The sequence below is a fragment of the Leeuwenhoekiella sp. W20_SRS_FM14 genome, assembly GCF_052119605.1.
Classification (GTDB): Bacteria; Bacteroidota; Bacteroidia; order Flavobacteriales; family Flavobacteriaceae; genus Leeuwenhoekiella.
On the sequence record NZ_JBGQOK010000001.1, the window covers coordinates 115,343 to 230,685 of the forward strand.

General features: G+C 36.5%; 97 protein-coding genes and 1 pseudogene (1 of these 98 cut by a window edge). 53 read left to right on the forward strand and 45 right to left on the reverse strand.

The window, feature by feature from the left end; translation table 11 throughout:
* The 5 genes in view from ACEN25_RS00475 to ACEN25_RS00495 are tightly spaced (at most 33 nt apart) and all read left to right on the forward strand, a layout consistent with a single transcriptional unit that may run on beyond the window.
* On the forward strand, positions 1–17 hold the end of the coding sequence (locus ACEN25_RS00475) for a ribulokinase (protein ID WP_441801150.1). 1,681 nt of this gene lie to the left of the window's left edge; the window shows 17 of its 1,698 coding nt (coding positions 1,682–1,698); the start codon falls outside the window, past its left edge; the stop codon is at positions 15–17.
* Positions 10–708, forward strand: a complete 699-nt coding sequence (locus tag ACEN25_RS00480) for an L-ribulose-5-phosphate 4-epimerase (protein ID WP_396510165.1) — start codon at positions 10–12, stop codon at positions 706–708. Before ACEN25_RS00475 ends, ACEN25_RS00480 begins: the two co-directional genes overlap by 8 nt.
* Positions 709–741: 33 nt before the next feature.
* Positions 742–2,391, forward strand: coding sequence for a solute:sodium symporter family transporter (locus tag ACEN25_RS00485; protein ID WP_441801151.1), 1,650 nt, complete (start codon positions 742–744; stop codon positions 2,389–2,391).
* 31 nt (positions 2,392–2,422) lie between these two features.
* Entirely contained in the window at positions 2,423–3,934 is a 1,512-nt protein-coding gene (gene araA / locus ACEN25_RS00490) for an L-arabinose isomerase (RefSeq protein WP_441801152.1), read from the forward strand.
* A gap of 20 nt (positions 3,935–3,954) precedes the next feature.
* Positions 3,955–5,133, forward strand: coding sequence for an aldose epimerase family protein (locus tag ACEN25_RS00495; RefSeq protein WP_441801153.1), 1,179 nt, complete (start codon positions 3,955–3,957; stop codon positions 5,131–5,133).
* 66 nt (positions 5,134–5,199) lie between these two features.
* Here the strand turns inward: ACEN25_RS00495 and ACEN25_RS00500 are convergent, their stop codons facing one another.
* From ACEN25_RS00500 to ACEN25_RS00515, 4 genes are all read right to left on the reverse strand, one after another.
* Positions 5,200–5,769, reverse strand: coding sequence for a YdeI/OmpD-associated family protein (locus ACEN25_RS00500; protein WP_441801154.1), 570 nt, complete (start codon positions 5,767–5,769; stop codon positions 5,200–5,202).
* Position 5,770: 1 nt separating this feature from the next.
* Entirely contained in the window at positions 5,771–7,396 is a 1,626-nt protein-coding gene (locus tag ACEN25_RS00505; RefSeq protein ID WP_441801155.1) for a M1 family metallopeptidase, read from the reverse strand.
* A 162-nt stretch (positions 7,397–7,558) separates the two neighbouring features.
* Complete coding sequence (locus tag ACEN25_RS00510) at positions 7,559–8,908, reverse strand: M28 family peptidase (protein WP_441801156.1); 1,350 nt, start codon at positions 8,906–8,908, stop codon at positions 7,559–7,561.
* Between the two features lie 21 nt (positions 8,909–8,929).
* Complete coding sequence (locus ACEN25_RS00515) at positions 8,930–11,137, reverse strand: bifunctional alpha,alpha-trehalose-phosphate synthase (UDP-forming)/trehalose-phosphatase (RefSeq protein ID WP_441801157.1); 2,208 nt, start codon at positions 11,135–11,137, stop codon at positions 8,930–8,932.
* 105 nt (positions 11,138–11,242) lie between these two features.
* Here ACEN25_RS00515 and ACEN25_RS00520 point away from each other — a divergent pair, with 105 nt between their 5' ends.
* Positions 11,243–13,042, forward strand: a complete 1,800-nt coding sequence (locus ACEN25_RS00520) for a glycoside hydrolase family 15 protein (RefSeq protein ID WP_441801158.1) — start codon at positions 11,243–11,245, stop codon at positions 13,040–13,042.
* Between the two features lie 50 nt (positions 13,043–13,092).
* Here the strand turns inward: ACEN25_RS00520 and ACEN25_RS00525 are convergent, their stop codons facing one another.
* On the reverse strand, positions 13,093–14,166 hold the full coding sequence (locus ACEN25_RS00525) for a hypothetical protein (protein ID WP_028375843.1): 1,074 nt from the start codon (positions 14,164–14,166) through the stop codon (positions 13,093–13,095).
* Between the two features lie 94 nt (positions 14,167–14,260).
* Here ACEN25_RS00525 and ACEN25_RS00530 point away from each other — a divergent pair, with 94 nt between their 5' ends.
* The 4 genes from ACEN25_RS00530 (at position 14,261) to uvrB (ending at position 21,011) form a co-directional block, all read left to right on the forward strand.
* On the forward strand, positions 14,261–15,160 hold the full coding sequence (locus ACEN25_RS00530) for an ABC transporter ATP-binding protein (protein ID WP_441801159.1): 900 nt from the start codon (positions 14,261–14,263) through the stop codon (positions 15,158–15,160).
* Positions 15,161–15,168: 8 nt separating this feature from the next.
* Positions 15,169–15,999 carry an ABC transporter permease gene (locus tag ACEN25_RS00535; protein ID WP_441801160.1) on the forward strand — a complete coding sequence of 277 codons (831 nt, stop codon included), beginning with the start codon at positions 15,169–15,171 and terminating at the stop codon, positions 15,997–15,999.
* A 94-nt stretch (positions 16,000–16,093) separates the two neighbouring features.
* Positions 16,094–18,823, forward strand: coding sequence for a T9SS type B sorting domain-containing protein (locus tag ACEN25_RS00540; RefSeq protein WP_441801161.1), 2,730 nt, complete (start codon positions 16,094–16,096; stop codon positions 18,821–18,823).
* A gap of 187 nt (positions 18,824–19,010) precedes the next feature.
* Positions 19,011–21,011 (forward strand): excinuclease ABC subunit UvrB, encoded by a 2,001-nt coding sequence (gene uvrB / locus ACEN25_RS00545; protein WP_441801162.1) that lies wholly within the window; start codon positions 19,011–19,013, stop codon positions 21,009–21,011.
* 63 nt (positions 21,012–21,074) lie between these two features.
* Here uvrB and ACEN25_RS00550 read toward each other — a convergent pair whose 3' ends face one another.
* From ACEN25_RS00550 to ACEN25_RS00570, 5 genes are all read right to left on the reverse strand, one after another.
* The gene (locus tag ACEN25_RS00550) at positions 21,075–22,133 is read right to left on the reverse strand and encodes a nucleoid-associated protein (protein ID WP_441801163.1); all 1,059 of its coding nucleotides are present in this window, start codon (positions 22,131–22,133) and stop codon (positions 21,075–21,077) included.
* An 81-nt stretch (positions 22,134–22,214) separates the two neighbouring features.
* The gene (locus ACEN25_RS00555) at positions 22,215–22,745 is read right to left on the reverse strand and encodes an IS1096 element passenger TnpR family protein (protein WP_441801164.1); all 531 of its coding nucleotides are present in this window, start codon (positions 22,743–22,745) and stop codon (positions 22,215–22,217) included.
* Positions 22,746–22,883: 138 nt separating this feature from the next.
* Positions 22,884–23,897: a COX15/CtaA family protein gene (locus ACEN25_RS00560; protein WP_441801165.1), complete on the reverse strand. Its 1,014-nt coding sequence runs from the start codon at positions 23,895–23,897 to the stop codon at positions 22,884–22,886.
* A gap of 10 nt (positions 23,898–23,907) precedes the next feature.
* On the reverse strand, positions 23,908–25,338 hold the full coding sequence (locus tag ACEN25_RS00565; protein WP_441801166.1) for a CCA tRNA nucleotidyltransferase: 1,431 nt from the start codon (positions 25,336–25,338) through the stop codon (positions 23,908–23,910).
* A gap of 6 nt (positions 25,339–25,344) precedes the next feature.
* Positions 25,345–25,932 (reverse strand): L-threonylcarbamoyladenylate synthase, encoded by a 588-nt coding sequence (locus ACEN25_RS00570; RefSeq protein WP_035899410.1) that lies wholly within the window; start codon positions 25,930–25,932, stop codon positions 25,345–25,347.
* 116 nt (positions 25,933–26,048) lie between these two features.
* Between ACEN25_RS00570 and ACEN25_RS00575 the strand changes: the two genes are divergently transcribed.
* Both ACEN25_RS00575 and ACEN25_RS00580 read left to right on the forward strand, forming a co-directional pair.
* Positions 26,049–26,825, forward strand: coding sequence for a glycosyltransferase family 2 protein (locus ACEN25_RS00575; protein WP_441801167.1), 777 nt, complete (start codon positions 26,049–26,051; stop codon positions 26,823–26,825).
* Between the two features lie 125 nt (positions 26,826–26,950).
* Positions 26,951–27,709 carry a Kdo domain containing protein gene (locus ACEN25_RS00580; RefSeq protein ID WP_441801168.1) on the forward strand — a complete coding sequence of 253 codons (759 nt, stop codon included), beginning with the start codon at positions 26,951–26,953 and terminating at the stop codon, positions 27,707–27,709.
* A 1-nt stretch (position 27,710) separates the two neighbouring features.
* On the opposite strand, the gene ACEN25_RS00585 is transcribed toward ACEN25_RS00580, so the two are convergent.
* A complete protein-coding gene (locus ACEN25_RS00585; RefSeq protein WP_441801169.1) occupies positions 27,711–28,736 on the reverse strand; it encodes a glycosyltransferase family 2 protein in 1,026 nt (341 codons plus the stop codon).
* A 32-nt stretch (positions 28,737–28,768) separates the two neighbouring features.
* Here ACEN25_RS00585 and ACEN25_RS00590 point away from each other — a divergent pair, with 32 nt between their 5' ends.
* A complete protein-coding gene (locus ACEN25_RS00590) occupies positions 28,769–29,590 on the forward strand; it encodes a glycosyltransferase family 2 protein (protein WP_441801170.1) in 822 nt (273 codons plus the stop codon).
* On the opposite strand, the gene ACEN25_RS00595 is transcribed toward ACEN25_RS00590, so the two are convergent.
* Together ACEN25_RS00595 and ACEN25_RS00600 are read right to left on the reverse strand one after the other, a co-directional pair.
* The gene (locus ACEN25_RS00595; RefSeq protein ID WP_441801171.1) at positions 29,587–30,645 is read right to left on the reverse strand and encodes a glycosyltransferase family 9 protein; all 1,059 of its coding nucleotides are present in this window, start codon (positions 30,643–30,645) and stop codon (positions 29,587–29,589) included. The genes ACEN25_RS00590 and ACEN25_RS00595 overlap by 4 nt on opposite strands.
* Before the next feature lie 84 nt (positions 30,646–30,729).
* A complete protein-coding gene (locus ACEN25_RS00600) occupies positions 30,730–31,545 on the reverse strand; it encodes a 2,3,4,5-tetrahydropyridine-2,6-dicarboxylate N-succinyltransferase (RefSeq protein ID WP_396510189.1) in 816 nt (271 codons plus the stop codon).
* A gap of 134 nt (positions 31,546–31,679) precedes the next feature.
* Here ACEN25_RS00600 and ruvX point away from each other — a divergent pair, with 134 nt between their 5' ends.
* From ruvX to ACEN25_RS00625, 5 genes and pseudogenes are all read left to right on the forward strand, one after another.
* The gene (ruvX, locus tag ACEN25_RS00605) at positions 31,680–32,087 is read left to right on the forward strand and encodes a Holliday junction resolvase RuvX (protein WP_441801172.1); all 408 of its coding nucleotides are present in this window, start codon (positions 31,680–31,682) and stop codon (positions 32,085–32,087) included.
* Between the two features lie 43 nt (positions 32,088–32,130).
* Entirely contained in the window at positions 32,131–32,718 is a 588-nt protein-coding gene (gene def / locus ACEN25_RS00610; protein WP_441801173.1) for a peptide deformylase, read from the forward strand.
* Between the two features lie 122 nt (positions 32,719–32,840).
* Positions 32,841–33,257: pseudogene (locus tag ACEN25_RS00615) on the forward strand (DUF5606 family protein); the annotation flags it as partial.
* Positions 33,258–33,465: 208 nt separating this feature from the next.
* Positions 33,466–34,239, forward strand: coding sequence for a nucleoside triphosphate pyrophosphohydrolase (mazG, locus tag ACEN25_RS00620; RefSeq protein WP_441801174.1), 774 nt, complete (start codon positions 33,466–33,468; stop codon positions 34,237–34,239).
* An 89-nt stretch (positions 34,240–34,328) separates the two neighbouring features.
* The gene (locus ACEN25_RS00625; RefSeq protein WP_441801175.1) at positions 34,329–35,276 is read left to right on the forward strand and encodes a sterol desaturase family protein; all 948 of its coding nucleotides are present in this window, start codon (positions 34,329–34,331) and stop codon (positions 35,274–35,276) included.
* Positions 35,277–35,278: 2 nt separating this feature from the next.
* Here the strand turns inward: ACEN25_RS00625 and ACEN25_RS00630 are convergent, their stop codons facing one another.
* On the reverse strand, positions 35,279–36,034 hold the full coding sequence (locus ACEN25_RS00630; RefSeq protein WP_441801176.1) for a helix-turn-helix domain-containing protein: 756 nt from the start codon (positions 36,032–36,034) through the stop codon (positions 35,279–35,281).
* Positions 36,035–36,311: 277 nt separating this feature from the next.
* Here ACEN25_RS00630 and ACEN25_RS00635 point away from each other — a divergent pair, with 277 nt between their 5' ends.
* The 7 genes from ACEN25_RS00635 (at position 36,312) to ACEN25_RS00665 (ending at position 46,547) form a co-directional block, all read left to right on the forward strand.
* Positions 36,312–36,707, forward strand: coding sequence for a molecular chaperone Tir (locus ACEN25_RS00635; RefSeq protein ID WP_441801177.1), 396 nt, complete (start codon positions 36,312–36,314; stop codon positions 36,705–36,707).
* A gap of 12 nt (positions 36,708–36,719) precedes the next feature.
* A complete protein-coding gene (locus ACEN25_RS00640; protein ID WP_028375821.1) occupies positions 36,720–37,439 on the forward strand; it encodes a PspA/IM30 family protein in 720 nt (239 codons plus the stop codon).
* 44 nt (positions 37,440–37,483) lie between these two features.
* Positions 37,484–38,155, forward strand: a complete 672-nt coding sequence (locus ACEN25_RS00645) for a hypothetical protein (RefSeq protein ID WP_396510547.1) — start codon at positions 37,484–37,486, stop codon at positions 38,153–38,155.
* 15 nt (positions 38,156–38,170) lie between these two features.
* Positions 38,171–40,237, forward strand: coding sequence for a flotillin family protein (locus tag ACEN25_RS00650; protein WP_441801178.1), 2,067 nt, complete (start codon positions 38,171–38,173; stop codon positions 40,235–40,237).
* Between the two features lie 128 nt (positions 40,238–40,365).
* Positions 40,366–40,677 carry a GIY-YIG nuclease family protein gene (locus ACEN25_RS00655; RefSeq protein ID WP_441801179.1) on the forward strand — a complete coding sequence of 104 codons (312 nt, stop codon included), beginning with the start codon at positions 40,366–40,368 and terminating at the stop codon, positions 40,675–40,677.
* Between the two features lie 215 nt (positions 40,678–40,892).
* A complete protein-coding gene (locus ACEN25_RS00660) occupies positions 40,893–45,803 on the forward strand; it encodes a DNA repair ATPase (RefSeq protein WP_441801180.1) in 4,911 nt (1,636 codons plus the stop codon).
* Between the two features lie 360 nt (positions 45,804–46,163).
* On the forward strand, positions 46,164–46,547 hold the full coding sequence (locus tag ACEN25_RS00665; protein ID WP_441801181.1) for a GyrI-like domain-containing protein: 384 nt from the start codon (positions 46,164–46,166) through the stop codon (positions 46,545–46,547).
* A 49-nt stretch (positions 46,548–46,596) separates the two neighbouring features.
* On the opposite strand, the gene rlmH is transcribed toward ACEN25_RS00665, so the two are convergent.
* Positions 46,597–47,070, reverse strand: a complete 474-nt coding sequence (gene rlmH, locus ACEN25_RS00670; RefSeq protein WP_441801182.1) for a 23S rRNA (pseudouridine(1915)-N(3))-methyltransferase RlmH — start codon at positions 47,068–47,070, stop codon at positions 46,597–46,599.
* Between the two features lie 125 nt (positions 47,071–47,195).
* On the opposite strand from rlmH, the gene nadC reads away from it, so the two are divergent.
* From nadC to priA, 4 genes are all read left to right on the forward strand, one after another.
* Positions 47,196–48,053, forward strand: a complete 858-nt coding sequence (nadC, locus tag ACEN25_RS00675) for a carboxylating nicotinate-nucleotide diphosphorylase (RefSeq protein WP_441801183.1) — start codon at positions 47,196–47,198, stop codon at positions 48,051–48,053.
* Positions 48,054–48,992 (forward strand): YihY/virulence factor BrkB family protein, encoded by a 939-nt coding sequence (locus tag ACEN25_RS00680; protein WP_028375814.1) that lies wholly within the window; start codon positions 48,054–48,056, stop codon positions 48,990–48,992. It begins immediately after the preceding gene.
* Between the two features lie 89 nt (positions 48,993–49,081).
* Complete coding sequence (locus ACEN25_RS00685; RefSeq protein ID WP_028375813.1) at positions 49,082–49,510, forward strand: DUF2147 domain-containing protein; 429 nt, start codon at positions 49,082–49,084, stop codon at positions 49,508–49,510.
* 67 nt (positions 49,511–49,577) lie between these two features.
* Positions 49,578–52,034 carry a replication restart helicase PriA gene (priA, locus tag ACEN25_RS00690; RefSeq protein WP_441801184.1) on the forward strand — a complete coding sequence of 819 codons (2,457 nt, stop codon included), beginning with the start codon at positions 49,578–49,580 and terminating at the stop codon, positions 52,032–52,034.
* A 56-nt stretch (positions 52,035–52,090) separates the two neighbouring features.
* Here the strand turns inward: priA and ACEN25_RS00695 are convergent, their stop codons facing one another.
* On the reverse strand, positions 52,091–52,792 hold the full coding sequence (locus tag ACEN25_RS00695) for a LytR/AlgR family response regulator transcription factor (protein ID WP_396510205.1): 702 nt from the start codon (positions 52,790–52,792) through the stop codon (positions 52,091–52,093).
* Between the two features lie 211 nt (positions 52,793–53,003).
* On the opposite strand from ACEN25_RS00695, the gene rpsF reads away from it, so the two are divergent.
* From rpsF to ACEN25_RS00715, 4 genes are all read left to right on the forward strand, one after another.
* Positions 53,004–53,342 carry a 30S ribosomal protein S6 gene (rpsF, locus tag ACEN25_RS00700; protein WP_028375810.1) on the forward strand — a complete coding sequence of 113 codons (339 nt, stop codon included), beginning with the start codon at positions 53,004–53,006 and terminating at the stop codon, positions 53,340–53,342.
* 2 nt (positions 53,343–53,344) lie between these two features.
* The gene (rpsR, locus tag ACEN25_RS00705) at positions 53,345–53,644 is read left to right on the forward strand and encodes a 30S ribosomal protein S18 (protein ID WP_028375809.1); all 300 of its coding nucleotides are present in this window, start codon (positions 53,345–53,347) and stop codon (positions 53,642–53,644) included.
* 12 nt (positions 53,645–53,656) lie between these two features.
* Positions 53,657–54,106, forward strand: coding sequence for a 50S ribosomal protein L9 (gene rplI / locus ACEN25_RS00710; protein ID WP_028375808.1), 450 nt, complete (start codon positions 53,657–53,659; stop codon positions 54,104–54,106).
* Positions 54,107–54,173: 67 nt separating this feature from the next.
* Entirely contained in the window at positions 54,174–54,650 is a 477-nt protein-coding gene (locus ACEN25_RS00715; protein WP_441801185.1) for a DUF6495 family protein, read from the forward strand.
* A 53-nt stretch (positions 54,651–54,703) separates the two neighbouring features.
* On the opposite strand, the gene ACEN25_RS00720 is transcribed toward ACEN25_RS00715, so the two are convergent.
* Entirely contained in the window at positions 54,704–55,945 is a 1,242-nt protein-coding gene (locus tag ACEN25_RS00720; protein ID WP_441801186.1) for an ABC transporter permease, read from the reverse strand.
* Between the two features lie 170 nt (positions 55,946–56,115).
* Between ACEN25_RS00720 and hisS the strand changes: the two genes are divergently transcribed.
* Positions 56,116–57,486, forward strand: coding sequence for a histidine--tRNA ligase (gene hisS, locus ACEN25_RS00725; RefSeq protein WP_441801187.1), 1,371 nt, complete (start codon positions 56,116–56,118; stop codon positions 57,484–57,486).
* A 69-nt stretch (positions 57,487–57,555) separates the two neighbouring features.
* Here hisS and ACEN25_RS00730 read toward each other — a convergent pair whose 3' ends face one another.
* Complete coding sequence (locus tag ACEN25_RS00730; protein ID WP_441801188.1) at positions 57,556–59,013, reverse strand: TonB-dependent receptor; 1,458 nt, start codon at positions 59,011–59,013, stop codon at positions 57,556–57,558.
* A gap of 108 nt (positions 59,014–59,121) precedes the next feature.
* Between ACEN25_RS00730 and ACEN25_RS00735 the strand changes: the two genes are divergently transcribed.
* Positions 59,122–59,886, forward strand: a complete 765-nt coding sequence (locus ACEN25_RS00735) for an MBL fold metallo-hydrolase (RefSeq protein WP_441801189.1) — start codon at positions 59,122–59,124, stop codon at positions 59,884–59,886.
* Positions 59,887–59,890: 4 nt separating this feature from the next.
* A complete protein-coding gene (locus tag ACEN25_RS00740; RefSeq protein ID WP_441801190.1) occupies positions 59,891–60,379 on the forward strand; it encodes a hypothetical protein in 489 nt (162 codons plus the stop codon).
* Positions 60,380–60,381: 2 nt separating this feature from the next.
* Here the strand turns inward: ACEN25_RS00740 and ACEN25_RS00745 are convergent, their stop codons facing one another.
* From ACEN25_RS00745 to ACEN25_RS00780, 8 genes are all read right to left on the reverse strand, one after another.
* Positions 60,382–61,035, reverse strand: coding sequence for an alpha/beta hydrolase (locus tag ACEN25_RS00745; RefSeq protein ID WP_441801191.1), 654 nt, complete (start codon positions 61,033–61,035; stop codon positions 60,382–60,384).
* A gap of 1 nt (position 61,036) precedes the next feature.
* Entirely contained in the window at positions 61,037–61,366 is a 330-nt protein-coding gene (locus tag ACEN25_RS00750; protein ID WP_441801192.1) for a hypothetical protein, read from the reverse strand.
* A gap of 4 nt (positions 61,367–61,370) precedes the next feature.
* On the reverse strand, positions 61,371–62,624 hold the full coding sequence (locus ACEN25_RS00755) for a dihydroorotase (protein ID WP_441801193.1): 1,254 nt from the start codon (positions 62,622–62,624) through the stop codon (positions 61,371–61,373).
* The gene (locus ACEN25_RS00760) at positions 62,621–64,540 is read right to left on the reverse strand and encodes a BatA domain-containing protein (RefSeq protein ID WP_441801194.1); all 1,920 of its coding nucleotides are present in this window, start codon (positions 64,538–64,540) and stop codon (positions 62,621–62,623) included. Before ACEN25_RS00760 ends, ACEN25_RS00755 begins: the two co-directional genes overlap by 4 nt.
* 73 nt (positions 64,541–64,613) lie before the next feature.
* Positions 64,614–65,852, reverse strand: coding sequence for a sensor histidine kinase (locus tag ACEN25_RS00765; protein WP_441801702.1), 1,239 nt, complete (start codon positions 65,850–65,852; stop codon positions 64,614–64,616).
* Between the two features lie 45 nt (positions 65,853–65,897).
* A complete protein-coding gene (locus ACEN25_RS00770) occupies positions 65,898–67,109 on the reverse strand; it encodes a GAF domain-containing sensor histidine kinase (protein WP_441801195.1) in 1,212 nt (403 codons plus the stop codon).
* Between the two features lie 108 nt (positions 67,110–67,217).
* Complete coding sequence (locus ACEN25_RS00775; protein ID WP_441801196.1) at positions 67,218–68,009, reverse strand: TIGR02757 family protein; 792 nt, start codon at positions 68,007–68,009, stop codon at positions 67,218–67,220.
* Positions 67,990–68,652, reverse strand: coding sequence for an ABC transporter ATP-binding protein (locus tag ACEN25_RS00780; protein WP_441801197.1), 663 nt, complete (start codon positions 68,650–68,652; stop codon positions 67,990–67,992). Before ACEN25_RS00780 ends, ACEN25_RS00775 begins: the two co-directional genes overlap by 20 nt.
* Positions 68,653–68,881: 229 nt before the next feature.
* On the opposite strand from ACEN25_RS00780, the gene msrA reads away from it, so the two are divergent.
* Genes msrA through ACEN25_RS00795 form a run of 3 tightly spaced genes read left to right on the forward strand, consistent with a single transcriptional unit; the run spans position 68,882 to position 70,406 of the window.
* Positions 68,882–69,433, forward strand: coding sequence for a peptide-methionine (S)-S-oxide reductase MsrA (msrA, locus tag ACEN25_RS00785; RefSeq protein WP_441801198.1), 552 nt, complete (start codon positions 68,882–68,884; stop codon positions 69,431–69,433).
* Between the two features lie 18 nt (positions 69,434–69,451).
* Positions 69,452–70,051 carry a GTP cyclohydrolase I FolE gene (folE, locus tag ACEN25_RS00790; protein ID WP_441801199.1) on the forward strand — a complete coding sequence of 200 codons (600 nt, stop codon included), beginning with the start codon at positions 69,452–69,454 and terminating at the stop codon, positions 70,049–70,051.
* A gap of 43 nt (positions 70,052–70,094) precedes the next feature.
* Positions 70,095–70,406, forward strand: coding sequence for a hypothetical protein (locus tag ACEN25_RS00795; RefSeq protein WP_028375791.1), 312 nt, complete (start codon positions 70,095–70,097; stop codon positions 70,404–70,406).
* A 29-nt stretch (positions 70,407–70,435) separates the two neighbouring features.
* Here ACEN25_RS00795 and ACEN25_RS00800 read toward each other — a convergent pair whose 3' ends face one another.
* On the reverse strand, positions 70,436–70,828 hold the full coding sequence (locus ACEN25_RS00800) for a hypothetical protein (RefSeq protein WP_441801200.1): 393 nt from the start codon (positions 70,826–70,828) through the stop codon (positions 70,436–70,438).
* A gap of 108 nt (positions 70,829–70,936) precedes the next feature.
* Positions 70,937–73,483: an ATP-dependent Clp protease ATP-binding subunit gene (locus ACEN25_RS00805; protein ID WP_441801201.1), complete on the reverse strand. Its 2,547-nt coding sequence runs from the start codon at positions 73,481–73,483 to the stop codon at positions 70,937–70,939.
* Between the two features lie 246 nt (positions 73,484–73,729).
* Between ACEN25_RS00805 and gyrA the strand changes: the two genes are divergently transcribed.
* Both gyrA and ACEN25_RS00815 read left to right on the forward strand, forming a co-directional pair.
* The gene (gyrA, locus tag ACEN25_RS00810; RefSeq protein ID WP_441801202.1) at positions 73,730–76,279 is read left to right on the forward strand and encodes a DNA gyrase subunit A; all 2,550 of its coding nucleotides are present in this window, start codon (positions 73,730–73,732) and stop codon (positions 76,277–76,279) included.
* 29 nt (positions 76,280–76,308) lie between these two features.
* Entirely contained in the window at positions 76,309–77,577 is a 1,269-nt protein-coding gene (locus tag ACEN25_RS00815) for a tetratricopeptide repeat protein (RefSeq protein WP_441801203.1), read from the forward strand.
* 324 nt (positions 77,578–77,901) lie between these two features.
* Here ACEN25_RS00815 and ACEN25_RS00820 read toward each other — a convergent pair whose 3' ends face one another.
* The 8 genes from ACEN25_RS00820 to thrA all read right to left on the reverse strand — a co-directional run bounded on the left by ACEN25_RS00820 (position 77,902) and on the right by thrA (position 90,195).
* Positions 77,902–79,200 carry an amidohydrolase family protein gene (locus ACEN25_RS00820; RefSeq protein ID WP_441801204.1) on the reverse strand — a complete coding sequence of 433 codons (1,299 nt, stop codon included), beginning with the start codon at positions 79,198–79,200 and terminating at the stop codon, positions 77,902–77,904.
* A gap of 2 nt (positions 79,201–79,202) precedes the next feature.
* A complete protein-coding gene (locus tag ACEN25_RS00825; protein WP_441801205.1) occupies positions 79,203–82,187 on the reverse strand; it encodes an amidohydrolase family protein in 2,985 nt (994 codons plus the stop codon).
* An 89-nt stretch (positions 82,188–82,276) separates the two neighbouring features.
* Complete coding sequence (locus ACEN25_RS00830; protein ID WP_441801206.1) at positions 82,277–83,350, reverse strand: DUF3810 domain-containing protein; 1,074 nt, start codon at positions 83,348–83,350, stop codon at positions 82,277–82,279.
* Between the two features lie 11 nt (positions 83,351–83,361).
* Positions 83,362–84,171, reverse strand: coding sequence for a sugar nucleotide-binding protein (locus tag ACEN25_RS00835; RefSeq protein ID WP_051621267.1), 810 nt, complete (start codon positions 84,169–84,171; stop codon positions 83,362–83,364).
* Positions 84,172–84,206: 35 nt separating this feature from the next.
* The gene (gcvT, locus tag ACEN25_RS00840; RefSeq protein ID WP_441801207.1) at positions 84,207–85,289 is read right to left on the reverse strand and encodes a glycine cleavage system aminomethyltransferase GcvT; all 1,083 of its coding nucleotides are present in this window, start codon (positions 85,287–85,289) and stop codon (positions 84,207–84,209) included.
* A 53-nt stretch (positions 85,290–85,342) separates the two neighbouring features.
* Positions 85,343–86,641, reverse strand: coding sequence for a threonine synthase (gene thrC, locus ACEN25_RS00845; RefSeq protein WP_441801208.1), 1,299 nt, complete (start codon positions 86,639–86,641; stop codon positions 85,343–85,345).
* An 87-nt stretch (positions 86,642–86,728) separates the two neighbouring features.
* Positions 86,729–87,658 carry a homoserine kinase gene (locus tag ACEN25_RS00850; RefSeq protein WP_441801209.1) on the reverse strand — a complete coding sequence of 310 codons (930 nt, stop codon included), beginning with the start codon at positions 87,656–87,658 and terminating at the stop codon, positions 86,729–86,731.
* A 98-nt stretch (positions 87,659–87,756) separates the two neighbouring features.
* Positions 87,757–90,195: a bifunctional aspartate kinase/homoserine dehydrogenase I gene (thrA, locus tag ACEN25_RS00855; RefSeq protein WP_441801210.1), complete on the reverse strand. Its 2,439-nt coding sequence runs from the start codon at positions 90,193–90,195 to the stop codon at positions 87,757–87,759.
* Between the two features lie 333 nt (positions 90,196–90,528).
* Here thrA and ACEN25_RS00860 point away from each other — a divergent pair, with 333 nt between their 5' ends.
* Positions 90,529–92,058 carry an NAD(P)H-hydrate dehydratase gene (locus ACEN25_RS00860; protein ID WP_441801211.1) on the forward strand — a complete coding sequence of 510 codons (1,530 nt, stop codon included), beginning with the start codon at positions 90,529–90,531 and terminating at the stop codon, positions 92,056–92,058.
* 91 nt (positions 92,059–92,149) lie between these two features.
* Here the strand turns inward: ACEN25_RS00860 and ACEN25_RS00865 are convergent, their stop codons facing one another.
* The 6 genes from ACEN25_RS00865 to ACEN25_RS00890 form a co-directional block, all read right to left on the reverse strand.
* Complete coding sequence (locus tag ACEN25_RS00865) at positions 92,150–92,665, reverse strand: DUF6787 family protein (protein ID WP_441801212.1); 516 nt, start codon at positions 92,663–92,665, stop codon at positions 92,150–92,152.
* A 42-nt stretch (positions 92,666–92,707) separates the two neighbouring features.
* A complete protein-coding gene (locus ACEN25_RS00870) occupies positions 92,708–93,139 on the reverse strand; it encodes a DUF6146 family protein (protein WP_441801213.1) in 432 nt (143 codons plus the stop codon).
* Between the two features lie 94 nt (positions 93,140–93,233).
* On the reverse strand, positions 93,234–93,866 hold the full coding sequence (locus ACEN25_RS00875; protein WP_441801214.1) for a DUF937 domain-containing protein: 633 nt from the start codon (positions 93,864–93,866) through the stop codon (positions 93,234–93,236).
* A 132-nt stretch (positions 93,867–93,998) separates the two neighbouring features.
* Entirely contained in the window at positions 93,999–94,952 is a 954-nt protein-coding gene (locus tag ACEN25_RS00880; protein WP_028375776.1) for a D-2-hydroxyacid dehydrogenase, read from the reverse strand.
* 103 nt (positions 94,953–95,055) lie between these two features.
* Complete coding sequence (gene serC, locus ACEN25_RS00885) at positions 95,056–96,120, reverse strand: 3-phosphoserine/phosphohydroxythreonine transaminase (RefSeq protein WP_441801215.1); 1,065 nt, start codon at positions 96,118–96,120, stop codon at positions 95,056–95,058.
* Positions 96,121–96,306: 186 nt separating this feature from the next.
* A complete protein-coding gene (locus ACEN25_RS00890) occupies positions 96,307–97,368 on the reverse strand; it encodes an acyl-CoA reductase (RefSeq protein ID WP_441801216.1) in 1,062 nt (353 codons plus the stop codon).
* A 171-nt stretch (positions 97,369–97,539) separates the two neighbouring features.
* Between ACEN25_RS00890 and ACEN25_RS00895 the strand changes: the two genes are divergently transcribed.
* Positions 97,540–97,890: a 4Fe-4S dicluster domain-containing protein gene (locus ACEN25_RS00895; protein WP_028375773.1), complete on the forward strand. Its 351-nt coding sequence runs from the start codon at positions 97,540–97,542 to the stop codon at positions 97,888–97,890.
* Positions 97,891–97,960: 70 nt separating this feature from the next.
* Here the strand turns inward: ACEN25_RS00895 and ACEN25_RS00900 are convergent, their stop codons facing one another.
* The gene (locus tag ACEN25_RS00900; RefSeq protein WP_441801217.1) at positions 97,961–100,645 is read right to left on the reverse strand and encodes a TonB-dependent receptor; all 2,685 of its coding nucleotides are present in this window, start codon (positions 100,643–100,645) and stop codon (positions 97,961–97,963) included.
* 325 nt (positions 100,646–100,970) lie between these two features.
* Here ACEN25_RS00900 and ychF point away from each other — a divergent pair, with 325 nt between their 5' ends.
* Positions 100,971–102,065, forward strand: a complete 1,095-nt coding sequence (ychF, locus tag ACEN25_RS00905) for a redox-regulated ATPase YchF (protein ID WP_441801218.1) — start codon at positions 100,971–100,973, stop codon at positions 102,063–102,065.
* A 135-nt stretch (positions 102,066–102,200) separates the two neighbouring features.
* Here the strand turns inward: ychF and ACEN25_RS00910 are convergent, their stop codons facing one another.
* A complete protein-coding gene (locus ACEN25_RS00910; RefSeq protein ID WP_441801219.1) occupies positions 102,201–102,608 on the reverse strand; it encodes a glyoxalase in 408 nt (135 codons plus the stop codon).
* A gap of 254 nt (positions 102,609–102,862) precedes the next feature.
* On the opposite strand from ACEN25_RS00910, the gene ACEN25_RS00915 reads away from it, so the two are divergent.
* Together ACEN25_RS00915 and ACEN25_RS00920 are read left to right on the forward strand one after the other, a co-directional pair.
* Complete coding sequence (locus tag ACEN25_RS00915) at positions 102,863–104,221, forward strand: NAD-dependent succinate-semialdehyde dehydrogenase (protein ID WP_441801220.1); 1,359 nt, start codon at positions 102,863–102,865, stop codon at positions 104,219–104,221.
* 172 nt (positions 104,222–104,393) lie between these two features.
* The gene (locus ACEN25_RS00920) at positions 104,394–104,867 is read left to right on the forward strand and encodes a GNAT family N-acetyltransferase (RefSeq protein ID WP_441801221.1); all 474 of its coding nucleotides are present in this window, start codon (positions 104,394–104,396) and stop codon (positions 104,865–104,867) included.
* Between the two features lie 127 nt (positions 104,868–104,994).
* Here ACEN25_RS00920 and ACEN25_RS00925 read toward each other — a convergent pair whose 3' ends face one another.
* Positions 104,995–105,981 (reverse strand): aldo/keto reductase, encoded by a 987-nt coding sequence (locus tag ACEN25_RS00925; protein WP_441801222.1) that lies wholly within the window; start codon positions 105,979–105,981, stop codon positions 104,995–104,997.
* Between the two features lie 499 nt (positions 105,982–106,480).
* On the opposite strand from ACEN25_RS00925, the gene ilvD reads away from it, so the two are divergent.
* The 7 genes from ilvD (at position 106,481) to ACEN25_RS00960 (ending at position 115,262) form a co-directional block, all read left to right on the forward strand.
* Positions 106,481–108,163 carry a dihydroxy-acid dehydratase gene (gene ilvD, locus ACEN25_RS00930; protein WP_441801223.1) on the forward strand — a complete coding sequence of 561 codons (1,683 nt, stop codon included), beginning with the start codon at positions 106,481–106,483 and terminating at the stop codon, positions 108,161–108,163.
* A 10-nt stretch (positions 108,164–108,173) separates the two neighbouring features.
* Positions 108,174–109,907, forward strand: coding sequence for a biosynthetic-type acetolactate synthase large subunit (gene ilvB / locus ACEN25_RS00935; protein WP_441801224.1), 1,734 nt, complete (start codon positions 108,174–108,176; stop codon positions 109,905–109,907).
* A gap of 2 nt (positions 109,908–109,909) precedes the next feature.
* Entirely contained in the window at positions 109,910–110,437 is a 528-nt protein-coding gene (gene ilvN, locus ACEN25_RS00940) for an acetolactate synthase small subunit (RefSeq protein ID WP_028375764.1), read from the forward strand.
* Between the two features lie 33 nt (positions 110,438–110,470).
* Positions 110,471–111,970, forward strand: coding sequence for a ketol-acid reductoisomerase (gene ilvC / locus ACEN25_RS00945; RefSeq protein ID WP_441801225.1), 1,500 nt, complete (start codon positions 110,471–110,473; stop codon positions 111,968–111,970).
* An 89-nt stretch (positions 111,971–112,059) separates the two neighbouring features.
* A complete protein-coding gene (gene ilvA, locus ACEN25_RS00950; RefSeq protein WP_441801226.1) occupies positions 112,060–113,325 on the forward strand; it encodes a threonine ammonia-lyase IlvA in 1,266 nt (421 codons plus the stop codon).
* 54 nt (positions 113,326–113,379) lie between these two features.
* On the forward strand, positions 113,380–114,975 hold the full coding sequence (locus ACEN25_RS00955) for an NADP-dependent glyceraldehyde-3-phosphate dehydrogenase (RefSeq protein WP_441801227.1): 1,596 nt from the start codon (positions 113,380–113,382) through the stop codon (positions 114,973–114,975).
* Positions 114,976–115,127: 152 nt separating this feature from the next.
* Complete coding sequence (locus ACEN25_RS00960) at positions 115,128–115,262, forward strand: hypothetical protein (RefSeq protein ID WP_262490358.1); 135 nt, start codon at positions 115,128–115,130, stop codon at positions 115,260–115,262.
* Positions 115,263–115,343 lie beyond the last annotated feature (81 nt).

Here is a 115,343-nt window from a genome sequence, read left to right on the forward strand (position 1 = left end):
AAGAACAGCATGTATAAATCCTTGAAAGAAGAATGCTACGAAGCAAATATGGAGCTAGATGCTTTAGGTCTGGTTATTTATACCTTCGGAAATGTTAGTGCAGTAGATCGTAAAAATGCAGTATTTGCCATTAAGCCAAGCGGAGTTCCTTACGAACTTTTAAAACCTCAAGACATCGTTATCGTTGATTATGATAATGCGATAGTAGAAGGGGAGAAAAGACCTTCTTCAGATACAAAAACTCATGCTTATTTGTATAAGCATTGGGAAAAAGTAGGTGGTATTGCGCATACCCACGCCACCTATTCTGTTGCCTGGGCTCAGGCACAGCTAGATATTCCTGTTTTTGGAACAACACATGCAGACCATTTAACAGCAGATATCCCGTGTGCTCCACCTATGCATGATGATTTAATTGCAGGGAATTACGAGCACAATACCGGTATTCAGATATTAGATTGTTTTAAAAATAAAGGTCTTGATTACGAGGAGGTCAATATGGTACTTTTAGGAAATCACGGTCCGTTTGCCTGGGGAGAGACAGCTGCAAAAGCGGTTTATAATAGTAAAGTGCTCGAAGAAATAGCGCGTATGGCGCAATTAACACTTCAAATAAACCCCAATGCTCCAAGACTGAAAGATTCACTTATTAAAAAACACTACGAGCGTAAACATGGTAAGGATGCTTATTACGGTCAGGGTTGCTAATAATTTTATAATTAATCATTTACAAATTTATTTATGGGACTAATTACTTTTGCCGCGTTTACACTATTAGTAGCGGTTATTGCGTATTTCGCTTCGCGGAAAACAGATGAAACTACCTCTGATGGTTATTTCTTAGGCGGTCGAAGTCTAACAGGACCCGTAATTGCAGGTTCTTTATTGCTTACTAACCTTTCTACCGAGCAAATTATAGGTACAAACGGAGTAGGTTTTAGCGAAGGTATTTTAATCGCAGCTTATGAGGTAATTGCTGCAATCGCAATGGTTTTCACGGCATTTGTTTTGCTTCCTAAATATTTAAAAGGTGGTATATCTACCATTCCGCAGTTTTTAGAGACGCGCTACGGAAAACTAACCAAAACCATTGTTTCTATTTTATTCCTGATGGCATATGCCATATCTATGTTGCCTACAGTATTATATTCTGGAGCGTTAGCGATTAATACTATGTTTGATATCCCAGAGCGTATGGGATTAAGTCCAGAAAGTGCATTGTGGGTTACGGTATGGATTATAGGTTTAATAGGGAGTATTTATGCGATTTTTGGGGGTCTTAAAGCTGTAGCAGTTTCAGATTCTATTAATGCTGTGGGGCTTATAATAGGAGGCTTGCTCATTCCTATTTTTGGTTTGATGGCCATCGGAGACGGCAGTATCATAAATGGTATGAGTGTACTTACTACAAACCTTCCCGAAAAATTTGAAATCCTGGGAGGACCTAATTCTTCGGTGCCGTGGACAACTTTATTTACCGGGATGCTTATTGTAAATTTTTATTACTGGGGAACAAACCAGGCCATTATACAGCGGGCTTTAGGAGCAAAAAATCTAGCTGAAGGTCAAAAGGGGCTTTGTCTTGCTGCCTTTGTTAAAATATTAGGTCCTATTATCGTTGTACTTCCGGGGATTATTGCGTTTCAATATTTTAATGGTGAATTAGAAAATGCAGATGAGGCATATCCTATGCTTGTTAAAGCAGTATTGCCTACAGCTTTTGTAGGGTTTTTTGCTGCGGTTTTGTTTGGTGCGATTTTAAGTTCGTTTAACTCGGCGCTAAACAGTTCTGTTACCTTATTTGGTCTTGATTTATACAAGCAATATTTTAACAGTAACGCTTCAGAAAAACAAGTTGTGCGTGCCGGTAAGACCTTTGGTGTGTTTCTAGCAATTTTCTCAATGGCTATTGCGCCGTTATTGTATGGAGTAGAAGGGGGGATTTTTAATTACCTGCAAGAACTTAACGGCTCATTTAGTGTACCTATTTTAGCAATTATATTAGTGGGTATTTTCTCTAAACGGGTTTCAGGAAAATCTGCAAATATTGCCATTGTATTTGCAGTAGTAACCTATTTAGTTACCCTTTATGTGATTAAGCCTATCATCACAGGAGCTGCAGTTTCTGATGCAGAACTAGCAGGTATTACAGATGCAGATCAATTGAGCTTAATCGCTGCTGAAGCCTTCCCGAGTTTCTTACATATTATGGGAATTATTTTTGTGCTCGTACTAGCCATATTATTTGGAGTGAGTAAGTTTTACCCAAGAGAAACCGAATATCAAGAAGAATATACACGTCAGGTAGATATCACACCCTGGAAACATTTAAAACCTGCAGGTATATTTATTTGTCTTGCTGTGGTTAGCATTTACATTTATTTCTCATAACGATTTTATTTAATAAAAGAAGAAGCATTACATGAATTATAATATTGATCAATACGAAGTTTGGTTTGTGACAGGAACGCAACACTTATACGGCGAAGAAACACTTAAACAAGTAGCAGCACATTCTCAGGAGATTGCACAAGGTCTAAGTGCTTCTGCTGCAATACCGGTTAAAATCATTTATAAAGATTTAGTAAAAACACCTAACGAGATTACAGACTTATGTCTTGAAGCAAACGGAACTAAAAACTGCATCGGACTTATTTTGTGGATGCATACCTTTTCACCTGCAAAAATGTGGATTAAAGGCTTAAGCCTGCTTAAAAAACCTATTTGCCACCTGCACACGCAATTTAATGCTGCTATTCCGTGGGGAGAAATTGATATGGACTTTATGAATCTAAACCAGTCTGCACATGGGGATCGCGAATTTGGTTTTATAATGTCACGTATGCGTAAAAAGCGCAAAGTGGTAGTAGGTCACTGGGAAGATAAAAAAGTACAGGCAAAACTAGGTGTTTTCACCCGTGTAGCTTTAGGATGGAATGAATTTCAGAACTTAAAAGTGGCTCGTATTGGCGACAATATGCGGGAAGTAGCCGTAACCGAAGGAGACAAGGTAGAAGCGCAAATGCGTTTTGGTTTTACCGTAAATGGTTTTGATTCTTCAGATATCGTGGCTAAAATTAATGAGATCAAACAGGAAGATCTTGATGAATTACTTAAAACGTATGAAACGGAATATAATTTAGCCGAAACAATTAAAGAAGGAGGAGAACAACGCCAGTCTTTAGTAGAAGCTGCTAAAATTGAACTCGGACTTCGTGCCTTTTTAGAAGAAGGAGGTTTTGGAGCTTTTACAGATACATTTGAAAATCTGGGAGAACTGAAGCAATTGCCGGGTATTGCCACACAACGTTTAATGGCAGATGGTTATGGTTTTGGTGGAGAAGGAGACTGGAAAACTGCAGCCCTTACCCGTGCGATGAAAGTCATGGCGATTGGTATGGAAGGCGGTACCTCATTTATGGAAGATTATACCTATCACTTTACGCCACAAGGTTCGTATGTTTTAGGGTCACATATGCTCGAAATTTGCCCTTCTATTGCGGATGGTAAAGCTAGTTGTGAGGTGCATCCTCTAGGAATAGGCGGTAAAGAAGATCCTGCGCGTCTTGTTTTTAATTCTCCTGAAGGTCCTGCAATAAATGCATCATTAGTAGATATGGGGAATCGCTTTAGATTAATTGTTAACGAAGTTGAAGCTGTTAAACCGGAAGCAGATTTGCCGCATCTACCCGTAGCTCGTGTGCTTTGGGATTGCAAACCCAATCTTGATATTGCAGCCACCAGCTGGATTCTTGCCGGGGGAGCGCATCACACCGTGTACAGCCAGGCAGTAACAACAGAATTTATGGAAGATTTTGCTGATATTGCCGGTATTGAGCTTTTAGTGATTGACGAACGCACACGTGTACGCGAGTTTAAAGATACCATTAACGCTAACGAAGCTTATTACCACCTGTTTCAACACGGGATGTAAGTTTCTAAACTATTAGAATTATGAAAATATATAAGAATTTTTTAGTCGTTCCGGTAGTGCTGGCAATGACACTTTCGCTGGTAAATTGTAAAAATAATACCAAGAAAGAAGAAACGGCAGTTGTTGCCGAAATGCCCGAAGCTTCTATTACTAAAACTGAGTTTGGCAAATTAGACAGTATCACAGTAGATAAATACAAGCTAGTTAACGTAAATGGGATGGAGGTTGACATCATTACCTATGGTGGCATTATAACAAGTTTAAAAGCACCTGGTAAAGACAGTACCTTTCAAGATGTGGTTTTAGGCTTTGATAATTTAGCTCAATATACGAGCGGAAATCCGCCATTTTTTGGAGCTATTATAGGCCGTTATGGAAACCGAATCGCAAAAGGAAAATTTAGTCTTGATGGTACAGAATATCAGTTACCTACAAACGATGGTCCTAATAGTTTACACGGTGGAGCGGGTTTTGATAAAGTGATCTGGACTGCAGAAGAAGTAAAAGATGGGGATACTGTAGGCTTGAAGCTCACCTATTTGAGTAAAGACGGTGATCAGGGGTATCCCGGTAATTTGCAGACAATTGTTACGTATACATTGCTTTCAGATAATACATTATTAATAGATTACGAGGCACAAACAGACAAGACTACGGTGGTGAATTTAACACAACACACTTATTTTAATCTTTCTGGAGATTTTAATAAAACAATATTAGATACCGAAGTGATGCTTAATGCAGATCAATACCTTCCAGTAGATGAGACGCTTATTCCAACAGGTGAATTAGCTACCGTAGAAGGGACACCATTTGATTTTAATACACCAAAACTTATTAAGACTGATATTGATGCAGAGAATGATCAGTTAGCAAAAGGTAAAGGTTACGATCATTGTTGGATACTAAATGGGGAAGATGGTCAAATGCGACTTGCAGCAACTGCCTACGATTCTGAAAGTGGACGTTTTCTTGAAGTGGAAACCACAGAGCCTGCTATACAGTTTTACACCGGTAATTTCTTAGATGGTACGCTAACTCAAAAAGGAGGTACAAGCACGTATGCATACCGAAGCGGATTTTGCTTAGAAACCCAGCATTACCCGGATTCACCTAATCAACCTGAGTTTCCTAGCACTGTATTAAAACCGGGAGAAACCTATAAAAGCCAAACCTCATTTAAATTTTCAGTGAAGTAATTTTGAATGAACTTAAATGTAAAAAAGCCCAATACATTTGTACTGGGCTTTTTTATAACCTAAATATTAAGATCGTTGCTTTTTATTGTTGAAGCATAAATTAATAATTTCGTTTATGCGTTTGTGTCGAGTATCCTGACGTTTAGCCTGATTAAGCCAGTAGAGATAACTTTTTTGATATCCCTTTGCGAAATTTTGATAATTGTCAAAAGCTTCTGGGTTATGAGTGAATGCAACCTGTAGATCTTCAGGTATAATGCCTTCTTCTACATTGTCAAGAGCTGTCCACGAACCATTTTCTTTTGCAATTTTAATAGCCTTATGTCCGCTGGGATGAATTAAATCATCATTATATAGTTCTTCTACATAGCCTTTGTTCACGGCACTCCAGACGCTTTTTGGCTTACGTTTGCAGAAATACTGCTTGCGTCTTTTATCATCCAGTTTGCGTACCGTGCTGTCAATCCATCCGTAACAGATCGCAACTTTTACAGCCTCTTCCCATCGCATACTTTCTTCTTCACAGGCTACTTTATAAAAAATTAATTCTACTCCTGAGCTAGAATCGTGATTTAAATGTAACCACGCTCGCCATTCTTCAGCATTCTTGAAATAAAGTAGCGGTAGATTAGACATGTTATTTTGTTTCTCTTGATTCAATATAAAAATCAGGATCTACTTTAAAATCGGTAATAGTTTTTTCAAATGATTCAGATTGCCATTCTGCAGTTGGAGTGATCCATTTTTCTATACCATTTACGTTAACCTGAACCGGCATATCAAAACCTTCCACGATATCAACATATCTAAATTCTAGTGTGTTTTCTTTGATTTTATATTGTAATTCAGGAATTAATATAGTGCGTAAATATTGGTCCCAAAACTGGGTTAGATTAATCCCACTTTCTTTACTTATATAATTTTCAACCTGAGCAGAGGTAACTGTCTGGTGATAGAATTCGGTATTTAATCCTCTCAAAATTTGGCGCCATTTTTTGTCATCTTCAATGAGTTGACGTAATGTGTGCAAGATATTAGCACCTTTATAATACATATCACCGCTACCTTCCTGATCTACCCCATAGGTTCCTATAATAGGGCGGTCATTGCTAATTGCAAAACGAGTACCTATTACATATTCTGCAGAAGCTTCCTTTCCAAAATAATAATCAACATACAAATTTTCTGAGTACGCAGTAAACCCTTCGTGAACCCACATATCTGCTACATCCTTATTAGTTATGTTGTTTGCAAACCACTCGTGACCAGACTCGTGGATAATTATAAAATCAAATTTTAATCCCCATCCAGACCCTGAAAGATCGCGACCTAAATAGCCATTCTCATAGCGGTTTCCGTAAGTTACATTACTTTGATGCTCCATACCTAAATAGGGCACTTCAACCAGCTTGTAGCCATCCTCGTAAAAAGGATAAGGACCAAACCAATGCTCAAAAGCTTTCAGCATCATAGGCACCTGTTTAAATTGCTTTTTTGCCTTTTCTAGATTTTCTTTTAATACATAATAATTTAAATCTAATACGCCTTTTTCGCCAGTATATGTTTCAGAAAAATGGGCGTAATCAGCAATATTTGCACTTACTCCGTAACTGTTGATTGGGTTTTTAACCTTCCAGTTATAGGTTGTAGTTTCATTAGTAGATGTAGAATCAATGAGTGTACCGTTTCCTATAGCCATAAGTCCGTTGGGTACGGTTAAGTGCAAGTCTAAACCACTAACCTCATCATACGGAATATCTTTATTGGGCCACCAAATAGAGGATCCAATCCCTTGATTTGCATTGGCTGCAAAAGTTTTTCCATTGGCATCTTTTTGCCAGGTCCAGCCGCCATCCCATGGGAGTCTGGCTCCAACAACAGGAATACCTTCAAAAGTAAGTTCTAATGTGTTTTTTGCACCTTTCTTTTGTTTTTTTAATAGCGTTATAAAATGAGCAGCACCTTCATTGGTAAAAGATAAGGTCTTACCATCTTGAGCCGCGCGTATTAACTTCATAGGTTTTTGCAGATCAATTTGAAGTGTCTGATTAGGTTTTAATACCTCATAAATAACTGTATTTACTCCGGAAATAAATTCTTTATCAGGTTCTATAGTTACGGCTAAATCATAATGAGTTACATCCCACCATTCGCGTTCTGGAGTTATACTTCCTCGCAGTGTGTCTGCACGAGTATATTTATTTTGTATTGCCTGAGCCTCTGCGCAACTGCTAAAAAGTAAGATTATTAACAGCGCTGACATTAAATTTTTAATATTAAAAGTTTTAAACAAGAGCGTAGCGTTTTTTGATTTGAAATATAAAATGAGCATCTAATAATTTATGTGCAAGACTTTAATGATTTTTGGATTAGCCATTTTTAAAAGCATTTTCAAAAGTAAAAGTACTTATCTATTTAAAGATTTCTATCGGAGTATCGCATTAGGAAAAACAACCAGACTTTCGTGACCATTTGCACCAACGGCAGCCACACCAAAGAATGAATTATCTATTACAATACCATCTAATGTTGCTTCAGAAACATCACCTACAAACCTGCTATGATCCCAGGTAGGTGAGGTAGTGTCTCTCCAATAGATTTTATAGCCTGCAGCACCATCAACTTTAGACCATTTAAGTTTTACATCGGCCTCAACAATGCCGCCTATTTCAACAGTTTGCGGCGATGGAGGAGCCCAGGCAAGACTTGCCAAATTTATTGCGTTGACTGCAGTAAGCTTTGCTGCATACGGAAAGTTTACATGCTCTACTGTATCCCCATATTCAATACCGTCTTCGATACGAATGTCTTGATGTTGTTGTGTGTAATTTTCGTGAGCTTCCATAATACGTATTCCAGCGAAGCCTAAATCATTAAAAGGCCTATGGTGACCACCTCTCCCAAAACGATCTAACCGATAGATCATCATCGGGTTCATTTCTGGCATATAATTAGATACATTTTTATGAATATAACGTGCTAACTGGCGTGAAATACCATCAACTTCACCGCCATAAAATCTGCGAGCATTGCGTTGTTTTTCAGTTTCATTAGCGGGAACGGGCTCTGAAAAAATTCTAAAATCACGATTGCTAATTACACCGTCAACACCTTCAATGTTACCAATCATGTCATTATTTAAAATTCCGATGATATCCCAGCCTTTACTTTTTGCATAATCAGCAAGACCTTTCCCACCAAATAGGCCCTGTTCTTCACCAGAAAGTCCTACATAAATTATGCTGTTCTCAAACTTATATTTAGAGAGAACGCGAGCTGCTTCTAAAGTGCCGGCCATACCGCTGGCATTGTCATTAGCTCCGGGAGCGTCTGTCTCAAAGTCCATCGTATTGCTAGCGCGCGAATCGATATCGCCGCTCATTATCACATAACGATTGGGATATTTTGTTCCGCGCTGAATGGCTACCACATTTACAACATAGGTTTCTTTAGGAATGCGATTTCCCATTTCTGGAGTAACAAAATCCTTCTGGTAAAAAACCTCAAGACACGAGTTGCAGTTTTTAGAGGTTTTCTCAAATTCTGCTTTAATATATCTTCGGGCAGCACCTATACCTCGCGTGTAACTAAGAGTATCGCTAAACGTGTTACGTGTGCCAAAATCTGCGAGCGCGCGCACATCTTTTTCAATATTAGTAGCAGAGACTGCGTCAATGATTCCGTAAATACGTAAATCTGTTTGTGACGGAACATTATTTTGGGCTAATAAAGACCCAAAACACAAAAGGAATGCAAAAGTGTAAGCGTTTTTCATGGTTCTATTTTACTTTTTTTTTTAGTCTTGAGCAGCAAATTTCTTTAATAAATCGCGTACACGATCGGTATCATCTACATAATATTTTGCAGCCGTTTTTTGTAAACCAACTTTTATGGTGTATGCCTCGTTGGGCAAATCCTGAAACATATACTCATCTGTCCAGTCATCACCTATTGCAAACTGAAAGGTATAGTCTTTTTCAAAAATATGCTTTGTCACCGCTTTTCCTTTATGAATGGTACTGTTTTTAATTTCAAGAACTTTGTTTCCGTCTAAAACTCCCAAATCATTATTAGCAGAAAGTTCTTTTAAAACTGAAGAAAGCTCACTTGCTCTAATTTCACCTAAATCAGGATCTGCATTGCGATAATGCCAGGCCAGACTGTAGTTTTTTTCTTCAATAAATGTACCTGCAGTACGGTCTACAAACTTTTCTAAAATAGGTCGCACGGTATCCATCCAATCGTTTTTTAGATTCTCTGTTACTGCCCATTCGCCTCCTGTAGGTTTCTTCCAGACGCCGTGCTCAGCAATTAGTGTAATTGGGATATCCTGCCACCAGGTTCCTAAGGTGTGGCGATCCCGGCCGCTAATGATTACCACTTCTGTATTAGGTTTAGCTTGAATGGTATTTACTAATTCGAGTAGATCATCATCAGGGCTTGCATCTTCGGGATTGTTTACAAAAGCTCTTAAGGTGCCGTCATAATCTAAAAATAGGATGCGCTTCTCAGAATCTTTATAAGCAGCAAGCATTTCATTTTCTTGATTTTCAGTCATACGTATAGCTTTCACAATATCAGATTTATGTTTTGTGTCGTTAAGGATTGTCATAAAATCATCTGCCCATTTTTCTACATTGTAACGTTTCAGTCTTTTTTGTAAAAATTTATTGCGTTTTACTTGTTCTGCTTCGGGCATTTCTATAGCCTGCTTTAAAGCATCTGCTATTTCTTCAAAATTATTAGGGTTAATAATCAAAGCTTCACTCATTTCTTGTGCAGCGCCTGCCATTTCACTCAAAATAAGCACACCAGTTTGATTTGTGCGGGTTGCAATATATTCTTTAGCTACCAGATTCATACCATCACGTATAGGCGTTAATAGTGCTACCTCACAAGTAGTATATAAGTCAATGAGATTTTCAAAAGGCATTGAACGATAGAAATACCAGATAGGCGTCCAGCTTACCGAGGCAAATTTTCCGTTGATACGACCTACGAGTTCGTCAATTTCCTTTTTCAGTAATTGATATTGTGGAACGTTAGAGCGGGAGGGAACTGCTAGCATTACAAGACGAACTTTCTCTTTAAACTCGGGGTACTTTTCTAAGAAATACTCGTAAGCTCTAAGACGATTGGCAATACCTTTACTGTAATCCAGACGGTCTATAGATAAAATCATTTTTGCGTCTGGCGTCGCATCTATGTGTATATCGAGTCTGCGTTGTAATTCTGACTGGTTTTTAGTAGCATCGTGTTTTGCCGCAGCTTCAGCAAATTTGTTATAATCAATACCCATTGGGAATGAGTTTACGGTAACAATGCGATCTTTTAAAGTAATCTCATTAAACCCTACTTCATGTCTTAAAATACGGGACACCGAACTTAAAAAGTGACGCTGATAATCATAGGTGTGAAAACCTATTAAGTCTGAACCTAATAAACCTTTTAGAATTTCTTCTCTCCACGGAAGTGTTCTAAATACTTCATAAGACGGGAAGGGTATATGCAGAAAAAAGCCTATTTGCACATCAGGGCGTTTCTTTTTAATCATTGCCGGAAGCAACATTAACTGGTAATCGTGCACCCACACGGTATCTCCTTCTTCTATATTGTCTAAAACAACTTCTGCGTATTTTTCATTTACGGTAACATAACTCTGCCAGCTTTGTTTTTCAAATTCAGTATATTCCATAAAATAATGAAATAGCGGCCAGATGGTACGGTTGGAGAAGCCGTAATAAAAACCGTCTATATCTTCTTTAGTAAGTGATACAGGAATACATTGTTCTTTAATAGTTGCTTCGATAACATCATCAAGAAGATTTGCCGGTATTTCTTCTTCAGTTAGACCGGTCCAGCCTATCCAAACTCCGTTGCTGTCTCTGTGTACAGACTTCATTCCGGTAGCTAAACCACCTACACTTGGAGTCGCATTAATTGTTTTGTTATCAATTTGTAATTGTAAGGGTAGTCGATTTGATATAATGATAGTTTTACTCATAAAAACAGGAGATAGCGGATTAATTTTTTTGTTAATGCTTAAATTTCGGAAAACAATAGCTTCTAGGCTACCCGTTTAATAGAACTTTAGAACTTTAAATATTTTATGGATAATTTAAATTATGGAATAATAGGAAATTGTAGAAGTGCAGCTTTGATATCTGACAAAGGTTCAATAGACTGGTGTTGTTTACCCATTTTTGATTCTCCCTCTGTATTTGCAAAATTACTTGACGAAGAGAAAGGAGGATTTCAAAGTTTTGATGTAACTGATGACTATACAATTACCCAAAAATACATGTGGGATACTAACATTTTGCGTACCATGTATGACAATGGCGAGGATGCTTTTGAGGTTTTTGATTTTATGCCCCGTTATGAGAAAGCAGATGGTAAGTTTTACGCTCCACCAGATATAATCCGTTTTATTCGTCTGGTAAAAGGGAAACCCTCGTTTGTATGTAATTACGACCCTAAACTAGAATATGCTAAGAATAAGACTATAACAGTTGATAAAACAAATTATATAGAGAGTTGCACCGAAGAAGGCAAGTATGACTCACTATACTTATATACAGATATAGATCACAGTTCTATATTAGATGGAGCTAAGATTTCATTAGAAAGCAACGCTTTTATTTTGATGTCTTATCACGAGAAATTGATGGAACAGTCATTAGACAGAGCGTATTTGAAATTTCAGCGTACAAAAGTTTACTGGATGAATTGGTCTGATAAAACCACAAAATACAGTTTGTATCAAAAGGAAATTATGCGAAGTGCGCTCACGCTAAAAGCACTTACGTTTGAAAAGTCTGGAGCGGTACTCGCTGCGGCTACCACCTCATTACCTGAAACTATTGGAGAAGTGCGCAACTGGGATTACCGCTTTTGCTGGGTGCGTGACGCCTCTATGGTAATACGCGTAATTTCTAGTCTTGGACACACAAAATCTGCTCGTAAATTTTTACAATTTATCATAGATACACTGCCAGACAAAGATGAGAAAATGCAGATTATGTATGGTATTAACGGTGAAAAAACACTTACCGAAGAAACCTTAGATCACCTGTCTGGATATAAAGATTCTGCTCCCGTACGTATAGGTAATGCCGCGTATGTTCAAAAACAAAATGATATCTACGGAATTTTGATGGAGGTAATCTATCAGCAATTTGTTCAGTTTGAGACTACACTAGACAATAGTGAAGAATTGTGGATGATCATTCTGGGAATTGTAAAGATTGTAAAACAACATTGGAAAGAGGCAGATAAAGGAATCTGGGAACTGCGTACCGAAGACCGTCATTTTACTTTCTCAAAACTGTTATGCTGGGTGGCTATAGACCGAGCTATAAAAATAGCCTGTGTGTTAGAACGCGGTAATCTCGGAGAATGGGAAGATCTACGTAAAGAAATACACGATGATATTTGCGCAAATGCCTGGAACGAGGAAAAGCAGGCTTACACGCAGTCGTACGGTTCTGAAGATTTAGACGCTTCAACTTTACTTATGGAGCAATATGGCTTTTTAGATGCAAAAGACCCGCGTTATATCTCGACTGTACAGGCTACAGAGCGCGAGTTATGTAAAGACGGTTTGATGTATCGTTATAAAAACAATGACGATTTTGGGGAGCCTAATTCATCTTTTACCATTTGTACATTTTGGCTTATAGACAGTCTGTATAAAATAGGGGAAGAGGATAAAGCAATTCGTTATTTTGATCAGTTACTTTCTTACAGCAATCATTTAGGCTTATTTAGTGAAGATATAGATTTTAAAACAAAGCGTTTACTGGGGAACTTTCCGCAGGCCTATTCACATTTAGCACTTATAGAAACGGCAGCAAATTTTTCTAAACACAGCACTAAAAAAGAACGCTTTAAACCTATTGTTTATTAATATGTAATACGTAGGCATAAAAAAACCGGTCGTTTGACCGGTTTTTTTATTTAATATCGTGCTTGCATAATACGCTTCATACTCACATCTTCATAATTACGTTTTACAAAGGCAAGAGCTGTTTTTACAATTTGACCCATAGATTGGGCTCGTTTAAATTTCATATCCATCGTGTACTCGTACAATTGACCACGAAGGTTGTGTAAATTTTCTTCGGTAGAGATGGTATCCTGACTCATACATTTAAGAAGTCTACGCAACCTGTTTTTTGATGTTATAATACGTTTAGCCAATACTGCGCGCTCTTCCTCACGGTATTGCTCTATAGATTTATCACGCAGACGGTTAGATACGAGATCAACCATTTTAAAGTTTTCTTTAAAAATATGAGGTTTGTATACTTTGTAATTTCCTTCAAAACACTGCTGGTCAAAATCTATAGCACGTATTTTATATTTAATATGATCAAAATCATGGGTAGGTATTACCACATAATTATACGAGCGCATATCTCCCAAAAGTAGTATCATGCAACGCTCATTAAATTTTACAAACTCCTTTGCAAGTTGGGCTTTGCCTACATCATCACATTTGTCTAAATATTCAGAAATAAAAACATCACCGGGAATTCCTACTATATGCTCTTCAATCAACGTGTCTTTATAAACCAGAAAGTTAATACGGTTAGGAGATAAAATATGTTCGAGGTCTAGACCATAAACCCTACTGGCGTCTGCCTTTTTAACATAGAAGTAGGTATAGTTATCATTATAGATATTATTTATTTTGATACGGAAGGGTTTTGAGTTTCCAAACGTGCAATAGTCAATCGCAGCAACCTTTAAGAAAGGCAACATGCTTTCACTTCCATCTGAATGTAGAATGGTATATACCCGTTTTAAACTTTCTTCAAGTTCCTCGCGTTCAAATTCAGAATAATAAACACTTATCCATAAAGTATCATTATCGTTCTTGTCATAAATATTTATTCCGCCAGAAAAACGGAGAAGATCTTCGTAAAATACAGGTATTTTAATTTCCCTATTATACTTAGTCAAATACTCTTTGAGTGTATCATTAATAGGGTAAGTAGGTTTTTTACGTGACATTAATTTGTCTTCCATAGTCAAAAGGGATTTGTACAAAGGTAATTAAGTGCTGTAACAAAACAGGCATGTGCTCGTCTTGTTAAAGTACGCTAATCTTAAAATTACGCTTTTGGATACAATTCTTACTCTTAAAAACCTCACGAAGCATTACGGTAAAGTTAAAGCTGTAAACGATCTGAGTTTCACTATTGAAAAGGGAAATGTTTACGGGATTTTAGGACCTAACGGTAGTGGTAAGTCCACAACGCTAGGTATGGTACTCAATGTTGTAAATGCCACGTCTGGAGATTTTAAGTGGTTTGATGGTAGTGATACAACCCATAACGCATTAAAAAAAGTAGGAGCAATAATAGAGCGTCCTAACTTTTACCCCTATATGACTGCTGCACAAAATCTTAAGTTAGTATGCACTATAAAAGATGTAGATCCTTCAAAGATTGACGAAAAATTAGAAATCGTACACCTCTTAGATCGTAAGGATAGCAAGTTTAGCACCTTTTCTTTAGGAATGAAGCAGCGACTCGCAATTGCTTCAGCTTTATTAAATGATCCTGAAATTTTAATTTTAGACGAACCAACGAATGGCCTTGACCCACAGGGAATTCATCAAATACGAGAGATTATAAAGAATATCGCTTCTGGCGGAACCACCATTCTTCTTGCATCACATTTACTTGATGAGGTTGAAAAGGTATGTTCGCATGTGGTCATAATTAGAAACGGAATTAAATTATACGCTGGTCCTGTAGATGAATTAAACGCCAGTCACGGCTTTTTTGAATTGCGCTGTGAGCGACAACAAGATCTTATTTTAGCCTTAGAAACACATCCTGATTTTGCATCCCTTAAAGAAGAGAATGGTTTAGTAACTGCATTTCTCAAAAATCCACTTTCTGCGGAAGCTTTAAACAGCTACTTATTTGAAAAACATATTGTTCTTTCACACCTGGTGATGCGCAAAGAAAGCCTTGAAGAACAATTTTTACAACTTACAGCCAAACTAAACTAAGCACCTACATGCTACGATTACTTACCATAGAATTTTACAAATTAAAATACAGCAGGTCCTCAAAAGTATTGAGCATCGCCTATTTTGTAATTCTTTCATTCATTGCACTTATCGCCTCTATTGAATTTAACCTAGGCGATTTTCAAATACGTATAGCAGATCAGGGTATTTTCAATTTTCCGTTTATTTGGCATTTTAATACCTGGGTTGCGGCAACATTAAAATTCTTTTTGGCGATTGTAATTGTCTCGATGATTTCTAATGAATATAGTAACAGAACGTTAAAGCAAAACCTAATTGATGGGTTGAGTAAGAAAGAATTTATGCTTTCTAAATTTTATACCGTTGTTGCTTTTGCATTACTTTCTACATTTTTCATCTTCGTAATGACGCTAATTTTAGGGTATTCTTTTTCAGATTATACCGAGTTTAGTATTGTTACCCGCGAGATGGAATTTCTGCTCGCTTACTTTTTAAAACTTGTAGGTTTCTTCTCTTTCTGTTTATTTCTGGGCGTTTTAGTAAAGCGTTCTGCTTTTGCTCTGGGCTTTTTGTTTGTTTGGTGGATTTTTGAAAACATCATCTACGGAATTCTAAGGTGGAAAACCAGTGCCGAGTTAGCAGATGGAATTGTTCAGTTTTTTCCGCTTGAAGCGATGAAAAATTTAATAAATCTTCCTTTTCAACGGCTCAATTTTATTGAAGCCGCAGCCACACAATTACAGGCAGATATAAGTATAGATTACGCAGTACACTGGTATGAAGTGGTTATTGTTTCGGTATGGATCTTCATTTTTATTTATGGCGCTTATGCATTGCTTAAAAAGCGGGATTTGTAGCAATTAGGTCCCTTTAATCGCAATAAAAATCTTGTGAGCGATAGTTTTTTATTTATGATTTTAAAGGTTTAAATTGTACGAAAAATAAGTGCAGTTGAAAAAAAATACGCTAAAACAGAATGTTCTTTACATTCTTTTCCTACTCTCTGTTGTACAATTAAATGCTCAAAGCCAGGCCAATAACTGGTATTTTGGCAAAGGCGCAGGTCTTAATTTTAATAACTCAACTCCACAGGTTTTAATAGATGGTCAATTAGATACCTTAGAAGGTTGTGCGACCATCTCAGATGATAATGGCAGTTTGCTTTTTTATACTGATGGTCAAACAGTCTATACGGCCAACCATACTGTTATGAATAATGGCACAGGCCTGTTTGGTAACGCCTCAAGCACGCAGTCTGCTATTATAATACCACAACCTAATACCCCGGGTATTTATTATATTTTCACTATTGATACCCGTTTGCGAGAGACTGATGTAGATAAAGGTTTAAATTATAGTATTGTCAATTTTAATTCTAATCCTCAGGGAGAAGTCACCGTTAAAAACAGAAAACTCTTAAATTTTGCTTCAGAAAAATTGAGTGCTGTTATTAAAAGTTGTGTTACTAATAGTGTGTGGATGGTTGCATTCTCTTCTTCAAGCGGAAATGAAGAGGTTATAAGTACGCTTTATGCTTATGAATTAAATGATTCTGGCATTCAATTAACTCCTGTTAAATCAAATCTTTCTCTGGCAATTGAAGACCGCAGAGGAAACATGAAATTTTCTCCAGACGGAAAGCAACTGGCGATAGCTAATATGTTTTTTGGTTTATATCTTACAGATTTTAACCCAGCAACCGGTATGGCAAGCAATCTTCAGCAATTATCAATAGATGGGCCTAATAAGGCATCATACGGTGTTGAGTTTTCACCTAATAATAAATACCTGTATGTTCATAGTTCTAACGGTTCAGATGAACCTGAAGTAGGTAATCACTTTTCATCGCTAATTCAATACGATATAGAAGCCGCAGACATAAGTGCTAGTCAGGTTTTATTAGATCAGGAAGGGTATTATCGCGGCAGTCTGCAATTAGCGCCCGATGGTAAAATTTACCGCACGTTGAGTTTAGCTTACTCGGTAGGTTTACCGTATTTAGGAGTTATTGACAATCCTAATGCAGCCGGTGTTGCTGCAAATTATAGAGATCGCGCAATTAATTTAGGAAGCGGCATTAGTTTTCAAGGCTTACCGCCTTTTAATCAATCGCTATTTAATGAGTTAGACATCATTCAAAATAGTATAGATTCTAAAAAGTTAGCACTTTGCGATGGCGATACGTATACGTTAAAATATGAAGCAGTTCCCGGTGCCACGTACAGCTGGTATTTAAATGATAATCTTATACCCGGTGAGACAACTTTTGAATTAACTATTAGACAACCAGCCGGTGTAACATTAACATACACAGAAAATTACGAATTTAGATTAGACCCTAATGACGGCAGTTGTGAGAAAATAGGGTATGCAGAGGTAACGTATTATGCATTTCCACAGGCTTCTGCAGGGGCACGATTGGTTCAATGTGAAGATTCTGTAACGGCTGATGGCTTAAGTATTTTTAACCTAAATGAAGCAAATTCAGATTTTACTCTCGCAGATCCTAACTTGAGCGTGACGTATCACCCCAGTTTAACTCAGGCACTATTAGATTTTGATCCCATAGAGCCAGTAGGATATGAAAATAAAAGACCTTCTGAAACTTTATATGCACGTATAGTTAATCCTGCAGGATGCGCTGTAGCTGCCCCCTTAAATCTTGTAGTGAGCAGTACGGCAGTATCAACCGGACTTTTAGAGGAGTGTGATGTTGATGATACCGGTTTTGTTATGTTTAATTTGCGTAACGCAGATTCTCAAGTGTCTGGAGCCAGTACGGGTACTCCTGATATAAATTACTATTTAACAGAACGCGGTGCTTTGCTAGAAGATGCAAATGAACTTTTACCGGTAGCATACACAAACAGTACAGCCTATAATCAAATTGTTTTCGCACGCGTAGAAAATAACAATGCTTGTTTTGCAATAAGCCAACTTGAACTGCGGGTAAATCCCAAACCAGATTTTACGCTTCCTGAGGAAGCTTTTTACTGTGCTTCAGTTTTTCCGGAATTAGAGACTTATGTGCCAGACTATTCAAATCTGGACACTTCGAGAACCTATACGTATCTGTGGTTGCCAGAAGGGCAAACCAAACCAGAATTACAAACCAATTTACCGGGTGAGCATACTTTGCGGGTTACAGATGTTTTAACAAATTGTTTTAGAGAAGAAACCTTTACTATTGAAGAAAAGGAATTAGCAATTATTGAAAATATTGAAGTAACTGATGCCAGTGATAATAATACAGCAGTTATCGCAATCTCTGGGAATGGCGAATATGAATTTACGCTAGATGATGCTATAGGACCTTATCAGGACAGTTCGACTTTTACAGGATTATTACCCGGGTTTCATACGGTTTATGTGCGATCTAAAGAAGGTTGTGGTATTGTGGAGCAGGAGTTTAGTATTATAGGATTTATGAAGTACTTTACGCCAAACGGTGATGGATATCACGATACCTGGCAAGTTCAGGGAATTAGCGAACTGGTTCAGCCCGGTACGGTAATTCGGGTATTTAACCGGTACGGGAAATTATTAAAAGAAATCAATCCACTGGGTGAAGGTTGGGATGGTACGGTTAGAGGCGTAAACTCACCAGCAGATGATTACTGGTTTGATGTTCTTTTAGAAGATGGCAGAGTGTTTAAATCCCATTTTACCTTAAAACGTTAACCTATTCTAGACAAAACTTTAAGTTTCTCCTAAGATTTACATCCTTTTAGCTGAATCTCAAATAGTTTAATTTTGTATTGCGTTTAAAATAGAGCAGTCGTCTTTCAGTACTTTTAAAACTGATAAGCTTTTAAGTTCTATGTAGCGTCCATTTTAACTCGCAGATGATGCGAAAAATTGCTATACTTTGAAATTCAATATACATTCAGAATTTAAACCTGCAGGAGATCAACCTGAAGCTATAAAACAACTGGTTAACGGCCTCAATGCCGGTGAACAGTATCAGACTTTGTTAGGAGTAACCGGTAGTGGTAAAACATTCACCGTTGCAAATGTGGTACAGGAAGTTCAAAAGCCTACATTGGTTCTTGCACATAATAAAACACTTGCGGCACAGCTTTATAGTGAGTTTAAAGCTTTTTTTCCTGAAAACGCGGTTGAGTATTTTGTTTCCTATTACGATTACTATCAGCCCGAAGCCTATATACCCAGTTCGGGGACGTATATAGAAAAGGATCTTTCCATTAATGAGGAAATCGAAAAATTACGTTTAAGTACAACTTCTTCTTTACTATCAGGAAGACGGGATATCATTGTGGTAGCTTCGGTTTCTTGTTTGTATGGTATTGGTAACCCAGTCGAATTTCAGAAGAACGTTATCAGTATTGAAAAAGATATGGTAATCTCCAGAACGCAATTGCTGAAGCGATTAGTTCAAAGTTTGTACAGTAGGACTACAGGTGATTTTAACCGCGGAAATTTCCGAATTAAGGGAGATACCGTAGATATATTTCCGGGATATGATGATCACGCCTTTAGAGTTCATTTTTTTGGAGATGAGATTGAAGAGATTGAAGCGTTTGATGTGACTACCAATGAGATTTTAGAAAAATACGACCGTCTTAATATTTATCCTGCGAATATGTTTGTGACCAGTCCTGACCGATTGCAGGGCGCTATTAATCAAATAGGATCTGATATGGTGAAGCAGGTTGAGTATTTCAAGGAAATAGGAAAACATCTGGAAGCAAAGCGTCTGGAAGAGCGTACCAATTTTGATCTGGAAATGATACGAGAACTAGGCTACTGTAGCGGTATAGAAAACTATTCGAGGTATCTTGATGGAAGAGAGCCTGGTACACGACCATTCTGTTTATTAGATTACTTCCCAGATGATTATTTAATGGTAGTTGATGAGAGTCACGTAACCGTTTCTCAAGTTAGTGCTATGTATGGCGGTGACCGCAGTCGTAAAGAAAATCTCGTGGAGTATGGTTTTAGGCTACCTGCAGCGATGGACAACCGCCCGTTGAAGTTTGAAGAATTTGAGCAATTGCAGAATCAGGTGATTTATGTGAGTGCAACACCTGCGGATTATGAATTGCAAAAGTCTGAAGGAACCTATGTAGAGCAAATTATAAGACCAACAGGATTATTAGATCCGGTGGTTGAGGTACGTCCCAGTTTAAATCAGATTGATGATTTAATTGAAGAAATAAGTAAACGGGTAGATAAAGATGAGCGTACACTGGTTACTACGCTTACTAAGCGTATGGCAGAGGAGTTAACTAAATACTTAACGCGTGTAAATATTAGAACACGTTATATTCACTCTGATGTTGATACCTTAGAACGCGTAGAGATAATGTCTGACTTACGTAAAGGTATATTTGATGTTTTAGTGGGTGTAAACCTTTTACGAGAAGGTCTCGATTTACCTGAAGTTTCTTTGGTAGCTATTCTGGATGCCGATAAAGAAGGGTTTTTAAGAAGCAACCGCTCGTTAACGCAGACTATAGGTCGTGCTGCGCGTAATATTAATGGTCTTGCCATAATGTATGCTGATAAGATTACACGAAGTATGCAGGAGACTATAGATGATTCTAATTACAGACGTCAGAAACAAATTAATTTTAATGAGGAACATGGTTTAAAGCCTGTAGCTATCAAAAAATCTTTAGATAGTGCATTGGCAAAAACTGATAAATTTAAACAAGAGGCTCAGGAATTATTAAATATGGCGGCAGAGCCGGAAACTGCTTATATGAGTAAGCCGAAACTTGAGCAGCTCATACGAGACACTCGTAAACAAATGGAATCTGCTGCAAAAGAGCTCGACTTTATGGAAGCGGCAAAACTGCGTGACCGTATTAAAACCTATCAGGAGCAGGTTAAGGAACTTGCATAAAGTCTATAAAACACAAAACCCGAATCTAAATAAGATTCGGGTTTTGTGTTTTTTTAAACCGTGTTAAGACTTCTGCTCTTTGTTGAAATAAACCAGATAATAATACATCTGGCGTTCTTCATCCCATCCTTTTTCTACAAATTTCTCGGCACTTTCAGGATTAATAAAGTCTAGCTTTATCTGTATGTGGGTGTCTAATTCAATAACACTTTTAATCTTTTTACGAGCGGCAGTTACAGCGGTATTCGCTATAGGGAAGGTCGTAAGGTCTTCAATTTTATATTTAGGCGCTTTCTCTAGTTTATAATTGTTGAACTCGGGAATGAGTGCAGGATTTTCCATTACTTCATTCATGAAATTTTGTTCTACAAATTCGTCGTTTTTAGCAAAGTGGTTTACCGCACGGTTCATAAACATCACTTCTTCCTTTTTATCTTCAGCAGGTAATACTACGTCTTTTGCAAAATCCTGACAGAATTTAAGGTATTTTTTAGTGTAGAAATTTTCATCAGCAAGCATATCTACTCCTAAGAAATTTTCTAGCCAGTATTTTGTATCGTAACGGTTAGAGTCGCTAGATAATATTTTATAACCATTATCTGCATTCTTATTGAAAATAAGGCAGCCCTTGTCAAGTTTACTCAGGCTAACACCTTGCTCGAGTTGCATTTTAAGATTGCTTTCGCCCTCTTCAAATTGTAGGAAATCCTGTTTTAATTCAGACTTAAATATGCCTATAGCATCTACTTTCTCATTGTCTAGCATCACATTTTCTAAATGCGCAACGTAAACCTCACCCGGCTTTATATGCGGGTGGCTTGATTGCTCATAGAGTAATTTTGCAATCTCAGTAGAGATCTCGTGAGATTTACTTGGGTCTGCAAAAAGTGTTGCAACTAAATTAGAAAGGGAGTGAAATTCAAGATCAGACTCGTGTACAAATTGATAATAATTCTCTTCTTTCTCCCGAAACGGTTTAAAGAAAAATTCCTTTAACAGCGGTGTAATCTCATCGTTTAAAGCATAACGCTCTTTAGATAAAAAAGCTCCTTCATCACGACTTTTGTTACCAATACGATGGATAGAGAGTGACTCTATCTGCGTAGAATATAAATTGATCATTTATTTTTTGTATTTGTATTTGGGATATTAGAAGTTTGGCATGATGCCTATATTCTAACAACTACAATCTGAAGTCTATTTTTAATTCCAGTTTTCGTCAAAGTCGAGACCTTCATAATCTTCAATGTCATAATCATCATCAAAGGGATCATCGTCATCAAACTCGTCGTCGTCTGCATCTTTCTCATCTCCGGAAAAATCGGTTTCTGGAGCTTGTGCCGGAATTTGCCCAAAAACATACATTAAATTAGGATATAGGGTGCTGTCATCGGCTTCGGTAATTTCTGCAAGTTCAACAAAGAACGTCCATAGATTAAAGAAGTCATACACGTAAATCATACGTCTTTGATCTGCATTAAGCATTTGTTCTAGTGTAGTATCCTGCATAGTGCGCAGAGGTATTTCTGCATCGCTCATATCAAATAAAGCAATTTCTTCACCTTGCGTCCACTCATCATCACTTACGTAAAAGGAGGCCATTTCTGTACCATCAAACCCAAAGCTTTGAGTTATGCTGTTATGCAAATCTTCAAATGTAGCAGATTGTTCAATTTCTATATCTCTAAAAATATCTTCTTCGGTATCGAGAATGATGCGAAAACGGTAAATCATAACATTAAATTTAAAACAGAACAAAATATTAAACTTGCTCTTTTCAGTCTGAATTAGTGAATTTTTTAGTTTTGAGGTTTACCCTCATCCTTTTAAAAAAGGTGAGGGTAAAGATACAATTTAGACAACAGTTGCTGTCTAGACGTTTGTTTTTTCTTTAAACGCAGTTAGTAGTATATAGAATTGAATTCCGAATAAAATAGAAGCTATTACCAGGTGTAGCGGTTGCGTTAAAAATGGAAAGTCCAGGTAGTACATTAAAATACCAGTAAGTATTTCTAATGAAATTAAATTGACCACCCATTTAAAAGAGCGATGTCCCAATACTAAAGATTTGTTTCTATAAAATAACCACGCATTTAACAGAAAGACGATTATAGAAAATGAGCGATGTATATAGAACGTGATTTCCGGCTTTTCTAACCAAAGTGATTTAGCAGTATATCCTACCACATCTATGGTGTCATCTATATGTTGTCTAACCTGAGTTCCTAATATAATTTGTATGAGTGTAAGAATTAAAGCAACTAACATACCTGATTTAAATGCCTTGTCAAATTTATAAGTCGCTGTTTTCTTTGTAGCCTCGTAAAGCATATAAATCAGTAAGGCAACAATGAAGAGTGCGATAACCATATGAATAGTAATGCGTACCGGTGAAAGAACCGAGTAAACAACAGTAGCGCCTATCCATCCTTGAAATCCTATAAGAATCACAGCGCTTAGGGATAAAAGAATACGTTTTCTATTACGTTCTTTAAAAATTGCAGCACCCAGCATAACCAGAAAAGCAAGACCTGCCAGAGCTCCTAAGAGGCGGTTAATATATTCAATCCACGTATGCCAGGGATTAAAAATTGCATAATCGTGCTTGTCATAACCATTCCAGTTTTGTGCATTAAATGCAGAACCGGTATTAAAATCTTCTTTAGCTATACGCAGGCTCTCTTCATAAATAATAACCTGCCCTTTTTTATAAGATTGATCTGCGTGCCAATCTAACTGACTTTGTTCTGTAGGCGGTATAATATATCCAAAACACTTTGGCCAGTCGGGACATCCCATTCCACTGCCGGTCATACGTACAACTGCACCTGCAATTATCACAAGATAAACCAGAAATAGCGATACTATAATTGATTTTTTATACACCTTGGTTGAATTAGTTACTTATAGCTTCCAGGCCCAATTCTGCTCCTTTCTGAAGCATAAATTCGTGCGCTGCATGGTATTCATTTGGGATTTCTCCCTCTAAAATAGCCTCTTTAATCGCCTCTTTTATAAGACCAATTTCTCGTGACGGTTTAAGGGAAAAAGTTTTCATAATCTCTTCGCCACTTACCGGTGGTTGAAAGTTACGCAAGTGATCCCGCTCTTCAACCTCTTCAATCTTTGATCGTACTGTTTTAAAGTTATTATGGTATCTCTTGAAGCGTTTTGGATTTTTTGTGGTGATGTCTGCTTCACAAAGTGTCATTAACTCCTCGAGATTTTCACCTGCATCAAAAATAAGGCGTCGTACAGCACTGTCTGTTACAAAATCTTCGGCAATTACGATAGGACGCGAACTCATTAAAACCAATTTCTGAACAAGTTTCATCTTTTCATTTAGGGGCATTTTTAGCCTTTTGAAAAGTTTATAAACCATTTTAGCGCCTACAAACTCGTGACCGTGAAAAGTCCATCCTATTTTTTTATCAAAACGTTTAGTAGGTGCTTTACCTATATCGTGTAGAAGTGCTGCCCATCTAAGCCATACATCATCTGTGTTTTCTGAAATATTATCAACCACCTCAAGTGTGTGATAAAAATTGTCTTTATGTTTTTGTCCTTCTTTTTCTTCGATACCTTTAAGAGCGGTAAGTTCTGGTAAAATCAGGGGAAGTAATCCGGTTTTTTCAAGTAAAAGGAATCCTTTAGAAGGTTTTTTACTCAGCATTATTTTATTGAGCTCGTCAACAATACGCTCATTAGTAATTATTTTGATACGCTCTTTATTTGCGCTAATGGCTTCGAGAGAAGTACGTTCTATTGTAAAATCTAACTGCGTAGCAAACCGTATTGCACGCATCATACGTAAAGGATCATCGCTATAGGTAATATCAGGATTTAAAGGCGTTCTTATAATCTCGCGTTCTAAATCTACAATACCATTAAAAGAATCAACCAGATTACCGCGAGTAGCCTCGTTAAGACTTAATGCCAAAGCATTAATAGTGAAGTCGCGTCTGTTTTGATCGTCTTCTAAACTACCATTTTCTATAACGGGATTTCGACTATTTTCAGAGTAGGACTCTTTGCGGGCACCTACAAATTCAATTTCAATATCGCCATCACGAAGCATTGCGGTGCCGTATGTTTTAAATACCTGCACTTTAGGTTTGTGTTTAAGAAGTGAGGCTACTTTTTGAGCAAGCTCAATACCACTGCCTACTGCAACAATATCTATATCTTTAGCAGAACCACGTTTTAATAAATAATCACGCACATAACCACCTATCACGTAGCTTTCTAATGCTAATTCTTCAGAAGCCCGGGTGATTACATCAAAGATTTTAGGCTTTAGTGCTTCCGGATATTTGGGGATTGACATGAGGTGTTATTTTCGTAAAATCTCAACCTGACCGTTATTTTTCAACTTAATTATCGTTGAGGATTTGGTCGATTTATGTTTGCGCTGCAAATTTACGATATAGTCTACTCCTTCCAAAATGGGCTCGCTTATTTCTGGGAAACGCATAGGAGTTTTTTCGCCACTTATATTTGCCGAGGTAGAAACCAGTGGTTTACCTAATTTTTTTATCAGTGCTTTGCAGAAACCATCTTCAACTACGCGTATTCCCAGGGTATTGTCTTCTGCAATCAGATTTTCGGCAACACGTATGGGGTCGTCATAAATTATAGTAGTGGGTTGTTCTGCATATTTTAAAATGCTGTAAGCAATCTCTGGTATATTTTCTATATATTGGTTAAGCATCTTAAAATCACTTACCAGGCAGATTAATGATTTGCTTTCTGCACGTTTTTTGAGGGCGAAAATTTTATCAACAGCATCAGCATTAGTAGCATCGCAACCTATTCCCCAAACGGTATCAGTAGGGTAGAGCAGTAGTCCACCTCTTTTTAATACGGTTATAGATTCATTTACCTCGTCAATAATATTTTGTTCGTATCGTTTAGCCGCCATAATTTTTAACCTGAAATTTTGTTCAAAGTTATCGCTTTGTGTATTAATAATTGGAAAACTTATCTTGCAAATAAATTGAGATCAATGCCTGTTTTATTTCATTATATTATCATTTTATGACCGCTGCCTTAATAATACCTACTTACAATTGGCCTCAGGCTCTAGAACTTGTTTTAGCAAGTTTAGAAAACCAAACTGTTTTACCTGATGAGGTATTAATTGCTGATGATGGCTCATCTTCTGAAACCAAACAGATTATTGAAGATTTTAAAAAACGTTTTGAAAAACCGGTTCATCATTTTTGGCATGAAGATAGAGGCTTTAGAAAATCGGAAATTCTAAATAAAGCACTGCTTAAATGTGTATCTGATTACGTGATACAGATAGATGGCGACTGCATTATGCATCGCAGTTTTATTGAAGATCACAAGCGATTTTCAGCAAAAAACACGTTTCTGTATGGAAGTAGAGTAAATATTCAAAAAGGGTATTTAAAATTACTTTTTACAAAAAAGGAGATTGACTTTAACTTCTTTTCAATGGGAATAAAAAAACGAACACGCACACTGAGATTTCCTGTATTATGTGGCTTTTATAAATCTTCTCTAGAATTATCAACTAAAACAAGAGGTTGTAATTTTTCTTACTGGAGAGCAGATGCAATGAATGTAAACGGTTATGATGAGCTTTATACAGGTTGGGGTAGGGAAGATTCTGATTTTGCCGCAAGATTATTACATAGCGGAGTTGCTGGAAAACGTATACGCTACGCTGGAATTGTTTATCATATTTGGCATCAGGAGAAATCTAAAGATAATCTGGAAACAAATAATTCGTATTACGAGAATGTACTTTCAGAAAAACGAATTCTTCCTGGTGTTGGCATAAAATAATTGAGTTGACTTCATAGTTTACATTCACGACAGATTTATTAGGTGATTTAAGTAACCTATTTAATACCTTTATTGAGTTTTAGAACTCGTATAATTAAAACTATTTTTGTGGTCTAATTAGCGGCATGAAAATAATTTCAAATACCAATTCAAAAAATAGTCTTTCTCAACTAGAAGTCTTTATTGAACAATTTGATCAGGAAGGGCAAGTTCTTGCTGCCGGTAACCGCAATCAGATTAAAATATTTGATTTTGAAGGCAGATCCATTACCATCAAAGCTTTTAAAATTCCTAATCTGGTAAATAAAATTGCTTATAAATTCTTTAGAAAATCAAAAGCGCAACGCTCGTATGAATATGCACAAGCTCTTTTAAGTAAAGGAATATTGACCCCGCATCCTCTTGCTTATGCAATTGATGATAAAGGAATATTCTTTGGAGCTAGTTACTATTTTTGTGATTATATAGCTGCAGACTTAACCTACAGAAAGCTGATTGAAGAAGAAAATTATCCCAATCGTACAGAGATTTTAAAAGCATTTACCCGTTTTACTTACAAAATGCATGAGCAGGGAATACACTTTCTAGATCACTCTCCCGGGAATACTCTTATCGTTAAAAAAGAGTCGGGTTACGATTTTTATTTGGTTGATTTAAATAGAATGGAATTTGGGTCTCTTGATTTTAACACCCGGATGGAAAACTTTAGCAGGCTTACGCCCAAAAAAGAAATGATAGATATAATGGCTACCGAGTATGCACAATTGGGCAATTATGATCTTGAAGAAACCAAAGCGCTAATGTGGGCAAAAGCTGAAGCATTTCAAGAGAAATTTTGGCGTAAAAAAGCGATTAAGAAAAAACTTAAATTCTGGAAAAAGTAGTTTAGTCAATACCGCGTTTTGCTAGCCAACCGTAGATAAGACGTTGAAATTTCTGAAAACTATACAAGTAACTTAGCGCATATCCATCCATACCTTTTAGTATATATCCTTTAAACAAGTAATATTTTATAAAAGTAATTTTGGGCAATAGCCAAAAACTAAAAGCACCCAGTATAGGTGAATCTATTTTATTACTACTTGCTTCTTCATTTAGTTTTAAGCTAAATACATCATAGCCTTGCAAATGTTCATTTTTGGTTTTATGAGAAAGATTGCGCAATTTAATATATCTGCTTAATACCCCGTATCCATTCATACGTGTACTCGTTAAACCTGCAACGCCATCCAGAAATCCTTTTTTGAGAATATACTCTCCCCAAAATCTACCAGCAGGTTTTATAAGCAGATGCATAAATACTGTTTTTGCACCTTTATGATGCTTTTGGGCAGCTTGTAGAGCGGCGTATTTATTTTTCTTAACTAGAAATGTGCGTAAGTTGGTATATGTATAATGATACATATAGGATGATAAGGTACCTGTTGAACCTGCAACTATCATACGCTCATGTACAAGACCTTCGTAGTGGCACGTATTCTTATTGATTAGTCGTACTGCAGAATCTCTACCATTACTTCCGTTTTTAAGAAATCGGTTTATAAAGAAATTACGGCGTAATACTTTATAAGCCTGATGTTTTTTAGATTGTATAGCCTGTTGTATTTCTTCTTGCAGTTTAGGTAGTAAAAATTCGTCTGCATCTAATATAAAAATCCAATCGTGTGCGGCCTCTTTAATCGCATAATTTTTCTGACTAGAAAAATCGTCAAACTTTCTTTTAATGACTTTACAATTCCATTGTTTAGCAATTGCCAATGTGTTATCTGTACTATATGAATCTATAATCAAGCATTCATCTGCAAATGAAGCGGCTTGTAATGCCTGCTTTATAAAGCGTTCTTCATTATAAGTAGGAATGATTACAGTAATGGGAGTATGGGTCAATTTAGAGCGGTGTTTGTAGGGCAAAAATAACTAATTTTGTAGAAATTAATCTATTCATGAAACATAGAGCTCACTCGGTAATCATTAGCACCTACAATGCCCCAAAATGGCTTGAAAAAACCTTGGTGGGATATACGATGCAAACCTATAGAGACTTTGAGCTTGTAATCGCAGATGATGGTTCTGGAGCGGAAACCAAACAGCTTATAGAGGCCTTTAAAGAAACGACTGATATTCCTATAATTCACGTGTGGCATAAAGATAATGGTTTTCAAAAATCGGCTATTCTTAATAAAGCTTTAAAGGCGTGCAACGGCGAGTATATTATTATGAGTGATGGTGATTGCATCCCACGTAAAGATTTTGTTGAACAGCATGTGAAGTATAAGCAACAGGGATATTTTTTAAGCGGAGGTTATCATATGTTGCCCTTATCAACCTCACGAGGAATTACTAATAAAGATATTGAACTCGAAAATTGTTTTAATGTAAAATGGCTTCAAGATCGCGGTATGCCAAAATCATTTAAAAACAATAAAATAGACTCAGGTGCAATACAGGAGAAGTTTCTTAATTTTATCACACCTACAAAACCCACTTGGAACGGTCACAATGCATCTGGCTGGAAAAGCGATATTCTTGCCGTAAATGGGTTTGATGAACGTATGCAGTATGGAGGTCAGGATCGGGAATTAGGAGAACGACTCGTAAACCATGGTGTTAAAGGTAAACAAATACGTTATAGTGCTATTTGCTTACATTTGGATCATCCCAGAGGTTATAAAAACAAAGAGTCGATTAATAAGAACAAGGCAATACGCAAAGAAACTAAAAAGAAAAAAATTAGGTCTACTCCCCACGGAATTGTTAAGGACTAGAAATTGTTATTTAAAAACTCTTCCAGTTTAGGTGTGATATATTCCGGAGTAAAACTGGCGTATAGCTGAGTAGTTTGCTTTTTAATTTCGCTACTGCTTAAACCTTCAAAAAGTTCAGGTTTTAACTCATTTAAATGTATTGATTCGTTTTTACTCACATTTTCAAACGTAGCCCAATGCTCTTTATTTACATATGGAGAGTAGATGGTAAACGTGGATTTATTTAATGCTTTTGCAATATGTACTGCGCCACCCTCATTTGCTATAAGTACATCTACGTGATTCATAATGATAATAAATTCCCGTATATCTGAGCCTAAAATATCGGGAAATAGCTTAGACGTATTGGTTACTTTTTTAAGTAACTCATCTACAAGAGGTTTTTGACTTGGGATGTAATTAAATAAAATCTGAGCATCGTAATTAGCCGAAATCCAATCGATCAAGGTTGCAATATAGTCTAGAGGTAATGACTTGGAAGGGTCACTTCCTAGCACTCCTATCATTATGCTTTTTTTATTAAAATCAAAGCCTTGTTTGCTTAGGAGGTCTTTACCTTTATTTAATTCTTTTTCGGTAAGGTATAGTTTTGGATATGCATCAAATTGCATTTTATCATCCAGATGCTTTAATATATTTATACGGTCGTCTATCGCCTTACCATAATTAGTCAAACGATTTTTTAAAATAGGAACTTGATACGTATAAGAAAAGGGAAGTACTTTTTTAGAAAAGCCAATACGTTGCTTTACCCCGCTAAACAAACACAAAATCTGACTTTGTAGTTTGACATAAAGGTCAATAATAAGATCAAATTGCTCCTGTTTAACCTCACGTGTTAGTTGGACTAGATTGCTTACTTTTTTAAGCTCTTTATCATTAAGCGTCCAGATATAATCTATGTTAGGATTATGCAGCAATACGGGCGCTGCATAATCGTAACACAAAAAAGTAATGTGAGAATCCGGATAGATTTTCTTGAGGTTATTGGCTACAATAGAAGCAATTAGGACATCACCTATACGCTTATTTTTTACGATAAGTATTTTTTTCATTACAAAGTGTAATTAAAGCGTAATTAGGGTTTGATGTAAATACTAGTTTGTCCTTTATGCATAACTATTGAGCTTATTTCTCAATTATACCGCTACATCATATTCGCGAAGTGCATCATTTAATGAAGTCTTCTTGTTGGTACTTTCTTTACGGGTACCTATAATTAATGCACAGGGAACATTGTATTCACCTGCAGCAAATTTCTTAGTATAACTACCGGGAATTACCACAGAACGTGGGGGTACATATCCTTTAGTCTCAACAGGAGTATCACCGGTAACGTCTATAATCTTAGTTGAGGCGGTTAATACAACATTTGCTCCTAAAACCGCTTCTTTACCTACGTGTACACCTTCAACAACAATGCAGCGAGAGCCTATAAATGCGTTGTCTTCGATAATAACAGGAGCTGCTTGTAACGGTTCTAAAACACCACCTATGCCTACACCACCACTTAGGTGTACATTTTTACCTATTTGAGCACAACTACCTACGGTTGCCCAGGTGTCTACCATCGTACCTTCATCTACATATGCTCCTATATTTACATAACTAGGCATTAGAATTACACCTTTAGAGATATATGCACCGTGACGTGCAACTGCATTAGGCACAACACGTATTCCTTTATCCTGATATCCTGTTTTAAGAGGCATTTTATCGTGGTATTCAAAGATACCTACTTCTAATTTTTCCATTTTTTGAATAGGGAAATAAAGCACTACGGCTTTTTTAACCCACTCATTCACCTTCCAGCCATCACCGTCTGGTTCTGCAACTCTTAAGGTACCATTATCTAGAAGTTCAATAATTTCACGTATTGCATCTTGAGTCACTTTCTCACTTAAAAGAGAACGATCTTCCCAGGCTGCTTCAATTACATTTTGTACTTGTTTCATTTAATAAGATTTCCGGTTATATAAAATAAGAGAATCCTTCAAAAAGATTCAGGGTTTAAAGATAGTTTAGGCACAATAAAAAAACCAAGATACCCGCTATAAGTTTTAAAGCCTTATTTTTGCCAAAAAATAATATGGCTCGTATTCTCGCATTAGATTATGGTACAAAGCGCACAGGTATTGCGGTTACTGATGAGTTGCAGCTTATAGCTTCTGGCTTAACTACTGTAGATACTAAAGCTTTAATGGGCTTTTTAAAAGAGTATCTGGCAAAAGAAAATGTAGAGCTCATACTTTTAGGAGAGCCTAAACGTATGGATTACAGTGCCTCTCAGGTAGAAGTAGAGATTAGTAAATTTCGCGAAAGCCTAGAAAAAATTACATCAATACCTATACAACGTGTAGACGAGCGCTTTACATCAAAAATGGCTGCTCAAACCCTTATAACCGGTGGTGTAAAGAAGAAGAAAAGACAGAATAAAGCACTCTTAGATGAAATAAGTGCGACAATCATTTTACAGTCATACTTATATAATTTGTAAGCTTGCTGAATATTTGAGAATTATTATATAGAAATTAGAACTCATGATTTTACCTATAGTTGCATACGGAGATCCCGTATTAAGAAAGAAAGCAGCTCCTATTGCTAAAGATTTTCCAGATTTAGATAAGCTGGTTGAAAATATGTTTGATACTATGTACGCGGCTAGTGGAGTAGGGCTTGCTGCACCTCAAATAGGAAAAGCAATTCGTCTATTTGTCGTAGATGCAACTCCATTTGCAGATGATGACGATTTAACTGAAGAAGAACAAGTACGTTTAAAAACATTTAAAAAAGCATTTATAAATCCTGAAATTTTAGAAGAAACAGGTGACGAATGGGCTTTTAATGAAGGGTGCTTGAGTATTCCCGGCGTTAATGAAGATGTCTTTAGATGTCCTAATGTCAAGATCAAGTATCAGGATCTCGAGTTTAATGAATATATAGAAGACTTTGATGGTTTATTGGCACGTGTGATTCAACACGAGTATGATCACATTGAAGGAATTTTATTTACAGATAAACTAAGCAGTCTAAAAAAACGTATAATTAAAAGTAAGTTAGCAGCTATAAGTAAAGGAAAAACCAATGCTGAATACCGTATGCGTTTTCCAGATAAAAAAATGCGTTAATTAATTTTGCATTTAGGCTTCTAATAAATTTTGAAAATTGAAAAAGAGCCTAGATATTTGCCAGCCTCTTAAAGAGCTATTATTAAAGAAATCAAACCCGCTCTTGCGGATAAAAATATATTATGAGTTTAGATAAAATAGTTTCAATTTCAGGAAAACCAGGATTATATCACCTTCGCGCACAAACGCGATCTGGTTTTATTGCAGAATCACTGGCCGATGGTAAGAAAATGCCTGTAGGTTTAAGACATAATGTGAGTGTGCTATCAGAAATCTCTATTTATACTTTAGATGGGGAGTCTCCATTGCGTGAAGTTTTTGCTAAAATAGCAGAGAAAGAAAATGGAGGTAGCGCCATAGATCACAAAGGTTCTAAAGATGAGCTCGAAGCTTATTTCTTTGAGATATTACCAAATTTTGATGAAGATCGCGTTTATGCAAGTGATATCAAAAAGGTAATTCAATGGTATAATTTATTACAGAAAAATAACCTTTTAGGAGAAGCTCAAAAAGAAACTGCAGATGAGGCTTCTGAAGAAGGTAAATCTAAAGTAGCAGCTAAAGCTGCTCCTAAAGCACAAACAACTGCAAATACTCAGCCTAAAGGTGGAAAATCATCTTCGGCTAAAAAAGGTGCAAGTGCAAAAAGCACAGCAGCCCGTAAAAAATAAACAGTTTAGTTTTTATAATTTAACCACAATTTGATTTAAATCAGATTGTGGTTTTTTAGTTTATACACATACCGTTATGAATAGTAGAGAAGAGCAGTTAAAAGCAATAGATCGTTTACTAACTATTATGAATGAGTTGCGTGAGCAATGCCCATGGGATCGTAAACAAACCTTACAAAGCCTTAGACACCTTACTATAGAGGAGACCTACGAGTTAGGAGATGCGATTCTTGATAATGACCTCGAGGAAGTTAAAAAAGAGTTGGGTGATTTATTATTACACATTGTGTTCTATGCAAAAATAGGTAGTGAAACGTCTGATTTTGATATTGCCGACGTTGCGAATGGAATTTGTGAAAAACTAATTTCGCGGCATCCGCATATTTACGGTGATGTAAAGGTTGAAAATGAGGAAGATGTAAAGCGTAACTGGGAAAATTTAAAACTGAAAGAAGGTAAAATTTCGGTATTAGAAGGTGTGCCAAAATCGTTGCCGGCATTAGTTAAGGCAAGCCGTATTCAGGATAAAGTTGCCGGAGTGGGTTTTGACTGGGAAAAGCCCGAACAGGTTTTTGAAAAACTACAGGAAGAATTGGCCGAACTACAGGTTGAGGTAGATGCTAAAGATCAGGTTAAAATGGAAGCTGAGTTTGGAGATGTTTTATTTTCGATGATTAACTATGCGCGGTTTTTAAAAATAGACCCCGAAAGTGCACTTGAGCGTACCAATAAGAAATTTATTAAGCGCTTTCAGTATTTAGAAACTAAAGCGAAAGAGAAAAATAAAGACTTACGTGATATGACGCTGAGAGAGATGGATGTGTTTTGGGAAGAAGCTAAAAAAATCTAAAATTGTGAATTAATTAAAAATTAGAGCTTTAGCATTAAAACTATTGGATTGTGCTTTGCAAAGTCTATTTTTGGGATTAAACCAACTTTATGGACTTTACTAACCCGTTAATTTACGGTGTTCCCTGCTTTTTAGGCTTAATACTCGTTGAACTTACTTACAGCAAACATTCAGAAAAAAAAGAACTGTATCACTGGAAAGATTTAACGGCCAGCCTCGTTATGGGTATTGGTTCTACACTTATAGCTCCCTTAGTTAAAACAATCACCGTAATTCTTCTATTTAACTGGGTATATGACCTCTTCAATCCTGAGATTGATGGAGTGCGTACAAATATTATGGGCTGGACTTCTTTTGGTTATGCCTGGTATATTTGGATTTTATGTCAACTGGCAGATGATTTCTCCTATTATTGGTTTCACAGACAAAATCATATGGTGCGTTTTTTCTGGGCTGCGCACATCGTGCACCACTCTTCAGATAATTTTAATTTAGGTACAGCTGTACGTAATGGTTGGTTTACGATATTTTACAAACCTTTATTTTATGTATGGATTGTCGCTATAGGCTTTCCGCCAGAAATGTTAGTCGTTTGTTTAGGAATTGAAGCCTTATGGCAATTTCAATTACATTCTCAATATATACCAAAGCTGGGTATCATAGATAAGGTATTTAATACCCATACGATGCATCAGGTACATCACGCCAGAAATCTGGAGTATATGGATAAAAATCATGGCGGGTTCTTAAATACCTTCGATCGTATTTTTGGAACTTTTAAAGAACTTGACGAGGAGATTGATATCGAATATGGTGTGACGCATGCACCAGATTCATACAACCCTTTTATCATACTTACACACGAGTATAAAGACATTTGGTTAGATACTAAAAAGTCTCCAAAAATTTATGATAAGTTCATGTACATTTTTGGGCCTCCGGGTTGGAGTCATGATGGGAGTACCTTAACGATTAAGCAACAACGCAGACTACTGCGCGAGGAAGAAAAGTTAGGTAATTTTGAACTTGCGGAATAGATTTATAATCTTCCTCTTAACTTTGCAAATTCCTGCTCGAGCATAAGTAGTTTTTCTTCAATACCGCTTGAAACTTCACTAACACGTCTTTGAAAAACAGCGGTTATACACCACATCTCTTTAACATCAGATACCGCCACGGTTATCTCTTCTATACTCTTGTGATCTGCTCTTAAAATGAATTGATCATTTACGATATAAAGTCTGCGTAGTATAAGTTGGTTTACCGCTAAAACAAGCACGAGTGTGCCATTGCTCAATTTTGTATAGTTATCCTGAGGTACAAATTCTCCTATAACCCAGTCTTTAGGAAACAAACCCTGATCCTGACTACTCATTTCCAGGTTTGTTATAATGTAGGCGCGCAAGGGTGTTTTTGTTTCAATGGGTACTTCAACGTGAACCATTTCTGCAACAAAACTATTTTTATCAAAGTAGTTTATATAATCTGCGCTATTTTTTTCGGTAATGCAGGGTATTGCGGTAAAACGTTCTTTATTAATCGCTTCAAATTGCTCAGTCAACTCTCCTTTAAATTTTAAAAGTTCGTTTACAGTTAATTCTCGTGTTAGCAAATCACCTATAGGAATGCTAAAATAATTAGCAATTTTTATTAAAGTTTCAATCTTGGGTTCGCTTCGGCCTTCTTCATAAGCACCTAAAGTACCTCGTTTTAAGTCAAATAACTCTGCGAACGCCTGTTGACTTAAAGTTTTAACGCTGCGAATTTTTCTAATATTTTTTCCGAAAAATGACATATTTTGCTAATAATATTTGCAATTGAAAAATATTTACTTATATTTACCTAACAATATTAGCTAATATATCAACAATCAGCTAATTTTTTTAGTATTACTGAAAGATTAGTTGATATTATTTTCAAATAATTTATTCATCAATCAAAAATCAAACGTTATGGGAATGCTTATTTATACATTATTAACAACAATATTTACCGCTGTCTGAAGATTTAAAGCACAGTTTTTTGTATTATTAAACTTTAGAAAAATTTAACACTTCACCAAGTACTAACCGATGAAAGATCATTTTTTAATTACAAAAACCTTTCTACTTGAACTCGATTTTAATATAACATTTGAGAATCCTGAAGATGGGATCATTGTTGTGCAAAAAGAGAGTTCTGGTATACGAAATCTTATTCTGGGAGTTGCACCGCCTATTTTAATACTTGAGCAATTTATTTTTAAGATTAACAATCAGTCTGAAAAGATATTTAAAGGCTTGTTACAGAAAAACAGAGATATCATTCACGGGGCATTTGTGATAAACGAATCTGGTGAGAAAGTGATATTTAGAGATACGCTTCAGATTGAGAATATGGATATTAATGAATTGGAAGGTTCTTTAAACTCCTTAAGCCTTTTGATGAGTGAGTACTCAGATAAAATTATTGAATTTTCAAAATATTAAACCTTAGAAACCATGAACATATTTAGACGTCTATTTAAAATAGGAGAGGCTGAAGCAAATTCGGCAATTGATAATATGGAAGACCCTATCAAATTAACAGAGCAGGGAATTCGTGATATGAAGCAGGATCTTGATAAAAGTCTGGAGGCTTTAGCGCAAGTAAAAGCTTTGGCTATTAGGGCTAAAAACGATCAGGATGAATATCAAAATAAAGCAGAAGAGTATCAGAGTAAAGCAATAATTATTCTTAAAAAAGCGCACAACGAGCAGATGGATGCTGCAGAAGCAGACCGCCTGGCTAAAGAAGCTTTATTAAAGAAAGAAGAAGCGCAAAAACAAGTAGAGCAGGCTAAAGTTGAATCTGAGAAATTTGACGGTAACGTAGCGCAATTGCAAAAGAATATTCAGAATATAAAAGCAAATATCAGTAAGTGGGAAAACGAACTCAAAACGCTTAAAGCCCGAGTTAAAGTGAGCAATGCTACTAAAAGCCTTAATAAACAAATGGCTGAATTAGATAGTACAGGGACTGTTTCTATGCTGGAGCGTATGAAAGAAAAAGTAGCTCAGGAAGAAGCTTTAGCAGAAGCGTATGGAGATATCGCCAGTTCAAAAAAGTCTATTGATGACGAACTGGATAAAGCAGCAGATCTTACAACAGAAAAAGCAGAAGACGAACTTGAAAAATTAAAATCGCAATTAGGTTTTAACGATTCTAAAAACCAGGCATAATCGTGAACGCAACATTAACAGAAGTCCTTTTTTCACCCGTAAATATGGTCCTATCTATATTGTTGATCATCCTTATTTTATACTGGATTGTCACCATGATAGGAGGGCTTGATTTTGATCTGGACATTGATGTCGATGTAGATATTGATGCAGATGTAGATCTTGACACCGGTCTGGAAGGCGGGAATATGGACTTTGAAGATGTGTCTAATGTTGAAGTGACAAAAGAGAATGTAATAGGGAAACGCCGTAAACCCTTAAAAGGTTGGCAGATTTTCCTAATCTACTTCAACTTTGTTGGACTTCCGTTTATGTTCACCTTTACCTGCTGGATTTTTATCTGGTGGTTAATGACCAGTATAACTACTGCGCTTACATTTACTTACGATAATGTATTTGGCTTTGCAATTATGTTAATTGCGTGTATTCCGGCACTATTTGTAAATAAAATATTTACGACTCCTTTTAAAGGTTTTTTTACTCATCTTAATAAAGATGGAGATATAGCAGTAGACTATTTGGGTAGAAAGGCCACTTTACTTTCAAATATTTCAGGCGAAAAAATGGGCAATGCAGAAGTTGTTGCAGACGGAAACTCCATGTCAATTTATGTAAAATCACTTACGGGTGAACCACTAATTTATGGAAGTTCGGTGTTGATTATTAAACACTCACCAGATCATACCTATTACTTAGTACAAAATTATAACGACTAAATAAATCAATCAAATATGAATCAAATTTTACCAATTATTGGAATTGGATTGGGAATTCTTTTGTTCCTGGTCATCGTTTATTTCGCGATCATCGCGATGTTTTACAAAAAAGTACATCAGGGACAGGCACTTATACGTACCGGTTTTGGTGGGACTAAAGTAGCTACAGATAAAGGTTTGTATGTAGTTCCGGTATTCCACAGAGTAGAAATTATGGATGTTTCAGTTAAGAAAATCCAGATTGAAAGGCTTGGAGTAGAAGGTCTTATTTGTAAAGACAACATGCGCGCAGATATTAAAGTGGCGTTCTTCGTTAGAGTAAATAATGATGTTGCCTATATTAAAAAAGTGGCCCAAACTATTGGTGTTGCACGTGCTTCTCGTATAGAAACCCTTGAAGATCTTTTTGAAGCAAAATTTTCTGAAGCTCTTAAAACTGTAGGTAAAAAGTTTCAGTTTATTGAATTGTATGAGGCGCGTCGCGAGTTTCGGGATGAGATCGTAGACATCATTGGTACAGATCTTAATGGGTATACGCTAGAAGATTGTGCGATTGACTTTTTAGAGCAAACTCCGGTTATACATTTAAAAGCCGATAATATTCTGGATGCTGAAGGGATTAAGAAAATTACAGAGCTTACCGCAATTCAGAATGTAAAAGCAAACCTTATTAAGAGAGATGAGGAGAAAACCATTCGCAAGCAGGATGTGGAGGCCCGTGAGGCAATTCTGGAATTAGACAAGCAATTGGCTGAAAAGGAAGAACAGCAAAAACGCGAGATAGCGAACATTAAAGCGCGTGAAGAGGCTGAAACGATGAAGGTAGCAGAAGAAGAGCGACTAAAATCAGAAACTGCACGTATTGCTACTCAGGAAAAAGTTAAGGTTGCCGAAGAAAATATGGAGCGTCAGATTATTGTCGCTGCTAAAAACAAACAACGCACCGATGCTGTAGAAACAGAACGTGTTGAAAAAGATCGTTTACTCGAAGCAACTGAAAGAGAACGTGTGGTAACACTGGCTCAAATTGAGAAGGAGAAAGTAGTAGAAGTAGAGAAGAAAAATATTCAGGATGTGATACGCGATCGTGTTATTCTTGAAAAAGGAGTGGTGGCCGAGCAGGAGAATATGAAAGATATTCAGGCATTTAAAACGGCAGATCGAGAAAAGCAGGTTAAAATTACTATAGCTGAAGCTAATGCAGAAGAATCATTAATTAAAACGATTAAAGCTGCTGAAGCTCAAAAAGAAGCTGCTAAGCAAAAAGCAGAGGAAATTAATATTGAAGCATTAGCTCATAAAGAAGCTTCAGAGAAAGAAGCGCAGGCACGTAAAATTTTAGCTGAAGCACAGGCAAAAGAAGAAGCTACAGTGGGTATGTCTGAAGCTCAGGTAATGCACGCAAAGGCAGATGCAAATGAGCGTCAGGGTATTGTAGAAGCCTCAATTATTGAGAAGAAAATGAAAGCTGAAGCTGCCGGTATGGAAGCTAAAGCCGAAGCCAAACGTAAAGACGGTATGGCAGAAGCAGATGTAATAAAAGGTAAAGCACTTGCAGATGCAGCAGGTATCGAAGAGAAAGCCAATGCAATGAAGAAATTAGACGGTGTAGGTAAAGAACACGAGGAGTTTAAACTGCGTCTTGATAAAGAATTGCAGGTTGATCTGGCACATATAAATATTCAAAAAGATATAGCCGATGCTCAGGCGCAAGTGATAGGAGACGCGTTAAAAGCAGCTAAGATTGATATTGTAGGTGGTGAGACGATGTTCTTTGATCAGATCATTGGTCAGATTACCAGAGCCAAAGGATATGATCGTCTGGTTGCAAACAGCACCAATATTCAGGATGTGAAAAATGCAATTTTGGGGAGTGATGATGTTAAAGGCAATCTGCTTGAAAAAGTAAAGGAGTTTGCTGATAAATACGGCGTTTCTTCCGAAGATATCAAGAACCTGACCATTGCCAACCTCCTGATGCACCTTAAAGAGCAATCTCAAGACAGCGAGGAGCAAACCTTATTCAGCAATTTGTTTAACCTGGCAAAAGGGCTTGGTATTGACAGCAAGAAGTTGAAGTAAAGCTTTGACAGGCTGATCGTGATTCAACTTTCAGTCTGCCCCGAAGATTCGGGGGGTCGTAGAGTCAAAAAAGGAAATCAAATGTCAGTCTGAGCTTGTCGAAGACCTATAGAACCACTAAACATCAAATGAAAATCTATTTCGTTTATATCTTGAAGTGCAGCGATGATAGCTTTTACACCGGTGTGTCCAGTAATTTGGATTTACTTGTCGATCAGCATAACTCGGGGCTCAGATCTGATTCCTATACATTTAAACGCAGACCTGTCGAGTTAGTTTGGAGTGAAAGCTTTAATCAGGCAGATCAGGCTATTTTATGGGAGAAGAAAATAAAGGGCTGGAGTAGGAGAAAGAAAATAGCTCTCATTGAAGGTAATTGGGAAAACTTGATTTTGTTTTCGAAGAATTACACCCAGTTCGGTAATAGAATTGAAAAGTAGAAATAGGTTTTGTTTTAGACGGAAGCGCTTCGACAGGCTCAGCGTGACACAACACTTCAACAAGTTCGGCATCCCAAGATGACTCGTTAGGTTAAGTTTGAAATTGCACTTCGACAAGCTCAGTGTGACAATGTTCGTCAGTTTGCCCTGATGCGTCGGGGGTCGAAGACCTATTCAGTTAGTTACTATAATTACTTAAAAAAGTAAGATTTAAAATGGCAGAAACGTCAAAATCATTAAATAACTCTATAGAAACTCCTACTCAGGATACTCTTGATGGAGGCACCTATGCGATCATACGTGGGCGTTTGCAAAAGCATAAGCAGGAGCTTCAGGATAAATTAGGAAAACTAAATGAAGATCGTAAGACGGTTTTTGGATCTTTAGAGACTAAACTTATTGCTAATGACCGTATCAATACAGAAAATAACTGTATTGCGCGAGATATCGTTTCACTGGGAGAAACCTGTATTTTTGGTTATAATGTTCATTTTGGACTGCGCACAGAAATTGTACTTTCAGATGTGTTTAGTATGTATCGTTTTACTAAAAATCGATTTGAAGCAATTTCTCTTGATTTATTGGAAGATAATACCTTCAAAACCGATTTTTCCAATCTTTATAAATACTACCGCAATACCATTTTTTCACGTTTTGCCATCATAGGAAACTACCTGCATATGGTGTTTCAGCTGAGCGAAAGTGTGACTGATATCAAAACCTTTAAGTGGTTAATAAAAGAAAATAAAATTGAGTATATAGATAACCGTAGTGACCACGAGTATCGTTTCCCTGTACAGCATGAGTTTAAATGGTTAGAAGTTACCCGCGATATGCACCGTTATGGTGTACACTCGCATGTTTCGATCTTAGATCGTGTTTTTGTAGAGACAATAGGGGGTGATTTAACTATTAAAATTGAAGACAACACCGAAGATGGTAAAGGTATTTTATCTGAACCTGTAGCACATTTAGACCAGACGCTTGATGATGGTCAATATCGTTTTGCCGATTTAGGAAACTTAATCGCGATTGAAATAAAACCCTTTCAGGAACCGCCCAGATACTTTGTATACAATCATAAAATAAAAGAAGTTCATAAGATTGAAAGCATAGGTAAAGCAGCTGTTTTACTGCCAGACGATCAGGGAATAATTTTTCCGAATGGCTATTATTTGCAAACCGGTGAATACCATGTTTTTGATGACGGAATCATTGATTTGAAATTTCAACAGAAAATTGCTTCGCCTAATGGGGAGGATTTTATGTATGTGTTTTATGAGCCTAAAAAGGGCTTGTACAAATTGATGTCCTATAACATCATTAGTCAGGAAATTATTACGCCTATTGTTTGTAGTGGTTTTACGGTTTTAGAAAATGGCGAACTCTGTTATTTTAATTCCGAAGAAAATCAAACTAAACATCATACGGTACAAATCTGGCAAACACCTTATCTACAGGGCGATTATATGCCTTCTCAATATACAGATTCTATACTCTATAAAATAGGTAATAAAGACATCGTTAAGGCAATGGCAGAGTCACAAGCCTTAATTACACTGCTTAATAAAGAAGATAATTATGATGGTCTTTATGCAGATATAGCAAAGTCTGCTAAAGATATTAAAGATGCTTATTACTGGCTTACCGATGAACAAACGCAACGTTTAGATCTTCCGCTTGCGGAAATAAATAAAGCCGCAAATGCCGCAATCGACGAATTTGAAAAGGTTACTCAACTGCGTCAAAATGCAAAGAAGCAAACCAAAGAAATACGGGAAGAGGCAGAGCTGGTTTTTAGTAAAATAAAAAGTACCTCGTTTAAGTCTATTAATGAATTTGTAGCGCTGTTGACTCAATTGCGTGCTTTACGCGGAAAAGTTATTAGTCTTTATGAAGTACGTTATGTTGATGCAGCTTTTCTAAAAAAGTTAGAGGAAGATATTGCAGCACAATCTCAAAAAATTTCTGAGCGTTGTGTTCAGTTCTTGTTAGATCCTAAAGCGTTACAACCCTATCACGATAAAGTATCTGAGAAAAAAACAGCGTTAGATGAAATTAAAAAGGTTATCAATGCTAAAAAGCTTGAAGAGGAAGTAAACCAAATTGCGGCAGATTTAGAGTTGTTGATTGATATTGTAACCAATCTTGAGATTGAAGATACCTCACACGCAACACAGATTGTCGATGCTATTTCGTTGATTTTCGCAACTATAAATCAGCTTAAAGCTGCACTCAAGAACAAGAAAAAAAGTTTAGGAAGTGCAGAAGCACAGGCAGATTTTGCCGCTCAACTTAAATTGATTGATCAAAGTATCATTAACTACCTGGATATTGCGGCTACGCCGGAAAAATGCGACGAGTTTCAAAATAAGATTTCAATTCAACTTGAGGAATTGGAAGGTAAATTTGCAGATTTTGAAGAATTTATCACTCTAATTTTAGAAAAGCGCGAAGAGGTTTACGCTGCTTTTGAAGCCCGTAAAAATGCGCTGGTTGAAAAGCGAAATAAAAAAGCACTATCTCTAAAAAACGCTTCAGAACGTATATTAAAAGGTGTTGAAAAGCGAGCTCAAAGTCTGGGTTCTGTAGATGAAATCAACGGGTATTTTGCTGCAGATTTGATGATAAATAAGGTGCGCGACATTATCAAGCAGCTTAATGATTTAGATGATAGTGGTAAGGCAGAAGAGTTAGAAACCGCTTTAAAAGTTGCACGTGAAGATGCGCTACGCAAACTCAAAGATAAACTTGATCTGTATGAAGATGGTGAGAACATCATACGTTTAGGAAAACATAAATTTGGGGTAAACCGTCAGGCACTTGATCTAACTATTGTTTTAAAAGACGGTTATCTTGCATACCACCTTACCGGTACAGATTTTTATCAGGAGCTTAATCACCCGATTTTATTGAATTCCCGTAAGATTTGGGATCAGGAATATGTTTCAGAAAATGAGCTTGTGTACCGTTCTGCATACTTGGCCTACTCAATTTTTGAAACTACAGCTACGCATCTTTTACAACAGGCTTCAGATGAAGAGCTCTTAAAAATTGTTCAGGAGGCCAGTAGCAATAAGTATAGCGAAGGCTACGTGAAAGGTGTTCACGATGTTGATGCCGCTAAGATTTTGCGTGTACTTGTACAAAAACACAATGATTTAGGTTTGTTAATCTTTCAGCCACAAATACGTGCAAGTGCTCAGTATTTTTGGAATTATTTAAATGAAACTGACAAAAAGCAACTTAATACCCAAATAAAGTCTTCAGGAGAGGTGCTTCAATATTTTCCTGATAATTCTGATTATGAGTTTGTGGTAAACATATTAATTGCAAAACTGAATGTTTTCGCAGAAGAGACCGTATTATTTCCTAAAGAACATAGCGCAACTATTGCAGCATACCTTTTTAAAGAATTGCAAAGTGACGATTCGTTTATAAATAGCGCCTTAGCGGTTTCAATAAAAGATGACTTTATAATTCATTTAAAAGAACAGCAGGCAGATCTTAAGTTTAAAAATAGTTACGAGTCGCAAATAGATTATGCCTCTAAAATAAGGCTTGTTAGACAGTGGATTTCGGCGTTTATTAAAAGTAGTCGTGTTTCTAAAGTAAATGAGCAGCTGCAGCAATTGCAGTATGCAGATGAGGTTGTTTGTTTAATTCTATTTGAGGATGATTCGGTTTCTAAGGTTAATGCAATTTCACCTAATGAGGTAATAACGTCCTTAAGCGGGGATCACAAAACGCTATCTAACGGTACGTTCAATTTTAACTATCACGAGTTTGTGACGACTTTATCTGCTTTTGTAACTCAAGATGTACCCGCTTTTGAGGCTTTTCGCCAGGCGAAACATGAAGTCACACAAACCCTGAAAGAAGACCTGAAACTTGAAGAGTTTAAACCGAAAGTTTTGACTTCGTTTGTACGTAATAAATTAATAGATCAGGTATACTTCCCTCTTTTTGGAGACAATCTTGCAAAGCAATTAGGAACTGTGGGAGACACCACACGTACAGATCGCATGGGAATGTTACTGTTAATCTCGCCGCCGGGTTACGGTAAAACCACCCTGATGGAATATATCGCCAATCGCTTGGGACTGGTTTTTATGAAAATAAACGGTCCGGCGATAGGGCACGAGGTGACATCAGTAGACCCCGCAGCAGCGACCAATTCGGCTTCTCGTGAAGAATTAAAAAAGTTAAACCTGGCTTTTGAAATGGGTAACAACGTGATGTTGTATCTGGATGATATTCAGCATTGCAATCCAGAGTTTTTACAGAAGTTTATTTCGCTTTCAGACGGAACCCGAAAAATAGAAGGTGTTTATAAAGAAAAACCCAAAACCTACGATCTTCGCGGAAACAAATTCTGTGTGATAATGGCTGGTAACCCTTATACCGAAAGCGGTGCAAAATTCCAGATTCCAGATATGCTCGCTAACCGGGCAGACATTTACAATTTGGGAGATATAATAGGTGATACCGCAGATTTATTTAAATTGAGTTTGATAGAAAATTCTCTAACTGCAAATCCTGTTTTACAGCAATTAAGTAGTAAGAATTTTGAGGATGTTTATACGCTTCTAGAACGTTTAGAATCAGGAAATCAAGAATTACAGTTAAAAGGTAATCACAGTAACCGCGAGATAGAAGAATATCAATCTGTTCTAGAAAAAGTTCTAAAAATTAGAAATACGGTACTTGCAGTAAATACAGCATATATAAAATCTGCAGCGATGGAAGATGACTATCGTACAGAACCCTCCTTTAAATTACAAGGTTCTTACAGAGATATGAATAAGCTGGTCGCTAAAGTAGTGCCTATTATGAACGATAAAGAGCTGCAAACGCTATTACTATCGCATTATGAAAGTGAAGCGCAAACGCTCACCGGTTCTGCGGAAGCAAACTTGTTAAAGTATAAAGAATTGATTGATTCGATTACACTGGAAGAGCAGGAGCGATGGTCTTCTATTAAAGAAACATTTGTGAAAAACAACAAGCTCAAAGGTTTTGGTAATGCAAATGAGATGGCTCAGGTTTTAGCCCAGATGATGCAGTTCTCAGATAATTTAGAAGGCATCAAACAGGTTTTGCAAACAGGTTTGAATAAAAATTAAAGAAACTATGAGTTCCTGGATTTAAGTCTTTTGTAGTTCTTTTTAATGGTTTTCTTATTTCTGTCGGCAAATAGTACTGTGTAATAGCCAATTTGCATAGCAGTTGTGAATAGGAAAAAACGGCTTATAAGTTTTCTAGGTTTCATAATTTCTATTTTAGAATTCTAATAATAGCAGTTTAATACTGCATATAGGGTTAAAGAACTCCTATAATTTAGGTCTAAGTATAGTTTTGTATTTTCAGTACTCGAAAAATTATGAGTCCAAAAATATTAGAAATTGAATCCCGAAAATTAGTGGGTTAAATGTCTTACAACTACACTTTCATTTGATGCTACCGCTGTCTTGTAGAAGGATTTTATGTCACGGCATAAGAAAATTAAAAACCGAATAGGGTCGAGTTTTTATTCAATACAAGTGTATCCTTTTGGTTTTAATCCGGAAAAATTTACAAGAGAAACTAAATTTGAACGCTGGGCAGCAGTTGAAGTAGAATTGTTTGATGAAGTCCCAGAAGGAATGCAAACTAAAACTCTTGCCGGTGGATTGTATGCTGTATTTACACACGTAGGACCGGTTAAGAAATTTGTAGAGACTTCTAATTATATCTACGGAAGTTGGTTACCGCAATCGGAATATAAACTAGATGATCGCGCGCACTTTGAACTGCTTGGAAAAAACTATTATGGTCCAGAACATCCTGATTCTGAAGAGGAGATATGGTTACCTATTCAGTTGAAGTAAAAATTATAGTTTTAAATTCATCTAACATCTAACATCTAACATCTAACATCTAACGATGATGATAAGGTTCATTTCGTAAAATAGTGAAAGCTCTGTAAACCTGCTCGGTCATAAATAGCCGAATCATCTGATGTGAAAAGGTCATTTTTGAAAGGGACACTTTGCCTATAGCTTTTGCATAAACTTCCGCAGAAAACCCATAGGGACCGCCAATAACAAATACCAAAGTTTTGATACCGCTGTTCATTTTTTTCTGAAGATACACAGCAAACTTCTCACTGCTATACTCTTTTCCGTTTTCATCTAAAAGAATCAATTCGTCCTGAGGATTTAGTTTTGACAGAATCAATTCGCCTTCTTTCTCTTTCTGTTGTTCTTCAGACAGGTTTTTTGTCTTCTTGAGATCGGGAATAATCTCCAATTCAAAATTTACATAATGCTTTAATCGTTTAGTATAAATCGCAATAAGTGCGTCTAAATGAGCATCATCAGTTTTGCCTATGCAAAGAAGTTTAATATTCATAAGTCAAAAATAATATTTTTCATAGTTGAGGGCATAATAAAACACGGGCTACTTTAGAATAATTGCAAATGGGAATTGTAAATTGGCAGGTTGTTTTTCTAACTTAGCACAAACCGATAAAATTTATGATTTCACAAGCTAAACTCAATAAAGAGATAGATTTGATTATTGAAAATGCTATACGCGAAGACGTAGGCCCCGGTGATTATAGTTCGTTATCCTGTATCCCCAGTGATGCTACCGGAAAAGCAAAACTTCTGGTCAAAGAAGCGGGCATTATAGCCGGTGTGTCGTTTGCCTGCAATGTTTTTAATTATGTAGACCCTTCGTTAGATGTAGAAATATTGATTAAAGATGGAGCAGAAGTTAATATAGGCGACATCGTATTTTATGTAAGTGGAAATTCTCAAAGTATTTTAAAGGCCGAGCGTCTTGTGCTAAATGCTATGCAGCGTATGAGTGCTATTGCAACAAAAACTAAGCACTATGCAAACTTACTGGAGGGCACAAAAACAAAAATTTTAGATACACGTAAAACCACTCCTGGATTTAGAGCCTTAGAAAAAATAGCTGTAAAAATAGGAGGTGGAGAAAATCATCGCTTTGCATTATACGATATGGTGATGTTGAAAGATAATCACATTGATTTTGCAGGCGGAATAACTTTAGCAATTCAAAAAACACAAAAGTTTTTAGCCGAAAATAATCTTGATCTTAAGATAATTGTAGAGGCACGAGATCTTACTGAAGTTAAAGAGATTTTAGCGGCAGGTGGTGTTTATCGTATATTACTTGATAATTTTAATTATGAAAACACTCGTAAAGCCGTAGAAATTATAGGCGATCAGTGCTTAACCGAATCTTCTGGAGGGATTAATGAAGAAACGCTTGTTGAGTATGCGAAGTGCGGAGTAGATTATATTTCTAGTGGAGCTTTAACGCATTCTGTTTATAATATGGACTTGAGTCTTAAAGCTGTATAAATGGATAAAGAGTTCAATGAGAAACTATTAACCATAAAATTTCTGTTGCCGGTAGTAAAATGGGCTAAGGGAGTCATTTTACCCGGTTTTGAAGGACTATCCCTTCATGATTTCTGGGAAATGTATGCGGTAGGTATTCTTAAGGGAACTTTCGCAACACGTGCAAGCGCAATTGCATTTAGCTTTTTTATGGCGCTGTTTCCATTCTTTTTATTTATTTTAAACCTTATTCCCTACGTACCTATAGACGGTTTCCAAACTGAATTTTTAGCTTTTATAAACACAATTCTTCCGCCGCAGACACAAGAATTTTTTGATCCTATTTTATTAGATATTGCAGCTAACCCACGCGGTGGTTTACTTTCATTTACATTAATTTTTGCAATTTTTTTAATGGCAAATGGAGTAAATGCCATATTCACCGGGTTTGAGTACAGTTTTCATAGTATAACTAATAGGCCTATCGTACGTCAATATTTTATTGCTCTAGGTGTTTCGTTAATGTTGGCATTGTTGTTGCTTTCAATTGTTGTAGCCGTATTGTACTTTCAATATATTATTATTGATCTGAAAAGCAGAGATATAGTAGATGAAAATACTTTAAAACTTTTTTCTCAATTGGGAAGTTTTAGTGCTTTATTAATTTTGATTTATGGTGTGGTGGCAACGCTTTATTATTTTGGTACTAAAGAAGGAAAAAACGCCAGGTTTTTTTCAATAGGAGCAACACTTACAACGATATTGTTTGTGGTAACAACCTATTTCTTTGGGATTTACATTAATAATTTTGCTACGTACAACCAGCTTTATGGTTCAATAGGCGCCTTATTAATAATGATGGTGTACATCTGGTTAAACTCAAATTTGTTGTTGCTGGGGTTTGAATTAAATGCCACAATGTATAGATTGAAAAGAAGTCACGAACTAAGAAAAAATTAGAAAAAAAGAGTATTGTTCTTGTTAATAATATTGAATATTAATGTAGATTTAACGAATAACTTAATTAAACAACCCCTTAATTTAGAATTATGAAAAAAGTATATGCGTTTTTAGTTGTAGCACTTATTTGTTCAGCAGGAGTTTTTGCTCAGGATGTAACTGGTAAATGGAAAACCATTGATGACGAGACAGGAGATGCAAAATCTATAGTTGAGATTTATAAAAAAGATGGTAAGGTTTATGGTAAAATTGTTGAAATTTTAAATAAGGACCGTCAGGATGCTAAATGTGTAGATTGCCCTGGTTCAGATAAAGGTAAGCCTGTAAACGGTCTTGTCATAATTAAAGGATTAGAAAAAGATGGTGATGAGTATGCAGATGGTAAAATACTTGATCCTCAAAGTGGTAAACTGTACAAATGTCTAATAGAATTAGAAGGTGCAAATAAACTTAAAGTTAGAGGTTATGTAGGCTTTTCTTTATTAGGAAGAACGCAATACTGGACTCGCGTAAACTAAAAATTTATCACCCATAATCTAAGGCTGTTTCTAAATATAGAGACAGCCTTTTTTTTATCTTTACCCTGTGTATTTTGTAGATGTAATCTTACCTATTCCTGTTGAAAATGCATTCACTTATCGTATAAGTGAAGCCGAGTATTCCTTTATTAAACCTGGGATGCGTCTCGCTGTACCCTTTGGTAAAAGTAAGATTTATACATCATTGGCTATCGCAGTACATCAAAATGAGCCACGCATTTATGAGGCTAAAGAGATAGAGCAAATCCTAGATGAGACACCTATTGTTCATCCTGAACAACTCACCTTTTGGAAATGGATGGCAGAATATTATATGTGTACTTTAGGAGAAGTAATGCGTGCGGCCTTGCCTGGTGCTTTTTTATTAGAAAGTGAGACCATCATAAAACGACTGGTTAAAAATGATAGTACCCCACATTTAGATGTCTTAGATGAAGATGGGGAGATGATTCTTCAGGCTTTTGAGAACAAACCTATTTTGCGCATAAGTGAGGTAATGCAATTACTGGGTAAAAAGAAAGTTCTTCCCAGTATTAAAAGTTTAATAGATCTTGATCTGGTTATGCTAGACCAGGAAATCTATGAAAGTTACAAGCCTAAGTTGATCACCTATGTTCGATTAACTAAGGAATTTGAACAAGAAGAGAAGATGCATCAGGCATTAGATGATTTAGACAATGCACCTAAACAGCGTGAACTATTGCTTACGTATTTTTCATTACAGGCACGATCTAAGAAACCTATTAAATCTAAAGAATTGCAAGATGCCAGTAGCGCAAGTGCTACTCAATTAAAAGCTTTGGTCTCTAAGGGTATTTTTGAAACTTACAAAATTCAAAAAGATCGTATAGCCTATTCTGGGAATGAAGATTCACACATAAAAGAATTAAATAGTCAACAAGAGCGGGCATTAAGGGAGATTAATGAATCTTATAAAAATCATGAAGTTTGCCTATTGCACGGAGTAACGGCCTCGGGTAAGACAGAAGTATATGTTAATCTAATTAAATCGTATCTCGATGCTGGCAAACAAGTTCTTTATTTATTACCAGAAATTGCCCTAACCACTCAGCTAGTAGTGCGTTTACAGGAGTATTTTGGTAACCAACTTTCTGTGTATCATTCTAAATACTCAGTTCATGAGCGTGTAGAAGTATGGAATAATGTACTGAATAAAGAATCAAAAGCTCAGCTTATTTTAGGGGCGCGCAGTGCTCTTTTTCTTCCGTTTAATAACTTAGGTCTTGTGGTTGTAGATGAGGAGCACGAGAGTAGCTATAAACAATATGATCCTGCGCCACGATATCAAGCACGAGATGCGGGTATCGTTTTGGCGAGTTTACAAAAGGCTAAAATTTTACTGGGGTCTGCAACACCTTCATTAGAAACATTCTATAATGCCAGTAGCGGTAAATATGGTTTAGTTACGATGAAGCAGCGCTACGGAAACATTCTAATGCCAGAAAATACGATAATAGATATTCAAGATCGACAACGTAAGAAACGAATGACGGGTCATTTTAGTGATGACTTATTGCGTGCAATTACAGATGCTTTAGCTCTTGGCGAACAGGTGATTTTATTTCAAAATAGAAGAGGATACTCGCCTATACTTGAATGTAAAACCTGTGGTCACGCACCACAATGTCCCAATTGTGATGTGAGTTTAACCTATCACAAGCATCGCGAGCAACTGCGTTGTCATTATTGTGGTTATCATATTGCTATGCTTAAGAAATGTATGGCGTGTGGTAGTGTAGAATTAGATACTAAAGGCTTTGGTACAGAACAAATAGAAACAGAATTAAAAGTACTTTACCCGGAGCATTCCATAGGTCGAATGGATTCTGATACGACACGTGGCAAATTTGGTTTTGAAAAGATAATAACAGCATTTGAGCAAGGAGAACTAGATATTTTAGTTGGAACGCAAATGCTTACTAAAGGACTTGATTTTAGAAACGTGACTCTTGTAGGAATATTAAATGCAGATAATATGCTGAATATTCCAGACTTTAGAGCTCATGAGCGCAGTTTTCAATTGATACAGCAGGTGTCAGGTAGGGCAGGTCGTACTGAGAAAAGGGGGACTGTTTTAATACAAAGCTATAATCCGCATCATCAGATATTGCAGCAGGTTTCTATGAATGATTATGATGCCATGTATCACGAGCAGCTAGAAGAGCGCCATCAATATAAATATCCGCCGTTTTGCAGGTTGATTAAAATAACATTGAAACACCGAGATTTTCAGAAAATTGAAGAATCTTCACAATGGATGGGGCAGGCATTAAAGAATATCTTTAAAGAAGAAGTTTTAGGACCTGAGCCTCCTCCAGTTTCCAGAATACGTAATGAATATTACCGAAATATTCTAATCAAGATTCCGCGAAAGCAAAGCCTCGCAAAAACGAAAAAAGCGATTTTAAGAGTGCGAACAAGTTTTTTGAGTGTTTCACAATTTAGAAGCGTTAAGGTAGTAATTAACGTAGATAACTATTAGGTATAAAAAATCCCGATTACTTAATCGGGATTTTAAAAATATATTTGTTTGTGGTATTATTTAGATAAAGCTTCCATAAGCTTTGTTTTCTTATGTCTACTTAACGGTATCTTATCTCCCTCAATCTCAATATTACGACTGTTGTATTTCTCAACTTTGTCCAGATTAATAATATAAGACTTATGAATTCTCATAAAACGTTCTGAAGGCAGCTGCTCTTCAAAAGCCTTCATGGTAGAAAGTACAATAATAGGCTCGTTGTAAGTAACAAGCTTCACATAATCTCCTAAAGCCTCGATAAACTTAAGGTCATTAAGAAATACTTTTTTCTTTTTAAGATTGCTTTTTACAAAGATATAGTCATCATCTTCAACACTGCCTTCCGTTTTAAGGCGGTGTAAATTAATGGCTTTATGTACAGCATTTAAAAAACGATCTTTAGTAAGTGGTTTACGTAAATAGTCTATAGCATTGTAATTAAATGCCTTATATGCATATTTAGTTTTACCTGTAACAAAAATTATCTGAGGCTTGTGAACCAAGTCGTCAAGCAAGTCAAACCCTGTAAGAATAGGCATTTCTATATCTAGAAAAATAAGGTCAACCTTAGTTTCTAACAGACCGTTTTTGGTTTCAATTGCGTTATTGTATTGTGCTGCCAAACGCAGGTTAGGATGATCTTTGATCATTTTAACAATGGCAAGACGCTGTAAGCTTGAGTCATCTACTACAGCACAGTCTAGTATGAGTTCTTCCAAAATATTTAATGAGATAACATTAGTAACAAATCTTACTGCAATATAAGTATTTACAAATTACTTTGTGTATTTCATCGATATATTTTTTGATATCTTAATTGGCTGAATGAAATGAGTATAAATTCATTTTAAGATTATGTATAAATAGAGTTTGTTAAGTGAAAAAATAACATTACTTTTGCACTCATTTTTATACAAATAAACATTTTTTATGAATCATTACGAAACTGTTTTCATCTTGAATCCCGTTTTATCTGATGACCAGGTAAAGGAAACAGTAAAGAAATTTGAAGATTTTCTTGTTTCTAACGGTGCCAAGATGATATCCAAAGAAGATTGGGGGCTAAAAAAATTAGCTTATGCAATCCAAAACAAAAAAAGTGGTTTCTACCATCTTTTTGAATTCACGGTGCCTGGAGAGGTTATCAAGAGTTTTGAACTAGAGTTTAGACGTGACGAACGTGTTATGCGTTTCTTAACTGTAAGCTTAGACAAGCACGCGATTGAGTGGGCTGAAAAGCGTAGAAAACGTAACAAAGAAAAAGCATAGTTATGGCATCATCTATAGAGCAACAAGCAAAAGCTAAGAAAGATGGGGAAATCAGATATTTAACTCCGTTAAATATTGAAACCTCTAAAACAAAAAAATACTGTCGTTTTAAGCGTTCTGGTATTAAATATATTGATTACAAAGATGCAGATTGGTTAGCTTCTTTTGTAAATGAGCAAGGTAAATTGTTACCACGTCGACTTACAGGAACTTCTTTGAAGTATCAGCGTAAAGTAAGTGTAGCAGTTAAAAGAGCAAGACATCTTGCACTTATGCCTTATGTAACTGATTTATACAAATAAAAACTAGATAAGATGGAAGTTATTTTAAAGAAAGACGTCGAAAATCTAGGATTTACTGATGATCTTTTAACTGTGAAAAACGGTTATGGAAGAAATTTTCTTATCCCACAGGGTTACGCAATTTTAGCAACTCCTTCTGCTAAGAAGGTTTTAGCTGAAAACTTAAAGCAACGTGCTTATAAAGATAAGAAGATTGTAGATGCTGCTAAAACTCAGGCTGAAAAATTAAACGGTTTAGATATTAAACTTACAGCTAAAGCAGGTGAGGCAGATAAATTATTCGGTTCTATTACAGATGCAGATCTTGCAGCTGCTCTTGCTAAAAATGGTGTAGAGATAGACAGAAAATATATTACAATTGCAGGTGGTAACATTAAACGTTTAGGTCAATATGAAGCTAGTCTTCGTTTTCACCGTGAGGTTGTTGCTACTCTTACATTTGATGTTGTAGCAGAAGCTTAAGACATTCAAGTTATAAATCAAAGCTTCCGCTAACCGCGGGAGCTTTTTTATTTTAAAAAAATAGGCAATGAAATATATCAGACTTACAAAAGAGCAATTAGAAGAGATGCATAAAGAGTTTATCAACTTTTTAGCAGCACAATCTATAACTGCAGAGGAGTGGGAATCTATTAAAAGAGATAAACCCGAAGTTGCAGAACAAGAACTTGATGTATTTAGCGATTTAGTTTGGGAAGGCGTACTTAGTAAAGTTGAATATCTTGAGCATTTTTCTGCTCAGCATATGTTTCTTTTTAAAGTAGGAGATGTAAAAATTAGTATGATTTCTGTTGAAGTAGAAAATAAAGAAATAGATATTACTACACCAGCCGGCTACAAATGGTTACAGAGTAACTTTATGAAAGACGAAGTAAACTTGTATACTTCGAGTAAGCTTTTATCTGAAGATCGTAACAATGATATTTTTGTATTAATACGACAGGGAGCTTCGATTACTCAAGGTGATTTATTTGCCTGGTTTGAGAAATTTGTAGAAGTTGAATAGAAACTTAATTTTAGAAAAAAGCCTGTCTGATTTAAAATCAGACAGGCTTTTTTTTATTCATAACGTAACGATTCTATCGGGTCTAGTTTAGCAGCTTTTATAGCGGGGAATAAACCTGCAACAATTGCCACAATAATAGTTATAGCGGTAGCAGAAAGCATTGCAATCCACGGAGTGGTAAAATTAAAATTGGCAACTGTAGAAATGAGCAATCCTATAGAGATCCCCAATATAATGCCTAGTATACCTCCAAATTGCCCAATGATTATAGTTTCCATTAAAAATTGACCGGCAATAATTGACTTTTTGGCACCTAAAGCTTTTCTAACACCTATCTCCCGTGTGCGTTCAGTAACTGAAACTAACATGATATTCATCAAAGCTATAGAAGATCCTAAAACGGTAATCATACTAATGATCCATGCCGCCATAGAAAGATATCCGCTAATTTGCGAAATTTGATTTATTAAGTCGTCACTTCTGCCTATTCCGAAGTCATTTTCTTCAACAGGAGCTAATTTTCTAATATTTCTAAAGGTAATCACAGCTTCGTCCAAAGCGCCGTCAAGCAATTGTTTATCGTCTACTTTAACGCTAACATTATAATTTATATTAGGAGCGGTAAACATTGAGCGCGCAATCTGTATGGGTATAAGAACACGTAGATCCTGGCTGTTTCCAAAGGTGGAGCCTTTCTCTTCCAAAATGCCTATTACTTTAAATTTTGTTCCGCGTATGCTTATTGTCTTATCAATAGGATCTAAATTTTTAAAAAGTCCGTTTCTAAAATCACTTCCCAAAATACATACGTTGTTGTTATTTTCTACATCAAACTGATTAAAATTTCGGCCCTGCGCCAATTCTAGTCCAGAATTCTCAAGAAAATTTTCATTAGTCCCTAGAACGGTTACTTCAGGATCTGTATCTTGATTCTCATATTTAACCTCTGCATTGGCTGTACCTGTAAAAGATACTGCGACGTGCGTCATCGGGTAGGTATAGCGTTCTTCAAAATCGCGAACCTGGGTATATCGAATGGTAGGATTTACTTTTTGAGTCTCACCACTACCACGTCTTTGGGTTGTAAACTCATAGCGCTGTATGTTAAAGGTGTTTGATCCCATAGAAGAGAAATCACTACTAATTGTATTTTCAAGTGCTTTTACAAGGCTTAAAATAGCAACCAAAGCAGTTATACCTATAGCAATAATCACTACAGTAAGTATGGTTCTTAAAAGCTGACTGCGTATCGCATCAAAAGCGATACGTAGATTTTCCCTAAAAAGTGAGAACATAAAATTAAGATTTGAAACTATAAGTCTGCTAAAGTGCTAAAAAGTTACCGTTTTAAAAAAATAAGAAGTGGCAAACCCTCAATTTTTTAAGATATTTGCAGCCGCGTATCTTTATAGATGCCTTTATAAATTAAAATTAAGCATTTACTGCTTTTGAACAGATATTAAAAATGGCCCAAAAACCAAGTATACCTAAAGGAACCCGAGATTTTTCTCCTGAAGAAGTTTCAAAACGTAACTATATTATAAGTAAGTTACGACATAATTTTGAGCTATTTGGTTTTCAGCCTATAGAGACGCCGTCTTTTGAAAACAGCAGCACCTTAATGGGTAAATACGGTGAAGAAGGTGATCGTCTTATTTTTAAAATATTAAATAGTGGCGATTACTTAAATAAAGCTTCTGAAGAGAATTTATCTTCCAAAAACAGCACTGCACTTACTTCAGAAATCTCAGAAAAAGCATTACGCTATGATTTAACAGTACCATTTGCACGCTATGTGGTGCAGCATCAAAATGAGATAGAATTCCCATTTAAACGGTATCAGATTCAGCCGGTTTGGAGGGCAGATCGTCCTCAGAAAGGCCGTTTTAGAGAGTTTTTTCAATGTGACGCAGATGCAGTTGGTTCAGACAGTTTGCTTCAGGAGGTTGCATTTATTCAACTTTATGATGCTGTTTTTACAGATTTAGGGCTGAAAGGCGCAACGGTAAAAATGAATAACCGTAAAATACTATCTGGTCTTGCTGAAACTATAGGCGAAGCCGATAAATTAATAGATTTTACAGTAGCCTTAGATAAACTAGATAAAATAGGCGAGGAAGGTGTTATAAAAGAAATGCTTGAAAAAGGTATTTCTGAAAAAGCAATCGAGCGTGTGAAGCCTATTTTTAGAGTTCATGGTAATTTTGCTGATAAACTAATTTTATTAAAAGCACTATTAACCGATTCTGAAATTGGTAAAAAAGGAATTGAAGAGTTAGAATATATACACACCAAGATTGAAGCTTTAGGACTTAAATCTATAGAGCTAGACCTTGATGTTACTTTAGCCCGCGGGCTTAATTATTACACCGGGGCGATTTTTGAAGTTGCTGCACCTAAGGGGGTAGCTATGGGAAGTATAGGCGGTGGCGGTCGTTATGATGATCTTACCGGTATTTTTGGGTTGAAAGATATGAGTGGTGTAGGTATTTCATTTGGTCTTGATCGTATTTATCTGGTCATTGAAGAATTGAACCTCTTTCCCGAACAGGCATTAAAAGGAACACGATTGCTTTTTATAAATTTTGGTGAAAACGAATCACTGTATTGCTTAAAGGCGGTGCAGGCATTGCGAGAGGCAGGTATAACGGCAGAGTTGTATCCTGATGCTGCAAAAATGAAAAAACAGATGTCTCACGCAGATAAACGCAATATCAAGTTTGTTGTTCTTGCCGGAACTCAAGAGATGGAAGAAAATGTTTTCACCTTAAAGAATATGAAAACTGGAGATCAACAGCGATTAAATCTTACAGATTTGATATCAGCAATCTCATAGTATTGCTTAAACTAAAAAAAAATCCCGAGCTGAATAGTTCGGGATTTTTTTGGCTTTTATTTTTTGGCTCTATTGATTTTCTAATAATTCTGACGGTGGTGTATAATCAAAAAGACGCTGTTCTTTAATTTGATCTGCAATTCCCTTAGGAAGCATAGCTTCCCATCCTTCTTCATTATTATTGATCATTTTAAGTACCTGTCTCGAAAATACATTAAGAATATCTGGATTGTAGTCTTCAATATCTACAACGCGACCGTTGTATTTAAAGAATTTGTACAACTCTTTCATACGTGGATGAACTTTTAAGTTCTCGCTGGTAAAGAATTCGCCGGTTTCAGGATCGCGCATAGGATATAAATACACTCGTAAATCTTTAAAAAATAATTTTCCAAAGGCTTCAAGTATTCCACCACTTAAGTGTCTGTAATACGACTCATCAAATATGTCAATAAGGTTGTTTACCCCCATTGCAAGTCCCATACGTTCTTTAGTATAGCGCGAGAAGTATTCCACAAGACGATAATATTCCTGAAAGTTTGAAATCATTACCGTGTGACCCAGATTACAAAGCAATCGAGCACGTGCCATAAAATCTTCCTCATCAATTTCACCTTCGGCACGTAAGTTAGAAAGGGTGATTTCAAAAATAACTTCGGTGTTCTCTTCTTTTACCCTGTTTTCATTTAAGAAAATTTCAAGTGATTTACGATACATATCGGTATTCACTTTAGTCACGGGTCTAAAACTTCCGCGAAGCGCTAAAATATTTTTCTTATAGAGTATTTTTGCGGCCAGTACATTGTTACCATCAGGTCCAAACATTACCGAGTCTGTAAACCCATTTTTGACCAATTGCAAACTCATTAAGCGATTATCTACACGCTCAAACTGTGGACCGGAGAAATTGATCATATCAATTTCTATCTGATCTTTATCTATATGGTCGTATAAGTAGCGTAGTAATTTTTTAGGAGAGTCATATTTATAGTAGGCGCCGTAAATTAGATTTACTCCTAGAGTACCTAATGTTAGCTGTTGTAAACGTGCATCGGTCTCGTGAAAACGCACGTGTAAAATAATCTCATTAAACTCAGCTTGTGGCTCTGTCTGGTATTTTATACCTACCCAACCGTGACCTTTATATTTTTTAGCAAAATCTATAGTAGCAACGGTGTTAGCGTAGGTAAAATAAATTTTGTTAGGGTGTTTTTCGCGCGAAATTCTATTCTCAAGTAAGTTCGTCTCGTGCGTAAGCATCTTTTTTAATCGCGCTTCGGTAACATAACGGTGGTCTTCTTCTACACCATAAACGGCATCACTAAAGTCTTTATCATAAGCAGACATCGCTTTTGCAATGGTACCACTAGCTCCACCTGCTCTAAAAAAGTGTCTTACTGTTTCTTGTCCTGCACCAATCTCTGCAAACGTCCCGTAGATGTTTTCATTAAGATTTATGCGTAGTGCTTTGTTAATTAGGGAAGGTATGTTTTCAAACTCTTTATCACCTTGAATTGTTATAGGCATTGTGCTAAGTTTTGGGTAAATATAGGATAGTTCCTTTAGGGGTTAAAGGTAACAAAATGGTAGGGCTTACAAAAAATTAAGTGTAGTTTTGTTCTAAATTTCACAGGTTTGAAAGTTACCTTTTTAGGCACAGGAACATCACAGGGCATCCCCATTATAGGCAGTACGCATCCCGTTTGTCAAAGTCGCGATATGCGTGATAAAAGGTTGCGTGTTTCGGTTTTAATTAACTATAATAATGCGAATTATGTAATTGATTGTGGGCCCGATTTTAGACAGCAAATGTTACGCGAAAACGTGACGCATCTTGAAGCTTTATTGTTTACACATGAACATGCAGATCATACTGCCGGTTTAGATGATATACGACCATTTTTCTTTAGGCAGGGAGATATTCCACTTTATGCGCATAAGCGTGTAATTGGCGAACTTAAAAGACGTTTTGATTATATTTTTGAAACTGAAAATAGATATCCTGGTGCTCCTGCAGTAGCAATTAATGAAGTCGTTAACAACGTACCTTTTAAAATTAATGATCTTAAAATAGAGCCGGTAAATGTAATGCACGGTAATCTTCAGGTATTTGGGTACCGATTTGACAAGTTTGCTTACTTAACCGATGTAAAAACTATTTCTCCTGAAGAGAAAGAAAAACTTAAAAATCTTGATGTTTTGGTTGTAAATGCACTTCGAGAAGAACCGCATTATACTCATTTTAATCTAGAGGAAGCGCTCGCGTTTGTAGCTGAAGTAAATCCTAAACAAACCTATTTTACTCACATTAGCCATTTGCTGGGTTTTCACGCAGAAGTAGAAGAGAAGCTTCCAGAAAATGTTCATTTAGCTTATGATGGCTTAACATTAGAAATTTAAAATTATGCGTCGCAATATATTTTTGTACTTATTCTTATTTGTCTCTTTATGGGTTGTTTTTCAATATGTAAACTCTACTAAAATTTATGAAAATCAAGAAGCTCAAATCGCCAGGCTTGAGGAAAAATTGCAGAAAGCAGATTCGGTGTCTGCAAATATTCAGGGAGATCAATCGGCACGTTATTTTAAATTAGCCAACAATGATAATGCTTATTCCTATTTTGAAAGCTTTGGGGTTGATTACACAGATTTAGAAGCACGAATAGAATCTGCTCTTATAAGCCAAAACGGGACTTCAGGAAATCCTCTGGTGACCTATGATAGTGCAGCCGGAAACGTTTTTCAAATAAATAAAATAGAAGTTCTTAACCACAAATGGGTTATTGCAGATTTTAGCGACGGCAAACGCTGGGGTGAACTTATTTTACTTTATGATGTGGCAAAGGACGGAAGCATTTCTTTTGAAACGCTTCAGAGTGTCCTTTATCCATAATTTTAGTGTTTCAGTAACCAGTCTTTTAAATCGTAAAAATTCTGAGGTGCTACACCGTGTCCTACAGGGTACTCATTCAATTTTGCAGCAATTCCTAACTTTTCTAAATATGCAGGAATTTGGCGTGCTGCAGTTACAGGGATTACCTGATCTACACTACCGTGTGAACTAAATACAGATAAATGACTGTATGCACTTAGGTCGGTTTTTGCATTGGTGATTTCTGCATTTACATAGCCACTAAGTCCTATAATATTTTTTACCTTTTCAGGATAGGTTAATGCAACTGCATAACTTAGTATGCATCCCTGACTAAAGCCAAGCAGCGTAACGTTAGCAGCATCTAAGTCGTAGGTTGCAACAGCCTCGTCAATAAATTTTGCAATAAGTTCTCGCGACTCTATAGCTTCTTCATCGTCAGACCATTTCCCATCTGTTGCATCCCAATGTATGGTGTACCACGCATTACCTGAAGGTTGCATAGGTCTTGGTGCTTTTGCAGATATAACAAAATAGTTATCAGGTAATTCTGGTGCAAATGAAAATAAATCTTCTTCATTACTACCATAACCGTGAAGTAATAGTATAAGCGGAGATTTTGAAGTTGTTGTAGTTTTTGGTCTTTGTATTAAATGCTCAAGTGAAAGCGTACTCATATTATTGTATAAAGGTGAACCACTTTTGAAATTGTTTTCCTAAAAGTGGTACAGGGGTGAATGTACCTTGAAAAGCGCTGGTAATACCATAACCCCAAAGTACAATGATAAAAATATAAAAGCCTATTGATGCAGGCCAACTGTTTAGAAATGAAACTAAAAAGCCCAACGCAAAAAAGCTTAAAAAAATGCCGAAAGCTTGTCTGATATGAAAGCGGGCAAATGTATTTTCAGAATCTGAATTCATAAAAATTGCGATAACTGTTCCTATCATACTTAGATAAGCGATTATGGCTGTTGTTTTACCTTCTTTAATTATTTGGTTATTCATTTAATTATGATGCTATAAATTGATTGTTAGCAATAATGCCGTAAACACTTCCCTTTAACTTAGCTCCTAAAAAAGCTGCATTTTTAGATTTAGCTAGAATCGCTTCTTTGGTAAAAGTGCTTGTGCCTTTTGAAGTAAATAACGTAAGATTTGCCGGTTCATTAAGTGTTATAGTTGCTTTTTTACCTGTAAATCGTAGTGCTCCTGCTGTAAGTAGTTGCACCGCTTTACGTTCAGAAACTAAAGTAAGCAGCGCTCCTAACGTAGCTTCCTGTGCTATAGTGCCGAATTTTGCGTGATCAAATTCAAGTTTCTTTTGCTCAATATCTAGCGGATTGTGGTCACTGGTTACCATATCAATACTGCCATCTTTAACTCCTGCAACTAAGGCTTTGCGGTCTTCTTCGGCTCTTAATGGAGGAAGTAGTTTATAGCGGGTATCAAATTCTTCTAACTCTTGATCTGTATAAAAAAGATTTGCAATAGCAACACTGCAGGTTACATCGAGACCTTTAGCTTTTGCTTCTTTAATTAGTTTTACACTTTGAGCGGTAGATACTGTGGGTATGTGCAATTTGCCACCAGTATATTCTAGAATATAAAGATCACGTGCGATCTGCAAATGTTCGGCAAGGGCAGGAATTCCTTTTAAGCCCAGTTTAATAGCAGTTTCCCCTTCGTTTGCCATTCCTTTCATTACTAAATCATTTTCCTGCGGAAAGGATAATACTAAACCATCAAAACCCTGGGTGTATTGTAAAGCAATTTTAAGCAGGTTAGGATTGCTAACAGCGTGTTGATAATCACCAAAGGCAATAGCCCCGGCTTGTTTCATATCATACAATTCAGCTAAATCTACACCTTCAGATTTTCGGGTTAAAGCACCTATAGGGTAGAGGCTTACCGCACTGCCGGCAGCTTTATTTTTTAAAAAAGAAACACCAGAATTTGTATCAATTACAGGATAAGTATTTGGATTTACTGCTACAGCTGTAAAACCACTTTTTGCAGCGACTATTAGTCCGTTTTTTATAGTTTCTCGTTCCTCAAATCCCGGTTCTCCTATGCTTATGCTGCTATCAAACCAACCCGGAGAAACCATTAAGTTTTCAAAGTTAATTAGCTCTTCACCTTTAGTCGCTTTAAGGCTGGGGGCAATTTCTGTTACAATCCCATCTTTTATGCGTATGTCTACCTGTTTACCGTGATGCTCATTACTCTCATCATGAAGAGTTGCCTGTGTGATGCGTGCGTTCATTTAAGAAATTTTAGTAGAAGCATTTCAGCAAGAAATGCGAGTAGTGCAAAAATAACAAACCATTTGTAAAATAAATTAAGATCTGAATCGTGTTCTAGTTTGTTAAACAATTTTTTTATATCTGTCGTAAATGATAAATCTGCACTAGACTGCATGTTTACATTCTGTAATTTACTTTCTGCTCGGTCGTGGTTAAATGCGACAATCGCAAGGGTATCTTGCCTGTATTTTACAGCATAAAGTCCATCTGAAAAAATACCTTCTGCAGTAGAAATTGCTATTTTATTGCCTTGCCTTTCTTGTAAAGGAATAAACTGCTTGCCATTTTGTTCAATAACCAAAGCTGCATCAGTTGTAAGTGCTGCGTTAATGTCAAATTTTGTGTTGTTTCCTATCGTATAATAAACCTGCGGTAGTGACAAAGCGGCTAATGCCATCTTATCAAAAGTAGGTACAATAAGCTGCCCATTGATAAAGTTACTATTTACTGGTGCCAAAGCGCCTGTAAACACATACAAATTAGCATTACCCGTTAAGAAGGGATCTCCATTTTCTAGACTAAGAATAGGGTTGCCTGAGGGTAATTTAAAATAGGATTCGACCAGATGTGATTGTAAATTTGAAGACCTTCCTGTAAAAACGTTTTTATAGAGTGGATGGTCATAATTTATCTGGCTTATAAGATTAGGAGCTTCAACCTTTTCAGAAAAAGCCTGAAAGCCGTACGCTTCCAGAATTTCAGTATAACTATCTACTCGATTCTGCATAGCCGGTATAAGCACTACAATACCTCCTTTTTGAGTGTGGGCTTTTAATACATTTACTAATGAACTAGATATGTTTGTAAGTTCATTAAGAACAATCATATTTTGATCTTGCAGAAGTGTATAGTCTAGTTCTTTTTCTGAGATTGATGTAAATTCAAAATTTTGAGAACGAAAGAGTCTTTTTAAAAATTCAGCGTCATTATTTGAAATAGCGAGTACTTTTAAAGGTTCTTGTTTATTAATACTGAAGTAGAACGAATTGTCATATTTTAAAAACGCATCTGAGATACTTACTTTTCCGTTGATCGCTTTATTTGTTGGAATTTGAAATTTTAAGGAAGCGGTATCTTTAGATGCAAATTTAACTGAAGCTTTAGCGATAAGTTTATCGTCATTATAAAGAGAAACCGGCAATTCGGCATCGCTTGGCGCTGTGTTTGAAAGCAAAACGTGCAAATTATACAATTCTGCATTTCTGCTAACACTTATACTGTCTATTGAAAAATTCTCAATATTTACTGGCTTTAGTACGACAGGATATTGTTGTATCGCATTTGTATCAAGCGTGTTTTCTATATTAAAATTTTGAAAATCTGAAAGTAATACCAGCTGTTTAACTGTGTTTTTATGAGTTGAAAATAGTGTATTTAATTTAAGAAGAAGGCTCTGAGAATCTGAAGTGCGTGGCGAAAAATTGATATCTAACAGCGTATTTCGATCTGTCTGAGCATCAAAATCTTTAAAAGTATCATCCCAGGTTGCAATCGTGATGCGCTCATTAGTGGGTAAATTTTCTAGTAAATCCTGAGTCGCTTCAGTAAGTAAAGTTCCCTTTTTACCGGTAGCCTGCATACTAAAAGAATTGTCAATAAAAACAACGGTTTCTTTTGCTAAAGTGGCTTTCTGAGATACCGGGAAATAGGGTTGTGCAAAGGCAAGTATTAAACACGTTAAAGCTGTTAGTCGAGTGGCAAGAACAAGCCATTTTTTTAAAGAACTGCTTTTACGGGTATTTTGAACAAGATTTTGTAGAAATGCGACATTGGTAAATGGTGTTTTCTTATATCTTCTTAATTGAAAGAGATGAATAAGAATAGGAATAAGCAGCAGAAAAAGAGCATAGAGAATTTCGGGGTTTTTAAACTGCATATTGAAGCGCTAAATGTGCTAGACGAAATTAAAAGATTTATAAGAAAGAGCATGCATAAACAAAGTCTTTATTTTAGTTTCTACGTTTAGAAAGGTCATATTCCGGACCGCTTAACTGAGTAGGAATATCTTCTTTACGCGCGGTAAACTTAAATGTTGTTCCCTCTCCTACAGTAGAGGTTACCTTAATTTTTCCGCCTAGATTAGTAACCAGTTTCTTTACTGTAGATAAGCCTATACCATTACCGCGGTTTCCGTTTTTGTCTGTATCTGTCGCAACGGTAAACAGATCAAATATCTCATCTAATTTGTCTTTAGATATACCTATACCATTATCTGTAATTTCAAACAAATAGAAATCCTCATTTTCATCAAAACGAATAGTAATTTCAGGATGTTCTTTATCTGTATATTTTAAACTGTTACCTATTAAATTTAGAAAAATTTGATTTAAAGCAACACGGTTACAATTTAAAGAGTGATTTGCTTCGGGCAGGTGAATAACACATTTATAATCTGTATTTAGCAGATCTTCCAACTCTTCTAATAAATCCTGAAGGTCAAATACCTGGCGTTGATTTATAGTAAGGTTGTCACTTTCATAATGCAATAAAATACCATTTATATATTCTGAAAGAGAGAATGATGAGCTTTTAAGATAATTGAGATAGTCAAGACCTTTTTCGTCTAAAAGTTCTTTGTATTTAGCTTTTAATAAATCTGTTGTGGTAATGATATTGGCCAAAGGCATTTTCATATCGTGAGAAACAACACCTGCAAAGTCTTTTAAAAGGCTGTTTTTTTTAAGCAGGTTTTTTTGTAAAGCTTTGTTTTCTAAGTTCTGACGGTGCAGTTCAAAGAGATTTATTACTTGATTAGCAAGTGCTATAAGAGTTGATTGCTGGCGCTCATTTATAGTTCGCGGCTCGTGATCAAAGACACAAAGCGTACCCAGTGCGTGGCCTCCTTTATCAATTAAGGGTACACCGGCATAAAATATAGCCTTCATATCGCCTGTAACTAAAGGGTTGTCTTTAAAACGGTCATCTTTACGTGCATCTGGAATCACAAAAATAGCTTCTGGTGATTGTATGGCATGTGTACAAAATGATATTTGACGGGGAGACTCAGAAAAAGGAACACCGTAATGTGATTTTAAAAAATTACGATTATAGTCAAGCATCGTAATTAATGCAATTGGAGCTTCACAAATATAAGCTGCAATCTGCGTAATATCATCATAACTTCTTTCAGGAAGCGTTCCTACTAACTTATAAGAATTTACAGCCTCTTGTCTTTTTCTTTCGTTCAGAACTACCGGTTTTAATTAGGTTTAAAGATAGTCAAACAAATATATTTAAGAAAGCACCTTTTTAATTGTAAAGTCAAACGTAGTCCCGTTCTTTCCATCGCTATCAACAGTGATGATTCCGCCCAGTGAGTTCACTAGGTTTTTTACGGTAGAGAGTCCTATACCATTACCTTTTTTACCTTTATTATCGGTTTCTGAAGCTACTGTAAATAAATCGAAAATTGCCTGTTGTTTTTCTTTTGGAATTCCTCTGCCATTATCACGTACCTGTACATAATAATACGCATGATCTTCAACACATCTAAAGTCTATAACACCTGTTTCTTTATCATTATATTTTAGACTATTAGTGATTAGGTTTATAAGAATTTGATTTACCGCAGCTTTATTAGTTTTTAGGTCTAAACTGTTTTCGGGAAGATTAATGATGTAATCTTCATTAATATTTAAAAGGTCTATAAGATCTTCAAGAAGATCATTTAGGTTAAATTCTTCTACATTTTGAATGGTTAAATCTTCACTTTCATAGTAAGCGAGTAGATTATCTATATAATCACTTAAAGAAAACGACGATTGTTTAAGGTAAGCTAAATATGCATTGCCTTGTATATCAAAATGATTTCCGTATTTAGCTTTAAGAATATCTGTTGTGATGATCATATTTGCAAGGGGCATTTTCATATCGTGAGATACAGTGCCTGCAAATGTTTTTAATTGTTCATTTTTTGCGTGCAGCAACTTTTCAATTTTAACCAGACTAATATTATTACGTCTCAGCTCAAATAGATTTTCAACCTGAGTAGCAAGGTCTTTAAGAGAATTTATTTGAACTTCAGAAAGCTTTTTGGGTTTTTTATCTATTACACAAAGTGTACCTAAGGCCTCACCTGTGGGTGTTAATAGTGGTACTCCTGCATAAAAAATTACAGGAAAATCTGCTGAAATTAATGGGTTGTCTTTAAAGCGGTCATCTAATCTAGAGTCAGGTACTATTGTTATTGTCTTAGGCTTTAAAATAGCATGTGCACAAAACGAAATCTCCCGATCACTCTCACATAAATCCCAGCCAATTTTAGATTTAAACCATTGTTTATCTTCACTAACCAGTGAAATTAAGGCGACAGGAACATCACATATTACCGAAGCAAGCCTCGTAATAATATCAAAATTAGGATCTGACGCACTCTCAAGTAACTGTAATTGCTCTAATTGTAAAATTCGGCTTTGTTCATTTTCTGGGAAGTCTGGTATTTGCATGATGGGTATTAATTACAATATTAAGCCTACTCTATAATAAAAAATAAGTATTCTAATTTAGTTAAATAATAGACTGTTAAAGAAATGCAAAATTACAATTTCTAAAAATTAAAATAAGTCCTTTTCAAAAGCACTTAAACCAAAAAGTGCGAAGTCATATTTTACAGGATCTAGAGGATCTAATTCCCGTAGATATTGATCAAGCTCTTCTACTGCTTTAGCATCGTTTTGTGAGCGCTTTAATAACCCCAATTGTCGAGCAACTCTACCACTATGTACGTCAAGAGGGCAGGAGAGTTGTGCGGGTGTAATACGTTGCCATATTCCAAAATCAACTCCAGCCTGGGCTGGTCTAACCATCCATCTTAAGAACATATTGATACGTTTTGCCGCAGAATTTTTTGAGGGATCGCTAACGTGCTTTTGAGTTCGGTTTAAATGGGGTATCTCAAAAAATAACTTCTTAAAATCACTTATTGCAGGTTGCATGCCAGAATTTGAGGCATTAATACTAAAGGCATATTCTAATCCTTTGTGACGAGTGTATATATTCTTTAAACTTGTAATAAACGTAATTAAATCTGTGCCGTTAAAGGTACGGTGTACAAAATTCTGAAGCGTATTTAAATCTTCAGAAGTATGATTTATTATAAAATCGTAAGGCGCATTATCTAGTAACTCTATAAGTTTGTTACCATTGTTGATGATGCTTTTTCGGTTTCCCCAGGCAATAGTAGCCACCAGAAATCCTATGATTTCAATATCTTCTTTTTTAGTAAACTGATGTGGAATTTGTATAGGGTCTGTGCCTATAAATTTTGGACTTTCATAAAGAGTGGCCTTTTCATCTAAAAATTCTTTGAGTTCGCTCTTTTTAAGCTTAAGAGATGATTTTGCCATCTACCATAGTTAATTTACGATCTGCCATTGCAGCCAGATCTTCATTGTGCGTTACAATTACAAAGGTTTGATTGTAAGTGTCCCGAAGTTTAAAAAATAGTTTGTGAAGGTTTTCTGCAGACTCACTATCAAGATTACCAGAAGGTTCATCTGCCAGAATTAAAGCAGGCTCGTTAACAAGTGAGCGAGCTACAGCTACACGTTGTTGCTCACCACCAGAAAGTTGATTTGGTTTGTGATGTATACGATGGCCCAGACCTAAAAACTCAAGCAATTCTTTAGCTTTTTTCTCAGCTTCATGTTTGTCTTTTTTTGCAATATATGCAGGAATACAAACATTCTCAAGCGCCGTAAATTCAGGTAATAATTGATGAAATTGAAAGATAAAACCAATATTTAAATTTCTAAATCGACTAAGTTCTTTCTCGTTAAGTGTTGAGATTTCAATATCATTTATAGATAGATGTGTATTAGGTATTTTATCTGCGCGATCTAATGTTCCCAGAATTTGCAAAAGTGTTGTTTTTCCTGCACCACTTGCTCCAACAATAGAAACAACCTCACCATCTTCAATTAACAAGTCAACACCTTTTAAGACTTGTACGTCTCCATAGGATTTAAAAATAGATTCTGCTTTGATCATAAAGGCAATGCGTGATTAAATGTAATTAAAGGTCAACTAAAGCGACTATTTTAATCACTTTTATTTTACAAAAAACACTTTTTTTTTAAAGAGGCAAAGATAAAGCCTCCATTATAATAATGATCGATAACATTGTGTTTTATCGTTTTGTTTAACGATTTAAATAAAAGTATTAACAAAAAGTTAAACTAAATTCTAAGATATACTTAGAGTCTAAATTTGCGATGCTATGAATACTAATTTAATGACTGCAACCTTTGCAAACGGATGTTTCTGGTGTACTGAGGCTGTTTTTCAACGTTTTAACGGAATTTATAATGTACGCAGCGGTTACACAGGCGGAGTCATAAAAAATCCACCCTATCGCGAAGTGTGTCAGGGTAGAACGGGACACGCTGAAGCTATTCAGTTTGAATACGATCCTGCTGTAATCTCCTATCTAGAGTTACTTCAAATATTTTTCACGACGCACGATCCTACAACATTAAACCGCCAGGGCAACGACGTGGGTACCCAATATCGTAGTGCAATATATTATCATACGGAAGCCCAGCGATTAGAATCTGAAAATTTTATTGCTCTCTTAGAAAAAGAGAAAATATTTGATTCTAAAATTGTTACCGAAGTAACTGAAGCAATGCCTTTTTACCTAGCGGAAGAAGAACATAGTTCATATTACAATAACAACAAACAACAAGGTTATTGCCAGTTTATTATAGATCCTAAAATTAACAAGATAAAGAAGCTTTTTCAGCATAAATTGCAAGAGGCCTATCTTTAAAAACACAAAAAATTGCTTATGTCACCCTACAAAAAGTTTGAAGAGTATAACATTACCGTAAAAGATGAAATAAAAGACAATTATGAGTCTATTATAAAAGGATTAGGTGAAGATCCTTCTCGTGAGGGTATTTTAAAAACGCCGGAGCGAGCAGCAAAAGCAATGATGTATCTAACGAGCGGTAATGATATAGATCCTAAAGCTATTTTAAAAGGGGCTATGTTTAAAGAAGATTACAATGAGATGGTTATTGTAAAAAATATAGAGTTATATTCTCTCTGTGAACATCATTTGTTACCTTTTTTTGGTAAAGCACATATTGCTTACATACCTAATGGACACATTGTAGGATTAAGCAAAATACCACGTATTGTAGATGTATTTGCACGTAGGTTACAGGTTCAGGAACGTTTAACTCACAATATTTTAGAATGCATAAATGACACTTTAAAACCTCAGGGAGTGGCAGTCGTGATTGAAGCTTCTCATATGTGTATGATGATGCGGGGTATTCAAAAACAAAATTCAACAACTACAACATCTGGCTTTAGAGGCCAATTTGAAAAGATTGAAACACGCAATGAGTTTTTAAAGCTTATTAGTTCAGACTTAAAGTAACTATGGCAGGTTATTTGCTTTATATTTATAAAAACAAATAGTTATGAAGACTTTAGACTATAATTTATTGATGAAAGGCATTTTTTTTGATGCTGTAGGTATGCTAAGTATGGCAATTCCTGTAGTTGGGCCTTTTCTAGATTTAGCTTGGGCTCCTGTAGCTGCTAAACAAATGCAAAAAATGTATCCGGGTCGTAATGGAAAGTTTGCTTCTGTTCTTGTTTTTATAGAAGAATTACTTCCTTTTACAGATATCATCCCTTCATTTACCTTAATGTGGGTTTATACCTTTTTAATAAATATTGAACCTAAATCTAATAGGGGCAAAGTAATACCTATACGAGTAAATAAATAAGAATTAAAAAAGGTGCTCAAGCACCTTTTTTAATTTGTATCTATTGATTTTTTAACCTCTGCATTTATCCATTCTTCTGCGTCACGTTTCGTTTCAAATATTCCGAACGGTTTATTAAAAAACTGACCTTCAATTTTGGCATTTCCTCTTCCTATTGATGTGCGGCTAACTATTGCAAAGGCTCGCAGATTATCTATTTTATTGAGTTCTAAATATATTAACGGATTAATACTGTAAGAGTGATTACGTACAGAGATATAACCGAAGGGTTGATCATTAAAATAATCAAGGCAGGCATTTAAAAAAGCTTTACGATCATTCTCATCGAAATTTATATCAGGATTTACAATACCCAGGGCATAGAAATCTGTAAATTCTATGATACCTGCCTTAAGTTGTATTAGCTTTCTTGTTAATCTCATAATTAAATATAATTAAATTGTAAATAGAAGAGTTTAAGAAAATGTTATAAATAAAAAAAGAACCACATTTGTGGTTCTTTTTTTTTGTGGTTTAAAGTTCTGTAATGCTTAAGATTGAGCAGAATTTTCAGCCTTTTCAATTTTTATTGATAACTCATCTTTACCGTCTTCGATATCCATAAAGATATTATCTCCTTCAGCAATTTTTGCAGTAATGATTTCTTCTGCGAGAGCATCTTCAATATATTTCTGAATTGCTCTTTTTAGTGGTCTTGCACCATATTCTTTATCAAAACCTTTCTCACTGATAAAATCTTTTGCTTTCTCACTAAGTTGCAGATTGTAACCTAAAGATTGTATGCGATTGAATAATTTCTTCAATTCGATATCAATAATTTGGTGTATTTCTTTACGGTCTAAAGCATTAAAGACAATAACATCATCTACACGATTCAGGAATTCTGGTGCAAAAGCTTTTTTCAAGGCATTTTGAATAATTCCTTTAGCATTTTCATCTGCCTGATCTTTTCTGGCTGCGGTTCCAAAACCTACACCCTGGCCAAAATCTTTTATTTTACGTGCGCCAATATTTGATGTCATTATAATAACCGTATTCTTAAAGTCGATTTTACGACCCAAAGAATCTGTTAAATAACCATCATCTAATACTTGAAGCAGCATATTAAACACATCTGGATGGGCTTTTTCAATCTCATCAAGAAGTACTACTGCGTAAGGTTTTCTGCGTATTTTTTCGGTAAGCTGACCACCTTCTTCGTATCCTACATAACCTGGAGGTGCACCAATTAAGCGAGATACGGCAAATTTCTCCATATACTCACTCATATCTATACGTACTAATGCATCTTCATTGTCAAACAATTCAGTAGCTAGAATTTTCGCTAATTGAGTCTTACCAACACCGGTTTGACCTAAGAAAATAAAGGATCCAATAGGTTTGTTAGGATCTTTTAATCCTGCTCTATTGCGTTGTATAGCTTTAGCAACTTTAGCAACAGCCTCATCCTGACCTATAACTTTATTTTTAATAGATTTAGGCAATTCGGCAAGTTTATTACTCTCTGTTTTAGCAATTCTCGTAACTGGAATACCAGACATCATAGAAACCACATCAGCAACATTATCTTCGGTTACGGTCTCTTTATGCTGTTTAGAATCTTCTTCCCAGGCTAATTGAGCAGCTGCTAAATCTTTTTCAATATTTTTCTCATCATCACGCAACTTTGCAGCTTCCTCATATTTTTGTTTTTTAACTACAGAGTTTTTGCGTTCGCGTACTTCTTCCAGTTGACGTTCTAAGTCAATTATTTTCTTAGGTACGTCTATATTGATGATGTGTACTCTAGAGCCGGCTTCATCTAGAGCGTCTATTGCCTTATCGGGTAGGAAACGATCTGTCATATACCTGCTCGTTAAAGTAACACAGGCTTTAATGGCTTCAGGAGTATACACTACATTGTGATGATCTTCATATTTGTCTTTAATATTATTAAGAATCTCAATAGTTTCTTCCTCATTTGTTGGCTCTACAATAACTTTTTGAAAGCGTCTTTCTAGTGCACCATCTTTCTCGATATACTGTCTGTATTCATCAAGAGTAGTTGCTCCTATGCATTGCAGTTCGCCACGTGCTAAGGCCGGTTTAAACATATTGCTTGCATCAAGTGAGCCTGTTGCACCACCTGCGCCTACAATTGTATGTATTTCGTCAATAAAAAGAATAATATCAGTATTCTTTTCAAGCTCGTTCATTACCGCCTTCATACGCTCTTCAAACTGACCTCTGTATTTTGTGCCCGCAACTAAGCTGGCAAGGTCAAGTGTTACTACGCGTTTGTCAAAAAGTATACGAGACACTTTGCGCTTAACAATACGCAGTGCAAGACCTTCTGCAATTGCAGATTTACCTACACCCGGTTCGCCTATAAGCAATGGGTTGTTTTTTTTACGTCTACTCAAAATTTGAGAAACACGTTCAATTTCTTTCTCGCGGCCTACCACAGGATCTAGCTTGTTTTCTTCAGCCATTGCAGTTAAGTCGCGCCCAAAATTATCTAAAACAGGGGTTTTAGATTTTTTGTTGGTTTTATTTCCGGGAGCATTAAAAGGATTTTCTTTAGAAGATTCTGAAGCAGTATCATCATCGCTAAAAGATTCGCTTTTAATTGGCTCTATATAATCGTCATCGCTGGTCATCATAAGTTTAAATTGATCTTTTACATTATCATAATCTACTTTGAGTTTGTTAAGCAACTTGGTTGTAGGATCATTCTCATTGCGTAAAACACAAAGTAAAAGATGCGCTGTGTTAATAGAAGAACTTTGAAAAAGTTTAGCTTCTAAAAAAGTTGTTTTTAATGCGCGCTCTGCTTGTCGCGTAAGATGTAGATTTTGCTTCTCGCTGCTGCCCAGTCCTGTACTTGGGTTTGCCGGGCTTAATATTTCAACTTTACGCCTTAAATGGCTCAGGTCAACATCTAATGCCTGAAGAATTTCTATAGCTTTTCCGCTTCCGTCACGTAGTAACCCCAGCATAAGATGCTCGGTTCCAATAAAGTCGTGACCTAGTCGTAAAGCTTCTTCCTTGCTGTACGCTATTACATCCTTAACTCGTGGTGAAAAATTATCATCCATAAACACTCCTATCTTTTTCTAAGTTTTTAAATAACAATTCAAAAACCGTTCCGTTGATATCACTTTAAGTAAATTGACAAAATTACTTTTAAAGAGACAATGGAAGTTAAGCATACTTATTAAAAAGGGAAACATATTTTTGTTAATAAAAACCAATATAGAGCAGTGGGCTAAATACTGATAACACAGGAGAAAAACGTATATTGCCCCTTACTGTTTAAACCAAAAATTTAAAGATAAATACATATGGCTGAAGGAGAGAAGTTAATTCCTATCAACATTGAAGATGAGATGAAATCAGCCTACATTGACTATTCAATGTCGGTCATCGTGTCACGTGCACTTCCAGATGTACGAGACGGTTTAAAACCTGTACACAGACGCGTTTTATTTGGTATGCACGAGTTAGGTGTTAGATCTAACACTGCACATAAAAAATCTGCTAGAATAGTAGGTGAGGTTCTTGGTAAATATCACCCGCATGGGGATACATCTGTTTATGATACTATGGTGCGTATGGCTCAGGAATGGTCATTGCGTTATATGCTTGTAGATGGTCAGGGTAACTTTGGTTCTGTAGATGGCGACAGCCCTGCAGCAATGCGATATACAGAGGCACGTATGCGCAAAATCTCTGAAGAGATGCTAGCAGACATAGATAAAGATACTGTAGATCATCAGCTTAACTTTGATGATACGTTAAAAGAGCCAAAAGTATTACCTACCCGAATCCCGGGTCTTTTAGTTAATGGGGCGTCTGGTATTGCTGTGGGTATGGCGACAAACATGCCACCGCACAACTTAACCGAAGTTATTAACGGGATTTCGGCATATATCGAAAATAACGATATCGAAATAGATGAATTAATTACTCATGTTACAGCCCCAGACTTTCCTACTGGAGGTATAATTTACGGTTATGAGGGTGTGCGTGAGGCTTTTAAGACAGGTCGTGGGCGTGTTGTTTTAAGAGCAAAAGCTGTAATTGAAGAAGTTAAAGGTCGCGAGTGTATTATCGTTACAGAAATACCATATCAGGTTAATAAAGCCGATATGATTAAGAAAACCGCAGATCTTGTTAATGAGAAGAAGATAGACGGTATCGCTTCAATACGCGATGAATCTAACCGTAATGGTATGCGTATTGTTTACGTATTAAAACGTGATGCAATACCTAATATCGTTCTCAATACGTTATATAAGTATACCGCTTTACAGTCCTCTTTTAGTGTTAATAATATTGCCTTAGTTAATGGAAGACCAGAAATGTTGAATCTAAAGGATATGATTCATCATTTTGTTGAGCATCGTCATGAAGTTGTAGTACGTCGTACTCAGTTTTTATTAAATAAGGCTGAAGAACGTGCACATATTTTAGAAGGGCTTATAATAGCATCAGACAATATAGATGAGGTTATAGCAATAATACGTGCAAGTAGTAATGCTGAAGAAGCACGTACCAAATTGATGGAGCGCTTTGAGCTTTCAGAAATTCAGGCTAGAGCTATAGTAGAGATGCGTTTGCGTCAATTAACGGGTCTGGAGCAAGACAAGTTAAGAGATGAGTATGCAGATATAATTAAGACTATTGAAGATCTTAAGGGTATTCTTGCAAGCAAGGATCGCAGAATGGAAATCATTAAAGAAGAGTTACTCGAGATCAAAGGTAAGTATGGTGATGAGCGTCGCACTACAATAGATTTTGCGGGTGGTGATGTTAGTATAACCGATTTAATTCCTGATGAGAAGGTTGTATTAACCATTTCTCATGCGGGTTACATTAAACGTACTTCATTATTAGAATATAAAACTCAGAATAGAGGTGGAGTAGGTCAAAAAGGTTCTACAACACGTAATGAAGATTTCTTAGAACATTTATTTGTGGGTACAAACCACCAGTATTTAATTTTCTTTACTCAAAAAGGTAAATGCTATTGGATGCGTGTGTTTGAAATTCCTGAAGGAAGTAAAACTTCTAAAGGCCGCGCCATTCAAAACCTTATAAATATTGAGCCAGATGATAAGGTTATGACCTTTATATGTACAAATGATCTTAAAGATGAAGAGTACATCAACAGTCATTATGTCATAATGGTGACTAAAAAAGGGCAGGTTAAAAAAACATCGCTAGAACAATATTCACGACCACGTACTAATGGTATTAATGCAATTACCATTAAGGATGATGATGAATTACTTTCTGCTAAACTTACCACAGGAGATAGCCAGGTTGTGCTGGCAATCAAATCGGGTAAGGCAATTCGTTTTGAAGAAGAGAAGACCAGACCTATGGGAAGAAACGCTTCTGGAGTGCGTGGCATAACTCTTGCAGATGATAATGATGAAGTAATAGGAATGGTAGCTGTTAATGATGCAGAGTCTAATATACTCGTAGTATCAGAAAACGGTTATGGTAAACGATCTCTAGTTGAAGATTACCGCGTTACAAATCGTGGTGGTAAAGGGGTTAAAACAATTTCTATTACAGAAAAGACTGGTAACCTGGTAGCTATTAATAACGTAACAGACGAAGATGATTTAATGATCATTAATAAATCTGGAATTGCGATTAGAATGGCTGTTTCAGAATTACGCGTAATGGGTAGAGCTACTCAAGGTGTACGTTTAATTAATTTAAAAAATGGGGATACCATTGCAGCAGTTACTAAAGTTAAGAAAGATGAAGATGCAATTGACGATGATGATTTAGAAGATCGTGATGAAACTTTAGAAACGTCTGCAACTACAGATGAACATATAAATAATGAAAAACCTTCTTCTGACGAAGAAGAATAACCAAAGTTGAATATTAAATTAATAAAATAATGAAAACGAAATCTTTATTATTAGCGGCACTATCATTTACCGCTTTAACTTTTGCGCAGAAGAAAGAGATAAAATCTGCGGAAAAAACAGTTGATGCCGGTAGTTATGTGCAGGCACAAACTGAAATAAGTGGTCTTGAAAGTATGATGGGCCAGATGGATGAAAAAGAAAAAGAATATTATTACTTCATAAAAGGTAGAGCTTATTTAGGAGCAGACGATAATAAAAAAGCAGACGATCTTTTAAAAGCAATGGAAGCTTTTACAAAAGTTAGCGAGTTTAATGGAGGTAGCAAATACGGTCAGGAAGCTATACAGTTTAAGCAACAAGCGATGAACGCAGTTATTTCTTCAGCTGTAGATGATCAAAATGCTGAAAAATATGATGCGGCTGCAACTAAATTATATACACTTTATACATTAAGCCCAAAAGATACATCATACCTATATTTTGCTGCATCAAATGCTGTTAATGGTCAAAATTATGACACAGCTTTAGATTATTACACGCAGCTAAAAGATTTAGGATATACTGGTATTGAAACTAAGTTTACAGCAAAAAATAAAGAAAACGGTCAGGTAGAGAGTTTTAACTCAAAGCAACAACGTGATCTTTTTGTGAAATCAGGTTCTCATGAAGATCCAAAAACAGAAGTTACCGAATCTCGCGCCGGCGAAATAGCAAAAAATATCGCTTTAATCTATGTTCAGGAGGGTGAAAATGAAAAGGCAATTTCTGCTATTGATGATGCACTTGCTGAAAACCCAGACGATGATGCACTTCTACGTTCTGCGGCAGATGTTTACCTAAAAATGGATATGACAGCTGAATATGAAGCAGCTATGAATAAGGTTATTGCCAAAGATCCTAATAATCCTGGTCTTTATTTTAACCTTGGAGTAGGAGCATCTAAAGCTGGAAATGATGATAAAGCAATGAGTTATTACACAAAAGCTTTAGAAATAGATCCTAACTATAGTGCAGCTAACTTAAATATTGCCGCATTAATGCTAGGTAAGGATAAGGAAATCATTGAGCAAATGAATACTTTAGGAAACAGTAAGGCAGATAATGCTAAATACAGTGAGCTAAAGAAAAAGCGTTTAGCTTTATATAGCGATGCCGTTCCTTATTTAGAAAAAGCCATCGCTGGTGAAGAAGTAAATATTGAAGCAGTACGTACATTGTATAATATACATGTTCAATTAGGTAATACTGCCGAAGCTGATAAATATAAAGCTCAATTAGATAAATTAGAAACTAAGTAATTCTTTTTTTCCAATTAAATAATTAAAAGCCCGATCTATGATCGGGCTTTTTTTATATCATATTTTATATAGTTTCATTCTTAGAGTGTTCTTTTAGGCTATTAGAAAGCGCGAAAAGACGTTGTAATTTAGTAATGTCTTAATCTGAAAAAATAGTTACTGGCGATTTTTTAATTGCTAAAATTTTAAACCGAGGCGAAAATAACAGTGCTGAATAGAGCCATTTAAACTTTTATTCAATATTGTTTTATGTTAGATACGTTCAGAAACAAAAAAGGTTCGGGTTTTTAACCCGAACCTTTAAATTTTTAATTTTGATGAATGTTATTCAGTTCTACTGTATTTATCCATATAACGTTTGTATAGCTTAGTTTGATGACTTTCTAAACTTATAGATCTACCTGAAATCATAGCTCTTGTTATTGAGTTTCCTTGCATTTCAAGAGCATTTCCTTTACTTACAAATAATGTAGCATCTTTTCCTACCTCTAAAGTTCCTAATTGGTCAGAAACTCCAAGAATTGTAGCCGGATTTTTTGTGATAAGTTGTAATGCATCTTCAAAGCTTAAACCGTGAGCCGTAGTTTGACCGGCATAAAATGGAATGTTACGGGATTGCCAGTACTCTCCACTATTCCCTAAAGCTACAGTTACCTTAGCATCTATAAGATCTTTTACCATTTTAAAAGAGATATTGTAATCATCATCTTCTGCATCTGGTAAACTGTGTACTCTGGCCAGAATTACAGGAACATTGGCTTTAGCGATTTGATCTGCAACTTTGTAACCTCTGTAAGCTCCTACAAGTACAAGTTTTTCAATCTTCAAGTCTTTTTTAAACTTTAACACATCAAGAATTTCTTTATCCGAATCTACATGAATGTATAAGTTCTGTGTGCCATTAATTATTCCCTGCATTGCTGCATAGGGTAGATTTTTGATAGAGGAATCGCCAGAAGTGAATGCACGGGATTGCGCAATAAAGTCTTCAATCTCTAAAATATCAGATTTGTAATCTTTATTAGGGCTGTATCCGGGATCTTCACCTTCCCACCAGCGGCCTCTCTTATAACTGTTTGGCCAATTTAAATGTATACCATCACCGCGTTTTACCACAGCATCTTCCCAGTTCCAGGCATCTAATTGTACTACAGATGATTGTCCAGAAATCGTACCACCCTGCGGAACCGCCTGTGCAATAAGAACCCCATTTGGTCTCATACTTTCTACAACTTTAGATTCTGCATTATAGGCAACAATAGCTTCAATATGCGGGTTATATTCTCCTATTTCGTCCTGATCTTCAGTAGCTCTCACAGCTTCAATTTCAACCAGACCTAATGTAGTGTCAGGGGCAATAAAGCCTGGGTAGACGTGTTGACCCTCTATGTTTATGATTTCCCCGCGTAATGGCATCTTAGTAGTTAAGGCGTCGTAAACACCTGTAATCTTTCCGTCTTTAATAAAAATTAGGCTTTTTTCTATAACCGTACCATTACCAATATGTGCTGTGCCGCCGGTTAAGGTTATTTCTCCTGTTTGTTTTTGAGCTGGAGTTTGCTGAGCTTGCACTGTAAAAGTCGCAAGAAGCAGCACTATAAATAGTTTATTTAGCGTCTTCATAATTATTCAAGTGTTTCTAAAGTGTCACAATCTAATCGCTGCTTTTCTTCTTTCTTAGCGGGTTGTGTTTTTAGCCCTTTATTTTTAGCAGTTAGCATTAGTGTTGTAAGCTTATTTTTTTCAGTTTTAACAGTCTCACGTAGCTGTTTGTCTTTTTCGATATCAAAATAAACCGCGCCTTCAATCAAGGTTTTTTCTGCAACTGCGCTTACAGACATTGGGTAAGTTGACCATAAAACTAAATCTGCATCTTTACCTTCTTTTATACTACCAGTTCGATTGTCTATATGAAGCATTTTAGCCGGATTAAGTGTTACAAACTTCCAGGCTTCCTCTTCTGGGACACCCCCATATTTCATTGTTTTTGCAGCTTCTTGATTTAATCTGCGGCTCATTTCGGCATCATCACTGTTAATACCGGTTAATACACCGGCGCTCCACATAATTGCAGCATTATACGGGATGGCATCATTAACTTCATATTTATAAGCCCACCAGTCACTAAATGTAGAACCGGCAACACCGTGCTCTGCCATTTTATCTGCTACCTTATATCCTTCAAGAATGTGTGTAAATGTGTTTATTCTAAAGTCAAAATCTTCAGCTACTTTCATAAGCATATTAATCTCGCTTTGAACATAGGAGTGAGAAGATATAAATCGCTCACTATTTAAAATATCAACAAGAGTTTCCATCTCATAATCTTTGCGATAAGGTTTACCACTTTTCTTTTTTACCTCGTACTCACGTGCGCGCTGAAAGTAATCTGTAAACATCTGCTGAACGCCCATTCGCGTTTGAGGAAAACGACTAAAACTTCCCCAGTTTGATTGTTTTACATTTTCACCTAAAGCAAATTTGATAAACTTAATATCGTCAAGAACCATCTCGTCTATGCTAGAACCCCATTTAAGTTTCATAACAGCAGACTGCCCGCCTATAGGGTTTGCCGATCCGTGAAGTAATTGTATGGTAGTAACACCACCTGCAAGATCACGGTAGATATCTATATCGTCAGGATTTACAGCATCCCTCATACGCACCTCGGCAGATGAGTTTTGACCAGATTCATTGATATCAAAAGCAGCGATATGCGAGTGCTCATCTATGATTCCGCTTGTTAAATGTTTGCCGGTTGCATCTACTACCTGTGCACCACTAGCACTTAAGCCTTTGCCAACAGCAGCGATTTTACCATTTTTAACCAGAACATCTGTTTCTTTAAGTATTCCTGCTTCTTCATTAGTCCAAACCGTCGCATTTTTAAACAATATTGTTTGTGCTTTTGGTTTTTCAGTATACCCATAAGCAATGTTGGGGTAGGTCATGGGCATTACTTCAACCGCATCTTCCTCTTTGTCTGCATCTTCTTTATCTTTAGCCTCAGTGTCTTCTCCTTCGGATGCTTCCTTTTTAATAGCAGTGAAACCAGTTTCTTTTCCGTTAGGTAAAATCGCATTACCACTCCAGCTTGTTTGAGGGTTAATCTGTGTAATTAGACGGGTATATTCTTTTACTTCGGAATTTTCTCCTGTAAACATTACGTTTAACCAACCGTCTGTGTAAGCAATCTTAGAACCTAATTTAGTATCGCCACTTTTAACAACTACTGAAGGTTTTTCTGTAGACTTTGAAATGGTCATCTCATAAGATTTGCCATTTACATTCACTGTGTAGTTACCATCAATGTCGATAATACTCGCATCTTTAATAACGTTCTGAGCGCCCTGTACCCAGTTTTCGTAAATAATTGTTTTCTCATCAAAAACAGGTCCTGAAGTAATTAAAAGGTTTGCCCAGGCTCCTGTAGTTAAAGTGCCCAGTTCATTACTTTTGCCTAATAATTTTGCAGGTACTGTGGTTAATGCCTGTAATGCAGTTTCTTCTTTCAGGCCATATTTAAATGCTTTACGAAGCATAGGCATTAATTTATCTGGAGACTTTAAGTCTGTAGTTGTAATGGCAAAGGTCAACCCATTATCCTGAAGTTTAGCAAGATTAGTAGGTGCCTGATTCCATTCTAGCATTTGACTTAAGCTTACATAATCTGCCTGAAAAGGATCTTCAACATCATAGGCCTCAGGGAAATTAACAGGAATTATGTACGAAGCGCCAGTGGCTTTAATCTCATCAATACGCTTGTACTCATCGCCGCCTCCTACAATAATAAATGGTATGTTAACCTCTTTAGAAAGTTTAGCGATACGTAAATCATCATAAAGATTGTCACCATAGAAAATCTGAGGTAAATCCATATTCTTATTTAATGCTTCAAGTGCTAAGTCGCGGGTAGGCACATTACCCCCTTTATACCATTTTGCATCTTCAAACAATTGTCTTATAAGAGCAGTTGCTCCCATAATTGAACTTGGGTACGACTGAGGAGAAAGGTTGCTTTTGCTAAACGAGAAAAATTGTGCAGAACGAGTTTCTATTAAACGTTCTGAAGCATCACCGTCTTTATTTAAAGCTACCAGAATACCATTACCACGAGCAATAGCATCTGCCTTGTGTGTGTTTACAACTCCAAAACCGGCTTCAATTAAATCTTTTGCAGCTTTAGAATCGTATTTAAAATCATTGAGTGCATTTGTTTCTGCACGCACGTGATCGTTCCAGTAGTAGCCATTGCGGGTAGGTTCATATTGGGGACTGCGGCCATTGCGTTCTCGTGAGGGAGTTTCAACCCCAAAAGAGGAATACATTTCTATAAAAGAAGGATAGACATGTTTACCCATCAAATCTATTACAACAGCATTTTTAGGCGCATTTACAGATTTGCCTACCGATACAATCTTACCATCCTTAATAAGTAAATTTCCATTAGCTACAGTTTCTCCCGGAGTAGGGTGTAGCGTAGCGTTTTTAAATAGTGTGTAGTTTGTGTTAGTGGTTTTAACACCATCATTTACCGGAAAATACTCTTGTGCAGAGAGAAAGCAGCAAAGGAGTAAAAAGCATCCGGAGAAGAATAGCTTTTTTTTCATTTTAACAAATTGTTTAGAGTTTCTTAAAGATACTTTTTGCACAGTTTGTTAAGCCTTTTTTGTAATTAATTAGGAATAATTTAACGTTTTTAAGGCAATGACGATTTATTCTCAAAATAATTGACAAGGAGCGCAACTACATAGCTGTAGCTTTGCATACCAGATGGTTGATTATTAACCTTTAGGTAATTACCGTAAAAAACCTCTAAGATGGGTTCTATAGGATTTTCATAAGCTTCCCAGAAAGCTTGTGACTCTCTATAATTTGCAATGATTCCGGGAGCCATTTGTGTACTTAAAACCTCTCCTACATTTGGATTTCGATTAAAAACTTCGCCTAAACAATATCTCAGTGCAAAAATATAACCTGAATATTTAAAATATGGATCAGGATTATTTGTAGTGGCCATAACCGCGATGAAATTAGCTTCGTTTTCTTTAGCAAAACCCAGTTGGTGTGCTTCTTCATGACAACTTACCAATGGCCAGCGATGTGCCGGCATCAACCCGTTTATTTGTGCTTCCTGAGTTATGGGATTTAAATATCCTCCAAAGCCCATGTAGGTGAGTGGTAATCTAAAAAGAGAATTTTTAATACTTATAGGGTGATAATCGAGTTGAGGAAAATTGTCTTCGACAATCGCATACCCGTCTGGAGTTTTTTTAAAAACTTCAGACAATGCAAAATCGAATACCACCGGTAAACTATCTGCCGGTTGCAGTTGCTTGTGAAGTGCATTAGACTCTTTGATAAGTCGTTGAGTTAGGCTGATTAACGCTTCGGTTGTGTAGTCTTTTTCTATTGATAATGATTCATGTAGTGGAAGTCTGTAATAGTTGAGACCCCATAATAGATGAAAACTGAAATAAATGATATTGGCAACTAATAGTCCTTCGGTAATAAATTTTAAGCCATTTCTAAATCGGTTTTTAAAAAGTTTATAGACCGAAATTAATAGGTAAATAATTACAACGGCGTAAAGCACGTCACCAAATGAAAATGGAATCCAACCTAAAGCATACCTAAATATTCTAGAGCTGTATGGGTAAATACCATTACTATAATAGGTTTCTATAAACTGCGGAAACTGCGCGATAAATTTTAAAGCTGCTATCTGTAGAAGGAGCAAAGCCGTGTAGATGAGCAGTTTTTTAAATTTCATAAATTAAGCAATTAGTAGGCTTGCGATTCTGAAGCGACTTCTTCGTTAGTAATACTCAGATGTTTTGGTAATTTATTGTCTTTAGGCAAAACCGCCAGATAACGATCAAAATTAGAGGTGTAAACTAATTTGAAATTCGGTTTTATCTTTAGGTCTAGTTTTGCGATAATTTCATTTATAAACTCCTGATGGTGTATGAGATCATTGCTTCCCAGATGAAAAATACCAAAACGCTTTCTGTTTATGATATAGTGTATCTGTTGTGAAAGCTTCTTATCTGTATTTGTATTCATTATTAAATGCGGAAATACTTCAACTTGCTCTTGTAGTAAAATTGCGTTCTTGATTTCCCTTACTCGCGGCGAATTCATACCAAATACCATAGGGAGTCTTATAATTGCATACTGCTCTTCCGGTAGGTAGTTTAAAAAAAAGTTCTCGCAGCGTATTTTGAGCTTCCCAAACTTGCTTTCAGATAAAGTTTTATCAAGTTCATAACTTGGGTAATTTGTAAATGCATCAAAAACGTTTGCCGAAGATAAGTAAATAACAAATATACCGGTACGTTTAGCATAATCACACAGATCTTCATGTGCTTCTACCTGACCATCAAAATCACCGCGTATTGCAGAGATAACGATATTAGGTCTCACATGATTAAGAACCTCGTAAATACTATCCTGTACTACATCAAAATGAATAAAGTGCTTGTTATCTGAATAGATTTTACCGGTATGGTAGGTACCATAGGTATCGTAATACCTATGTAATTCTTTATACAAGGCACCACCAAGAAACCCACTGGCTCCTAAAATGAGTATTCTATGTGTATTTTGATTTGGGATAACTTATGGTTTTAGCCCTTATAAAAAGGAAGTTTTACAACCTTAGCCTTAATGTTTTTATTGCGCACTTTTATAAAAAGTTCAGTATCTGGCTTGCTGTATTCTGTTTTGACGTAACCCAGACCAATTCCTTTCGAAAGTGAAGGAGACATTGTTCCTGAGGTAACACTACCTATAACAACGTCGTTAGCATCTACAATCTCATAATCGTGACGCGGAATACCACGTTCTAGCAACTCAAAACCTACCAATTTACGTGCGGCACCGGCTTCTTTTTCAGCCTTTAAAGCTTCAGAATTTATAAAGTCTTTAGAAAACTTTGTAATCCACCCCAGGCCGGCTTCAATAGGAGATGTAGTGTCGTTAATATCATTACCATACAAACAGTATCCCATTTCAAGACGTAACGTGTCGCGGGCAGCAAGACCTATAGGTTTAATACCAAAATCCTTTCCGGCTTCAAAAACTTTAGCCCACAGTTGTTCTGCAAACTCATTGTGGCAGTAAATTTCAAAACCACCACTGCCTGTATATCCTGTTGCGCTAATAATCACGTGGTCTATTCCTGCAAAAGGAGCAACTTCAAAATTGTAAAATTTAATAGCAGAAAGATCTGTATCAGTAAGAGATTGCATGGCCTCAATCGCTTTAGGCCCTTGTATAGCTAGAAGTGAAAAGTTATCTGATATGTTCTTAAGCTCAACGCCCAGATCATTGTGACGGCTAATCCATTCCCAGTCTTTGTCTATGTTAGAAGCGTTTACAACAAGCAGATATTCATGTTCTCTGATGCGATACACAATCAAATCATCTACAATACCGCCTTCGTGGTTAGGAAGACAGTTGTATTGAGCACCACCTATATGAATTTTTGAAATGTCGTTACTACATACCTTTTGTAATAAATCTAAAGCTCTATCGCCTATGGCTAGAAACTCACCCATATGCGATACATCAAAAACACCTACACCGTTGCGCACGGTCTCGTGTTCTATATTGATTCCTTCATAAGAAACAGGCATATTATAGCCTGCAAAAGGAACCATTTTAGCTCCAAGACTTTCGTGTATTTTAGTAAGTGCAGTAGATTTCATCTGTAAATTTTAAGAACACAAATGTATCAAAACTACAGAGAAAAGTACACGGTCTATTTCAACAAAAACGCCTTGAACTGATCGTAATTTTTAATTGCGATAGCTTGTTTTTCTTTGTGCATAACACTCTCAATTTGAGGTGGAATTGCAACCTCTGCGTCAATTACCGGATTGACAACCGGTAAAAATTTAACAGGATGTGCGGTTTCTAAGAATATTCCGTAAGCTTGAGGATGGTTTTTTAAATAGTCTTTAAGTCCTAAATACCCCACCGCTCCATGCGGGTCTGCTATATAGCCGGTTTCTTTATAAATGCGCTGCATCGCTTCTTTAGTCTGCTCATCTGTGTACGAGAAAGACGATAACTTTTGCGAAAGCGCTTCAAGATCGTTATTGAATAACTTTTGAATACGTATAAAGTTTGAAGGGTCTCCTACATCCATGGCATTACTAATTGTAGCTACCGAAGGTTTAGGTTTATAAACTCCCGTTTTTAAAAACTCAGGAACAATATCATTACGATTTACAGCGGCAACAAAATGCTTAACCGGCATCCCTAATTTATGAGCAACCATACCGGCGCAAATATTTCCGAAGTTTCCGCTAGGTACAGAGAAAACCAATTCTTTTCCTTTGGATTTAGCTTGTTTGTAAGCAAACAAGAAGTAAAATAACTGCGGAATCCAGCGTGCAATATTAATTGAGTTAGCAGAAGTTAATTTACGTTTAGATGTGATTTCTTCATCTAAAAAGGCAGTTTTAACCATTGCCTGGCAGTCGTCAAAAACACCATCAACTTCTAGAGCCGTAATATTTGCTCCCAGAGTTGTAAGTTGTTTTTCTTGTATGTCACTTACTTTTCCGGTAGGGTAAAGTATGACCACATCGACCCCTTCAACATTTAAAAAACCACGTGCAACAGCACCTCCTGTATCACCACTTGTAGCGACTAAAACTGTTACCGGTTCTTGCGTTTTTTTTTGTGCAGAAAAGTAGCCAAGACAACGTGCCATAAAACGAGCACCTACATCTTTAAATGCCATGGTAGGACCGTGAAATAATTCTAGCGTTCCTATGTTTTCTTCAATCTCCACAACCGGGAAATCAAATGAAAGTACATCTTCAATGATGTCTTTTAAAGCTTCATCGGGAATAACACCTTCCACAAATTGCTTGATTGCTTCAAAGGCAATCTCGTTGTTAGAAAGGGTTTCTATATTCTCAAAAAAAGAGGAGGGAAGTGGTTTAATTTCCTGCGGAAAATACAAACCTTTGTCGGGTGCAATACCGCGCACAACAGCTTCTTCTAATCCTACTTCGGGGGCCTTTCCGTTTAAACTGTAATAGATCATTTTCTAAGGTATTCTAGGTTGTTATTTTGGTTAAAATATTTTTTTTCCTACAGCTAGGAAATATTCCAAGTAGCGTTTTTAACCGTATTATTTTTGTTCTAAAATGCGATTGCCGTGTCTCGAAATGGGTGAGATATAACTATCTCCTTTCATCTTTTTAAGGTCTAAAGCTTTTTTTAATGCAATTTCAACTGAACCAGCGTTTTGAGCACCTTTACATAAGGTAAACATTGAAGGTCCAGAACCGCTTATTCCGAAGGCTAATCCGCCATTTTCTATGGCCGTTTGCTTATAAAAGTCAAAATCAGGAATCAGGTTTTTTCGGTAAGGTTCTACTAAAACATCCTGAGTACTTGATGCGATTAAGTAATAATCGCTCGTATAAAGGCCAGCGATTAATCCGGCTAAATTACCCGTCTGTTTAATGGCATTTTGAAGTGTTACCTGCTCTGGTAAAATAGCTCGAGCTTCTTTGGTTTTAATCGTAATCTGTGGGTGAATTACCGTCACATAAAGTTCTTCAGGAACGGGTAACGAAACGATTTTTAAAGGTGAATATCCCGTGATTAATGTGAAGCCTCCATACAAACATGGAGCAACATTATCTGCGTGCTCATTGCCACTTGCAACCGCTTCACCTTTCATCCCAAAAGCCGTAAGTTCTAAATTTGATAACGGTTTTTCTAAAAACTGATTGATACCAAAAACAATTCCTGCAGCACTTGCGGCACTGCTTCCAACACCACTTCCTAAACGTATTTTTTTATGAATTTCTATCTCAAAACCATAGTCTAAATTCAATGAATTTACCATCGCTAAACCCGCAACTCCCACTACATTTTCTTTTGCTTCATAAGGTAAATCTGCACCCGTAATCTGTGTGATTTTAATTCCCTTTTCTGCGACTTTGCGTATGACCATTTCATCGCCAAGACCGTCAAGGGCAAAACCCAAAACATCAAAACCGCAGTTTACATTGGCTACCGTTGCCGGTGAAAAAACACGTATTTCGTTCATTGTAAATTCTAGGTTGAATAATCAAAATTCTTAAAGCAGCATTTAAAATCTGCTGCTTTAAGAATTCGATTTTGTAATTCTATTTTTTAGTTTAGATTTTAAAACGTAGCCGTTCTAATTATGTCTGCAAATAGACCTGATGCTGTTACATCACCACCGGCTCCTGCACCTTTAATTTGCATAGGTTGCTCTGGGTAGCGTTCTGTAAAGAATAATACAATATTGTCTGAGCCTTTAAGATCATAAAAAGGATGCCCTTCGGGTACACTTTGTAGTCCTACACTTGCTTTGCCATTATCTAATTGAGCAACGTATTTTAAACGGTGGTTTTTAGCTTCAGCATCTGCAACTAGTTTCTCAAAATGCGCGGCGTCTTCTTTTAAGGTTTCAAAGAAATGCGGAACGTCACTGCTTTCAAGGTTGTTTTTAGTCAAAAACGGATCATTGTCTATATCTTCTAAATTGATTTTAAGTCCGCTCTCACGCGCTAGAATTAAGATCTTACGTGCTACATCGACTCCGCTTAAATCAATACGAGGATCGGGTTCTGTATAGCCTTCTGCTTTAGCGGCTTGCACCACATCGTAAAAGCTGTCTCCAGATTTAAAATTGTTAAAAACAAAATTTAAACTTCCCGATAATACTGCCTGAATACGCTTAACACGGTCTCCAGAAGCGATTAGGTTGTTTAGGGTATCAATAATTGGTAATCCTGCACCCACATTGGTTTCAAATAAAAGAGGTGCATTGTAAGTTTTGCTTAAATGTTTCAGTTCGCTATATTTTGCGAAGTCTGAAGAACAGGCAATTTTATTACACGCAACAACGGCAATACTTTGCTTAAGATACTTACCATACATCGCTGCAACATCTGCATTTGCAGTAATATCTACAAAAATACTGTTGCGCTGATTCAATTCAACGACTGCCTGATGAAAGGTATCTAAAGTTACGGGCTGACCTTCTTCTAAAAGTGCTTTCCAGTTTGTAAGATCAATACCATTTTCATCAATAAGCATTTTCCGGGAATTACTTAAACCCAGCACACGCATATTAATGTTAAGCTGTTTTTTTAAATACTCCTGTTGCTGTTCAATTTGCTTGAGCAAGCGCTCCCCTACATTTCCAACACCGGTGATAAATAAGTTTAATTGTTTGCGTTGAGCTTCAAAGAAACGTTCGTGTAAGCTGTTTAAAGCCTTCTTAACATCTTTCTGTGCAATAACGGCAGAGATGTTCTTTTCACTCGCGCCCTGTGCGATAGCCCGTATATTGACGTTGTTTTTACCTAGTGTGCTAAACATTTTACCACTTATACCTTGATGACTTTTCATCTGATCGCCTACAAGGGCGATGATGCTAAGTCCTATTTCCATAGTAAGTGGGTCTATTTTGTTTAGTGAAATTTCATATTCAAATTCTTCATCAATAGCAATTTTTGCACGGCCTGCATCTTCTTCCATAACACCTAAGCAAATACTATGTTCGCTAGATGCCTGTGTAATTAGAATAATGTTGATGCCTTGATTGCTCAACGTTTCAAAAAGGCGTTTACTTATTCCAGGAATACCTACCATACCGCCGCCTTCTAAAGTGAGAAGTGCGATATTATTGATGTTGCTAAGTCCTTTAATAGGATTTTCGCTTATACCTTCCTGATTTTGTATGAGTGTACCTGCATCTTCAGGATGTAGTGTATTCTTTATACGAATAGGAATATTTTTACTCATCACAGGAACAATTGTAGGCGGGTAGAGCACTTTAGCGCCAAAATGCGAAAGCTCCATCGCCTCGTGATACGAGATCGTATCTATAGGTTTTGCCTGTTTCACAAGTTTAGGGTTTGCAGTGTACATACCGCTAACATCTGTGTAAATTTCTACTTGATCAACGTCAAGAGCGGCAGCTACAATTGCCGCTGTAAAGTCTGATCCGCCGCGGCCTAATGTAGTTGTTTCTCCAGAAGCACAACTAGCAATAAAGCCAGGCAGTACTGTAATTTTTTGTTTCGCTTTAGCAAAATAATACTCTAGTTGACTGTTAGTGACCTTGTAGTTTACAGCAGCTTTGGTATGCTTATCGTTTGTGGTAATTAAATCTCTACTGTCTTTACGTACAGCGTCAAGACCTTGTGCGTACATTGCTCTGGTAATGATCGTAGATGATAAAATCTCACCAAAGGCAAGTAATTTATCTATGGTTTTAGGAGACAGTTCATTAATTAAATAAATCCCCTGAAGCAGTGATTTTAGATCATTTAGTAACCCCTGAATTTCATCAACAGCTTCCTGATCATTTTTAACTAATGCAGAAATAAACTCTAAATGCTTAGTTTCTATTTCAGCATAAATAGCTGAATATTCTTCCTTTTTACTGGCTTGTGACCCACATTGCATCAGAAGATCTGTGACACCACCTAATGCAGAAACTACAACGGCAATATTTTGATCCTGAGCGCCTTTAGAGACGATGTTGATTACTTGATTTATGTTTGCAACACTTCCTACAGAAGTACCGCCAAATTTTAAAACACGCATGGCTTTTGTGTTTGAAATGATTTAAAAATGAGTTGTTTTCGTGTAAACACGAGCAGTGGCGAAGTTATATGTTTATACAATACCCCTAGGGGTAATAATGAAAGCAATTGTAAGACCCATAATGGTCGTACAAGAGGAAGTTATAATTGTATTAATTGCTTTCATAGCGTCAAACTGTTGTATTCAAAAGTATTATTTTTACCTAGAAGAGCAAGGCTGAAAGGGCATTTTTGAGGATTTATCAGCCATTAGATTTTAAAAAGCTTTTTTACTAATTATGCCTTTAAAATCACTAAATCCTTGCGAATTTTTTAATAGATATTAGAATCTCTTATGAAGATACTTAATAAAGATCAAATATACGAAGCAGATAAAGCAACAGAACAGGCAGAAAACATCCCGTCCTTTAATCTTATGGAACGTGCCGGTGGTTATGCGTTTCATTATTTGCACCAGCGCTTACAAAATCAACCTGTAGCAATTAAAATATTTTGTGGTACGGGTAATAACGGGGGTGATGGTCTTGTAATTGCACGTAATTTAATTGAGAATGGATATAATGTAACCACCTATGTTGTTAATTATAGTGAGAATCGATCAAAAGACTTTTTAGATGCATTAGATGCGCTAAAAAGCAAAACTAAAAACTGGCCACTTTTAATAAAGTCTGAAAATGACTTTCCGGAACTGGCTAAAGAGGATCTGATTATAGACTGTATTTTTGGTATAGGTATTAATAGACCGGCAGAAACCTGGGTTCAAAATTTGTTTAAAAAAATTAACGAGAGCCGTGCTTATATCTTAGCTATAGACGTTCCTTCTGGGATGGCTATTGATCGATTACTTGAAAATGAAGAAGTTGTACGACCTACGGTAGTGCTTACTTTTCAAACTCCTAAACTGGTATTTTTTCTTCCGCAAGGCGGAAAATATATAAACAGTTGGGAAGTTTTAGATATAGGTCTTGACCGTAACTATTTAAACTCGGTAGAAACCAAAGCGCAGCTCATTGGTAAGGCTGAAGCGCAACACATGTATAAACCCCGAGCAAAATTTAGTCATAAAGGCACCTATGGTCATAGTCTTTTGATTGCCGGAAGTTATGGTAAAATGGGAGCAGCAGTATTGTGTAGTAAGGCAGCTTTAAGTAGTGGTAGCGGTCTTGTAACAACTTATGTTACGAGACAGGGCTTACCTATTTTACAAGCAGCTGTACCCGAAGTTATGGTTGTAACAGACCGTCACAATGGTGATTATCTAGAAGAAATAAAGTTTGATCTGCAGCCAGATGTTATAGGCATAGGGCCCGGATTGGGAATGGCAAAATCAACCGTCTCTGCATTTAAAACTTTTTTAGAACAGAATAAAACACAGCTTGTTCTTGATGCTGATGCACTAAATATGCTTTCAGAACATAAAGAATTACTTGATTTATTACCTAAATATTCTGTATTAACTCCGCATCCCAAGGAGCTAGAACGTCTTATAGGTAGCTGGGATGATGATTTTGATAAACTTGCAAAAGCAGAAGCTTTTTCTGAAAAGTATAATTGCATTCTGGTATTAAAAGATGCTCATACGATTGTAGTCTTTGAGGGGAAATACTATGTAAACAATAGTGGTAACCCGGGTCTGGCAACCGGTGGGAGCGGTGATGTATTAACGGGTGTAATTACAGGGCTTATAGCTCAGAATTACGATCCGCTTACGGCAGCAATATTTGGCGTATACATACATGGCAGAGCTGCAGATATCGCTATAAATCATACGGGTTACGAAGGCCTGACTGCTGGTGTGATTATTGAGTTTTTAGGACAGGCCTATCTAGATTTGTTTTCAGAACCTGAGAAAAAGAAGAACTAGTTTTTTAAAGTAGAAGTTATAAAAAAACCTTCAGCGCTGTTTAAAAGCAGTTCTGAAGGTTTTTTATTGAATTTTATTCCAGGATTTTCTGCTACTTAGTAAACAGAAACCCAAGGCCCATACGGGAAAGCATTTTCTTTTCAAACTGATAGAAAAATTTATACTGACCAAAAATCCAGGCTACAGCTAAAAGCAATAGTTGGTAAAGCGGAAATATAAGTACGATACGCAATGGCCAATAGAGCCATCCCGAAGTAGAATCATAATCGAGTCCTATCAAATTCATTACTGGACTTGATATTCTCCCGGCAGTAGAACCGGTGATTGCAAACACAATAAAAACCGCAATAAATTGCCAGCGGTATTCTAAAATCCAGCGATTTTTAAGTTTTTTAAAACAAAACAAACTGATTTTAATAAAGAGATACGCAAGTAGGAGAGTAGCAATGCCTAAAAATAGAAGTTGAGTTACACTTCCAGATTCAAAATAATCATTAAATCGATATGCTATAAGCAATCCTGATCCTAATGCGAGCACTATTCCTATAAAGGGATAAATTAATTGCCAGTTTTGGGTGATTTCCCAGTTTTCCTTAAATTTTTTCACGGCGCAAATATAGTATTCCGTATTAAAAAAAACGGCAACTATTTAAATTCGAGTAGGCACGCTAAATCGCTGATTGTATTGCCTACTAAAAAAAACAAAATAGTTATAAAGTTTGTAATTAACTTCATAACCATAATCTACATTGTTGTCGTAATTAATTTGCTGTGGATATAGATTAGGATCAAATGTAAAAGGTTGGTTAACTCTTTGATTATACTCTGTCACCAAAAACCTGTTTTTGTTTTCTAAGTAATTTTGTGTGTAATAGCCTTCTGGTCGTGCAATAGAAACTAAAAAGGTATTGAACCCGGGTTCTATAATAAGGATCTCGTATTCCAAGCTATCATTGGCAATACGCACGGTATCATTAGCAGTAGTCGCAGTATTATTCCCTGTCAATTTTTTGTTGGTTTGAGTACTGGCACAACCGTAAATAAGACTCAGGGCGACAAAGAAGTAAATAAATGGTTTCATACTTTTTCTTTTAAAGCTACAAAACTCCTGCCAAATTTAATGCAAAATAAAAGCCGCTTAAAAAGCGGCTTACTAATTACTTAACCAATGAAAACTATTTTCCAAAAAGACCACCTAGCATTCCGCCAAGGCCACCTTTTTTATTAGATCCTAAAACCATACCGGCAACATCATCTAAAACGCTGCCATCACCGTCTGCATCTATTAAGCTTTCGATAAGACTTTGATTTCCTTTAGGCTGGCCTCCTAACATACTCCCTAATATTCCGGAAAGTGCGCTAGAATCATTTACATTATTTTGTTTGGTCTCTTTACCTATAACACCTAGAAGAATAGGAGCGGCTATTTTTAAAATTTGAGCTACGGTACCGGCATCAAGGCCAGATTTTTGACTTAGTGTATTTTCTACAACAGGTTGCTTACCTCCTAAAACGTGACTTAAAATACCTGCACCATCGCTTATAACATTTTGATCAACACTGCCACCACCTAAGAGACTTCCTAAATTATCTAAAATGCTGCCATCGTGTTTGTTACTTAAAGCGCCTAATAGACCAGATGCACCTTCCTTAGTTTGTGCGTTTTTTTTCATTGCACCTAGTAGTACGGGTAATGCCATGCTTAACACATCTGCAGTTTTGCTTTCTGAAGCGCCAGTTTGTGCACTTGCTCCACTAATAAGCTGTTTTCCTAAATCACTATTTAATAAGTCTAATAAACCTGCCATTTTAATTAATTATTACTGTTAGACTTTAAAGATAAGAAGTTTTTAAATGTTTTAACAATTTATTAAGGATTGTTACCCACAAAAAAAGCCGAAATCTCTTTCGGCTTTTGAATTTAGGATGTTTTTATCTATTTATTTTTTTAAAATAGCATCAATTTGTTCTGCAAGTTCAGTACCTATACGATCCTGAGCTTCATTTGTAGCAGCACCAATGTGCGGAGACAATGTGATTTTAGGATGCATAAGAATTCTGATTTCCGGCTTAGGTTCGCTTTCAAAAACATCTAATCCTGCAAATGCTAATTTACCAGAGTCTAAGGCATCTATTAATGCGATCTCGTCTACAACACCACCACGTGCAGCATTAATAAGTGCAGCACCATCTTTCATCATTTCTAATTCAGCTTTACCTATAACATACTCTTTTTGAGCTGGTACGTGTAAGGTAATAAAATCTGCTTCTTTAAGAACATCTTCTTTAGATTTGCTTTCAAACTTAAATGTAACCTCTTGCCCATCAAAAAAGTCAAGCTTCACTTCGGCTTTTTCCATATAAGGGTCAGAGTAAATAACTTTCATTCCTGCACCTAATGCAACTTTTGCGGTAGCCTGGCCAATACGACCAAAACCGATAACACCTAAAGTTTTTCCTCTTAATTCTACACCATTTGCGTATGCTTTTTTAAGATCACCAAATTTTGATTCTCCCTCTAAAGGCATATTGCGGTTAGCGTCATATAGGAAACGTACACCACCATATAAATGTGCAAAAACCAATTCTGCCACAGATGCAGATGAAGATGCCGGAGTGTTTATTACGCTTAGTCCTTTATCCTTTGCGTATTGAACATCAATATTATCCATACCTACACCGCCACGACCTATTAATTTAAGGCTAGGACAGGCATCTATAAGTTCTTTGCGCACTTTAGTCGCACTACGTACAAGTAGGGCGTCTATTTGATTTTCGTTGATATAGTTTTCTAATTGCTCTTGAGCAACTTTAGTGGTGATGATCTCAAAACCGGCAGCTTTTAGAGCGTCTACTCCAGATTGTGAAATGCCATCGTTTGCTAAAACTTTCATCTTTTATATTTGAATTTACCCGCTTTGCGAGTGTTAATAATAGGAGGTTAACCCCATTTTACAGTTTCCATTTGTTGTTGTACAACTGATTAATTTAAAGAGATTAGGCTTTACGCTCTAATTCACTCATAACATCAACCAGAGTTCCTACGCTCTGAAGTGACAATGCATTGTACATAGATGCACGGTAGCCACCTACACTGCGGTGACCATTTACCCCGCTAATACCAGCTTCTTTAAGCATCGTATCAAAAGTTTCCTTTAGATTATCTTCTGTAAGGTTAAATGTAGCATTCATAGTAGAGCGATCTTCTACGGCTGCAAAACCTGTAAACAGCGGATTTAAATCTATTTCAGAATAAATAAGAGTAGCTTTTTTATCGTTATTTTCTTCTGCACCTTTAATACCACCATTATTCTTTAACCATCTTAAGGTTAATAAAGAAGTGTAAACGGCAAATACAGGAGGTGTATTGTACATACTACCTTTAGAAATATGTTGTATATAATCTAACATCGCCGGTACCTGACGTGTTACTTTACCTAAAATATCTTCACGTACCACTACGAGCGTTGTACCTGCTGGCCCCATATTTTTCTGAGCTCCTGCATAAATAAGATCAAACTTGGTAAAATCTAATTGTCTAGAGAAAATATCACTACTCATATCTGCCACTAGCGGAATGTCTAAAGCAGGTATGTTTTTAAGTTGTGTCCCAAAAATGGTATTGTTTGTAGTAACGTGTAGGTAATCTAAACCTGAAGGAATTGAATAATCTTTAGGTATATAATTAAAATTTTTATCCTTAGAACTAGCTACTTCAACAACATCTCCAAAAATCTTTGCTTCTTTAATAGCCTTATCACTCCAGGTCCCTGTGTTTAAGTATCCTGCTTTATTTTCTAGTAAATTGTATGCTGCCATTACAAATTGCATACTTGCACCTCCCTGAAGAAATAGTGCTTTATAGCCTTTACCTTCAAGACCTAAAAGTTGCAGGGCAAGTTCACGAGCTTCTTCCATCACATCAACGAAGTCTTTACTACGATGAGAAATTTCTATAAGCGATAAACCTGAATTGTTGAAATTTAATACGGCGTCAGAGGCCTGTTTAAGCACTTCTTGAGGAAGAATACTTGGTCCGGCACTGAAATTATGTTTTTTCATGGATTGAATATTTGATCTGCTTAATCTTTATTTTTAGAAGTCGAAAAATTACGGATTTTAAAATACAATACATAAGAATCTACTGCGATTCTCGTCACGGTATTATTATTTTAAAAAGCAATGCAAAGATGCCTAAAAGCTTAACAAAAGACCTTAAATTATTAATAATTTATAGGATGCAAACCTTTATATTTTTAGTAAAAATGCAATGGTATCTACACCATCAGCATAATCACTAAGATTCGGCTTTTGAGCCTGCCCGAAGCCTACTTCTTTTTGATCAAATCCCGAAGCAACAATACATTGTATCTGGTCTGTTTTTTCGTCTAAATAAGTTTTAAGAGTCTCTAAATTATCATAGCGCTCATAAAATACAACAGAAATAGGGGAAGAGAAGTTTTCTTCTTCTTTTAAGACTAAAAACCCATTATCGAGTATGGGAAACAAACTCATTAAATAAACCGCTTTATTATAATCATAATTGTTAGCGTATTTATGATGGTTTAGCAGGTCTTTGTAATTAAACATTGCCTTATAAAAAAAGTCAAAGTTATAATCTTGCGGAACAAAAAGTTTTGACACACTGCGGCACCCCATGCCAAAATATCTAAAGATGTCATCCCCTAGTAACTCAAGTTCTTCTGTAGATTCATTACCTGTTAAAACCGCTACCGCATTTCGATTTTTACGTATAATGTGGGGCTTGGTTTTAAAGTAATATTCAAAATACCGTGCAGTGTTATTACTGCCAGTAGCAATTACTGCATCAAAAGCAGCCAATTTACCTTCAGTGAATTCTATTTTGTTTTCAAAAAGTGGTTCTATTGCGATTAATACCTTAGCTAAATACGGAAGTATTAATTTATCGTCTGATGATAGTTTTGCCAGTACCGAATGTCCACTAATAAGAACACTTAAAAAGTCATGAAAACCTACCAGCGGAAGATTGCCTGCCATGATAACGGCAACACGTTTTGACTCTAAATTAGTATCAAAGTTATAGGCACTAGTCCAGTTTTTTAGAGAAGTTTCAGTGAGTGATTCTGACCAGCTGCTAAGTGCCATTTGCAGATGTTCTGGGGTAAACCAGGCATTTTCACGAGTTGCAGTTTTTAATACTTCTGCAAACTCAATTTGTAAAGTTTGCGTATCAGCTAATGTCATATCACTTTTTGTAGTGTTCGACAAAAAATCATTTAAAAAAAGACCCAGCTTTGAGAATGCAGTAATTCTTTGGTTTAAATCCATAAATGGTTTGGTAGAGTTAAGGGCAGACCTTAATTTTGTACGTTGATATTAAAAAAAGTAATACGCCATATCAAATGGGTATTAACGTTAAACTTTAATTTAGTTTTAGCAGAATTTAATTATCAAAAGTCCACTTTAGGGCAAAATTACGGATAAGAAAACGATTATACTATGGCAATTATAATAACTGATGAATGTATTAACTGCGGGGCTTGTGAGCCAGAATGTCCAAATACCGCAATTTATGAAGGTGCTGATGACTGGCGCTATGCAGACGGGACAGACCTTGAAGGTAAAGTTGTTTTACCTGATGGGAAAGAAGTAGATGCAGATGAAACTCAGGAGCCTATAAGTGATGAGGTTTATTACATCGCACCAGATAAATGTACAGAATGTATGGGCTTTCACGAGGAGCCACAGTGCGCTGCTGTATGCCCTGTAGACTGTTGTGTGCCTGATGATAACCACGTAGAGTCTGAAGAAACTTTATTGGCGAAGCAAGCTTTTATGCACCATAAATAGCATTAAATATTTTATATAAAGAAAAAGCCCGGCAAGTTGCCGGGCTTTTTTATGTATTTGATTTTGTAAACTAGAAATTGAAAGATAAACGGGTATAATAATACGCTCCACTAAAACCCATCTGTACAGAATCCCAGTAACCACCAGCTTCGGTCCAGTCATCTTGCTGATCAGGATATACATTAAACAGGTTTGTACTACCCACCTGTAGTCGTAAATGGTCTGAAAGATCAAAACCAAAAACAAGATCTGTAATTACTTTTGGGCTGTAGTAATCTGTAGCACCTGCTAATAAAGCATCATTATCTGCGTAACCTAAATCTGCAGGTGTTTCAAAAACCTGAAAATCTAACAAGCTTATTTCGCTAAAGCGCGTAAATGAAAGTCCTGTGCTAAACCAGTTACGTTCATAGTTCAAATTTAAACTCATTTTGCTGTCTGGAGCCGATGCTAATAAAAAGGCTTTATCGCGTTCTCCAAAGAAGGTTTGCTCATCTAATGCGCCATTTTTAACGTCTGTGATTTCCATATCATTAAAGTTGCCAGTAAAGGTGGCGCTAAAAACATTTTCATTAATTCGCTTTTTATAGCTTAAAACTACGTCCAGACCTTTTGTGCGGGTATCTGCTCCGTTTGCAAAAAACTGTGCAGCTTCAACACCCGGAATATCTGTAGCATCAAAATTACCGGTAAGTACAATACGATCTTTTACACTAATATAATACCCATCTATCGTAGCTGAGAATGCACCTATATTAGCCGTAAAACCTAAAGCAGCATTTAAAGCGGTTTCTTCTTTTAAAGGGCCTATACCAAAAGATGCAGTAACGGGGCTATTGTTAGGAGATAATACAGATTCTAAAGCGTCACCACCTACAAAGTTTGTAAAACGCAGATTGTAGTAAATCTGTGCTAAAGATGGAGCTCTAAAGCCAGTACTCACAGAACCACGCAGATTTAAATTATCACTTATTTTCAACCGTGAAGCCAGTTTCCCATTAATGGTACTTCCAAAGTCGCTGTAATTTTCAAAACGTGCTGCAGCGCTTAAAAGAAGGGCTTCCGTTAGGTCAAACTCGGTATCTGCATATAAAGATACGTTAGACCTGCTTCGATCTACTTCGTTAGCAGGACTGTAACCCGGGAATCCTTGAGAACCTCCTGGACGCGGGTCGCCAGAAGCAGCATCTATAGGCTGTGTCTGTGTGGCAGGATCTATTATTAATCTTCCGGTAGTGTCGTAGGTACCGTATGATCCCTCTTCACCTGCAAAAATTATAAAGTTTTCAGTACGGTATTCTGCACCAAAAGCGATGTTCATCCCCGAAAGGATCTCGTCATAATATTTAGAAAAATCGAGATTTATAGTATTCTGGTCTAAACTGTGACCACCGGCGTCAAAATCTGTTGGAGAAAGATCTTCTAAACTAGCATTAAGAGTACCTTTTATATAGTAATGGAAGAAGTTTTTTCCGTAGGTATTGCTTAAATCCATATTCCAACCAGAATCAGACTTAGTACGTATGCCTACTGAAACCGAGTTATCTGTAATGATAGACGTGATACGCGGTGTAAAACCATTAGGAAAGATTGAAGTTACCACTCGGGCTCCATCATTTCGTGTAAATGCAAAAGCGTCTGTATCACGGTAATTACGACCACCAAAAGCATAAATTTCAGTCTTATCAGAAACCGGATATGCAACATTTGCAAAAAGGTTTAACCCTTCAATTGCAGCTTCTCCAAAACCTTTTCTAAATTCAAAACCGGGACGAAGCGTCTTATTTTTATTGATGTACTCGGTCGTGAAGTTTGCGTAACCGCCGTTGTCGCCAAGTGCCACTCCATAGTTGACACCTACTTTTACAGAACCGCCATCAAAGGATTTATCTTTTCCTATGGCATTACCATCACGCTCCGTATCTAAACGATATCCATCGGTATTCCATAACCCATAAGGATCTGTGCCAAAATCTCCCTGAGCATCTGTATTATAAAAACCATAGCTTACATTACCCTCAACTGCGTCTGTTTTATCTTTTAAAACAATATTAATCACACCTGCAATTGCATCAGAGCCGTATTGCGCCGAAGCACCGTCCCTTAAAACTTCAATACGCTTAATTGATGTTACGGGAATTGCATTTAAATCTGTACCCGTATTTCCTCGTCCGCGCGTTCCAAATATATTTATCAAAGAAGATTGGTGGCGGCGTTTGCCATTAATTAAAACTAACGTCTGGTCTGGTCCTAAACCACGCAATGAAGCGGGGTCAATGTGATCTGCCCCATCAGAGCCAGATTGTTTATTAGCATTAAAAGAAGGTGCTGCATACTGTAATAATTGGTTTACTTCGAGCTGGCCGCTTTGTGTACTCACTTCAGCCACGTCTATAATATCAATAGCCACAGGAGTATCTGTAGATGTACGTTTGGGACTACGTGAACCTACAATTTGAACTTCGCTAAGTTGCACACCACTCGCCATTGTGACATCAATTTGAGTTTTTCCGTTAACAGCGATTTCTTGCTGTTCAAATCCTATATACGAGAATATTAATGTTGCATCATCACTTACATCAATAGTGTATTTTCCGTCAAAGTCTGAAGTAGCACCTTTTATAGTTCCCTTTTGTACAATATTTACACCGGGGAGTAATGTGCCTTCAGCGTCTGTTATGGTACCCGTAACGGTATTTTGAGCCCAGACGATGCTGCAAAACACACTAAAAAATAATGTAATTTTTAATTTCATATTAGATTGTTTAAGAGTTAATTATTCAAAAGTATTCAAAGGAATGCCATTTTAAGTTGGAATAAATATAATGAATTAACATTTTATTTGATTAATAAATAAGAAGTATTAAAATTTTTAATATCTCAAAATGAGGGCTTTATATTGAGAATTATTTAAGAGGTAACTTATCAAATGCAGATCTAATAGTGGGCAAAAACCCCGGTGTTTATGTATAAAAGTAACGACAAGGTTGAAGTCTTAAACATCTGCTAATTATTGTTTGTGTCTATAGTCTTAAAATCTATAGAAGCTTCCTATATTTGCGCCTCCAAAAATTATAGTAATGAAAGCAGGTATCGTAGGATTGCCAAATGTGGGTAAATCAACTCTTTTTAATTGTTTGTCAAATGCTAAGGCGCAAAGTGCAAACTTTCCTTTTTGTACCATCGAGCCTAATGTAGGTGTGGTTAATGTACCAGATCCAAGACTTTTAAAGCTTGAAGAATTGGTTAATCCAGAACGTGTAGTGCCTGCTACTGTAGATATTGTAGATATTGCAGGATTAGTTAAAGGTGCAAGTAAAGGAGAAGGTTTAGGAAACCAGTTTTTAGGAAACATTAGAGAGACCGATGCGATTTTGCATGTATTGAGATGTTTTGATAATGATAATATTGTGCACGTTGACAATAGTGTGAATCCGGTTAGAGATAAAGAAACCATAGATATTGAGTTACAGCTTAAAGATCTTGAGACGGTAGATAAGAAGCTTGAGAAAGTAAAAAAAGCTTCTCGTACGGGTAATAAAGATGCTCAAAAAGAAGAAACTGTTTTACTTAAAATAAAAAGCTCGTTAGAGCAGGGTATTTCTATACGTGCTATCGAGTTTTCTGATGAAGATTACGCGGAATATGTAAAGCCATTACAATTTATTACAGATAAACCGGTAATGTATATATGTAATGTAGATGAAGGCTCTGCCGTAAATGGCAATGCATACGTAGAGCAAGTACGCGAAGCTGTAAAAGATGAAAAGGCAGAAGTTCTGGTATTGGCTGTTGGTACCGAAGCAGATATTACAGAGCTAGATGATTATGAAGAGCGCCAAATGTTTTTACAGGATATAGGCCTGGATGAGCCGGGATCTGCAAAACTAATACGTGCTGCTTATAAATTGTTAAAGCAACAAACTTACTTTACAGCAGGTGTAAAAGAGGTACGCGCCTGGACAATCAACATAGGTTCTACCGCACCACAGGCAGCGGGTGTAATTCATACAGATTTTGAAAAAGGATTTATACGTGCTGAAGTTATAGGTTACGAAGATTTTGTAAAATACGGTAGTGAAGCTAAAGTGAAAGAAGCCGGTAAAATGGGTGTTGAAGGAAAAAATTATATCGTTAAAGATGGCGATGTGATGCACTTCTTATTTAATGTATAAAACGTAGCTGCAGCAGCTATAAGTAGTTTATAATATTAAAAATCCCTCTGGATATTGTTCTAGAGGGATTTTTTTATTAATAAATATTGAAGAGCTATCTCTATATATTTCTATTTTAAGTATACCAAAAAAACACTAAACTGCCATTTCCTTTTCAAGCAATTGAATATTGCTCTGTATACGCTCGCGTACCAGATTCATCATACGCTTATTTAGTGCCGAAGAGTTTTTAATATAAGTTCGGTACTCATCAAGAGTAAATTGACCTATAAGCATTCCTTTTAGACTATTTCTAAATTTAATATCCTTCTGTATTGCATTTTCAATATAAGCCAGGCGTTTTTCTACAGTTAAATTATAATACACATTTTTGTGCTTAGCGATGTAGTTTCTAAACGCTTCAACCAGTAAATCATTCTGAAGTTTTGCAACCGGTCTAAGTGTCGCATTTTGAAAATGTTCTTCGGCACTCATTTGATCATTAACCCTGGCTGAAGGTATTTCTGGTCTGATGTCGATAAGTTGCGTATCTCTGGTTTTCATAGTAAGAAGTTTTCTAAAATTAATTATAATACATTGGCTTCAAGAATAAGGCCAAAAGAGTTGTAAACGACTTATAAACACTTCGGTTTGATTTTTTTTAAAAAAGCGGTTTGTTTTAATGCTAATTTACTTTTTGCAGCTTTTCAAATTTGCATTCCCAACTTCCTTACGTTAAAGTGCTCTTAATCGGCCAACGGCTTTGTATAACGCTTTCTAACTTTGAAAAATAATTCGAAAAAACTAAACATATTCTGATGATTCAATCCATAAACCCATACAATCAAAAGGTTGTATTCGAAACTAAAGAATTAACAATTGAAGAAACTGAAAGTGCTATAGATCAAGCACACGATAGATTCTTATCCTGGCGCAAAACATCCTATGCAGAACGCAGTAATTTAATGAAAGCTGCAGCTGAAGAGCTCAGGAAGAATAAGCAGGAATATGCAGAGACAATGACTTTAGAAATGGGAAAACCCATTACTCAGGCAATTGCCGAAATTGAAAAGTGCGCATGGGTTTGTGATTTTTATGCAGATAATGCAGCAGATCAATTAGCACCTAAAACCATAGAGACAGACGCAGAAGAAAGTTACGTAAGCTATGAGCCTATAGGGGTTGTACTTGCTGTTATGCCGTGGAATTATCCGTTTTGGCAAGTGTTTCGCTTCGCGGCACCAGCATTAATGGCGGGTAATATTGGCATTTTGAAACACGCGAGTAATGTGATGCGTAGTGCAGACAATATACAGAAGGTTTTTGAGCGTGCAGGTTTTCCTAAAAATTGCTTTACGCATTTACCGTTAAGCAGTTCAAAAATAGAAGATGTAATTAAAAATCCTAAAGTTAAAGCGGTGACACTTACAGGAAGCACACCCGCCGGAAAGGCTGTTGCTTCTACCGCAGGGAGTGAGATTAAAAAATCGGTTTTAGAATTAGGCGGTAGTAACGCGCTGGTTCTTTTTGAGGATTGTAATCTTGAAGAAACGCTTAAAAAAACAGTTACAGCTCGTTTTCAAAATACAGGACAGAGTTGTATCGCCGGTAAACGTTTAATCGTTCACGAGGATATCGTTGCAGAATTTACTGAAAAGTATGTGGCAGCAGTTAAAGATTTAAAAAGCGGCGATCCTATGAATGAAGATACCTATATAGGTGTAATGGCGCGTGAGGATCTTGCTGAAGAATTAGAAGAACAACTTAACAAAACCCTTAAGGCAGGAGGTAAGTTACTGCTGGGAGGGAAACGCAATAAGGCCTATTTTGAGCCGACAATTGTGGGTGATGTAACATCAGATATGACGTTATTTGAAGAAGAAACATTTGGACCGGTAATAGGTATTACAACTTTTAAGACTGAAAAAGAAGCTGTTGATTTGGTAAATCAGTCAATTTTTGGACTTGGAGTTTCCCTATTTACAGAAGATAATGCGCGTGCAAAACGACTGGTTCCGCAATTTGATGACGGTGCCGTTTTTGTAAATGATCTTGTTAAAAGCGATCCGCGATTGCCTTTTGGAGGTACAAAAATTTCGGGTTATGGCCGCGAACTTTCTTTAGATGGAATCCAGGAGTTTGTAAACAAAAAAACGGTGTATTTCAATAAATTTTAGATTCTTAGTTATCAAGAATAGTTTGTTTTAGATTAAAACATACCTAAAATTAGCTCCTAGTCTTTAATGTATAAACTATAGGTAAGAAGACTGGGAGTTAAAATATTTTGTACAGTTTTTATAATGGGGTATGCTATTAAAAATGTGTAATCATTAATATTTATTTTCAAATATGCCTTCAGTAAACATAAGACGCGTAGAAAAAAGAGATACTAACTTTATTCTGGAATTACTTCCCAGCCTTACAGATCCTGAGTTGCCACATTGGCGTGATCCTAACGTAATGCTCGATATTGATCAGCGAATTATTAAAGCCGAAATTCTGGACGTAAATAAGGATAATGCCATTTTTATTGCGGAAGATGAAGAAACTAAGCAGCAACTGGGATTTATATTTTTAGAAATAGGAACCGATTACTATCACAGAGAGCCACACGGTCATATTGCAGACATTATCGTTTCACCAGATGCTCGAGGTCGCGGTATAGGAAAAATGCTCATGAGTAAAGCTGAAGAATGGACCAAAGATTGTGGCTATAGCCTACTAACTTTAAATGTTTTTGACGATAATAAAAAGGCCAGAAAACTCTACTCTTCATTAGGTTTTACTCCAGATTTAACCAAATACGGAAAAATCCTGGAGTAAAAAATAGGAAATACAATATCAGAATACAAACTAGTTTCTGATAAATGTAAAGTAAGGAGGAGGAAAAAAAATATTAGTTTTTCTTGATTCCACGATTAAAATTTATCCACTAACCTTCAACTTCCATTTACCACCGCTGATGTACATCTGGTTTTATGTATTCTTTATAAATCGCATTCATTTTTTTGATTTGGTCTGAACTTAACTTTTCACGATTATAAATTGAAAGATTAGATTGTAAATGCTCAGCTTTAGAAGCTCCAGGAATTACAGTACTTACCGTGGGATGATTTAAAATCCATTGCAATGCAATAGGTGCAAGATTTTCAGCATCAGGAAATAGGCTCTTTAACTCCTTTACTGCTTTGAGTCCGTTTATAAAATTAACGCCAGAGAAGGTCTCTCCTTTATCAAAGGCTTCACCATTACGATTAAAGTTTCGGTGGTCTTCTTTTTCAAAAGAAGTATTTGTGTCAAATTTTCCGGTTAGTAAACCGCTGGCTAATGGTACCCGTACAATTACGCCGATGTTGTTCTTTTCCGCCTCGCTAAAAAATAGCTCAGCAGGACGTTGTCTAAACAGATTAAAAATGATTTGAACTGTAGTTACATTATCGTATTGCATTGCTTTAAGGCCTTCTTCAACTTTCTCAACACTCACACCTAGATTTGCAATTTTACCTTCTTGTTTAAGATCTTCAAAAAGACCAAAAATCTCTGGTCTGTAGTAGGTATCAGTAGGAGGGCAGTGCAATTGTATCAGATCAAGGCGTTCTAATCCAGTATTTTTTAAACTTGCTTCAACAAAGCTTCTCAATGTTTTTACTGAATAGCCTGCGTCAACATGCGGGTTTATTTGTCTGCCACATTTTGTGGCAACATATACTTGTTCAGATCGGGATTTTACAACACGTCCTACGGCAGCTTCACTTAAACCATTTTCGTAAACGTCTGCGGTGTCAATAAAATTGATACCTTCATCTATAGCTGTATTTAAAATGGTATCTGCATTTGCAGCGTCAAAACCTGAACCCCATTTTCCGCCTACCTGCCAGGTTCCAAGTGCGATTTCAGAGACTTTAAACCCTGTTTTGCCTAATTTTCTATAATTCATCTATAAATGTATTTAATAATTTTTAATAAAAATACAAAAGCGCTGTTCTTCTCATAACTAAAAACCCTTAAACCCTTCCTAAAATTCGGTTTATTTAAAAATGAGACCTTAGTGTTCATTAAGAGTTGGTAGGTTGCCGGTTTGCTTTAAAATTCAATACTTTTGGTCTGTAATGAGAAAGCAAATAATTCGTGTACGTTCTATCGTCATTAAGAAACCTTAATGCGGGACGGTGTATCATATAGTAAACCTTCCGTATTCAGGAAGGTTTTTTTTTGGGGTTAAAAATCACGAATTGTAAGGTATAACAAACTCAAAAATAGCTCAATTCAATAAAAATCATATTGATTTTAGGAGTTGAACATAGTAGTATTACTAGGTTAAAATATTGATATTCAATATTTTAATAAGTTTTTGTGTAGGTCTGATATATTCAAAGCTTTTTTGTTAAAGAATAGTTGAAAACAAGATTAATTAATTTCGGTACAGATTTAAAAAAATGGAATTAAACAAATACAGTAAAACGGTTACTCAGGATCCCACTTTGCCGGCAGCACAGGCAATGTTACACGCTATCGGCCTCACCGATGAAGATTTAAAAAAACCCTTTATAGGTATCGCAAGTACCGGATATGAAGGCAATCCCTGCAATATGCATCTTAATGATCTGGCGACACACGTTAAGAAAGGTACAGAGCAAGCAGATATGGTGGGCTTAATTTTTAATACAATAGGCGTAAGCGATGGCATCTCAAACGGTACTCCCGGTATGCGATTTTCTTTACCATCTCGGGATATTATTGCAGACTCAATTGAAACCGTGATGCAGGCAATGAGCTATGACGGTCTGGTGACTGTTGTAGGTTGTGATAAAAATATGCCGGGTGCGTTGATGGCACAGTTGCGTTTAAACCGTCCTTCGATTTTGGTTTATGGAGGTACGATTGCTTCGGGTTGTCATAATGGTAAAAAACTTGATATCATTTCGGCTTTTGAGGCTTATGGTCAGAAGGTAGCCGGTACGATAGATGAGAATGAATATAAAGAAGTGGTACACAAAGCCTGCCCCGGGGCGGGAGCTTGTGGTGGTATGTACACGGCTAATACGATGGCTTCGGCGATAGAGGCTTTGGGTATGTCATTACCTTTTAACTCATCTAATCCTGCTGTTACAGACAGCGATATTAAAGCGCAGGAATGTGTAAAAGCTGGGGAGGCCCTTAAATATTTATTAGAAAAAGATATTAAGCCTTCAGATATTGTAACTCGTAAATCGCTAGAAAATGCGTTTAAACTGGTGACAGTTTTAGGTGGTTCCACTAATGCTGTGTTGCACTTTTTGGCAATAGCCAAAGCTGCACAGGTAGAATTTACGCTAAAAGATTTTCAGAAAATTAGCGATAACACACCACTTCTGGCTGACTTAAAGCCTAGTGGAAGATATTCTATGGAAGATTTACATAAAGTAGGTGGAATTCCAGGGGTTCTCAAGTATATGCTTGAAAAGAATATGTTACACGGCGATTGCCTTACAGTTACCGGAAAAACGCTGGCAGAAAATCTTAAAGACGTAGCTAATCTAATAGACGGTCAGGACATCGTACGCACCTTAGATAAGCCCATTAAAGACAGTGGTCATATACGTATTTTATTTGGAAACCTCGCTACTGAAGGTGCTGTGGCAAAAATAACCGGAAAAGAAGGGCTTGAATTTAGAGGTACTGCTAATGTGTTTGACAGTGAGGCAGCCGTAAATGAAGGAATTAAAAACGGGAAAGTAAAGAAAGGTGATGTGGTAATCATTCGCTATGAAGGTCCAAAAGGTGGACCCGGTATGCCCGAAATGCTAAAACCTACTTCTTCAATTATGGGAGCAGGTTTAGGTAAAGATGTTGCATTGATTACCGATGGACGTTTCTCAGGGGGATCTCACGGTTTTGTAGTGGGTCACGTATCGCCCGAGGCACAGGTAGGCGGTAACATCGCACTTGTTGAAAATGGTGATATTATTGCCATAGACGCGGTTAAGAATACAATCAATATTGAAATTTCTGACGAAGAGTTGGAAAAAAGACGATCAAAATGGACTGCTCCAAAACTTAAATTTGAGCGCGGGGTACTTTATAAATATGCAAAAACAGTGTCTTCTGCATCTGAAGGGTGTGTGACAGACGAAATGTAGCAGTAGGCTTATGGAAACACAAACTATTAAATTACAGGCCACAGACTCGCAGGCAACAGAGCGAATCACAGGTAAAGAAGCCATCATAAGATGTTTACTTGCTGAAGGGGTCGATACCATTTACGGCTATCCCGGAGGCGCAATTATGCCGGTATATGACGAATTGTATAAATATCAAGATCAGATAAATCATATTCTTACGCGTCACGAGCAGGGAGCAACTCACGCTGCACAGGGATATGCTCGTGTAAGTGGACGAGTAGGAGTGGCAATAGCAACTTCAGGCCCCGGGGCTACAAATCTGATTACGGGTATTGCAGATGCGCAGATAGATTCTACGCCAATGGTGTGTATTACAGGTCAGGTGGCATCTCACTTATTAGGTAGTGATGCGTTTCAGGAGACAGATATCATTGGTATTTCTACACCGGTAACAAAATGGAATTGCCAGGTGACGAAAGCCTCTGAAATACCGGAAGTCATTGCTAAGGCTTTTTACATTGCACGCAGTGGTCGTCCCGGTCCTGTATTAATAGATATTACAAAAGATGCTCAGTTTGAAGAGTTTGCTTTTAAATATAAAAAGTGTACGGCTATACGTAGCTACAAACCGGTTCCACAATTAAACCCTGACGAAGTAGCGGCAGCAGCAAAAATTATTAATGCAGCAAAAAAACCATTAATTGTTTGGGGTCAGGGAGTTATTCTTGGTAAAGCTGAAGAAGAATTTAAAAAGGTGGTCGAGAAGTCGGGAATACCAGCAGCCTGGACCATTTTAGGAGCTTCTGCTATACCTACAGACCACCCGCTTAATGTGGGTATGGTTGGGATGCACGGTAATTATGCTCCTAATATGTTAACTAATGAATGTGATGTATTAATTGCTATAGGAATGCGATTTGATGATCGTGTTACCGGTGACTTAAATACCTATGCCAAGCAAGCTCAGGTAATTCACTTCGAGATAGATCCTGCTGAAGTGAATAAAAATGTTACAGCAGATGTTGCGGTTTTAGGAAATAGCAAAGAAAGCCTTGCAGCTTTACTACCATTACTTGAAGAAAAGTCACACACAGAGTGGCATCAGCGCTTTAAGGATATGTACACCATCGAATATGATAAAATCATAAACGACGATATACATCCCACAAAAGAAGGACTTACCATGGGTGAGGTCTTAGAAGGTATAAATACAGTTACTAAAGGAGAAGCAGTAATTGTTTCAGACGTGGGGCAGCATCAGATGATAGCCTGCCGCTATGCAAAATTTAATAAATCAAAAAGCAACATTACTTCAGGTGGTTTAGGTACCATGGGTTTTGCGCTTCCGGCGGCTATAGGTGCGCAGATGGGAGCTCCAGATCGTCCTGTCGTGGCAATTATAGGTGATGGTGGTTACCAAATGACAATTCAGGAATTAGGTACCATTTTTCAAACTAAAGTACCCGTAAAAATTGTGGTATTAAACAATGACTTTTTAGGAATGGTGCGCCAGTGGCAGCAACTGTTTTTTGATCGTCGTTACGCTTCAACAGAAATGGTGAATCCAGATTTTGTAGCCATAGCAAAAGGTTACTTTATAGATGCCCAGAAAGTAACAAAGCGCGAAGAATTAGCAGGTGCAATAGAAACAATGCTAGCTTCAGACGGTCCTTACTTTTTAGAGGTAAAAGTAGAAAAAGAAGATAATGTGTTCCCTATGATTCCATCAGGAGCATCAGTTTCAGACATTAGATTAGAATAATTATGAGCGAAATAAAAACATTCACCGTATCTATTTATACCGAAAATAACATCGGTTTATTAAATCGTATTTCGGCAATATTTCAGCGTAGAAAAATAAACATCGAGAGCTTAAATACTTCGATGTCTGAGATTGAAGGAGTATCAAGATTTGTAATTGTTATTAATGTAACTGAAGAGCAAATCAAAAAAATCATCGGGCAGTTAGAAAAGCAAGTTGAGGTTATTAAAGCTTTTTATCATACCGATGAGCAGACCATTTTCTTAGAAACCTGTCTATTTAAAATCAAATCAGATCTGTTGTTTGAAGAACGCCAGATTCAGAATATTATTAAAGAAAGCAACGCGCAGATTGTCACCGTAAACAAAGAATTTTTTGTTCTTGAGAAAGCGGGACGTCGCTCAGAAATCGAGTTGCTTTACAGAGAGCTTAGTGCTTTTGGCATTATGCAATTTGTACGCTCAGGGCGCATTGCGGTTACAAAAGATGAGATGAAAATCTCTACAATGCTTGCAGAATTTGCAGAATAAAACAACTAATCATAATCAATAAAACATAGTAAAATGTCAAATTACTTTAATACACTATCCTTAAGGGATCAGTTAGCTCAGCTGGCAAAATGTCGATTTATGGAGTCTGATGAGTTTTCTAACGGAATAGAAGCCTTACGCGATAAGAAAGTAGTAATCGTGGGTTGCGGTGCACAGGGTTTAAACCAGGGTTTAAATATGCGTGACAGCGGTTTAGATATTTCTTACACACTTCGTGAAAGTGCTATTAAAGAAAAAAGAGCTTCGTATAAAAATGCTGTTGAAAATGGTTTTAATGTAGGTACTTACGAAGAGTTGATTCCTACTGCAGATCTGGTTTGTAACCTTACACCAGATAAGCAGCATACTGCTGTAGTTAATGCAATTATGCCCTTGATGAAAGAGGGTGCGACTTTAGCATACAGTCACGGTTTTAATATCGTAGAAGAAGGGATGCAAATACGTAAAGACCTTACGGTTATTATGTGTGCACCTAAATGCCCGGGATCTGAAGTGCGTGAAGAATATAAACGTGGTTTTGGAGTACCTACTCTAATTGCAGTGCATCCTGAAAATGATCCGCAGGGTCACGGTTTAGATCAGGCAAAAGCATATGCGGTTGCAACTGGTGGAAACAGAGCAGGTGTGTTAGAATCTTCTTTTGTTGCTGAGGTTAAAAGTGACTTGATGGGTGAGCAAACTATTTTATGTGGTATGCTTCAAACAGGTTCTATTCTTTGTTTTGACAAAATGGTCGAAAAAGGAATTGATAAAGGATACGCTTCAAAACTGATTCAGTACGGTTGGGAAACAATTACTGAAGCGCTTAAGCACGGTGGTATTACCAATATGATGGATCGTTTGAACAATCCTTCAAAAATTAAAGCTTTTGAATTAGCAGAAGAAATTAAAGAAATTACGCGTCCATTATTTCACAAACATATGGATGATATTATCTCTGGTCATTTTTCTAAAACAATGATGGAAGACTGGGTTAATGATGATGTAAATCTTCATAAATGGAGAGCAGAAACGGGAGAAACTGCTTTTGAAAAAACACCTGCAGGTAGTCAGGAAATTAGCGAGCAGGAATATTTTGATCACGGGGTGTTGATGGTTGCTATGGTAAAAGCGGGTGTAGAGCTTGCTTTTGAAACCATGACAGAAGCAGGTATAATTGAAGAATCTGCTTATTATGAGTCGCTTCACGAAACGCCACTAATCGCAAATACGATCGCCCGTAAAAAGTTATTCGAAATGAATCGTGTGATTTCTGATACTGCAGAATACGGTTGCTATTTATTTGATCACGCGTGTAAACCTATGTTGACAGATTTTATGAAGAACATAGATACAAACGTAATTGGTAAAGCTTACGCTACAGATAATGGTGTAGATAATAAAGCATTAATAGCAGTAAATGACGCAATACGTTCTCACGAAGTAGAAGCAGTAGGAGCGTGGTTGAGAGAGTCTATGACTGCAATGAAAGATATTAAGACGGTTTCTTCAGAAGAAGCAGTTACAGCTTAATAACTTTTCAAATTCACTGTTTAAACTAAACGTATTTGCGCTCATAATGGGTATGTGAGTACGTTTAGTCAATCAAAATAGTTCCAATTTTGAGCGACTTAAAAATCACATATTTTCCAGATTTAGAAAATGTAAAAAAGGCTGCAGATACCTTAAAAGGCGTTGCAGCCTTAACTCCTTTGCTACCTAGCTTAAGCTATTCACGTAGTTTAGGTGCAAATATTCTTTTAAAAAGAGAAGATTTGCAGCAGGTACGCTCGTATAAAATTAGAGGAGCATTCAATAAAATAAGTTCGTTATCTCAAGAAGATCGGGATAAAGGTATTGTTTGTGCCAGTGCAGGTAATCACGCTCAGGGTGTTGCTTATGCGTGTGCCAAGCTTAAGATTAACGGCACCATTTTTATGCCTGCGCCTACACCTAATCAGAAAACAGAACAGGTAAAAATGTTTGGTGGGGATTATGCGACTATTGTATTAACCGGTGACACCTTTGACGATGCCTACAAAGCAGCAAAAATTGATTGTGATGCGCTGGGTAAAATCTTTGTACATCCATTTGATGATGAGAAAATAATAGAAGGGCAGGCGACTGTAGGATTAGAAATAATAGAACAAGCATCTGAAGAGATTGATTATGTATTTGTACCGGTAGGTGGAGGTGGTTTAGCTTCAGGTCTGAGTACTGTTTTTCACCTGTTGTCTCCAAATACAAAAGTGATTGGGGTAGAGCCCGAAGGCGCACCATCAATGACAACTTCTATTTTTAATCAGGAAAATACGACCCTTTCTTTAATCGAAAAGTTTGTTGACGGTGCAGCGGTACAGCGCGTAGGTGATCGCAATTTTGCGATTTGTAAAGAATATTTACATCAAATGGTAACCGTTCCTGAAGGTAAGGTTTGCCAGACTATTTTAGATTTATACAATAAAGATGCAATTGTTGTTGAGCCGGCAGGTGCACTTACACTCGCAGTTCTCGATCAATTTGCAGACGAGATTAAAGGCAAAAATGTGGTGTGCATCGTTAGCGGAAGCAACAACGATATTACCAGAACTGCCGAGATTAAAGAGCGCGCCTTGCTTTACAGGGGATTAAAGCATTATTTCATAATTCGGTTTCCGCAGCGTGCAGGTGCTTTGCGTGAATTTTTAAATGAAATACTAGGGCCAGACGACGATATAACCTTTTTTGAATATAAGAAAAAAACCAGCCGGGAAGATGGGCCGGCAGTTGTAGGTATCGAAATAAAAGATCCTGCGAGCTTAAACCCACTTATTGCTCGTATGAAGAGCAGAAAGTTCTTCGGAGAGTATTTAAATGACAAACCTGATTTATTTGAATTCCTTATTTGATTATGCGATTTTTTGCATTCAGCTAATACCAATTCAGAACACATAAAACGAGCCATGAAACAACTTACTACAGAAATACCAGAACAATTTAAAGTAGCACCCATAGAGCAGAAAACCTATTTGATAGACGGAAAGCTTTTAAATTGGGAAGGTAAAACTGCCGATGTGTTCTCAAGTATTCATACCGAAACTGGCGGAGAACGAAAGCCTACCCGACTGGGATCAACACCTAATCTGGGTAAAGCTGAAGCACTACTGGCAGTTGATGCGGCTCATAAAGCCTATGATAGAGGACAGGGGTTGTGGCCTACAATGAAAGTTGCAGACCGTATTAAGTGTATGGAAACTTTCGTAGAAAAAATGAAAACTAAGCGCGAGCTTATTGTTAAACTTTTGATGTGGGAGATTTGTAAAAATTATCCAGACAGCCAGAAAGAATTTGATCGTACTGTTGAGTATATAAATGATACCATCGCAGATTATAAAGATATGGATCGCGATAGTGCAAAATTCTATAAGCACGATGGTATTCACGCTCACATACGCCGCGGTCCATTAGGAGTTGTATTATGTCTGGGCCCTTATAACTATCCCCTTAACGAAACTTTCTGTTTGCTAATTCCCGCTTTAATTATGGGGAATACAGCAGTTTTTAAACCTGCTAAACACGGTGTTTTACTAATAGCTCCGTTACTAGAAGCATTTCAGGAAAGTTTTCCTGCCGGTGTTGTAAATGTAGTTTTTGGTAGAGGTAGAGAGATTGCCTCTCCAGCAATGGAAACCGGAAAAATAGATGTGCTGGCACTTATAGGCCACAGTTCTTCTGCAAATGCTTTGCAAAAGTTACATCCCAAGCAAAACCGTTTGAGACTGGTTTTAGGTCTTGAAGCTAAAAACCCGGCCATTGTATTACCAGATGCAGATTTAGATCTGGCAGTAGTAGAGTGTATTGCGGGTACATTATCTTTTAACGGGCAACGTTGTACGGCATTAAAAGTTATTTATGTTCACGAAAATATTGCAGAGACGTTTAATCGCAAGTATGCAGAAGCTGTAGATGCGTTAAAGTTTGGCTTACCCTGGGAAGATGGTGTGAAATTAACACCCTTACCAGAACCTTCTAAACCGGCATATATTCAGGAATTAATAGATGATGCTATAGCTAAAGGAGCTTCTATCTTAAATGAAAAAGGTGGCGAACATTCTGAGAATTTCATTTGGCCTGCAGTTTTGTTTCCGGTAACTAAAGAAATGCAGGTATATAAAGAGGAGCAATTTGGTCCTGTAGTTCCTGTGCTTACCTTTAAGCATATAGACGAACCTCTTGATGATATGGCAGAATCAAATTACGGGCAGCAGGTAAGTTTGTTTGGTAAAGATGTAAAAGCCCTGGCACCCTTAATAGATACGCTGGTAAATTTAGTGTGTCGTGTTAATTTAAATAGCTCATGTCAGCGAGGTCCAGATGTATATCCTTTCACGGGTAGAAAAGATTCTGCGGTAGGTACGTTAAGTGTTCATGATGCATTGCGCTCCTTTTCAATACGTACATTTGTAGCTTCAAAAGATAATGACTACAATAATGCGATCTTAAACGAGTTATTAGATACGAAGAAGTCTAATTTTGTAAGTACCGATTACTTGTTATAATAGCTAATAAATGGTAGTTTAGTTAAAAATACAGCAGTGAAAATTTATTTTTTATCTGAAACTTGAAGAAATCATAAAAAAGTAGATTTATTTGACATTTACCAGATAAAATGGTCTGTCATTTAAATCTACTTTGTACTTTAGCATAACAAATGAAAGGAATACATCAACATATAAATGAAGTAAAGCAAGCAGTAAAAACTGTGCTTTTATCATTATACCCGGTTGAAACCCACACTACATTGGTTACCATTCCTGTACGCCGTTATGAGCGTCGCCGCCCCTAGTGGGTGTAGTTTTCTTGGGAACTTAGGTGAGTCCGGTTCCGTCTTCAATTTCAATTTCACTTTTTTTCTAACTTCCAATTC

Bases quoted from the DNA above. Each gene is read 5' to 3' on its own strand.
- ACEN25_RS00480 (WP_396510165.1), top strand. From the start codon at position 10: ATGTATAAATCCTTGAAAGAAGAATGCTACGAAGCAAATATGGAGCTA.
- ACEN25_RS00485 (WP_441801151.1), top strand. From the start codon at position 742: ATGGGACTAATTACTTTTGCCGCGTTTACACTATTAGTAGCGGTTATT.
- araA (WP_441801152.1), top strand. From the start codon at position 2,423: ATGAATTATAATATTGATCAATACGAAGTTTGGTTTGTGACAGGAACG.
- ACEN25_RS00495 (WP_441801153.1), top strand. From the start codon at position 3,955: ATGAAAATATATAAGAATTTTTTAGTCGTTCCGGTAGTGCTGGCAATG.
- ACEN25_RS00500 (WP_441801154.1), bottom strand. From the start codon at position 5,769: ATGTCTAATCTACCGCTACTTTATTTCAAGAATGCTGAAGAATGGCGA.
- ACEN25_RS00505 (WP_441801155.1), bottom strand. From the start codon at position 7,396: ATGTCAGCGCTGTTAATAATCTTACTTTTTAGCAGTTGCGCAGAGGCT.
- ACEN25_RS00510 (WP_441801156.1), bottom strand. From the start codon at position 8,908: ATGAAAAACGCTTACACTTTTGCATTCCTTTTGTGTTTTGGGTCTTTA.
- ACEN25_RS00515 (WP_441801157.1), bottom strand. From the start codon at position 11,137: ATGAGTAAAACTATCATTATATCAAATCGACTACCCTTACAATTACAA.
- ACEN25_RS00520 (WP_441801158.1), top strand. From the start codon at position 11,243: ATGGATAATTTAAATTATGGAATAATAGGAAATTGTAGAAGTGCAGCT.
- ACEN25_RS00525 (WP_028375843.1), bottom strand. From the start codon at position 14,166: ATGGAAGACAAATTAATGTCACGTAAAAAACCTACTTACCCTATTAAT.
- ACEN25_RS00535 (WP_441801160.1), top strand. From the start codon at position 15,169: ATGCTACGATTACTTACCATAGAATTTTACAAATTAAAATACAGCAGG.
- ACEN25_RS00550 (WP_441801163.1), bottom strand. From the start codon at position 22,133: ATGATCAATTTATATTCTACGCAGATAGAGTCACTCTCTATCCATCGT.
- ACEN25_RS00555 (WP_441801164.1), bottom strand. From the start codon at position 22,745: ATGATTTACCGTTTTCGCATCATTCTCGATACCGAAGAAGATATTTTT.
- ACEN25_RS00565 (WP_441801166.1), bottom strand. From the start codon at position 25,338: ATGTCAATCCCCAAATATCCGGAAGCACTAAAGCCTAAAATCTTTGAT.
- ACEN25_RS00570 (WP_035899410.1), bottom strand. From the start codon at position 25,932: ATGGCGGCTAAACGATACGAACAAAATATTATTGACGAGGTAAATGAA.
- ACEN25_RS00575 (WP_441801167.1), top strand. From the start codon at position 26,049: ATGACCGCTGCCTTAATAATACCTACTTACAATTGGCCTCAGGCTCTA.
- ACEN25_RS00580 (WP_441801168.1), top strand. From the start codon at position 26,951: ATGAAAATAATTTCAAATACCAATTCAAAAAATAGTCTTTCTCAACTA.
- ACEN25_RS00590 (WP_441801170.1), top strand. From the start codon at position 28,769: ATGAAACATAGAGCTCACTCGGTAATCATTAGCACCTACAATGCCCCA.
- ACEN25_RS00595 (WP_441801171.1), bottom strand. From the start codon at position 30,645: ATGAAAAAAATACTTATCGTAAAAAATAAGCGTATAGGTGATGTCCTA.
- ACEN25_RS00600 (WP_396510189.1), bottom strand. From the start codon at position 31,545: ATGAAACAAGTACAAAATGTAATTGAAGCAGCCTGGGAAGATCGTTCT.
- ruvX (WP_441801172.1), top strand. From the start codon at position 31,680: ATGGCTCGTATTCTCGCATTAGATTATGGTACAAAGCGCACAGGTATT.
- def (WP_441801173.1), top strand. From the start codon at position 32,131: ATGATTTTACCTATAGTTGCATACGGAGATCCCGTATTAAGAAAGAAA.
- mazG (WP_441801174.1), top strand. From the start codon at position 33,466: ATGAATAGTAGAGAAGAGCAGTTAAAAGCAATAGATCGTTTACTAACT.
- ACEN25_RS00625 (WP_441801175.1), top strand. From the start codon at position 34,329: ATGGACTTTACTAACCCGTTAATTTACGGTGTTCCCTGCTTTTTAGGC.
- ACEN25_RS00630 (WP_441801176.1), bottom strand. From the start codon at position 36,034: ATGTCATTTTTCGGAAAAAATATTAGAAAAATTCGCAGCGTTAAAACT.
- ACEN25_RS00635 (WP_441801177.1), top strand. From the start codon at position 36,312: ATGAAAGATCATTTTTTAATTACAAAAACCTTTCTACTTGAACTCGAT.
- ACEN25_RS00640 (WP_028375821.1), top strand. From the start codon at position 36,720: ATGAACATATTTAGACGTCTATTTAAAATAGGAGAGGCTGAAGCAAAT.
- ACEN25_RS00645 (WP_396510547.1), top strand. From the start codon at position 37,484: ATGGTCCTATCTATATTGTTGATCATCCTTATTTTATACTGGATTGTC.
- ACEN25_RS00650 (WP_441801178.1), top strand. From the start codon at position 38,171: ATGAATCAAATTTTACCAATTATTGGAATTGGATTGGGAATTCTTTTG.
- ACEN25_RS00655 (WP_441801179.1), top strand. From the start codon at position 40,366: ATGAAAATCTATTTCGTTTATATCTTGAAGTGCAGCGATGATAGCTTT.
- ACEN25_RS00660 (WP_441801180.1), top strand. From the start codon at position 40,893: ATGGCAGAAACGTCAAAATCATTAAATAACTCTATAGAAACTCCTACT.
- ACEN25_RS00665 (WP_441801181.1), top strand. From the start codon at position 46,164: ATGTCACGGCATAAGAAAATTAAAAACCGAATAGGGTCGAGTTTTTAT.
- rlmH (WP_441801182.1), bottom strand. From the start codon at position 47,070: ATGAATATTAAACTTCTTTGCATAGGCAAAACTGATGATGCTCATTTA.
- nadC (WP_441801183.1), top strand. From the start codon at position 47,196: ATGATTTCACAAGCTAAACTCAATAAAGAGATAGATTTGATTATTGAA.
- ACEN25_RS00680 (WP_028375814.1), top strand. From the start codon at position 48,054: ATGGATAAAGAGTTCAATGAGAAACTATTAACCATAAAATTTCTGTTG.
- ACEN25_RS00685 (WP_028375813.1), top strand. From the start codon at position 49,082: ATGAAAAAAGTATATGCGTTTTTAGTTGTAGCACTTATTTGTTCAGCA.
- rpsF (WP_028375810.1), top strand. From the start codon at position 53,004: ATGAATCATTACGAAACTGTTTTCATCTTGAATCCCGTTTTATCTGAT.
- rpsR (WP_028375809.1), top strand. From the start codon at position 53,345: ATGGCATCATCTATAGAGCAACAAGCAAAAGCTAAGAAAGATGGGGAA.
- rplI (WP_028375808.1), top strand. From the start codon at position 53,657: ATGGAAGTTATTTTAAAGAAAGACGTCGAAAATCTAGGATTTACTGAT.
- ACEN25_RS00715 (WP_441801185.1), top strand. From the start codon at position 54,174: ATGAAATATATCAGACTTACAAAAGAGCAATTAGAAGAGATGCATAAA.
- ACEN25_RS00720 (WP_441801186.1), bottom strand. From the start codon at position 55,945: ATGTTCTCACTTTTTAGGGAAAATCTACGTATCGCTTTTGATGCGATA.
- hisS (WP_441801187.1), top strand. From the start codon at position 56,116: ATGGCCCAAAAACCAAGTATACCTAAAGGAACCCGAGATTTTTCTCCT.
- ACEN25_RS00730 (WP_441801188.1), bottom strand. From the start codon at position 59,013: ATGCCTATAACAATTCAAGGTGATAAAGAGTTTGAAAACATACCTTCC.
- ACEN25_RS00740 (WP_441801190.1), top strand. From the start codon at position 59,891: ATGCGTCGCAATATATTTTTGTACTTATTCTTATTTGTCTCTTTATGG.
- ACEN25_RS00745 (WP_441801191.1), bottom strand. From the start codon at position 61,035: ATGAGTACGCTTTCACTTGAGCATTTAATACAAAGACCAAAAACTACA.
- ACEN25_RS00750 (WP_441801192.1), bottom strand. From the start codon at position 61,366: ATGAATAACCAAATAATTAAAGAAGGTAAAACAACAGCCATAATCGCT.
- ACEN25_RS00755 (WP_441801193.1), bottom strand. From the start codon at position 62,624: ATGAACGCACGCATCACACAGGCAACTCTTCATGATGAGAGTAATGAG.
- ACEN25_RS00760 (WP_441801194.1), bottom strand. From the start codon at position 64,540: ATGCAGTTTAAAAACCCCGAAATTCTCTATGCTCTTTTTCTGCTGCTT.
- ACEN25_RS00770 (WP_441801195.1), bottom strand. From the start codon at position 67,109: ATGCAAATACCAGACTTCCCAGAAAATGAACAAAGCCGAATTTTACAA.
- ACEN25_RS00775 (WP_441801196.1), bottom strand. From the start codon at position 68,009: ATGGCAAAATCATCTCTTAAGCTTAAAAAGAGCGAACTCAAAGAATTT.
- ACEN25_RS00780 (WP_441801197.1), bottom strand. From the start codon at position 68,652: ATGATCAAAGCAGAATCTATTTTTAAATCCTATGGAGACGTACAAGTC.
- msrA (WP_441801198.1), top strand. From the start codon at position 68,882: ATGAATACTAATTTAATGACTGCAACCTTTGCAAACGGATGTTTCTGG.
- folE (WP_441801199.1), top strand. From the start codon at position 69,452: ATGTCACCCTACAAAAAGTTTGAAGAGTATAACATTACCGTAAAAGAT.
- ACEN25_RS00795 (WP_028375791.1), top strand. From the start codon at position 70,095: ATGAAGACTTTAGACTATAATTTATTGATGAAAGGCATTTTTTTTGAT.
- ACEN25_RS00800 (WP_441801200.1), bottom strand. From the start codon at position 70,828: ATGAGATTAACAAGAAAGCTAATACAACTTAAGGCAGGTATCATAGAA.
- ACEN25_RS00805 (WP_441801201.1), bottom strand. From the start codon at position 73,483: ATGGATGATAATTTTTCACCACGAGTTAAGGATGTAATAGCGTACAGC.
- gyrA (WP_441801202.1), top strand. From the start codon at position 73,730: ATGGCTGAAGGAGAGAAGTTAATTCCTATCAACATTGAAGATGAGATG.
- ACEN25_RS00815 (WP_441801203.1), top strand. From the start codon at position 76,309: ATGAAAACGAAATCTTTATTATTAGCGGCACTATCATTTACCGCTTTA.
- ACEN25_RS00820 (WP_441801204.1), bottom strand. From the start codon at position 79,200: ATGAAGACGCTAAATAAACTATTTATAGTGCTGCTTCTTGCGACTTTT.
- ACEN25_RS00825 (WP_441801205.1), bottom strand. From the start codon at position 82,187: ATGAAAAAAAAGCTATTCTTCTCCGGATGCTTTTTACTCCTTTGCTGC.
- ACEN25_RS00830 (WP_441801206.1), bottom strand. From the start codon at position 83,350: ATGAAATTTAAAAAACTGCTCATCTACACGGCTTTGCTCCTTCTACAG.
- gcvT (WP_441801207.1), bottom strand. From the start codon at position 85,289: ATGAAATCTACTGCACTTACTAAAATACACGAAAGTCTTGGAGCTAAA.
- thrC (WP_441801208.1), bottom strand. From the start codon at position 86,641: ATGATCTATTACAGTTTAAACGGAAAGGCCCCCGAAGTAGGATTAGAA.
- ACEN25_RS00850 (WP_441801209.1), bottom strand. From the start codon at position 87,658: ATGAACGAAATACGTGTTTTTTCACCGGCAACGGTAGCCAATGTAAAC.
- thrA (WP_441801210.1), bottom strand. From the start codon at position 90,195: ATGCGTGTTTTAAAATTTGGCGGTACTTCTGTAGGAAGTGTTGCAAAC.
- ACEN25_RS00860 (WP_441801211.1), top strand. From the start codon at position 90,529: ATGAAGATACTTAATAAAGATCAAATATACGAAGCAGATAAAGCAACA.
- ACEN25_RS00870 (WP_441801213.1), bottom strand. From the start codon at position 93,139: ATGAAACCATTTATTTACTTCTTTGTCGCCCTGAGTCTTATTTACGGT.
- ACEN25_RS00875 (WP_441801214.1), bottom strand. From the start codon at position 93,866: ATGGCAGGTTTATTAGACTTATTAAATAGTGATTTAGGAAAACAGCTT.
- ACEN25_RS00880 (WP_028375776.1), bottom strand. From the start codon at position 94,952: ATGAAAGTTTTAGCAAACGATGGCATTTCACAATCTGGAGTAGACGCT.
- serC (WP_441801215.1), bottom strand. From the start codon at position 96,120: ATGAAAAAACATAATTTCAGTGCCGGACCAAGTATTCTTCCTCAAGAA.
- ACEN25_RS00890 (WP_441801216.1), bottom strand. From the start codon at position 97,368: ATGGATTTAAACCAAAGAATTACTGCATTCTCAAAGCTGGGTCTTTTT.
- ACEN25_RS00895 (WP_028375773.1), top strand. From the start codon at position 97,540: ATGGCAATTATAATAACTGATGAATGTATTAACTGCGGGGCTTGTGAG.
- ACEN25_RS00900 (WP_441801217.1), bottom strand. From the start codon at position 100,645: ATGAAATTAAAAATTACATTATTTTTTAGTGTGTTTTGCAGCATCGTC.
- ychF (WP_441801218.1), top strand. From the start codon at position 100,971: ATGAAAGCAGGTATCGTAGGATTGCCAAATGTGGGTAAATCAACTCTT.
- ACEN25_RS00910 (WP_441801219.1), bottom strand. From the start codon at position 102,608: ATGAAAACCAGAGATACGCAACTTATCGACATCAGACCAGAAATACCT.
- ACEN25_RS00915 (WP_441801220.1), top strand. From the start codon at position 102,863: ATGATTCAATCCATAAACCCATACAATCAAAAGGTTGTATTCGAAACT.
- ACEN25_RS00920 (WP_441801221.1), top strand. From the start codon at position 104,394: ATGCCTTCAGTAAACATAAGACGCGTAGAAAAAAGAGATACTAACTTT.
- ACEN25_RS00925 (WP_441801222.1), bottom strand. From the start codon at position 105,981: ATGAATTATAGAAAATTAGGCAAAACAGGGTTTAAAGTCTCTGAAATC.
- ilvD (WP_441801223.1), top strand. From the start codon at position 106,481: ATGGAATTAAACAAATACAGTAAAACGGTTACTCAGGATCCCACTTTG.
- ilvB (WP_441801224.1), top strand. From the start codon at position 108,174: ATGGAAACACAAACTATTAAATTACAGGCCACAGACTCGCAGGCAACA.
- ilvN (WP_028375764.1), top strand. From the start codon at position 109,910: ATGAGCGAAATAAAAACATTCACCGTATCTATTTATACCGAAAATAAC.
- ilvC (WP_441801225.1), top strand. From the start codon at position 110,471: ATGTCAAATTACTTTAATACACTATCCTTAAGGGATCAGTTAGCTCAG.
- ACEN25_RS00955 (WP_441801227.1), top strand. From the start codon at position 113,380: ATGAAACAACTTACTACAGAAATACCAGAACAATTTAAAGTAGCACCC.
- ACEN25_RS00960 (WP_262490358.1), top strand. From the start codon at position 115,128: ATGAAAGGAATACATCAACATATAAATGAAGTAAAGCAAGCAGTAAAA.